This is a genomic window from Nocardiopsis gilva YIM 90087 (assembly GCF_002263495.1).
Taxonomy (GTDB): Bacteria; Actinomycetota; Actinomycetes; order Streptosporangiales; family Streptosporangiaceae; genus Nocardiopsis_C; species Nocardiopsis_C gilva.
In genome coordinates, this window is sequence record NZ_CP022753.1 from 331,201 (window position 1) to 446,543 (window position 115,343).

At 67.1% G+C, this 115,343-nt stretch carries 95 protein-coding genes, 2 tRNA genes and 6 pseudogenes (2 of these 103 only partly in view); 63 read left to right on the plus strand and 40 right to left on the minus strand.

From position 1 onward, the window contains the following. From CDO52_RS01795 to CDO52_RS01810, 4 genes are all read right to left on the minus strand, one after another. On the minus strand, positions 1-681 hold the start of the coding sequence (locus tag CDO52_RS01795; protein WP_017620543.1) for a hypothetical protein. 3,291 nt of this gene lie to the left of the window's left edge; 681 of the gene's 3,972 nt are visible here — the first part of the coding sequence; its start codon is at positions 679-681; its stop codon lies off the left edge, out of view. 135 nt (positions 682-816) lie between these two features. After that, entirely contained in the window at positions 817-4,551 is a 3,735-nt protein-coding gene (gene pglX, locus CDO52_RS01800; RefSeq protein WP_033301444.1) for a BREX-2 system adenine-specific DNA-methyltransferase PglX, read from the minus strand. 223 nt (positions 4,552-4,774) lie between these two features. Next, positions 4,775-4,975 carry a DUF397 domain-containing protein gene (locus CDO52_RS01805; RefSeq protein ID WP_017620546.1) on the minus strand — a complete coding sequence of 67 codons (201 nt, stop codon included), beginning with the start codon at positions 4,973-4,975 and terminating at the stop codon, positions 4,775-4,777. Between the two features lie 9 nt (positions 4,976-4,984). Next, positions 4,985-5,821, minus strand: coding sequence for a helix-turn-helix domain-containing protein (locus CDO52_RS01810; protein ID WP_017620547.1), 837 nt, complete (start codon positions 5,819-5,821; stop codon positions 4,985-4,987). 378 nt (positions 5,822-6,199) lie between these two features. Here CDO52_RS01810 and CDO52_RS01815 point away from each other — a divergent pair, with 378 nt between their 5' ends. From CDO52_RS01815 to CDO52_RS01835, 5 genes are all read left to right on the plus strand, one after another. Further along, entirely contained in the window at positions 6,200-6,496 is a 297-nt protein-coding gene (locus CDO52_RS01815) for a hypothetical protein (protein WP_017620548.1), read from the plus strand. Beyond that, positions 6,493-6,783: a hypothetical protein gene (locus CDO52_RS01820; RefSeq protein WP_017620549.1), complete on the plus strand. Its 291-nt coding sequence runs from the start codon at positions 6,493-6,495 to the stop codon at positions 6,781-6,783. The genes CDO52_RS01815 and CDO52_RS01820 overlap by 4 nt, the downstream gene beginning before the upstream one ends. Positions 6,784-7,071: 288 nt before the next feature. Further along, positions 7,072-8,544 (plus strand): AAA family ATPase, encoded by a 1,473-nt coding sequence (locus tag CDO52_RS01825; protein WP_017620550.1) that lies wholly within the window; start codon positions 7,072-7,074, stop codon positions 8,542-8,544. Positions 8,545-8,668: 124 nt separating this feature from the next. Next, positions 8,669-9,703, plus strand: coding sequence for a tetratricopeptide repeat protein (locus CDO52_RS01830; RefSeq protein WP_017620551.1), 1,035 nt, complete (start codon positions 8,669-8,671; stop codon positions 9,701-9,703). A 197-nt stretch (positions 9,704-9,900) separates the two neighbouring features. After that, positions 9,901-10,866 (plus strand): type IV toxin-antitoxin system AbiEi family antitoxin domain-containing protein, encoded by a 966-nt coding sequence (locus CDO52_RS01835; RefSeq protein WP_017620552.1) that lies wholly within the window; start codon positions 9,901-9,903, stop codon positions 10,864-10,866. Between the two features lie 12 nt (positions 10,867-10,878). Here the strand turns inward: CDO52_RS01835 and CDO52_RS27080 are convergent, their stop codons facing one another. The 4 genes from CDO52_RS27080 to pglW all read right to left on the minus strand — a co-directional run bounded on the left by CDO52_RS27080 (position 10,879) and on the right by pglW (position 18,940). Beyond that, positions 10,879-11,391 carry a hypothetical protein gene (locus CDO52_RS27080; protein WP_152471803.1) on the minus strand — a complete coding sequence of 171 codons (513 nt, stop codon included), beginning with the start codon at positions 11,389-11,391 and terminating at the stop codon, positions 10,879-10,881. Further along, positions 11,388-13,796 (minus strand): hypothetical protein, encoded by a 2,409-nt coding sequence (locus tag CDO52_RS27085; protein ID WP_152471804.1) that lies wholly within the window; start codon positions 13,794-13,796, stop codon positions 11,388-11,390. Before CDO52_RS27085 ends, CDO52_RS27080 begins: the two co-directional genes overlap by 4 nt. 88 nt (positions 13,797-13,884) lie before the next feature. Next, on the minus strand, positions 13,885-14,226 hold the full coding sequence (locus tag CDO52_RS01850; RefSeq protein WP_017620555.1) for a DUF6507 family protein: 342 nt from the start codon (positions 14,224-14,226) through the stop codon (positions 13,885-13,887). Positions 14,227-14,506: 280 nt separating this feature from the next. Next, positions 14,507-18,940, minus strand: a complete 4,434-nt coding sequence (pglW, locus tag CDO52_RS01855; protein WP_094932175.1) for a BREX system serine/threonine kinase PglW — start codon at positions 18,938-18,940, stop codon at positions 14,507-14,509. 157 nt (positions 18,941-19,097) lie between these two features. Between pglW and CDO52_RS01860 the strand changes: the two genes are divergently transcribed. Continuing rightward, positions 19,098-19,862 (plus strand): hypothetical protein, encoded by a 765-nt coding sequence (locus tag CDO52_RS01860; protein ID WP_017620557.1) that lies wholly within the window; start codon positions 19,098-19,100, stop codon positions 19,860-19,862. 236 nt (positions 19,863-20,098) lie between these two features. Here the strand turns inward: CDO52_RS01860 and CDO52_RS01865 are convergent, their stop codons facing one another. The 7 genes from CDO52_RS01865 to CDO52_RS01900 form a co-directional block, all read right to left on the minus strand. After that, a complete protein-coding gene (locus tag CDO52_RS01865; protein ID WP_017620558.1) occupies positions 20,099-20,902 on the minus strand; it encodes a hypothetical protein in 804 nt (267 codons plus the stop codon). 463 nt (positions 20,903-21,365) lie between these two features. Beyond that, positions 21,366-22,169 (minus strand): hypothetical protein, encoded by an 804-nt coding sequence (locus tag CDO52_RS01875; protein WP_017620559.1) that lies wholly within the window; start codon positions 22,167-22,169, stop codon positions 21,366-21,368. A gap of 378 nt (positions 22,170-22,547) precedes the next feature. Further along, on the minus strand, positions 22,548-23,339 hold the full coding sequence (locus CDO52_RS01880; RefSeq protein ID WP_017620560.1) for a DUF3558 domain-containing protein: 792 nt from the start codon (positions 23,337-23,339) through the stop codon (positions 22,548-22,550). A 506-nt stretch (positions 23,340-23,845) separates the two neighbouring features. Continuing rightward, positions 23,846-23,930 (minus strand) — tRNA-Ser (locus tag CDO52_RS01885). Positions 23,931-23,940: 10 nt separating this feature from the next. Continuing rightward, a complete protein-coding gene (locus CDO52_RS01890) occupies positions 23,941-24,441 on the minus strand; it encodes a nucleoside deaminase (RefSeq protein WP_017620561.1) in 501 nt (166 codons plus the stop codon). Continuing rightward, on the minus strand, positions 24,438-24,935 hold the full coding sequence (locus tag CDO52_RS01895) for a tRNA adenosine deaminase-associated protein (protein WP_094932176.1): 498 nt from the start codon (positions 24,933-24,935) through the stop codon (positions 24,438-24,440). The genes CDO52_RS01890 and CDO52_RS01895 overlap by 4 nt, the downstream gene beginning before the upstream one ends. A 41-nt stretch (positions 24,936-24,976) precedes the next feature. Next, positions 24,977-25,483, minus strand: a complete 507-nt coding sequence (locus CDO52_RS01900; protein ID WP_026126142.1) for a tRNA adenosine deaminase-associated protein — start codon at positions 25,481-25,483, stop codon at positions 24,977-24,979. Between the two features lie 287 nt (positions 25,484-25,770). Here CDO52_RS01900 and upp point away from each other — a divergent pair, with 287 nt between their 5' ends. The 5 genes and pseudogenes from upp to CDO52_RS01920 all read left to right on the plus strand — a co-directional run bounded on the left by upp (position 25,771) and on the right by CDO52_RS01920 (position 28,512). Next, the gene (gene upp / locus CDO52_RS01905; protein WP_017620564.1) at positions 25,771-26,424 is read left to right on the plus strand and encodes a uracil phosphoribosyltransferase; all 654 of its coding nucleotides are present in this window, start codon (positions 25,771-25,773) and stop codon (positions 26,422-26,424) included. A gap of 520 nt (positions 26,425-26,944) precedes the next feature. After that, a pseudogene (locus CDO52_RS01910) lies at positions 26,945-27,139 on the plus strand (hypothetical protein); the annotation flags it as partial. Between the two features lie 142 nt (positions 27,140-27,281). Further along, entirely contained in the window at positions 27,282-27,446 is a 165-nt protein-coding gene (locus CDO52_RS27975) for a hypothetical protein (RefSeq protein ID WP_017620566.1), read from the plus strand. A gap of 16 nt (positions 27,447-27,462) precedes the next feature. Further along, the gene (locus tag CDO52_RS01915; RefSeq protein WP_017620567.1) at positions 27,463-27,978 is read left to right on the plus strand and encodes a PH domain-containing protein; all 516 of its coding nucleotides are present in this window, start codon (positions 27,463-27,465) and stop codon (positions 27,976-27,978) included. 300 nt (positions 27,979-28,278) lie between these two features. Further along, positions 28,279-28,512, plus strand: coding sequence for a hypothetical protein (locus CDO52_RS01920; RefSeq protein ID WP_026126143.1), 234 nt, complete (start codon positions 28,279-28,281; stop codon positions 28,510-28,512). Here the strand turns inward: CDO52_RS01920 and CDO52_RS29355 are convergent. Next, complete coding sequence (locus CDO52_RS29355) at positions 28,509-28,724, minus strand: DUF2000 family protein (protein WP_017620569.1); 216 nt, start codon at positions 28,722-28,724, stop codon at positions 28,509-28,511. The two genes, CDO52_RS01920 and CDO52_RS29355, sit on opposite strands and share 4 nt — an antisense overlap. A 109-nt stretch (positions 28,725-28,833) precedes the next feature. Here CDO52_RS29355 and CDO52_RS01930 point away from each other — a divergent pair, with 109 nt between their 5' ends. Then, positions 28,834-29,301, plus strand: coding sequence for an Lrp/AsnC family transcriptional regulator (locus CDO52_RS01930; RefSeq protein WP_033301466.1), 468 nt, complete (start codon positions 28,834-28,836; stop codon positions 29,299-29,301). Positions 29,302-29,347: 46 nt separating this feature from the next. Here CDO52_RS01930 and dnaB read toward each other — a convergent pair whose 3' ends face one another. After that, positions 29,348-31,957 (minus strand): replicative DNA helicase, encoded by a 2,610-nt coding sequence (gene dnaB / locus CDO52_RS01935; protein ID WP_017620571.1) that lies wholly within the window; start codon positions 31,955-31,957, stop codon positions 29,348-29,350. A 332-nt stretch (positions 31,958-32,289) separates the two neighbouring features. On the opposite strand from dnaB, the gene CDO52_RS01940 reads away from it, so the two are divergent. Then, positions 32,290-33,642: an MATE family efflux transporter gene (locus tag CDO52_RS01940; RefSeq protein ID WP_026126144.1), complete on the plus strand. Its 1,353-nt coding sequence runs from the start codon at positions 32,290-32,292 to the stop codon at positions 33,640-33,642. 25 nt (positions 33,643-33,667) lie between these two features. Here the strand turns inward: CDO52_RS01940 and CDO52_RS01945 are convergent, their stop codons facing one another. From CDO52_RS01945 to CDO52_RS01985, 9 genes are all read right to left on the minus strand, one after another. Further along, a complete protein-coding gene (locus CDO52_RS01945) occupies positions 33,668-34,540 on the minus strand; it encodes a peptidoglycan recognition protein family protein (protein ID WP_017620573.1) in 873 nt (290 codons plus the stop codon). Positions 34,541-34,726: 186 nt separating this feature from the next. Beyond that, positions 34,727-35,173 (minus strand): 50S ribosomal protein L9, encoded by a 447-nt coding sequence (rplI, locus tag CDO52_RS01950; protein ID WP_017620574.1) that lies wholly within the window; start codon positions 35,171-35,173, stop codon positions 34,727-34,729. A gap of 28 nt (positions 35,174-35,201) precedes the next feature. Next, a complete protein-coding gene (rpsR, locus tag CDO52_RS01955) occupies positions 35,202-35,438 on the minus strand; it encodes a 30S ribosomal protein S18 (RefSeq protein ID WP_017620575.1) in 237 nt (78 codons plus the stop codon). A 76-nt stretch (positions 35,439-35,514) separates the two neighbouring features. Continuing rightward, positions 35,515-36,078, minus strand: coding sequence for a single-stranded DNA-binding protein (locus tag CDO52_RS01960; protein WP_094932177.1), 564 nt, complete (start codon positions 36,076-36,078; stop codon positions 35,515-35,517). Positions 36,079-36,142: 64 nt separating this feature from the next. Next, entirely contained in the window at positions 36,143-36,433 is a 291-nt protein-coding gene (rpsF, locus tag CDO52_RS01965; RefSeq protein WP_026126145.1) for a 30S ribosomal protein S6, read from the minus strand. A 91-nt stretch (positions 36,434-36,524) separates the two neighbouring features. Further along, positions 36,525-37,964 (minus strand): glycosyltransferase family 87 protein, encoded by a 1,440-nt coding sequence (locus CDO52_RS01970; RefSeq protein ID WP_017620577.1) that lies wholly within the window; start codon positions 37,962-37,964, stop codon positions 36,525-36,527. Positions 37,965-37,993: 29 nt separating this feature from the next. Beyond that, positions 37,994-40,636 (minus strand): transglycosylase domain-containing protein, encoded by a 2,643-nt coding sequence (locus CDO52_RS01975; RefSeq protein ID WP_094932178.1) that lies wholly within the window; start codon positions 40,634-40,636, stop codon positions 37,994-37,996. 855 nt (positions 40,637-41,491) lie between these two features. Further along, positions 41,492-42,337, minus strand: coding sequence for a MerR family DNA-binding transcriptional regulator (locus CDO52_RS01980; protein ID WP_017620579.1), 846 nt, complete (start codon positions 42,335-42,337; stop codon positions 41,492-41,494). 63 nt (positions 42,338-42,400) lie between these two features. Next, positions 42,401-44,737, minus strand: coding sequence for a transglycosylase domain-containing protein (locus tag CDO52_RS01985; RefSeq protein ID WP_232524364.1), 2,337 nt, complete (start codon positions 44,735-44,737; stop codon positions 42,401-42,403). Between the two features lie 586 nt (positions 44,738-45,323). On the opposite strand from CDO52_RS01985, the gene CDO52_RS01990 reads away from it, so the two are divergent. The 3 genes from CDO52_RS01990 (at position 45,324) to CDO52_RS02000 (ending at position 48,812) form a co-directional block, all read left to right on the plus strand. Next, positions 45,324-46,070, plus strand: a complete 747-nt coding sequence (locus CDO52_RS01990; protein WP_033301451.1) for a PadR family transcriptional regulator — start codon at positions 45,324-45,326, stop codon at positions 46,068-46,070. A 149-nt stretch (positions 46,071-46,219) separates the two neighbouring features. After that, positions 46,220-47,299: an inositol-3-phosphate synthase gene (locus CDO52_RS01995; protein ID WP_017620581.1), complete on the plus strand. Its 1,080-nt coding sequence runs from the start codon at positions 46,220-46,222 to the stop codon at positions 47,297-47,299. Between the two features lie 217 nt (positions 47,300-47,516). Next, entirely contained in the window at positions 47,517-48,812 is a 1,296-nt protein-coding gene (locus CDO52_RS02000) for an MFS transporter (protein WP_017620582.1), read from the plus strand. A 199-nt stretch (positions 48,813-49,011) separates the two neighbouring features. On the opposite strand, the gene CDO52_RS02005 is transcribed toward CDO52_RS02000, so the two are convergent. Both CDO52_RS02005 and CDO52_RS02010 read right to left on the minus strand, forming a co-directional pair. Next, positions 49,012-49,776 (minus strand): MerR family transcriptional regulator, encoded by a 765-nt coding sequence (locus CDO52_RS02005; protein WP_017620583.1) that lies wholly within the window; start codon positions 49,774-49,776, stop codon positions 49,012-49,014. Positions 49,777-50,053: 277 nt separating this feature from the next. Further along, on the minus strand, positions 50,054-51,574 hold the full coding sequence (locus CDO52_RS02010; protein ID WP_017620584.1) for a CCA tRNA nucleotidyltransferase: 1,521 nt from the start codon (positions 51,572-51,574) through the stop codon (positions 50,054-50,056). A gap of 255 nt (positions 51,575-51,829) precedes the next feature. On the opposite strand from CDO52_RS02010, the gene CDO52_RS02015 reads away from it, so the two are divergent. The 8 genes from CDO52_RS02015 to trxA all read left to right on the plus strand — a co-directional run bounded on the left by CDO52_RS02015 (position 51,830) and on the right by trxA (position 62,852). After that, the gene (locus CDO52_RS02015) at positions 51,830-54,271 is read left to right on the plus strand and encodes a DUF6049 family protein (RefSeq protein ID WP_017620585.1); all 2,442 of its coding nucleotides are present in this window, start codon (positions 51,830-51,832) and stop codon (positions 54,269-54,271) included. A gap of 122 nt (positions 54,272-54,393) precedes the next feature. Next, positions 54,394-56,079, plus strand: coding sequence for a murein biosynthesis integral membrane protein MurJ (gene murJ / locus CDO52_RS02020; protein ID WP_017620586.1), 1,686 nt, complete (start codon positions 54,394-54,396; stop codon positions 56,077-56,079). A 77-nt stretch (positions 56,080-56,156) separates the two neighbouring features. After that, positions 56,157-58,004: a murein biosynthesis integral membrane protein MurJ gene (murJ, locus tag CDO52_RS02025; protein WP_051060874.1), complete on the plus strand. Its 1,848-nt coding sequence runs from the start codon at positions 56,157-56,159 to the stop codon at positions 58,002-58,004. A gap of 270 nt (positions 58,005-58,274) precedes the next feature. Beyond that, positions 58,275-59,810: a protein kinase family protein gene (locus CDO52_RS02030; protein WP_232524365.1), complete on the plus strand. Its 1,536-nt coding sequence runs from the start codon at positions 58,275-58,277 to the stop codon at positions 59,808-59,810. 8 nt (positions 59,811-59,818) lie between these two features. Then, positions 59,819-60,439, plus strand: coding sequence for an RNA polymerase sigma factor SigM (sigM, locus tag CDO52_RS02035; RefSeq protein ID WP_017620590.1), 621 nt, complete (start codon positions 59,819-59,821; stop codon positions 60,437-60,439). Then, positions 60,436-61,314 carry an anti-sigma factor gene (locus tag CDO52_RS02040; protein ID WP_152471807.1) on the plus strand — a complete coding sequence of 293 codons (879 nt, stop codon included), beginning with the start codon at positions 60,436-60,438 and terminating at the stop codon, positions 61,312-61,314. Before sigM ends, CDO52_RS02040 begins: the two co-directional genes overlap by 4 nt. Positions 61,315-61,491: 177 nt before the next feature. Further along, on the plus strand, positions 61,492-62,427 hold the full coding sequence (trxB, locus tag CDO52_RS02045; RefSeq protein WP_017620592.1) for a thioredoxin-disulfide reductase: 936 nt from the start codon (positions 61,492-61,494) through the stop codon (positions 62,425-62,427). Between the two features lie 101 nt (positions 62,428-62,528). Further along, on the plus strand, positions 62,529-62,852 hold the full coding sequence (gene trxA, locus CDO52_RS02050; protein ID WP_017620593.1) for a thioredoxin: 324 nt from the start codon (positions 62,529-62,531) through the stop codon (positions 62,850-62,852). Positions 62,853-62,982: 130 nt separating this feature from the next. Here trxA and CDO52_RS02055 read toward each other — a convergent pair whose 3' ends face one another. The 8 genes from CDO52_RS02055 to rpmH form a co-directional block, all read right to left on the minus strand. Beyond that, the gene (locus CDO52_RS02055; protein WP_017620594.1) at positions 62,983-63,909 is read right to left on the minus strand and encodes a ParB/RepB/Spo0J family partition protein; all 927 of its coding nucleotides are present in this window, start codon (positions 63,907-63,909) and stop codon (positions 62,983-62,985) included. 25 nt (positions 63,910-63,934) lie between these two features. Further along, positions 63,935-64,939 (minus strand): ParA family protein, encoded by a 1,005-nt coding sequence (locus tag CDO52_RS02060; protein ID WP_026126149.1) that lies wholly within the window; start codon positions 64,937-64,939, stop codon positions 63,935-63,937. A gap of 8 nt (positions 64,940-64,947) precedes the next feature. Beyond that, entirely contained in the window at positions 64,948-65,658 is a 711-nt protein-coding gene (gene rsmG / locus CDO52_RS02065; RefSeq protein WP_026126150.1) for a 16S rRNA (guanine(527)-N(7))-methyltransferase RsmG, read from the minus strand. Between the two features lie 177 nt (positions 65,659-65,835). Then, positions 65,836-66,351: a Jag family protein gene (locus CDO52_RS02070; RefSeq protein WP_094932787.1), complete on the minus strand. Its 516-nt coding sequence runs from the start codon at positions 66,349-66,351 to the stop codon at positions 65,836-65,838. A 146-nt stretch (positions 66,352-66,497) separates the two neighbouring features. After that, positions 66,498-67,433 carry a membrane protein insertase YidC gene (gene yidC / locus CDO52_RS02075; RefSeq protein WP_017620597.1) on the minus strand — a complete coding sequence of 312 codons (936 nt, stop codon included), beginning with the start codon at positions 67,431-67,433 and terminating at the stop codon, positions 66,498-66,500. A gap of 26 nt (positions 67,434-67,459) precedes the next feature. Next, on the minus strand, positions 67,460-67,783 hold the full coding sequence (gene yidD / locus CDO52_RS02080) for a membrane protein insertion efficiency factor YidD (RefSeq protein ID WP_017620598.1): 324 nt from the start codon (positions 67,781-67,783) through the stop codon (positions 67,460-67,462). Further along, positions 67,770-68,150, minus strand: coding sequence for a ribonuclease P protein component (gene rnpA / locus CDO52_RS02085; RefSeq protein WP_051060876.1), 381 nt, complete (start codon positions 68,148-68,150; stop codon positions 67,770-67,772). Before rnpA ends, yidD begins: the two co-directional genes overlap by 14 nt. 83 nt (positions 68,151-68,233) lie before the next feature. Continuing rightward, complete coding sequence (gene rpmH, locus CDO52_RS02090) at positions 68,234-68,377, minus strand: 50S ribosomal protein L34 (protein ID WP_017620600.1); 144 nt, start codon at positions 68,375-68,377, stop codon at positions 68,234-68,236. A gap of 850 nt (positions 68,378-69,227) precedes the next feature. Between rpmH and dnaA the strand changes: the two genes are divergently transcribed. From dnaA to CDO52_RS02135, 9 genes are all read left to right on the plus strand, one after another. Then, entirely contained in the window at positions 69,228-70,925 is a 1,698-nt protein-coding gene (gene dnaA / locus CDO52_RS02095) for a chromosomal replication initiator protein DnaA (RefSeq protein ID WP_094932180.1), read from the plus strand. A gap of 577 nt (positions 70,926-71,502) precedes the next feature. Continuing rightward, positions 71,503-72,642, plus strand: coding sequence for a DNA polymerase III subunit beta (gene dnaN, locus CDO52_RS02100; protein WP_017620602.1), 1,140 nt, complete (start codon positions 71,503-71,505; stop codon positions 72,640-72,642). A 60-nt stretch (positions 72,643-72,702) separates the two neighbouring features. After that, positions 72,703-73,608: a phosphogluconate dehydrogenase (NAD(+)-dependent, decarboxylating) gene (gene gnd, locus CDO52_RS02105; protein ID WP_017620603.1), complete on the plus strand. Its 906-nt coding sequence runs from the start codon at positions 72,703-72,705 to the stop codon at positions 73,606-73,608. 159 nt (positions 73,609-73,767) lie between these two features. After that, the gene (gene recF / locus CDO52_RS02110; RefSeq protein WP_017620604.1) at positions 73,768-74,901 is read left to right on the plus strand and encodes a DNA replication/repair protein RecF; all 1,134 of its coding nucleotides are present in this window, start codon (positions 73,768-73,770) and stop codon (positions 74,899-74,901) included. Between the two features lie 34 nt (positions 74,902-74,935). Continuing rightward, positions 74,936-75,394, plus strand: coding sequence for a DUF721 domain-containing protein (locus CDO52_RS02115; protein ID WP_017620605.1), 459 nt, complete (start codon positions 74,936-74,938; stop codon positions 75,392-75,394). Between the two features lie 322 nt (positions 75,395-75,716). After that, the gene (gyrB, locus tag CDO52_RS02120) at positions 75,717-77,633 is read left to right on the plus strand and encodes a DNA topoisomerase (ATP-hydrolyzing) subunit B (RefSeq protein ID WP_232524460.1); all 1,917 of its coding nucleotides are present in this window, start codon (positions 75,717-75,719) and stop codon (positions 77,631-77,633) included. Between the two features lie 59 nt (positions 77,634-77,692). Next, complete coding sequence (gyrA, locus tag CDO52_RS02125) at positions 77,693-80,260, plus strand: DNA gyrase subunit A (protein WP_017620607.1); 2,568 nt, start codon at positions 77,693-77,695, stop codon at positions 80,258-80,260. Positions 80,261-80,416: 156 nt separating this feature from the next. Continuing rightward, on the plus strand, positions 80,417-81,361 hold the full coding sequence (locus tag CDO52_RS28510; RefSeq protein ID WP_394340774.1) for a DUF3566 domain-containing protein: 945 nt from the start codon (positions 80,417-80,419) through the stop codon (positions 81,359-81,361). 156 nt (positions 81,362-81,517) lie between these two features. Then, a tRNA-Ile gene (locus tag CDO52_RS02135) sits at positions 81,518-81,591 on the plus strand. A gap of 284 nt (positions 81,592-81,875) precedes the next feature. On the opposite strand, the gene CDO52_RS27980 is transcribed toward CDO52_RS02135, so the two are convergent. Then, complete coding sequence (locus tag CDO52_RS27980) at positions 81,876-82,439, minus strand: IS1096 element passenger TnpR family protein (protein ID WP_198345817.1); 564 nt, start codon at positions 82,437-82,439, stop codon at positions 81,876-81,878. Position 82,440: 1 nt separating this feature from the next. On the opposite strand from CDO52_RS27980, the gene CDO52_RS27985 reads away from it, so the two are divergent. Further along, positions 82,441-82,620: a tyrosine-type recombinase/integrase gene (locus CDO52_RS27985; RefSeq protein WP_017620610.1), complete on the plus strand. Its 180-nt coding sequence runs from the start codon at positions 82,441-82,443 to the stop codon at positions 82,618-82,620. A gap of 472 nt (positions 82,621-83,092) precedes the next feature. On the opposite strand, the gene idi is transcribed toward CDO52_RS27985, so the two are convergent. Continuing rightward, positions 83,093-83,665: an isopentenyl-diphosphate Delta-isomerase gene (gene idi / locus CDO52_RS02150; protein ID WP_017620611.1), complete on the minus strand. Its 573-nt coding sequence runs from the start codon at positions 83,663-83,665 to the stop codon at positions 83,093-83,095. A 203-nt stretch (positions 83,666-83,868) separates the two neighbouring features. Here idi and CDO52_RS02155 point away from each other — a divergent pair, with 203 nt between their 5' ends. The 28 genes and pseudogenes from CDO52_RS02155 to CDO52_RS02275 all read left to right on the plus strand — a co-directional run bounded on the left by CDO52_RS02155 (position 83,869) and on the right by CDO52_RS02275 (position 112,418). Next, on the plus strand, positions 83,869-84,516 hold the full coding sequence (locus CDO52_RS02155; RefSeq protein ID WP_198345818.1) for a tyrosine-type recombinase/integrase: 648 nt from the start codon (positions 83,869-83,871) through the stop codon (positions 84,514-84,516). Then, a pseudogene (locus tag CDO52_RS02160) lies at positions 84,501-85,396 on the plus strand (IS5 family transposase). Before CDO52_RS02155 ends, CDO52_RS02160 begins: the two are co-directional and overlap by 16 nt. Positions 85,397-85,448: 52 nt before the next feature. Beyond that, on the plus strand, positions 85,449-85,688 hold the full coding sequence (locus CDO52_RS02165; protein WP_394340775.1) for a helix-turn-helix domain-containing protein: 240 nt from the start codon (positions 85,449-85,451) through the stop codon (positions 85,686-85,688). Then, positions 85,685-86,047, plus strand: a complete 363-nt coding sequence (locus CDO52_RS27095) for a hypothetical protein (RefSeq protein ID WP_152471881.1) — start codon at positions 85,685-85,687, stop codon at positions 86,045-86,047. Before CDO52_RS02165 ends, CDO52_RS27095 begins: the two co-directional genes overlap by 4 nt. Before the next feature lie 524 nt (positions 86,048-86,571). Further along, positions 86,572-87,222: pseudogene (locus CDO52_RS27100) on the plus strand (LmbU family transcriptional regulator); the annotation flags it as partial. Positions 87,223-87,595: 373 nt separating this feature from the next. Further along, complete coding sequence (locus tag CDO52_RS02175) at positions 87,596-88,555, plus strand: ParB/RepB/Spo0J family partition protein (protein WP_033302286.1); 960 nt, start codon at positions 87,596-87,598, stop codon at positions 88,553-88,555. Between the two features lie 311 nt (positions 88,556-88,866). Beyond that, the gene (locus CDO52_RS02180) at positions 88,867-89,082 is read left to right on the plus strand and encodes an MbtH family protein (RefSeq protein ID WP_026126394.1); all 216 of its coding nucleotides are present in this window, start codon (positions 88,867-88,869) and stop codon (positions 89,080-89,082) included. Positions 89,083-89,246: 164 nt separating this feature from the next. Beyond that, positions 89,247-91,049, plus strand: coding sequence for an amino acid adenylation domain-containing protein (locus CDO52_RS02185; protein WP_198345819.1), 1,803 nt, complete (start codon positions 89,247-89,249; stop codon positions 91,047-91,049). A 3-nt stretch (positions 91,050-91,052) separates the two neighbouring features. Next, the gene (locus CDO52_RS02190) at positions 91,053-92,282 is read left to right on the plus strand and encodes a cytochrome P450 (RefSeq protein ID WP_017621674.1); all 1,230 of its coding nucleotides are present in this window, start codon (positions 91,053-91,055) and stop codon (positions 92,280-92,282) included. Positions 92,283-92,295: 13 nt separating this feature from the next. Then, positions 92,296-93,084: a 3-oxoacyl-ACP reductase FabG gene (fabG, locus tag CDO52_RS02195; RefSeq protein ID WP_017621675.1), complete on the plus strand. Its 789-nt coding sequence runs from the start codon at positions 92,296-92,298 to the stop codon at positions 93,082-93,084. Continuing rightward, positions 93,081-93,821, plus strand: a complete 741-nt coding sequence (locus tag CDO52_RS02200; RefSeq protein ID WP_083920132.1) for an SDR family NAD(P)-dependent oxidoreductase — start codon at positions 93,081-93,083, stop codon at positions 93,819-93,821. The genes fabG and CDO52_RS02200 overlap by 4 nt, the downstream gene beginning before the upstream one ends. Before the next feature lie 6 nt (positions 93,822-93,827). Then, on the plus strand, positions 93,828-95,411 hold the full coding sequence (locus CDO52_RS02205) for a class I adenylate-forming enzyme family protein (RefSeq protein ID WP_017621677.1): 1,584 nt from the start codon (positions 93,828-93,830) through the stop codon (positions 95,409-95,411). 13 nt (positions 95,412-95,424) lie between these two features. Continuing rightward, a complete protein-coding gene (locus tag CDO52_RS02210) occupies positions 95,425-96,648 on the plus strand; it encodes a nucleotide disphospho-sugar-binding domain-containing protein (RefSeq protein WP_083920133.1) in 1,224 nt (407 codons plus the stop codon). A gap of 273 nt (positions 96,649-96,921) precedes the next feature. Further along, positions 96,922-98,961, plus strand: coding sequence for a carbamoyltransferase family protein (locus CDO52_RS02215; protein ID WP_033302298.1), 2,040 nt, complete (start codon positions 96,922-96,924; stop codon positions 98,959-98,961). Between the two features lie 40 nt (positions 98,962-99,001). Further along, the gene (locus CDO52_RS27105) at positions 99,002-99,211 is read left to right on the plus strand and encodes a hypothetical protein (protein ID WP_157745376.1); all 210 of its coding nucleotides are present in this window, start codon (positions 99,002-99,004) and stop codon (positions 99,209-99,211) included. 31 nt (positions 99,212-99,242) lie between these two features. Beyond that, positions 99,243-99,431, plus strand: a complete 189-nt coding sequence (locus tag CDO52_RS27110; RefSeq protein WP_152471882.1) for a hypothetical protein — start codon at positions 99,243-99,245, stop codon at positions 99,429-99,431. Continuing rightward, positions 99,421-100,113 carry a class I SAM-dependent methyltransferase gene (locus CDO52_RS02220; RefSeq protein WP_017621680.1) on the plus strand — a complete coding sequence of 231 codons (693 nt, stop codon included), beginning with the start codon at positions 99,421-99,423 and terminating at the stop codon, positions 100,111-100,113. The genes CDO52_RS27110 and CDO52_RS02220 overlap by 11 nt, the downstream gene beginning before the upstream one ends. A gap of 98 nt (positions 100,114-100,211) precedes the next feature. Continuing rightward, positions 100,212-100,610, plus strand: a complete 399-nt coding sequence (locus CDO52_RS02225) for a helix-turn-helix domain-containing protein (protein WP_017621681.1) — start codon at positions 100,212-100,214, stop codon at positions 100,608-100,610. 274 nt (positions 100,611-100,884) lie between these two features. Further along, on the plus strand, positions 100,885-101,691 hold the full coding sequence (novP, locus tag CDO52_RS02230) for a demethyldecarbamoylnovobiocin O-methyltransferase (RefSeq protein WP_033302288.1): 807 nt from the start codon (positions 100,885-100,887) through the stop codon (positions 101,689-101,691). A 544-nt stretch (positions 101,692-102,235) separates the two neighbouring features. Further along, positions 102,236-103,210, plus strand: a complete 975-nt coding sequence (locus CDO52_RS02235; RefSeq protein WP_017621683.1) for an aromatic prenyltransferase — start codon at positions 102,236-102,238, stop codon at positions 103,208-103,210. Further along, the gene (gene cloR / locus CDO52_RS02240) at positions 103,207-104,040 is read left to right on the plus strand and encodes a bifunctional 4-hydroxy-3-prenylphenylpyruvate oxygenase/4-hydroxy-3-prenylbenzoate synthase (protein WP_083920136.1); all 834 of its coding nucleotides are present in this window, start codon (positions 103,207-103,209) and stop codon (positions 104,038-104,040) included. Before CDO52_RS02235 ends, cloR begins: the two co-directional genes overlap by 4 nt. Positions 104,041-104,288: 248 nt before the next feature. Further along, entirely contained in the window at positions 104,289-105,149 is an 861-nt protein-coding gene (gene rfbD / locus CDO52_RS02245; protein WP_026126397.1) for a dTDP-4-dehydrorhamnose reductase, read from the plus strand. Between the two features lie 39 nt (positions 105,150-105,188). Beyond that, positions 105,189-106,199 (plus strand): dTDP-glucose 4,6-dehydratase, encoded by a 1,011-nt coding sequence (gene rfbB / locus CDO52_RS02250; RefSeq protein WP_026126398.1) that lies wholly within the window; start codon positions 105,189-105,191, stop codon positions 106,197-106,199. Between the two features lie 249 nt (positions 106,200-106,448). Continuing rightward, positions 106,449-107,711 carry a class I SAM-dependent methyltransferase gene (locus CDO52_RS02255; protein WP_017621687.1) on the plus strand — a complete coding sequence of 421 codons (1,263 nt, stop codon included), beginning with the start codon at positions 106,449-106,451 and terminating at the stop codon, positions 107,709-107,711. A gap of 58 nt (positions 107,712-107,769) precedes the next feature. Next, positions 107,770-108,651 (plus strand): glucose-1-phosphate thymidylyltransferase RfbA, encoded by an 882-nt coding sequence (gene rfbA, locus CDO52_RS02260; protein WP_017621688.1) that lies wholly within the window; start codon positions 107,770-107,772, stop codon positions 108,649-108,651. Continuing rightward, entirely contained in the window at positions 108,648-109,244 is a 597-nt protein-coding gene (locus CDO52_RS02265) for a dTDP-4-dehydrorhamnose 3,5-epimerase family protein (protein WP_026126399.1), read from the plus strand. The genes rfbA and CDO52_RS02265 overlap by 4 nt, the downstream gene beginning before the upstream one ends. A gap of 856 nt (positions 109,245-110,100) precedes the next feature. Continuing rightward, positions 110,101-110,289, plus strand: a pseudogene (locus tag CDO52_RS27115) (DNA gyrase subunit B); the annotation flags it as partial. Positions 110,290-110,441: 152 nt separating this feature from the next. After that, positions 110,442-112,418, plus strand: a pseudogene (locus tag CDO52_RS02275) (DNA gyrase/topoisomerase IV subunit B). Between the two features lie 36 nt (positions 112,419-112,454). On the opposite strand, the pseudogene CDO52_RS29360 reads toward CDO52_RS02275, so the two are convergent. Further along, positions 112,455-112,870, minus strand: a pseudogene (locus CDO52_RS29360) (transposase). A gap of 123 nt (positions 112,871-112,993) precedes the next feature. Further along, positions 112,994-113,794 (minus strand): helix-turn-helix transcriptional regulator, encoded by an 801-nt coding sequence (locus CDO52_RS02285; RefSeq protein ID WP_017621695.1) that lies wholly within the window; start codon positions 113,792-113,794, stop codon positions 112,994-112,996. Positions 113,795-114,147: 353 nt separating this feature from the next. Between CDO52_RS02285 and CDO52_RS02290 the strand changes: the two genes are divergently transcribed. After that, positions 114,148-115,343: the 5' portion of an MFS transporter gene (locus CDO52_RS02290; RefSeq protein ID WP_017621696.1), read on the plus strand. Its footprint extends 271 nt past the window's final position; only the first 1,196 of its 1,467 coding nucleotides appear in the window; its start codon is at positions 114,148-114,150; its stop codon lies beyond the right edge, outside the window.

Genomic DNA, 115,343 nt, shown 5'->3' on the forward strand with positions numbered 1-115,343 from the left:
CGCACGGTCCAGTAGCTCGGGAGTCCAGGGGCGGTCGTCGATCGGCGGGAGGTTATCGGGGGCCGACTCGCCGGACGCAGGGACGGGGCCGCTGCCCTGGGCGAGCTTGCGAATGAACAGCTCGTCGCCCTCGATCCTGCGGTTCTCCCGGGCATCATCGAGCAGTGCCACCGAGCGGTAGACGGCAGGGGTAGGCGCGTCGGGGTGCTGGCGCCGCACGGCGTTCACGTAGCCGCCCAGCAGGGCGGAGTCCAGGTCCGAGGAGCCGACCAAGTGGTAAGGCACCATCAGGAACCGGCGACCCCGCAGCCAGTCGTCGTGCTCAGCGATGAGCTCACGCAGCCTCGGCTTATTCAGCGCTACCGTGTCCTGATGAAGGATGGCGTGCAACACCGTCATGAAGTGGCTCTTACCCGAACCGAACGAGCCGTGCAGGTAGGCAGCCTCTGACTTGTTCCCGCGGACAGCCGCACCGACGAGGTTGAGTGCCTCGCGGAACGCAGCCTGAAGCTGCTCGGTGACGACGTACTCGTCGACGCGGGCTGCAGCTTCACCGAAACCAGAGGACAGCTCGACCTTGAAATCTCCGGCGAGGATGTCCTTCGACTCGGGGATATCGAGGACATCGCGCAGGTAGACGCTGGACGTGGGGGATTGGGGCGACGAAGACGACAGGGGCATTGCGCGTCGCGATTCCCTTCATGGCGCGGCCCGGGTGTTGCGGCCCCGGGCAGTGGGGTGCCGGTCGACCTGTCGGGGGAGCGGGCGGGACAGGCTGTCTACCGATGCTAAGCGTGTTCACACGTGTTAGGCAGTTCAGGCGGAGGATGCCTTGCGGCCGCGACGAGCAGGCGCGGGCCTCCAGGAACGTAGATCGCCATCGGTGACCTGGAACCGATCGCGCTGATCAGCCAGCCACTGCTCGACCTGCTCGGCTGGAGTGCCCTCCCAGACCTCGTCGTAGTCCGAGTGCCACTGCTTGATCCAGGGCAGTAGTTCGAGCAATCCAGCGAGGAGCGGCGTGACCTGTTCGGTCGACCAGTCGTCCTGCTCGACCCGATCTTCGACGAGGTGCATCAGCGCCTCGGCCTGCTCCTTGTGGTCCCAGCCCGCCCAGCCAAGGACGAGCGTGGGGTCGGAGGCGGGTCCAGCGTCGGGGTAGGAGACGAAGCGCTCCTTGGAAACGTCGAGCTTGCCCCGGTTGGACCAGTAGGACTGCTTCCGGAAGTCGGCCGAGGTGTACTTGGGCGGAACGGGGATGTCCAGGCGTTGGCCGGTCTTGTCCTCTTCCCGCTGCTTCTCCCAGGTGTCCTCCCACTGCTCCCGTTTGCGCAGGCCGGAGTCCTTGTAACGCAGGCCGGACAGGTAGGGAACGTGCTGGTCGGCGACGATCTCACGAAGCACGTCGACGAGGCGGACGTCCGGCCTTTCGCGGTGGTCGGCAGCGTAAAGCTCGGCGACGGACATGACGTCGGGACCGTTTGGGCTAGAGGCGATGGCGTCGGCCAGGTCCGCGACGGTCATGGGGCGGGGCACCCCTTCGAGGCCCTGACGTTCGTGGAACCAGAGGTCGCGATCCTCGCACCGATCCAATAGCCAAGAGCGGAGTGCTTCCCGCTCCTTCTTTTTCCAAGATTCCGAAGACCATCGCCGCTTGCACTCGGGACGCTCGATGAGCTCGATGTCGCGGCGGGACTCGATCACATCGATGCGCCGCTGCACGATGTCGCGGTACCAGTCGGGCCAGTGGGAGGGGATCTCGGTGATGGGGGTGGAGCCGTGGCGGTCGAACCACTCCCTGCCGTCCCCACCGGCGGCCACCCTTCGGGCCAAGACAATCTCAAACGCCCGCTCGCCAAGCTCGACTTCGGGGACTTCATCAATGTCAGCTGCAGAAACATCAATGGATTCGGAATCGGAAAGAAATCCATAAAGGCGATAAACCCGCCAGTCAGACTCCTCTTGCAGCGCAATCATCCGACGCCGTATTTTCCGATGGGAACGACGAGCAACATCCAGACTTTCCCGACTAGGACAGCATTTTGCAACTATGGCACTTGGATCAGTCGACGCAAGTTCTCCTGCAAGCGAGTCCAGCACGCCACCGAGTTCCAGCGGGAGCTCAGCTGGAAGGGGAAAGTCTTGAAGTTTAGTTCCAGTGAATTCGTAGTACTCCTCCCATTCCCAACGCCCCGTGGAGCGCTCTCCACCCCTGTTCCCCTTCCCCTGACACACTTGCTTAAGCCAGAAGCACGCAGTGGAGGAGTTCAAAATGCCCAGCAACCGAATATAGTCTTCTTCCGTGGCATCTCCCGACAGCTTAACCACCGGTGCAGTGCGAATACAGATCGACTGTTCGCGCACCAGCGAAAAGTGATTGTGAGTCGCCACGAAAGGGTAAACAAGATAGCGATCTGAATAAAATCGGCGAGGATACAATTCGCGAACATCTGTCCACAGCATCCCACTTATATCAGCGACAGGAATACCGAACCTCTTACGCTGCAGCAGGTTCTCCCGATACGGCCAGAAGTGGCGATACATCCTGCTCCGGGGATGAGGTGAACCGATCAGGGGTCCAGGAGCATGCGACCAAATGGCATCCAGTTCATGGGATACGGAATAGTCGCGAACATTTTCCCCCTGCACCAGCGGACGCGAATCCAATTTTTGCAATCGATTCACATAATCGCCTGGAACTAGAAATACCTCATCTTCCCCTGTAATCGCAACAAAACCCAGGTCCACCCCCAAAGAATTTAGCCGCTGCGAGGACGCTCTTTCGATTACTTCTAGTACGCTATTTGCTCCACCACCACTCAAAGACCATGGGTGCTTAGCAAAACGACTGCGGCCTACATCCTCAACGGTGACCCATGCTGATCCACCCCCCGGACTATCCACCTGTTCGATAATGGCGCGCCATACAAGACCCTTGCTCGGATCCTCTGGCTGCTCCGGTTCACCTTGAACTCCCAGAACTGCGCGCACCGCTTCGCGTTGAGAAGCCACCCTATTCCGCCCAGCAATAATGACCGTCGGCGTTCCGTGGCCAGGTATATAAGCCCCCGAGGTGTCGATGACATGCGTCAAGTCAACACCAGTAAAGTCTCGCCTTCTATTGGTGACAGGATGCTTATATGGGCCCCCATGAAAATAGGACTCAATCAGAACTTTACCAAATTCGCGCTTCATGAAGGAATTTGCTGTGATTTGGCCAGTAAACCCCGCACGCCGCTCCGTCCCAGCAACCCGAACAGCCAGACCAAATATTCGCTGAGCAAATGGAACCGACAAAGAATAACCACCCGAGCAAGCAAAGTATGCCCGTCGATAATTCTGGTTCTCCTTCTTATCCTTGACCGTAATGTACGGTGGGTTTGCCACCACTACGTGATAGCTACCCGCCCCGAGCAGGTCAATGCGCTTGGAGTAGTCCCACACGTCCTCGGTCTCAAAAGCGAACATCCCTATTTTCTCAGAAGAGAAGAGATCGCTCGTCACCGACTCCTGGCCTCGCCCATGCAGCAATGAGTCGCCGACGGCAACATTGATAGGAAATACACGCGCCCGATCCATCCTTCGGATTCCAGACTCCTTCAGCACTTCCACCAGAATCCGGAAACGGGCGATACTCACAGCGAAGGGGTTCTTGTCACATCCGTGTACAGAGTCCAGAGCCTTACGGATGAGTTTCCAGTCGTCCACTCCTGGCCCCGCCTCACCTCGGTGTTTATTTAGCAGCCGCTTGAACAAGCCGAGCAGGAAGTGGCCGCTTCCGCAGGCTGGATCGATGGTGCGAAGGCCGACGTGGTGCCACTCCACGTTGCCGGACCCATCCTTGATCTCCAGCTCAGGTTCGATCCCGAATTCTTCGATCGCTGGGTCAAGAGTGAGGTCGAGAATGAACTCCTCTACGAACTCCGGAGTCTGCAGGAGCGCGTACGTCTTCCGAGCATGCTCGCTCAGGTCCTGGTAGAGGTCACCCAGGAACCTGGTGTCGAGGTCATCGTCGGTGAAGTCGTGGACGATTTCACCATCCGGACCGATGCGACGCCAGAACTTCAGCAGCTCACTGGCAGCCTCGTAGCTCGGGGTGACCTGCCAGAGAGGGTTGTGACTGCGGTCGAAGAGCCCCGCAGCGGTCGGGTGGCACTCAGACAGGTGCCCAAAGGCTGCGATTAGCCAGTCGCGGTCGTTGAGATCCGGCCTCTCCTGGAAGAACGCGGAGTGCCGGGCTTCGGCAAGCTCCAGCCGGTCCCCTGGACCCGCGATCCACGGATGCTCGATCAGTCCATTGTCTTCGCAGAAGCGGACGAAGAGCGTGCCCAGAACCCATGCAGCTGCCACCTGGGTAATCCGCTCGTCGCGCCACACACCATAGGTGACGGCGATGCGGCCCGCCTCGCGAGCCTTCGAGTACTCGTCTTCAAGAGCTGACTTGAACTCGGCGACGTCTTCGCTCTGAGGGCGCAGGTCGTCCTCAAGTCGCTTGACCTGCGTACGCAGGTCCTTCAGGAGTCCGCCCTGTTCAGCACCCCGGCTCGCCACCGCGTTCCTCCCTCTTCCCGATTGCTCTCTACGAAATCACGCGGTTTCATCCTGCCAGGAGCGGTGGGCTTGCTAGTACGGATTGGGCGGCAACCAGCAGTCATCGCCTGGCCGGATGTGGCGCTTCGCTGGCCGTGGTCCCTCCGGATAACATGCGGATGGGAATAGGTTATGAAGGCCCGGCTGCTGGCGCAGCCGGGCCTTCGTCCTTGGGATGGTGGGGCTACAAGGTGTCCCGCTTGGTGCTGGTGATGAAGGCGACCACCTCGTGTGAGGGGAACGCTAGGTAGCCGGACTCGGGCTGCTGTGAGTCGCGGACAGCAGCACCGTTGGCGAGATCAGCTACCTCGACGCAGTTGTTGCGATCGCTGTAGCTCGACTTCCGGAACTTGAGGTCCGGTTGGTGTGGGAACACGTTAGCCATCTCGGTTTCCTAGAGCAGATCCTTCAGCATCTGAAGGGATGCGTCAGGGTAACGCGCTTGCGTTCTTACATGGTCGAACAGACGGCGGTAGCGGTCTACCTCCTTGGAGTCCTCCAGATAGAGGCCGTCAGTGTCAGTCTCCAGGTAGACCACCGGATCGACGCCCTCCACGAAGTCGAGGATCACAAAGGGGCCGTTGAGTCCAGCATGCATGCCGGAGGCAAACGGCAGGACCTGAATCGTCACGCTGTTGTCGGCTTCGGCCACGTCGATCAGGTGCTGAACCTGCTCCTGGAAGGCGTCGTGGGCCGTCTGGAACCGCAGGAGCGCGGCCTCGTCGATGACGGCCCACAGTTCTGGGCCGTCAGGGCGCTGGAGGATTTTCTGGCGCTGGCGGCGCGTCTCGATCGTGCGGTCGATGTCCTGTGGACTGCGGTACAGGCTGGCGCGCGTCAGGAGCTCGACGTACTTGGGGGTTTGCAGTAGCCCCGGCACTCGGGCGAGTTCGTACGTGTGGATGCTGCTCGCCTCGGCCTCGAATGCGGGGAAGTCGTCGGTGAAGACGTCTGTGTACTTCGACCACCATCCGCGCTCACGAGCTTGGCGGGTCAGTTCGAGGATGAAGTCCCGGCGGTGCTGGTCAGTGATCTTGTAGACGTCGAGCAGGCCCTTGATCTCCATGACCGTAGGGCGGAGACGTACGCCGGTCTCGATGTTGCTGATCTTGCCCATCGACCATTCGGTGGCGTTCGCGACGTCCTCAACAGTCATCCCCGCTTCTTGACGAGCCTTCTTCAGCTCTGCGGACAGGCGTCGGCGGCGGATGGACTGCCGCAGTTCGGCCATGGTCTCTCCTGCGTCGTGGGCTGCTTCTCGGATGCTACGGCCAGGGCTTGAACTTCGCGAACCACTCATGTGTGAATCTTCCAGTCATGAAGTCCTTGAACTTGATGTTATATCTTGTGAAGCACTTCACCATGAAGCTTGAAAATCTGAAGCTTCAGGTTCAACATGGAACTGCAACCTATTCCCTCGCCGGACCTCCCATCCGGCACTCACCCGAGGAGTTCGCTCATGCGACTCATCCGGACGTTCGTCTTCGTGGTCCTCGAACCCCCCGAGCCCCCAGCAGCGCCGCCACCTCGGGCCACCCGCGGCCAAGCGGCGCGGATCCGCCCCTATGCCCCTCTTGCCCACCCGTGCATGGCGGGGGCGGTGGTTTGAATGCTCGACCTCACTCCCGAGGAGGTCCGCCGCCTGCGGGAACTAGCCGACCAGATCGCCATGGGCACCCAGGGCCGCCCCTGCTGGCTGACCGGAGCCCGCGTCACCTCCATTGGCATCCTGGCCCGGGTCTCCGACTGGCTCGGCGACGCCTGCGGCCACCTCGACACCAGTCCCGACCGGCCAGGCCCAGCCCTGCTCAACCCGCCTTGCGTCCGCCCGGCCGACCACACCGGACCCCACCTGGACGCCGACGGCCACAGCTGGGACAACCAGGATCGGGAGACGTCCCAATGACCCCCGGCCCCGACGTCACAGCCACAGCCGCGCGGCTGCGCGCCCGCTACACCGGAACACTGGCGTGGTACGGCACCCACACCCGCCGCTGGTGGGCGATGATCCCCGGCCACCCCCGCCTCCTGGAGGCACCCACCCCCGAGGCGCTGGAACTCCTCCTCGCCTCCCGGCTGTGGACCCACCAGGAACACCGGGTAGCCAGAGCAGCCCGCTCCGCCCGCCTGTCGCGGGCCCTTCCCCCACGGCCCAGACCCCGCGCCTGTCCGCGCCAGCCGGTCACGGCCTAAGAAAGCCGCCGTGTCCCGGCGCGCGAGGGGTGCACTGGGACACGGCCTCCCAAGGGGGTGCCCGGAGTAGGGGGCCGGGCACCCCACCCTCGCACTGTCCCCGCACTGCGCCCAGCCTCCGACCTCAGTGACTCCCTATGATCAGCGAGGCCGGCTTCCGCCTGGCTGTCGCCGCGTCCCCTCAGTGTTCGACAGGAAGCGACCGCACGGGATGGCATCTGCGATTTATAGGGGTACGTTTTATAGAACTGTGGTTCTATATCCACGTGACGTGGGGGAGGAACAGCCATGGACAAGCCCGCTGAGATGTTCGATCGCGACTACGAGTGGTCGGCGCTGACCCGGTTCATCGCCGATGAGCAGCCCGGCGCGGCTCTCGGGGTGGTGTCGGGGAGACGGCGTCAGGGCAAGACTTTCCTCCTCGATGCCGCCTGTCGCGCGGCCGGAGGCTTCTACTTCGGTGCGACGGAGGCCACCGACGTCGAGTCTCTGCGCCGGATCAGCGCCATGTTGACCGCGCACCTGCAACCTGCGAGCCCCTACCACTTCGCCGATTGGTCGGAAGCCGTTGACGCACTCCTCGCTCTTGGCGCCGAACGGCCGGTTCCCGTGGTGATCGACGAGTTCCCCTACCTCGCCAAGGCCAACCCGGAACTGCCCTCCGTCATCCAGGAGGCGTTCCGGCCGCTGCGTGATCAGCGAACATCGTCACGTACCCGGCTCCTACTGTGCGGCTCGGCGCTGTCGTTCATGGGAAAACTCTTGTCCGGCAACGCCCCGCTGCGTGGGCGGGCCGGTCTGGAACTGGTCGTCCGTACCCTCGACCACCGGCTCGCCGCTGAGTTCTGGGACATCACCGATCCCCGCCTGGCCCTACAGGTCAACGCGATCGTCGGAGGGACACCCGCCTACCGGCGCGAGTTCACACGGGGCGACACCCCTGACGGCCCGGACGACTTCGACGACTGGGTGGTGCGCACCGTCCTGAACCCAGAGACCCCGCTCTTCCGTGAGGCCCGCTACCTGCTCGCCGAGGAGCCCGACCTGCGTGACACGGCCCTGTACCTGTCCGTGCTGGCCGCTGTCGCCGATGGGAACACCACCCGTGGCGGCATGGCCGGGTATCTGGAGCGCAAGGCCACCGACATCGCCCACCCGATCAATGTCCTCGAAGACGCCGGGCTGCTTCGCAGGGACGCGGACATCTTCCGGGAGAACCGGTCCACCTACCGGATCGCCGAACCGCTCATCGGCTTCTACCACGCCATCATGCGTCCGGCCTGGGACCGACTCGAACGCCCCGGCAGCGCCGCGCGCGTCTGGCAGGCCAGCCGTCGCCGCTTCACCAGCAACGTCCTGGGCCCCCACTTCGAACAGGTCTGCCGCGACTGGGCCTTGCACTTCGCCGATCCTGACCTGCTCGGCGGCCTGCCTGCCCGCGTCGGGCATGGTGTCGTCCATGACCCCAAGGCCCGTACCGGCCACGAGGTAGACGTGGCCGCCGTCGGCATCGACGACGGTGCCAAACCGAAGCTGCTCGCCATCGGTGAGGCCAAGTGGAACGACACCATGGGTATCGCCCACTCCGATCGGCTTCGCCACATCCGCGATCTCATCACCCAGGCGGGGCGCTACGACACCTCCCAAACCCGGCTGCTCTGCTTTAGCGGCGCCGGTTTCAATGACAAGGCACGCAGCGCGGCCGATGCCTCCCGCGACGTCCATCTGGTGGACCTGTCTCTGCTGTACGGCCTGGCCTGAGCCGGAGCTGAACCAGGAGGCACGAACGCAGGAAATCCGATGTCGGCATCTCGTCGGGATCCGACGCTGGATAGGGGCAGCAAACCGACCCGACACAGGACACCCTCCCGCGAACGAGGCCAACATGACCGATGATGATCAGCGCGATGTCCCAGCGGATGAGCCTCACGAGCAGGACGTCCGGGAACTCCGGCTCCGCATGACTTGGTACCTGCACACCGCACGCAACGCTGTCCGAGCGGTGTTGCCCAACTTCCGGCCCGTCGACGTCCCTGGCGACGAGCCCCCGACTGAGCCTCTGATGTTCGAGTCCGCCCGATCCGCTCTCGCCTGGTTCGAACTCGAACGCGCCAACCTCATCGCCACCCTGCGAACCGCACTCGAAAAGCGCCTCTTCGGCCTCGCCTGGCGACTACCCGCAGCCATCTACGGCCTGTTCGAGCGGCACCGGCACTGGGAGGAATGGCGCCAGATCCACCTGTGGGGACTGGCTGCCGCCCGAGAACTCGGTGACCGCCATGGACAAGCACGAAACCTCCTCGGCCTCGGCGATGCCGAATGGCTGATCGGCAACACCGGCACGGCACTGGAGCACTACGCGGCGGCGATCGAGGCGAACCGTGAAGTCGGAGATGGCTGGATCGAGGGATTCGCGCTGAGGCAGACGGGCCTGATCCGCTGGGAGCGGGACCAAGCCGAGGAGGCGCCGGCACTCCTCCGGCAGGCCATCGACGTCTTCCGACGGGCCAATGAGCAGCGCGGCGAGGGCATGGCCCTGCTGAGCCTCGCAGAATGCGAGCGGTCCGCCGGGCGGTTCGATCAGGCACTGGAGCATTGCCGCACGGCGATAGCCATCTTCACCGAGATCGAGGACACCTGGACCATCGCCTGGGGGAGGTACTGGGCGGCCACCGTACTGCACTCAGCGGGCAAACATCCCCAGGCTGTGGACGAGTACCAAATGGCGGCCTCGGTATTCCGCGACTTGGAGGATCGCGACAGCGAATCCCTCGCACTCATTGGGATAGGCGAGGCCTACACCTCCCAGGGAGACCCCGACCGCGCCCGTACCCACCTCGGTGCCGCCCTCGACCTCCTCAGGTCACTTGACGACCCCAGAGCCGACGAGATCGAAGCCAAAATCGCCCGGCTAGAGTGACGCACCTTTCACCCTCCGGCCACACCAAACTCGGCCCACAGCTCCCGGGAGCTGAATCTCGATGATCACGGGAATCTATCCGACAAACCGGATACCACCAGATCAATTCCCATGATCATCAACGGGTGAGGAGGGGATATCCCCAGGCAGGCAGAGAAGCATGGTCGGGTAGCTGTGGACTCGCCACCGTGGAAGGCATGAGACCTATCGACGCAGCCCTCCAACTCGCGGCCCGGCAGCACGGGGCGATCCAGACCCGACAGGCGCGCGACCTGGGGGTGAGCTGCTCTGTGATCGACCGATTGGTCCGGCAGGGCCACTGGAGGCGCGTGCACGACGGCGTCAGCATCATCCACGCCTGCCTGCCCCGCGAGACCGAAGCCCGGGCAGTACGTCCATCACTGCTCCTGACCCGGCTCACCGCTGCCCTCCTCGCCGTGGGCCCCGATGCGTTCGTCGCCGGGGAGTCGGCGGCTCACCTGTGGAGACTGCAGGGTCTGCCCCGATGGCGGTGGGCGGACCCGGTCCACGTCATCATTCCCCCGCACGGCGCTTCCCGGACGACCCGCGGGGTCGTGCAGCACACATGGGAGATCACCAGGGAGGAGATGGTGGTCCACCAGGGGCTGCAGGTGACCGCTCCCGGCCGGACCCTGCGCGACACGGTCCTGCGGGTGGACCGCCAATGCGCGGTCTCGCTGATGGATTCCGCTCTCAACAGGAGCCTCGTCAGAGTCGGCGAGCTGGAGGGGCTGGAAGCCGCGAACCGCAACCGCAGGGGGAGCCGTCGGACACGCTCGTGGTGGGGCCAGGCCGATCCCCGCGCCGAGAGCACATTCGAGACGCGTGTGCGGCTGATCTGCACTGATGGCGGGCTTCCGCCGGACGAGCTGCAGCACCCGTTCTTCACTCCGAGCGGAGCATTCGCGGGACGGGTGGACATGTACTGGCGCTCACGTCGCCTCGCCATCGAGTGCGACGGAAGGGAACCCCACAGACGCCCCGAGGTCCTGGCCAACGACCGCAGGCGGCAGAACGCTTTAGCGCTGGTCCAGCCGCGCATTCACCTGGTCCGGCTCACGTGGGAAGACCTGCGTCTACCTGAGTACATCCTCGATTGCGTTCGCCTTACCCCAACTCTCGACGCAGATCAGGGAGACTAGCCCGAGTATCAGTCATTGGGCATCCAATGTATCGAGTTCTTCAGGGTTCAGGGATGCAAGCGGTTCGGCTGACAGAAACTTTTGCATGCCGCGCCTCGGCAGGGCAACCATATCTACCTCGATGCTTCCAGTTCCATCTATCCCAAATCCCCCACCACGTTCGTACATTAGAATCAGTGGTTCATACAGGTCTGGAAGGGCTGGGAGTGGAACCGCTGCGGAGCGAAGAGCTGCGAAATGCAGAGACCAGATGCAGGTGTCGGTCACCACAGGAAGCTGAGACTGTCCTTCAATGTGATCTTTTACGCGTTCAACGATTTCTTCGTCTGCACGCACTTCAGGATCGATGATGATTGCCACATCAAAGAAAGGCCATCTGCCACTGGAGTCCAGATGATGCGCCCACAATGCCGATCGGCGAAGGTACTCGCGCATCAACGCGACTCGCGACTTCGTCTTCTCGAAGTCGCTTTGCCAGTTTACCGAGAGGATTCGTTCTGCAAGCTGCAGTGGGTCGCTCTTCACTCTTTCCACACCTTCAAGATATGTTCGGCGTACGCGTCGATGTTTGACAGGTCATCAGCAAGGTCGAATGAGGGGCGTCCATAGCCATATTTATCCCACAACACGAATGGGTTATTATGGTTATGTTCAAGCGGTGAGATGTCGTGGGCTCCGTGGCGCTCCTTGCTGGGCCAATATGTTCCGTCGTCCCAAGCATCCGGATCCCTGTGCCTGTACGGCATCCCCCTTTCCATGAGCCTACTTTCCACAGCTTCATGCATAACCAAGTGTCGGAATCTAGTGGCATCGCTGTCGCTTAGCGTACCCTTTTCAGCCTTGAGCCAAAGGTCAGCCACATGCTCCATAGGGGAGAATCTTCCATCGCGCAATTGCCCATCGGGCGGACAGGCTACTTCGCTATGCTCTCTCAGGAAAAGGTGATTCTTCATTCTATCTAGAACATTTTGATCTATTTGCGTATTCTGGGAGATTGAATGAGCATCACCACTATTTCCACGAATTTCCTCATAGGCCTTGGCGGTCCACTCGTTTTCCGGAATAGAAACAAACTTGTTCCCACTCTCGTCGTAGTAGTTTCCCGCGTCATCTCTGTGGCCCTTGTCTACGAAGTTGCCTTCTTGGTCAAAGAAGCCACGTCCAGGACCTTCGTTCAAGCGTTCTACGTCGAGAATATCCCCTGTACCGTCGCTTCCCCCCGGCCGCGATCGAGGTCTGTGATTACCATCATCGCTTCCTGCGCCATCGTCACCATTGGCGTGGTTGCCGTGGCCCTTTGTGCTATGCGGGCCTTCGGAACCTTGAGTTGAGCTCTGTTCACCGCCGCTTGCTGAATTATCCGAGGTGTCGGTTTCGCCGCGATGGCTGCTATCCAGGCTCGCATTGGTACCTAGGGGTGTGCGGCCATGGTCAGTGGGGCCAGCACCAGAGCCCGTCTCAGATCGGCCTACGGACGGGAGTTCGTTACTGCGATCATGACTATTTCCTCCCTTAGGAGCCGAGTCAGATGCATCAGAAGAGAGATGAGAGCCACTGTTACGGCCCGCCGGAGCATTGTCTGTTGGAATATGCCGTCCGCCGTGGTTCCCTGGCAAGGCGGTTGGTGAGTTGTGGCCGCCGCGTGCGTCGGCGCCGACTGGTTCCAGGTCGGGGGTTTTGGACTTCTGCCACTCGGCGAACGCTTTGTCGTAGTCCCCGAGCTTCTCGGAGAGATGGTGGAATTTCTCCACGTCCTGTTGGAGCTGACGGGCCGTGGGACCCAGGTGCTCCTGGGGCCCCTTGCCCAGCCCTGCCGGGGTGCGGGGACCATTCGGCTTGTTGGCGTGCGGAGCCGCCTCCGGGCCATCAGGACCGCGGTGGCCATGGTGGCCGCGGAGTCCCTTGGCCATCTTGGATCCGGCTGAGGCCGCACCCCGCACAGCCCCGCCCCCGCCCGCCAGCAACGACAACACATTCCCGGCCGTGGTGTAGATGGTGTAGGCGGGCCGCTCGCCGAACTCCTTCCAGGCGGTGAACCCGTTGGCGACCTCGCCCCACGCCGACCCAAACGTGTCCAGGCCCCAGGACGGCGTGCCGTCCTTGTCGAAAGAGACGCCGATCAGTGCGGCGCTGCCCTTCAGACTCTCGATCCGGTGGTCGATGGCGTTGTCGACTATCTCGCCCGGCGAGGTGGTCCACCCGTCATCGCCGTAGATCCCCACCGACCGCACAGCGTTCTCACTCAACGCCTGCAGAGGTTTGAGCGCCATGTCCGCCTGGGCATTGGCCGCGTCGTACCACCAGCCCAAGTCCAACCCGCGCCCGGTGCCCCACACGTCCAGTGCACCCACACGCGTGTCCGGGGCATCCTTGGCCATCCCGTAGGCCAACTGGCCGTCCTTGACCGTCCCGCCATCGTCGGGAACGAAGGTGGGGCCGTCGAACAGGCGGGTGATCTTGTTGGCGCACTCCCGCTCTGCCTCCTGGAAGGCGGCCACAGCCTTGTTCACCGCGGCCTTCAACGCCAGGTTCCCCGCTACTTTCACCGGATCGAACTGCCAGTGCTCACCGGCATCGTCGACGAGCGCCTCCGCATCGGCCTTGAGATGCTTGAGCCACTTCTCGATCCGCTCGGCGTCATCAGCGAAATCCGACAGCGCGCCAGCCACCGTGCCCAGGTCATCGCTGATCTCCTCACCACCATCGGCCACCGGGTCGGCCGCGATCAGCAGCTGGCCGGATTCCGGCGCGCGGTAGAAGCCCTGGAGCAGCTGCCAGGTGCGGCGGATGGCCTGCCCGATGTCCGCGGTGTCCTGCCCGTCGTCCTTCAGGCTCTTGGCGGTGGACCGCAGCTCCTCAGCGGCCACACCGGGCATCGGGATCGCAGCGGGCACGATCAGCTCTTCGCCCTCCAGGCCGATGCTGGCCATGGCCGGTGCGGAAGGGGCGGGGTCGGGGATCACCGGGGGTGGCCCTCGCTTTCCAGGGGTGCGGGTGACGGGTCGCGGGGTGAAGGGTTCAGAGGTTGAGGTCGCCCACGTGGCTCGCGCTGGACTGGGCCTCAGCCGCCATCTCCAGATCGCCGTCGATATAGGCGGTGGTCGCCTCCCCGCACCCCACGACCGCGCTCACGCTCTTGGCGGTCATCGCCCGAGCCTTGGCACCGTAGGCCTCAAGGAAGCCCTGCAGGGCGTAGCTGATCGGGCTGCTGTTGGCACAGCTGGATGCATACGTCAGGCCCTCGCCGACACTGGCCGTCGTGGCCACCAGGCCGCCCCCGCCGTCCTCGCCGCCGATCATCCCTCCCACGCTCTGCAGGACCGAGCCGACCCCGTCGGGATCGATATCCCACCCGCTCATTCGTTCCTGTCCTCCCTCGCGGCGATCTGAAAGCCGAAACAGCTATTACTGATTGCCCGAATACGACTACACAACGGTAGTGACATCCGCGAGCCCCAAGCACACCCGGGGGTGACCGACTCCGGCCAGGTGTGGGGCGTCAGTACAAAACCCACCCGGGCCGACCCTCACCCGCGCAGTACGCCGACCATGCGGTTGTTGGGGCCACGCCGCCGTACTGGGTCCACCCGTGCCCGATCCCGCCCGATAGTCGCACGGGCGGCAACCCGCCGTCGGGGCCTCAGGCGGTCGCTGCCCCTGCCTCCGCCAGGCGGTCCAGGAGCGGGGAACGCAGGGCGGCGCGTTCGTGGTCGCCCAGCACCTCGACGATGCGGCCGTCCAGCTGGGGTGCCGACTGGGAGGAATCGCCGGGGCACAGCAGCCACAGGCCGTGCGGCAGGTCTCCCGACCGCCGCGCCGCGTTCTGCAGGCTGGTGATCAGCTCGAACCCTCCGACGTCGTGATAGCGCGCCGCCAGACCGGCGTCATGCAGGAGTACGACCGTCCGGGGACCGGCGTCGGCGATCTGCTCGTGGAGCCGTTCTCCGGTTCGCTGCCAGGCTTTCCGGACGTACGTGCGCAGGCCCTGGGTCATGCATCCGTCGGCCGCGAAGCGGGCATCGTGGGTCAGTACGGCGTCCCAGCTGGCTCCCTGTTGTGTGGTCAGCTCACGGAATTCGGCCAGGAACCGCGCTCCCAGGGCAATCGGGAACAGACCGTAAGCGGACGTCAGAGCGTCGGCCGTACCGGGCAGGCGCTTGCCGCGCAGGGTGAGCGCGAGGAAGCCGCCCTTGCGGATGGACTCCTCCAGCTGACCTGCCAGCATCTCCCACGGATCGCGTCCGGCGGCGGCCGACGCGACCGCGACTCGTGCCGCGCCGCCTCCCGCGTAGAGCCCGGTGGACGAGGCGGTGGTCCCGCTCTCGACCGCTGAGGGCGCGGGCGGGCGGAACCGGTTGTCCGCGGAGTCGTACTCCAGCTGGAATCCGGCCTCGCGCAGCGCGTTCTCCACCTGTGGGCGGGTGGGGCAGTCCAGCTCCAAGCCGGGGAACCGGGACTGCACCCGACGCAGCAGCTGGTCGACGGTGATGCCGACGTCACGCTGTACCCCGGCCGCCGCCTGCGAGATGCGCAGCGCACGGGCCAGGTCAAGGTCACGCGGGTACAGCTCCAAACGAGGCGAGTAGAGCGCGCCACCGGAGGCAGCCGACGCGAGAGCCACCATCCGGGTGTCGGCCAGGGGCGCCATCCCCTCCGGGGGCGACACCGCACGAAGGTCGCGAAGGACCGCCGACCTCCCCGGCAACGGGTCCGCGCCGGCCAAGCGATCGGCGGCCTCGCCCAGCGCCTTGGCGTAGTCGGCGAGGGCGGCGGGGGCCGCGTTCTCCGTGCCGGTCTGCGGCTCGGCGGCGACCAGCACACGGGCTCCCCGCCGGGCGACGGCCAGTCGCGGGTCGCTGTCCTCCGCGTTGCCGTCCCACGTCTCCGCCTCCACCGCGGCCCGGATCACGGCCAGCGCCAGCGCCTCGGTACAGCGCGCGTCCCGCTCCTCCTCCAGCGAACCGCGGCGCACACGCAGTTCGGCGGCCAGCTCCTCGGACGTGACGACGCCACCGACGGCGCGAACATGGTCGACCAGCTCGTCGCGCAGCTCGGTCAGTTCGGGCGTTGCCGCCCACTTCGCGATCGCCGATCGATGATGCCGCGAAACCGTGGGCTGCTTGATGTCGAGGTGCGCGGCCACCTCGCTCTGCGTGCACCATGGGGGCAGAGGCGAGGGCACCCCGTCCGCACCGGGCAGGCCGAGCAGCAGCCGCAGCACGTCCGATCGGGCACCCCTGCCACCCGGCTCCGGAGTGGCCAGCGCCGCGAGCTCTTCCACGCCCATCTTCGACGGCAGGACCGACTCGGTCGTCGCGTCCTTCCCACTCGCGGAGGCGGGGACGGAACCCGCAGCGGCCTGCTGACCGAGTCGGTTCCGCCACTGGCGGTGCCGCAGGTTCAGCTCCTTGCGGGACCGCCGTCCCGTCCCACGCGCCTTCGAGATCTTGTACGGCTGGATCTCCAGCAGTTCACCCACCGTTGTGGCGCCGAGGGCGTTCGCCGCCGACTCGGCCGCGGGCGACAGCCCGGCCGCCCCCAGCGGGGTGTCGAGCTCGGCGGTCTCAGCAGCCAGCTCGCGCGCCTCCTGGACGGAGGCGTCACCGCCGGACGCCGCCTCGATCGTCGCCGGGGTGCTCACCGGTCCGGTCGCTTCGGCCGTGGTGAACATGGCCCGCCAGGCGTCGCGCATCTGCTGCAACGTTTCGAAGCGGTGGTCGACGTCGCGATGCAGCGCCCGCTCGAAGAACTCGGTGAGTCCTTGGCGCAATGCCGACTCGAACAGCTCGGTGGCGAGGCGAGGAATCTCGTCCTCGAGCATCGCTGCGCTGGACATCCCGTCGCCCCACCGGGGGCGTTCACCCGAGGCCATCTCGTGCAGGGTGACCGCCGCCGCGTACAGCTCGGCGGCGTCGTCGTAGCGTTCGCGGCGCGGGTGCGAACCGAGGAAAGGGTCGAGGTAACCGCGGGTGCCGGCGGTGATGTCGGTGTCCGACGCCTTGGCCAGCGAGAAGTCGAACAGCTTGAGCTGCCAGGTCCGGTCGGCGCGCTGGAACAGGCCGAGATTGTCGGGTTTGATGTCACGGTGCCGGACACCGTGGCCGGCGAGCTGGTCAAGGGCGGCGAACAGGTCGTCGCCGAACCGGGACAGCTGGTGGTACGTGAGTGGGCCATCCGAGCGCAGGCGCGCGTCGAGTGACTGCTCGCCCGCCGACTCCAACAGCAGGGCCGTGTGCCCGTGCAGGTGCAGTGGGCCCTCGTACAGCCGCACGACCGCGCCGCCACCGACGACCTTCAGCGCTTCCGCCTCGTCACGGAGCCGGGCCGCCCGCTCCTCGTCCAAGGCGACCTTGAGGACACGCGTCTCGGTGTGCGCCTGCCCCTCAGCGTCCACGGTGTCCACGCGCACGAGGAGCGCACGCGACGTGGCGCCCGTTCCCAGGACCCGTTCCACGGTCCACCCGCGTGCGACGTGCTGGCCGGGTAGAGCCGTCAGCGGATCGGTGCCCACCTCGGCGTCGTCGTCCGCAGCAGCCTGGTTCTCCTCGAACGCGTCGAGCCCTTGGATGAACCACTCCACTGATTCACTGCGCTCGCCCGCCATGGAACGCGTGACCGAGTACACAAGCTCGTCGAGTTCTTCGGGTACCTCGTCGGAGACCGCTCGCGGGCGGAGCCCTCCGTCCACGCGGAGGCGCTGTTTCAGGTCGGGCGCGTCGACCGCCGGGGGGCGACCGGTGAGGATGAGGTAGGTGGCGGCGCCGAGTCCGAACAGGTCGAGGTCCACCGGGTCGGCGTAGGGCTCGTTGAACTCGGGGGCGAGGTAGACCTGGGCCGAGTCCGCAACGTGTTCGGCGTGGATGCTGGAGCCGCCGACGGAGTGTGGGTCCGTGGTGCCGAAGTCCCGAGCGGCCACCTGCCAGTCGATGATGCGCAGCACCGGAGACGAACCGTCACTCTTGCACGTCACGTAGACCGACCGCGCGGCCAACGCCCGGTGGTAGAGCGAACGGCTGTGGGCGTAGCGCAGCGCGTCAGCGAGCTGCCGCACCAGGTCGAGGCGGGACTCCAAGGTCAGCTCTCTGCCGTACCTGGCCAGGTAGGTGTCCAACCGCAGATCGGCAGCGCCATGCCGGAAGAGGATGGCGGGGCCGCCCATGTGGTCGCGGAACTGGAGCGCCTGGGCGATGCCCCGGTGGTTGATGCCTTGCAGTACCTGGTACTCGCGCTCCGCGGCGCGCCAGACCTCGCGGGTGAACTTCTCCTCCGCCTGCTCACCCACCAGGTAGACCCGCAGCCGCCCCTCCTCACGGATCGGGTGATTGCGGGTGGCGAGGCGGTCTTCCCAGGTCTGGCCGCCGTCGACGGGACGCCTCGACAGCTCCCAGTCATCACCGAACCGGAGGTGGGCTGTGGAGGCGCGCACCCCGATCTTCTTCATCAGATCCGGCAGGTTCCGCGCCAACTCGAAACGAGCCCGACGCTGCTGCTCGGTTTCATTGCCAGGCGGAAGCCCCAGGAAGTCGTCCCAGATCTTCGGCAGGCCGGTGACACGATCGTTCCGGCCGAACACGCTGATCCGCTGCTGCTCGTCCAGCTCGGACTGGAGTCCCCGATCAGATAGGAACACCGCCGCTTCGACCCGAGGGATGGCGAGCTTACGCTGTAGCTTGTTCGCGGCCCAATGGAGCCGGTTCTTGAGCTCCTTCGCTTTGAGGTTGGTCAGGTGAAGCGGATTGCGGAGGGGACGGGTCGGGGAACTGCTGCTGTGGAAGATCCAGTGCTCGCCGTCGTTCACCACCCGGCCGGGGTTCCCCTTCAGCTCGACCAGGAAGAGCCCGCGGGGTACCAGGATGAGCAGGTCGCACTCGTTGACCCGGCCTGAGGCCGCGGTGAACTCGAAGGTGGCCCACGCCCGGTACGGCTCCGCCTTGGGGATGAGACTCCGAACGTGGTCGAGTGCCTCCTGTTCGTGCGAGTGGGGCGATGGCTTCTCCTGATACCAGCGCTTAACCCATGGAGGAGCCGGCTTGGGCACAGGCCGCTGTGCACCGTTGTCCTGATCCGCTGCCATCTCCCGCCCCTCCGTGCACACTCATCCACCGCTGATCGGCGTGGACGAGCTTACCGGCCGCCCGTGCCAGCCGATCAAATCATGATCACCCCGATTGGGCCGCATTACTCCCGAGAATCCACGATTCCGTGAATGCCGCAGATGGATAATTGCGCGCATGACACCAAACGCCTCGAATGACCTCTCCAAGATCCTTTTGGCCGGCCTCCCGGAGGTACAACTGCACCAGGAAGGTTTTGCCTCACTGGTCGGCGAGGACGTGACCGACTCAGGAACGATGGAGTGGCGGGCTTGGGCGACCCTGCACCTGGACACTGACGAGGATGAAGAGAATGGACTCGGCCAGTCGCATCTCAACGACGGCGTATCGCTCTCCGATATGAAGTCCCCTGGTGAGACGATCACTGTACTCAGGGCGGACGGGCTCGTCATCGATCTTTGGCGCGTCCGCAACATCTTCGACGCATTGGACGCACGCAGCCAGGACATGGCGAATTTCATCCCCATGTTTGACACGCGAACACGTCGACCCGCACAGCTCGCGCCGAAACTCGACGACATGATCGAGCCGTTGGGGAACAAAGTCCTGATCATCGATCGGGTCACCCTCGCACCCGCGTGGAGAGGGCTCGGCGGAGTCGGACGACTGCTCATCTCTCGACTTATCCCCTGGATTTGCGGCGACGCCCGGTTGGTGGCCGTCTGTCCCTACCCTGTGGAGTTGACCGAGGACGAGGAGAGCGATGACGCCGTGCTCGCTGCCGATCTCAAGCGCGTTCGCGGGATATGGCGTTCTCTGGGTTTCCGTCCCTACACGGAGGACATCTGGGTCATGGATCCCGCGATGAGTGACCACGGTCGAGCCGTAAAGAACATCGCTCGCAGGCTCGGGCTGGATCCTGACGCGGGATGGGACACCTGACCCTCACCCCCATGGCAGAGCCGTGATCAAGGTCGCTGCCCCACGATGAGGGGCAGCGACTGCAATTCCTTGATGCCACACTTCCGGAGTCAGATCGGAGGGGACGCCTGCCACCGGCGCGTGTCGATGGCAGGCGTCATCGTGGTTCGGTTTCGCTGTCGCTAGACCGGCCCGACCCGGCGCCGGATCGCCGACGCCGGACGGCGGGGTCATCCGGACGAGCATCCGGACACACGTCAGTCGACGTTGTTGAGCGCCTGGCGGGCGAGTTCCGGCATGAGGACCTTGACGTCCGCGTAGTCCAGCCCCGCGTCGCCGCTGTCGGTGCGGACGCCGCGGGCGATCTCGATGACGATGTTGTCCTTGCGGACGAGTGCGGTCGCCTCCATCTGGCCTTCCTCCAGGCTGCTGTCCGCGAGGACCACTTTGCTCTCGTCCCCGACGTCGAGCGAGTCCTCCTCCAACCGGGTACCGAGGGTGGCGATCCCGCCTTCCTTGAACTCGTAGACGCGCTTGCCCTTGCTGGTCGACTCCTGGTCGCCCGGGGGCACCCAGTATTCGACCCGGAGCGTGTGCATGGTGCCGTCGGGGGCCATGTTCATCCAGCGGCAGGAGACGGAGTCGCCGATGTCCACATTGCTGCCGTCGCCCTCGATTCCCAGGCCGGCCAGGGTCTCATCGGTGAAGGCCGCGCAGGCGTTCTTGGGAACCCCGTAGGGCGCCGAGCCTATGTCGACCTTGGTGGGCTCGTCGGGTCCCCGGTAGGTGGAGAAGCCGTCCGCCCCGTCCGGCTGCGATCCGGCGTCCGGATCGGAGTCCTCCGGGTCCTCATCCTCCTTACCGTCGGCCTTGGGCTTGTCCTCGGAGTCGCGGTCCTTGGCCGCCACCGGCGCGTCACCCTGGTTCGAGCCGTCGTCGCCGGACATGCCCACGACGACGACACCGCCGACGATCAGCAGAACCAGGACGAGAGCACCGACACCGAGCCCGATCCACAGGCCGGTCCGCTTCTTGGGCGGAGGCGGGGACCCACCGGGCATCCCCGGCCCACCAGGACCTCCGGGCCCGTAAGGCCCACCCGGCCCGGGAGGCGCGCCATTGCCGCCGTGCACCGGCGGCGGCCCGCTCGGCGGAAACCCTTGCTGTGCAGGCCACCCCTGAGCGGGCGGATACCCCGGCCCACCAGGCGGAGCACCCGCGGGTCCACCAGGGAGCGGCGGGTATCCCGGGCCGCCCGGCGGGGGCGGCGGCTGGGACGGAGGCATCGGAGGCTGGGAGTGGTCGCTCATATCGTCCTTCGACTCGAAGGCTCCCTGCGGTCAGGGAGCGGGTTGACCGGAAAACCGCATGAAACCGGTCAACCGTCTCATTCGACGCCGATACTCGACACATCGGCTACGGACGGTCACCCCTGGCCGTTCAGCCGACGTTAGACCGGCCCGCCACAGGGCGCCGGTGATCCGGCGCCGAGTGGCGGGGTTCCCGGAAGGGCGCGGGTCGACGTCAGCCGAGGTGGTTGACCGCTTGGCGTGCCAGTTCCGGCATGATCTTCTGAACGTCGTCCCACTCCAGGGCCGACGCGTCGGCCGGGGCGTCGTCGGACAGTCCGATGCCGCGTTCGATCTCCACGATCATGTTCTCGGCCCGGACGATCACTGTCGCTTGCCTGTCGACGGCACCGCTCGGCATGTCGGTGAGAACGACCAGGCTCTCGTCGCCGACATCGGTCTTCTTCTCCTTGACCCGCTCACCGATGATGCCGATGCCACGCTCCGCCTGGAACTTGTAAATGTTCTTGGCCTGGGGGACCGACGCGTTGTTGTCCGGCGGCACCGAGTACTGGACCGACAGGGTGTGGAAGCTCCTGTCATCGGCGAGTCGGCTCCAGTGGCAGCTTGTGATGCTCTCGTTCTCGTTAAAGCTGCCCTCCTCCTCGATACCGAGTCCGTCCAGCGTCTCGTCGGTGAAGACGGAGCACACGTCCTTCGAGTTCGGGCGCTTGTAAGGCCCGGCGCCGATGTCGACCTTGGTCGGAGTGGAAGGGCCGGTGTAGCGCGCGAAGTCGTCACCGTCCCGGCCGTCCTTGGTGGGCTCGCTGTCCTCGGTCGCCGCGCCGTCGGTGGGCTCGTCCCTCCCGGCGGGCCCGTCCGCGGCCTGGGGATCGCGTCGGGCGGCGGGTTCATCGGACCCGCTGAGCGCCACCAGCGCGATGCCGCCGACGATCACCAGGACCAGGGCGACCGCGCCGACACCGAGCGCGATCCACAGACCGGTCCGCTTCTTGGGCGGCGGGGGTCCAGGCGGCATGCCCGGGCCTCCGGGCCCGTACGGCCCACCCGGCCCGCCGGGCGGCCCATGACCGCCCTGCACCGGCGGCCCGCCCTGCGGAAACCCCTGGTGCGCGGGCCACCCCTGAGCGGGCGGATACCCCGGCCCGCCAGGCGGAGCACCCGCGGGTCCGCCCGGGTACGGCGGGTTGTTCGGCGGGTATCCCGGGCCACCGGCCGGAGGCCGGGGCGGTTGGGACGGGGGCATCGGGGATTGGGGACCTTCGCTCATATCTTCCTTCGACTGGGGACTCCCTGTGGATGGGGAGCTGTTGATCGGGAAACACCAAAAACAGTGCGACCCTCTCATCCGATGTATCTGACAGCGCATCGGACCCGGCCGGTCGATCCTGGCCGGTCAACCCACGTTGTTGAGCGCCTGGCGGCCCAGCTCGGGCATCAGCTTCTGGACGTCGGCCCAGCGCATGGTCGGCTCGCCGGAGGTGTCCGACTTGTTGGGGCTGATTCCGCGGTCGACCTCGATCATCATGTTGTCCTTGCGGACCAGCGCCGTCGCTTCGTGGTGGCCCTCGTCGTCCATCTTGGTGAGCACGACGATGCTCTCGTCACCGACGTCGGACTTCTCGTCCTCGACACGGTCGCCGAGGATGCCCACGCCCTCTTCGGCGTAGAAGTTGTAGAGGTACTCCGCCTTGGAGACCGACGTGTTGTCGTCCGGCGGCAGCGTGTAGGTGATCCGGACGTTGTGGAAGGTGCCGTCATCGGCCAGGTGGTACCAGTTGCAGATCGAGAGGCTGTCCGCGGTTTCCGTGGCCTCGCCCTTCTCGCCGTCGATCCCCAGGCCGACCCGGGTCTCCTTCGAGAGGGCGGCGCAGGGGTCCTTGGGGAGCTTGTGGGGTGCGGAGCCGATCTCCACCTTCGTCGGCTCGTCCGGACCCGTGTAGCGGGACGGGTCGCTGCCGGGGTCCTGTGCGCCGTCGGCGTCCTCGGACGGATTGCCGCCATCGCTCTTCTCCGAGCGGGGCCGGTCCGCCTCGTGGGAGCCGGAGAGGCCGCTCACCGCAAGGGTGATGACCACACCGACGAGGGTGAGCACAAGCAGCACCGCGCCGACACCGAGCGCGATCCACAGGCCGGTCCGCTTCGGCGGGGGCGGGTAGTCCCCGCCCATCCCCGGGCCGCCGGGCATGGGCGGCCAGTCGTAGCCGCCAGGACCACCCGGTCCACCTGGTCCGCCGTAGCCGCTCGGGCCGCCCGGGGCCGAGGGGCCGTACCAGCCCGGAGGGGCCGGTGGTCCAGGAGGGCCGGAGGGCGCACCAGGACCACCCGCAGCCCCCGCACCGCCGGGATCCGACGGTCCTCCCTCTTCGCCCTGCCCGCCGGGACCGCCCGGACCCGCCGGAAGCGGCGGCTGCATCTGCGGACGTCCCTGGCTAGGCCCCTCGGGCGTCTGCGGATCCTGCGGCGGTTCCTGCGATCCGTACGGAGGCCGGGGCGGTTCGGGTGACGGTGACCCTTCGCTCATGCGTTTCCCTCCGGTATCTACCTACCCGCAGACGGGGGACGACGCGTCGGCCCTGACGGGGCCGAGACACGCGGCGGCGCGGATCGCGGACCGGGGGGCGGGAGCCGGATCCGGCACGGCCCTGGCGATCAAATGAAATGGCCGCCCTGGAGTACCAGGGCGGCCACACGCGGTGGATGAGGGATTCGAACCCTCGAAGGGTTGCCCCTTACCCGCTTTCGAGGCGGGCGCCATCGGCCACTAGGCGAATCCACCGCGGGCGAGTCTACCTGAAACGACGGCGTGAGAAGAACTCGGTCAGCACTCCGCCGCATCGTTCCGCGATGTCGCTGCTCACAAGGTCGGGCGGGATGACCTCCGGGCGGTGGTTGAGCCGCCGGTCGCGGACCACGTCCCACAGCGAGCCGACCGCGCCGGCCTTGGCATCCCGCGCACCGTAGACGAGGCGCGCGACGCGCGCCTGCACGATGCCGCCCGCGCACATCGTGCACGGCTCCAGGGTGACGGCCAGCGTGCAGCCGGTCAGACGCCATTCGCCCAGATGCCGGGCGGCGGCACGGATCGCGATGAGTTCGGCGTGCGCGGTGGGGTCGCCGACGGCCTCACGCTCGTTGTGCCCCGAGCCGATGAGGACGCCCTCGGGGTCGAGCACCACGGCACCCACCGGCACGTCCTCGCTGCCGGAGGTGAGCTCGCTTTCGGCCAGCGCGAGGCGCAGCGCCGCGTCGATCTCGGCGCGCCCCATGGCCCGTTCCGTCGCGTTCATACGCGCAACGTATCCAGCACGTCGCCGAACCCGGCCCGCGCGGCGAGATCGGCCAGCACGTCACTCGGCAGTCGGCCCTCGCCGACCGCCAGCGACAGCAGGGACGTGCCCGACGTGCCCAGGTCGGCCAGCAGATCCTCGTCACCGCCGGGGTCGGGGTAGGGGCGCTGGCCGGTGCCCTCCGGCACCTCCGGGGCGTGGACGTTCCCGCTGTTCAGCAGGAGGGTCGCGACCGGGTACTCGCCGATCACGCGGACGTCGGACAGGAACACGCGCGGATCGGCATGGTTATCGACGCGGATGACGCCGAACCACTCGTCGTCCGCCTCCATCAGCAGGACCATGGTCCCCTCGACCGCCTCGGCGTCGTGGGCGGCGGCGACATCGCGCATGAGATCGGCGATGTCGTCGATGCTCTCCGCCTCCGCCAGGTCCACCTCTTCTCCCCTCCACACGCCGGCCGCGCGGAAGAAGAGAACCGAGAAGATCGGCACCGTCCGCTCCCGTCCTCTCCCGGGTCCAGCCGCAGGAATCCCTACCCCATCCCGTCCAGCGCACGCTGGAACGCCTGCTGGAATCCCAGCCGCTCCGAGATGCTCGCCAAGACCTCGTCGGGGTACAGGTCGAGGTCACCGGCCAGCGCCCCGAGTTCCATCTCGTCCATACCGAGGTCGGCCAGGATCGACAGGTCGCCCGCGGGCAACACCTGGTCCAGGTCCTCGTCGTCCGGGACATTGATCTCCAGATAGTCCAAGACCTCCCGGGCCACCTGCCAGTCGATGGACGCGGTCACGTCGGAGAGGAAGACACTGACATCGTCTCGGCCGTAGACGCGGATGATGAGGAAGAAGTCGTCGCCCACCGAGACGAGGCCGATGGCACCGCTGATACTCGGCTGTTGCCGCAGTGCGTGCAACAGACCGGGGAAGTCCTGGGACAGCGCTTCGGGAAGACAGTAGACGTCCCAGAGTTCCTCTTCCCGGTAGGCCACGGCTGCGAAGTCGCCGGATTCGTCATCATCGCTCGGTTCGAGATCCGTCATCGTCACCCCACCAGGCAGGCCATTGTTCGGCCAGGATCGCAGATCGGCCGGTGCGGCGTCATGGTGGTCTCCGTTCTCGTCCACGACACGCTCCGCCCCGGATGGCCTGTCACCGTGATAAAAGTCCGCGCTCACACGTCCTATTAGAACGGACATCCCGCCCTCGGCAGAACGGGACCTAGGAACTCAAACCCGAATCGTCACTCACGGATCCGTCGCCCCCGCGCACACCATTAGACTCGGACGCCGACTCCCCGCCCGTTTGCCCAGCTCATCCGGAGTGTTCAATGGAAACCCTGGTCGTCGACCATCCGCTCGTCGCGCACAAGCTCACGACCCTGCGCAACGTGCACACCGACTCGCCGACGTTCCGCCGACTCACCGACGAGTTGGTCACGCTGCTCGCCTACGAGGCGACCCGGGACGTGCGCGTCGCCGACGTTACCGTGGACACTCCGCTGACGCCGATGACCGGCGTCCAGCTGACCCGGCCCACCCCGCTGGTGGTGCCGATCCTGCGCGCCGGGCTCGGCATGCTCGACGGGATGACCCGGCTGCTCCCGACCGCCGAGATCGGGTTCCTGGGGATGGCGCGCGACGAGCGCACGCTGCAGCCCGCCACCTACGCCGACCGGCTCCCGCAGGACCTGTCCGGGCGGCAGTGCTACGTGCTCGACCCGATGCTGGCGACCGGAGGGACGTTGGCCGCCGCGCTGAAGCTCCTGGTGGACCGCGGCGCCGATCACATCACCGCGATCTGCCTGCTGGCGGCGCCTGAGGGCCTGAGCGCGGTGGAAAAGAAGCTGACCGAAACCCTGCAGGCAGACCACGGAGCGACCCTGCGCGTGGTCACGGCCGCCGTCGACGAGCGGCTGGACGACAACGGATTCATCGTCCCCGGCCTCGGGGATGCGGGGGATCGTCTCTACGGCTGCTCCTGACCGCCGAATTCCCACGTCCGACCCGCCCAGGCTCCGCGCTCAGTCACTGCGTTGGACCCCGCGCGCGACGCGCCCGACCGCTACGGCCGGGCGCTTTTTTGTATCTTTCCGGATCTCCATGAATGAACGTCCGAAAACAGGGAAGCACACGGGACACCCCGACATCTGAGCAAGTGAAAGCCCGGATCCAGATCGGCGCGACACGACGATCTGGCTTAGCCGAATTCATTCTGAGACGGAGACGTGACACATTAGAGTGATCATGGCGGGTACAGCGTCCGTACTCCTACCCAGGACGTCCGGGACACTGTCCACCCGAGCAGCACCCCAGGCCCCCTCGGCCCACATCATCGGCACCGTCCTCCCCTGACGGACCTCCACTGACCATCGCGAGCCGCCGTTCGAACCCCCACACGCTCACCGACCGCAGTCCGGTGGGTACGGAACGACAACGATCACCCTTCCCCTCAAGGAGTGAGATGCCCGAGAAGACCGAAACCGCGACAGCCGCAGTGCCACGCGATTTCACCCCGTCGTCGACCGTCTGGCGGCCGAGTTCGCCGGTGTCCACCAGCAGGCGACCGTGACCAGATGCGTCGACGCCGCCCGGCACGGGGCGTGGGAGGTCACCGGGAAGGCCACTCCTGACCTGGTGGAGCGCATCGCGCGCCAGCACCTCCAGGTGCTCGCCCTCGCCTTCGCCGAGCGCCGCTGACCGCGGGCACACCGTGATCAAGACCACACGCGTGTCCGGGGAACGCCACGCCGATGCCGGGCATCTGGCTTTACGGCGCTGATTGTCGGTGTAACAATCAGCTTGGGTCAGTGGGTCGGATGCATTCTTGGGGAGTTCGCTCATGGCGAAGTTGAAAAAATGGCTGGGGTACGCCCTCATCGCGTTCGTTGCGTTTTATCTGCTCACCCAGCCTGAAAGTGCGGCAGGGGTCATCGAGACCGGCCTGGGCGGGCTCATGTCCGCAGCCGAATCCCTGTCCCGCTTCGTCAACGCCTTGAGCGCGTAAAGAAGGTCGATCGGCCATGAAGCTCGTAGCTCCGACCAACCGTGCCCCCGCATCGGTCAACCGCTACCTGCTACCGCACGAACAGGATGTCGTCACCATCCGGCGGCATCCGGCCGTGCTGATGACACCCGTGGCCACGGTCCTCGGCGCACTGATCTTCGCGGGCATCGTGAGCAACACCGCCATCGCCTCCAGCTCAGCGGCTCTGGCGGTCATCTGGTGGCTGTGGCTGCTCGTGCTCGTCTGGTTCGTGTGGCGCGTGGCGGAGTGGTCGGTCGACTACTTCGTCATCACCTCGGCGCGCCTGCTGCTGACCACGGGGCTGATCACCCGGCAGGTGAACATGATGCCGCTGGGCAAGGTCACCGACATGCGCTTCGAGCGCTCGATCATCGGCCGGTTCCTCGGGTACGGCACCTTCGTCATGGAGTCGGCCGGTCAGGACCAGGCGCTGAGCCGGATCAACTTCGTTCCCTACCCGGAACAGCTCTACCTCGAGGTCGTGGGCCTGATCTTCCCCGACAAGGGCTGACGCCCGCCGCAACCACGCTCTGACGCGCCCGCCCCCGGTGGGCGCTTCTTTGTGCGCGCCTTCGGCTGCCCGCGACCCGGATGTTCACCTTCCGGGTGTTCACCTCCTGGGCACCCCGCCCAGCGCGTGATCCTCACCACCGATCTCACACCCCTGTCAGAGGCGTTTCCCCCTAACCGCAGGGCTTTCAGAGCATCGCACCGCATCATTCGGGACACACGGCGGCGAATCGGGATTGACTTCAAGGTGAACAGACGGTTAACTGATGTCCTCTGATAGACGAACGAGGGGGGTGTCGCCATGACTCGCAGGGTCAGCCGAGCGCCGCAGACCAGCCGCCCCGCCCCGGCACGCCGCCGGGTCCGTCCCTCCGCGCCCCGCACGGCCGTCAGCCGTGCCCGTGGCCAGCAGAGCGTCGCAATGCCCGAACCGCGTGAGACGACGGAGACCATCGCTTCCGGCTCGCCGAAGCTGAGCTGGGTCCTGGTCACCGACAAGAACGGACGTACCCGTCCCGAGGCCCGCTGGGCCTAGGACCCCGAGACGCCCGACGAGGGGGCCGACCACCTACGGGTGGTCGGCCCCCTCGTGTTTCCGTCCCCGCCGCTACTTCTCCTGCCGTCCGCCGCGACCGCCCCGGGCAGCCGCCCGCCCATGCTGAGACCGGTCACTACGGCCGCGTTCGTCGCCTGAGCCCGGTCCAGACGCTCATCGACAACAAGGACGAGCTTGGTCCGCAGCGACATTTCGCTTCACCTCATTCGATCGAAAGACTCGCCAAGACGCTACTCAGTCGATCGATGAATTCGGGATATTAATGAACAAATGGCCGAAATCAATGCGAGAATCCCGACCATGGACGAACTTGATTCGGAGATCATCCGACTCCTCCAATCGGATGCACGGCTCTCGAACCGCGAGCTCGCCCGCAGACTCGGCGTCGCACCGTCCACCTGCCTGGAGCGGGTGCGCACACTGACACGCCGCGGCGTGATCCGCGGCTACCACGCCGAGGTCGACATGAACGCACTCAATCGGGGAGTCCAGGCCCTCGTCTCGGTCCAGGTCCGGCCGTTGAACCGATCCGTCATCGTGGAGTTCAAGAACAGCGTCGCCCGCCTGCCCGAAGTGCTTTCCGTGTTCGTGCTGGCCGGAGGGGACGACTTCGTGCTGCACGTGGCCGTACAGAACCTCGACCTACTGCACTCGTTCCTGCTCGACCGGCTCAGCAAGCGCAAGGAGATCGCGGGATTCCGCACCTCGGTGATCTTCGAAAGCACCCACAACAACGTGCTCGGCTGTCTGCCCGACCCCGAGAAGTGAAGCCACCGGCCAGGCCCTGGCCGAGCCGGTGCCTACGGTCGACTGATCACCCGGGCGCCATGTCGACAAATCGGCTGTAGTGGCCCTGGAATGCCACGGTCACCGTCGCGGTGGGACCGTTACGGTGCTTGGCCACGATCAGGTCTGCCTCGCCCGCCCGAGGGGACTCCTTGTCGTGGACATCCTCGCGGTAGAGCAGGATGACCATGTCCGCATCCTGCTCAATGCTCCCGCTTTCGCGTAGATCGCTAACTTGGGGCTTTTTGTCCGTTCTCTGCTCCGGACCACGGTTCAGCTGGGACAACGCGATGACCGGTACCTCGAGCTCCTTGGCCAGCAGCTTCAGCGACCGGGACATCTCCGAGACCTCCTGCTGGCGGCTCTCCACCCGGCCGGAGGCACTCATCAGCTGCAGGTAGTCGACGATGATGAGCTTGAGGTCGTGCTGTTGCTTGAGGCGGCGGCACTTGGCCCGGATCTCCATCATCGACATGTTCGGCGAATCGTCGATGAACAGGGGTGCGCTCGCGACCTCGCCCATCCGGCGGGCCAGCCGCGCCCAGTCGTCGTCGGTCATCAGCCCCGAGCGCATGGTGTGCAGCGGCACCCGCGCCTCGGCCGAGAGCAACCGCATGACGATCTCGTTGCGGCCCATCTCCAGGCTGAAGAAGACCGAGGTCAACTGGTTCTTGATGGACGCCGCCCGGGCGAAGTCCAAGGCCAGGGTCGAGTTGTGGGTCGGGATCATCGACCGGGTGGCGAGGTACAGGTGGCTCGGATGGTCGATCTGAACGCAGCGGACGGGCACGCTGTCCACCGCACGGACGCTGGTGATGAAACGGGAACCGATCCTGCAGTAGTTCCGGCCTTCGCTCCGCTCGTGATGGGCCTTCGCCTTGCGGCTGATCCCGAAGACGTTCTCATGCGAGCCGAAGGTGATCGTGTAGCAGGTCGAGGAATCCGCAGTACGACCCTTGACCTGCTTCGTTGACATCCCCGACCGGTAGCCCAGGCTGTGGGCCAGTTCCCGAACGTCGTAGGCCAGACGCCTATTCGTGACGGCGAACTGAATGGATCCGTTCGCGTTGACCGTTCCGTCCGTGTCGAGGAGTCCGGCCAGAAGCGCCTTGCGCTGCTGGACCGATGCTCGCAGATAGTCGGCGGGAATGTGCTTGTTGTCCAAGACCCCGATCTTGTGGAGCAGCGCCTGCAGGCTCCCGTGATCATCGATGCAGTCACGGCACCGGGACTGCGCGAAGCACGGACGTCCGCAATCGGTGCAGGACGCCTGTGGGACGGGATCCGAGACGAATCGGGCCTCGCCGCCGCAGGACTGGCCACAGCTCCGCACGTGCGGAAGCTTCGGCGTGAAGGGCGTGCCGCAGACCACGCAGCTCCGCTGGACTGACGGACTGTCCTCTTGGGGGAGGAAGACTCCGAAGGAGTGCTTTGTCGCCCCCACGGGCTTGGTGATCAGGCCCTCGTCCTCGATGTTCCGGAGGATTTCCGGGTCCACGGTGGTGATGCGAGACGTTGAGGAAGCCCCGTCGCCGAGCCACGCGCCAAGGAAGTAGGGCGGGACAAGGAGCTCCCGCTTGGGGAGGTCCATGGCTTCGGCGTTGACCACGGAGTGGTTCAGCCGACCGTCGGCGGTTTCGCACCGCAGAGTCCGTGCGATCTCCTCGGTCGTCCGGACCTCGGGGAAGGTGCGCTGGTTGCGATACCGGTTGTATCCGGTCGCGGCGCAATGCGCGGATCTACGAGACGCACGAGTGTCAGTCAGCCACTGATGCTCGGCATCGGCGACGGCCACGGTTCCGTCGTCGAAGGTGATCTCGTAGCACGGACGGCCCTTCATCACCTCGGTGGCGGCGACCACGCGCGTCGGTGAGCCGTCGGTCGCGATCAACTCGCTCCCAACCTCGACCTCCCCCATCGTCGTCCACCCGTCGGGCGTGGGGAGCGGCGTGTCCAGAGCCAGGGCCTTACCAACGGCCGGACGTGCCGCGATGATGACCATTTGCCCCGCGTGGAGACCGTTGGTCAATTGGTCGAAGTCGGTGAAGCCGGTGGGGACACCGGTCATCGAGCCGTCGTGGGCGGAGATGGCCTCGATCTCGTCGAGGGCGCCCGGCATGATGTCGCTGAGGGGCAGGTAGTCGTCGCCCGTGCGCTTCTCGGCGACCTTGTAGATCTCGGCCTGGGCGTGGTCGACCAGGTCGTCGACCTCGCCGTCGCCCACATAGCCGATCTGGGCGATGCGGGTGCCCACCTCGACCAGGCGGCGCAGGATCGCGCGGTCGGAGACGATGTTGGCGTAGTAGCCGGCGTTGGCCGCGGTGGGGATGGACTCGGTCAGAGTGTGCAGGTACACGGCGCCGCCGACGCGGGCCGCCTCGCCGCGCTTGGTGAGTTCGGCGTTGACGGTGATGGCGTCGACCGGCTCGCCGCGGGCGAAGAGGTCGACGATGGAGTCGAAGATGGTCTGGTGGGCCGGGCGGTAGAAGTCGTGCGAGCGGACGATCTCCACGACCTGGGTGATGGCTTCCTTGGAGAGCATCATGCCGCCGAGCACGCTCTGCTCCGCCTTGATGTCATGCGGAGGGGTGCGGTCGAAACCGCTGCCGTCCTCCGGCGTATGATCAGCGACGCTCACGTACTCTCCCCCTGGGACCCGACCGACACGACGCCCATGCCGGGACTTGGATTGTCGCGACTGGGGACAGCTGATGCAAAGCAGCCTGTGGATACAGCTGGGGAGATCCTGTGGACGAACCGCGTGTTTCTGCGGATAGCTTGTGCACAACGGTTGTGGATAACTTCCCCGACACCGGCACACATGCTATGTGACCTGCGGAAACGCTATGCACGGGGTGTGCATGAAAGAAAGTTCACACCCCCCTGTCCACAAGTTATCCACAAGCAGCACCCCGCACTGTGGATCTCGTCGCACCCCCTCGAACGCCTGTCCGCTACCGTGGCATGGCCATGCCCAAGCTGCTCTCCGCGCCACCGTTCCGGCACGTCCACGACCGGGAGATCTTCCATCTCGCTGTCCCGACGTTCTTCGCGCTCGTCTCCGAACCGCTCTTCCTGCTGACCGACTCCGCCGTCGTCGGCACCCTCGGCACACAGGCACTGGGTGGCCTGGGGGTCGCGAGTCAGGTCCTGATGACCCTCGCCAACCTGTGCATCTTCCTCGCCTACGGCACCACCGCGGCGGTGGCCCGCAAGTTCGGCGCCGGGGATATGCCCGGCGGGATCCGCAACGGGATCGATGGGCTGTGGTTGGCGCTGATCATCGGCATCGCCGTGGTGGTCGTCGGGCAGGTGTCGGCACCATGGCTGGTGCAGGTCCTCGGCGCCTCTCCGGACGTCGCTCCCTACGCGCTCACGTACCTGCGGATCAGTCTCCTGAGCACGCCGGCGCTCCTCATCATTATGGCGGGAACCGGGGTCCTGCGGGGCCTACATAACGCGAAAACGCCACTAGTCGTCTCGGTCGCGTCCAATCTGGCCAATATCGCGCTCGCCGTCACGTTCGTGCTCGGGCTGGGATGGGGCATCGCCGGTTCGGCCTGGGCGACGGTCATCGCCCAGACGGCGGGCGCGGTGGTCTACGTCGCCGTGGTCGTCCGGGCGGCGCAACGCCACGGCGTCGCGCTGGCCCCCGACCTCGACGGGGTGAAGGCCTCGGCCGCAGCGGGCGTCGCGCTGTTCACCCGCACCCTGTCGCTACGTGTGGTGCTCGTGGTCACGACGGCGGTCGCGGCCCGGCTCGGCGACCACGAGATCGCCGCCCACCAGGTGGCGTTCCAGATCTGGTCGTTGCTCGTGTTCGCGATGGACGCCATCGCGATCGCCGGGCAGGCCATCATCGGCCGCTACCTCGGGGCGGGCGACCGCACCGGAACCAGGGCCGCCACACGGCGCATGGTGGAGTGGGGCGTGCTCATCGGCCTGCTGTTCGGCGCGCTGGTGCTGCTGATCCGCCCGTGGGCGCCGCTACCGTTCACCACCGACCCGCAGGTACACGCGCTCATCCTGAGCACGCTCCTCCTGGTCGCCGTCCTGCAGCCGGTCAGCGGCGTGGTGATGGTGCTCGACGGGATCCTCATGGGTGCCGGGGACCAGCGCTATCTCGCCTGGGCGAGTCTCTGGACGATGCTCGTCTTCCTGCCGCTGGCCGCCCTGGTGCTGTGGACGACCCCCGAAGGCGCCGACACCGGACTGTTCCGGCTGTGGGTGGCCTTCGGCGTGTGGATCTGCGCGCGCGGCCTGACCCTCGGGCTGCGGGCTCGTGGCAGCGCGTGGCTCGTCACCGGGGCCACACGCCCCTGACCGCCGCCCGGCTCACCGTGTCGGCTCAGCCCAGCCGCACGTTCGGGCTCACCGCCCAGCGCTCGGCCTCCCGCTTGCTGAGGGCGGGACCGTGGTAGAACTCGGCGACCCGATCGCCGCTCACGCCGCTCGGCACCTCCAGGGACGCGGGTAGGAGGTTCAGCGGCAGCTGCAGGTCGTCCACACGCACCTGCAGGGGCAGCAGGGTGCTCATCCGCTGGGCGACGCTCTTGCGCAGTTCCGGAAGCATCGAGTACAGCTTGTCGCCCGGGCAGGTGGTGGAGTTGTAGTCGCGGTGCCCGACGATGGCCCGGTAGGGGTTGAGCCGGTAGTGCGAGCACAGCCACGCGCAGGTGTCGGTGAGGGCATCCATCAGGGCACGCGGCGGCGTGGCCGAGTTATAAGTGCCTTCATTTTCGATGCCGATAGTGTGAGCGTTGTGATTGGCGGTGTGTGCGCCGACCACGTGGTCGCGCCCCTGGAGCGCCGAGAGCACCCGGTTTCGGCCCTCCATGACGTAGCCGCCCCGGCTGATCGTGAGCTGCTGACCGATGTCGTCCCACCCGTTGGTGTCCATGTGGTGGCGCTGAATGGCGCGGGACAGCGCCGCCGCGTGGCTCTTGCTGTAGTTGGACGAGTTGGACGAGGCGGTGTGGTGCACCACGATCCGGTCCGGTCCCCTGCTCAACACCTTGGCCGATCGGCGTGCCGAGCGGGCGCGCCACTGGCTGCGGGTGTAGATGTAGGGTCGTGCCGCAGCCACGGCGTCCTCGGGGTCCCCCAGGACGGCCGCGCCCCCCAGCAGTGCTCCACCGGCCGCGAGGGCCGCCGTGTGCAGAGCACCTCTACGTGAGACGCCCCGGCCCTGGTCATCATCGTTCCACGGTCGGTCTGACATACCAGCCCTCATCCTTCCTGTGCGGAAGTAGCTCCTCCTTGAACGATAGGTCGCAAATGGTGATCAAGCGATCACCTTCTGCTTTTCGGTGTGTCCTGAACTGGTGAAACACAAAAGAGTCCCGCCCCCGGGAGGGGACGGGACTCTGAAGCGCTCGAAAGCGGCGTGCTCGAAGGCAGATCGGCGTCAGGCGCCGACGACCTCCAGCGCGATCGTCGCGGTGACCTCAGGGTGGAGGCGGACCTCCACCTTGTGGTCGCCGACGGACTTGATCGGGTTGCGGATCTCGATCCGGCGCTTGTCGACGGCCGGGCCACCGGAAGCCTTGACGGCGTCGGCGACATCGGCCGCGGTCACGGAGCCGAACAGGCGGCCGCCCTGGCCGGCGCGCTGCGTCAGCTTGACGTCCATCGCGCCCAGCTGGCCGGCGATCTCCTTGGCCTCGTCCAGGTTGCGGATGTCGCGGGCGGAACGGGCGCGGCGGATCGAGTCGATCTGCTTCTGCCCACCGCGCGTCCACCGGATGGCGAACCCGCGGGGCAGCAGGTAGTTGCGACCGTAGCCGTCCTTCACCTCAACGACGTCGCCCGGGGCACCGAGACCATTGACCTCGTGGGTCAGAATCAGCTTCACGACTAATACCTCCCTCGGAATTCCCCGGTTAGCGAGCGGTGCTGGTGTAGGGCAGCAGCGCCATCTCGCGGGCGTTCTTGATCGCCGTCGCGACATCGCGCTGGTGCTGGGTGCAGTTGCCGGTCACCCGACGCGCACGGATCTTGCCGCGGTCGGAGATGAACTTGCGCAGCAGAGTCGTGTCCTTGTAGTCGATGTAGGACAGCTTCTCCTGACAGAACAGGCAAACCTTCTTCTTGGGCTTGCGCACTGCCGGCTTCGCCATCGTGGTGCTCCTTGTTCAAGAGCCCCGGATACCTCCGGGGATGGTCAATCGGACAGAAATACCGCTGGAAACGGTGTTAGAACGGCGGCTCGTCGGAGAATCCTCCGCCGCCGAAGCCACCGCCGCCGCCGTTGGTCGCCCACGGGTCGTCGGCGGGAGGACCGGACCGGCCACCCTGCGGGCCGCCGAAGCCGCCCCCCTGGTTGCCGTAGCCTCCGCCGCCCTGCTGGGGACCGCCGCCGTATCCGCCGCCGCCACCGAAACCGCCACCCTGGCGCTGCGTCTTCGTCACCTTGGCGGTGGCGCTACGCAGAGCGGGGCCGACCTCTTCGACGTCGATCTCGAAGACGGTGCGCTTCTCGCCTTCCTTGGTCTCGTACGACCGCTGCTTGAGGCGACCTTGCACGATGACGCGCATGCCTCGCTGCAGGCTCTCGGCGACGTTCTCCGCGTACTGCCGCCAGACGGAGCAGGTGAGGAACATGGACTCGCCATCTCGCCACTCACCGCTCTGCTTGTCGAACATACGCGGGGTCGAGGCGACGCGGAAGTTCGCGACCGCCGCCCCGCTGGGAGTGAAGCGCAGTTCAGGGTCGTCGACAAGGTTGCCGACGAGCGTGATCTGGGTTTCGCCTGCCATGGGTTGGCTCCGGTTGGAAGTAGTCGGGTCAGGCGTACGGACGGACGCGGTGACGCGGACCGCGCTAGTGCACCTCGGGGCGGAGCACCTTGGTGCGCAGAATGGCCTCGGTGAGGTTGAGCTGACGGTCCAGCTCCTTGACGGTGGCGGGCTCGGCCGTGAGGTCGATCACCGCGTAGATGCCGTCGGAGTTCTTGGCGATGTCGTAGGAAAGGCGGCGCTTCCCCCAGACGTCAACCTTCTCGACCGAACCGCCGTCGTTGCGGACGACGCCCAGGAACTGCTCCAGCGACGGGGAGACCGTACGCTCGTCGAGGTTGGGGTCGAGGATGACCATGACTTCGTAACGACGCATAGGCGTTCGTAACCTCCTCTGGACTATCGCGGCCATGGTCTCTCCATGGCAGGAGGGCTTTTAGCCAGACGAAAGCCAAGGCTACCAGTTGTCAAGAGGCGGAATCGCCCTTTCTCTGACAGTCCGCCACCACCAGCGCACACACGATGCCCAGGGTCGTCAGGCGCCCCAGGGACACCACGGCGTATCCGGTGAAGTCGAGCCCGGCGGCGGCTGTGGCTCCCTCTGCCTGCGTCGTCACGTAGAGCAGGTGCTGCCAGATCCCGAAGATGTAGCCGACCTCCGCGACCTGCCACAGCCCGAAGACGGCGATCGCGGGCCATGGCCGGATGGTGCGCGGCCAGGCGAGGACCGCGAGGGGGATCAGCCAGAGGACGAACTGCGGCGACCACACCTTGTTCGTCATCAGGAACGCCGCCACCGTGAGGAAGAGCAGCTGCTCCAGGCGGGGCGGTCGGCGCGCGAGGAGGCCCAGCAGCGCGATCCCGGCACATGCGGCGGCGAACAACAGGGTGCCGGTGACGTTGACGAGGTCACCGTCCCCGCTGTTGAACAGCCCGAACCCGCCCAGGACGTAGTAGACGGACCCCCAGTCGGTCCCACGCTCGCTGCTGAACTTGAAGAACGTCGCCCAGCCGGTCGGTGCCGCGAGGAGGACGGGGACGTTGACGGCAGCCCAGGCGATCAGCGCACCGCCAAGTGTGCGCAGGAAGTCTGCCGGTGAGACCGCGCCGCGAGTGGTGCCGTGTCCCGCAGCCGCAGGGTCCTCGTCGCTGTAGGGATCGCTGTTCCTCCGCCTCCACAGGTCGCGCAGCATGAGCACGAACAGCGGACCGAAGAACAGGAAGGGGTAGAACTTCGCGGCGACGGCGAGCCCGACGAGCGCACCGGCGCGCCACCGCCATCCGCGCGCGTAGGCGACGAGCCCGCCGGTCAGGAGCGCCGCGGCGAAAAGGTCCCAGTTGATGTAGGCGGCCAGGAACGCCGCCGGGACCAGGGCGACGAAGCCGCCCGCGAGAAGCGCCGCGCGCCGGTCGAAGGAGCGATCGTCGAGGCGGTCTACGGCCCTGACGCCGCCGCGACCGACCAGGTAGCCCGTTCCCAGCACCACGGCCACCAGGCAGGCGCCCATGACGAGGGCCGTCAGATCGAAGTAGGAGAACGCACGCGCCGTGGTGTCGGGCAGCCAGGAGACGGCTCGGCCGATGACGTGCATCAGCCCACCGATGAGCACCGGGTACTCGACCGGCTGATCGAGGTAGGGGACGGTGCCGGTGTCCAGGCCGTCCCGGTAGTAGAGCGGGAAGATGTCGCTGTAGCAGCCATAGGCGTACTGGCCGCCGTACAGCCAGGCGCCGCCGAACCGGCACGGGATCTTGACGAGGTAGCCGAGAAGCGCGCCCGCCACCCCGATCGCGACGAGTGCCGCCCAGGGCATCGTCGCCTGCTCCGTGATACGCCGCGTGCCGGCGACGATCAGGTGATCGTCGCCGGCACGCGGCTGTCCGGCGCTACCGGACGTGGAGGTCACTGCTCTCCCTTACTCACGACGTACGTGTCTCACTCCCTGGTGTTGAAGAGCGAGCCGCCGCCATCGCCGTCGTCTTGTCCTCCGTCACCAGTGTTCCCGTTGCCGTTCCCGTTGTTCCCGTCGTTGCCGCTTCCGCCGCCGTCGCTGCCATCGCCGGTCCCGTCACCGCGATCATTGCCGTCGCCGCCTCCGGGCTCCGACGGCTCACAGTTGGTGTCGAGCGGGTGGCAGGGGTCGGGCGACTGCGTGGCGCCGGGGTCGGGGGACGCCGACGCGGTGGGTTCGGGCGACTGCGAGGCCGTGGGTTCAGGGGACTGCGAAGTCTCCGGCTCGGGCGACTCCGAAGCCCCAGGCTCGGGCTCCGGACCGAAGTTCTGCTCGTCGCCCACCCAGGCGGGCGGCGGGAACTCCTTCTGATCGACACCCTTCATAGCCTCGATCATGAAGGCCCGCCACACCTTGGCCGAGGTGGTGCCACCGTAGATGCCCTGGCCGCTGTTCTCGACGTCGGGGAGCTTGAGCTTACCGTCGTCGGTGCGGCTCAGGCCCACCGCGACGGAGAGCTGCGGGGTAAACCCGACGAACCACGCCGACTTGGCGCTGTTCGAGGTACCGGTCTTACCGGCCACCGGACGGCCGTCCGGCAGGGCGGCGCTCTTGCCACCGCCATCCTCGACGACCTGCGTCATCGCGTAGGTGGCGTCAGCGGCGACGTCCTCGGAGAACGCGCGCTTGGGGCCCTCGGAGACCTTGTCGGTGTCGACAGGGTGGTGCTCCTTGCCATCGCGCTTGGTGACCTTGGTGATCATGTGCCGCTCGATGTACTTGCCCTCGTTGGCGAACACGCCGAACCCGGACGCCTGGTCGAGCGCGGACACCCGGTAGGTACCCAGCGCGATGTTGGGGCCAAGCGCGGCGGTCTTGAACCGCTCCTTGCGGATACCCGCCGCCTTGGCGGTTTCGACCACGTCAGACGGCCCCGCCTCGATGGCGAGCTGCACGTAGGCGGTGTTAATCGAGTCCGCAGTGGACTTGACCAGGTTGACCGGCCCGTACGACTTGTTGCTGTCGTTCTGCACCGGCTCGCCGAGGCCCGGGAACTCCTTCGGGGAGTCGCCGTCGAACACGCTCTTCAGCCCGATGTCTTTGGAGAGTCCGGTGGCGAGCACGTAGGGCTTGAACGACGAACCCGCCTGAGCAGTACGGATCAGCGAGTTGTCGGTCTCCTTGGTGAAGTCGTCGCCGCCGTGGAACGCCTTGATCTCCCCGGTCTCGGGGTCGACAGCGGCCAAGCCCTCGACGGTCTCCTCAGGGTTGTTCGGCAGCACCTGCTCGAAGGCCTTGCCTGCCGCCTCCATCAGATCCTTGTCGAGGGAGGTCTTCACCGTGTACCCGCCGGTGGCGATGTCCTGCTCATTGAGGCCGTAGCGGCGTTCGAGCTCGTTGGCGACGGCGGTCTTGATGTAGCCCTTGTACCCCTCGTACTGATCCCCGGTGTCCCATTCGATGATCTCGGGGAACTTGAGCTGGTCAGCCTTCTCCTTGGAAAGCCCCAGTTTGGGGTCGTTCTCGTGCATCTCCACGAGACCGTCGACGGAGTACTGCCACCGGCCCCGGAGGATCTTCTCCATCTTCTCGTCGGAGTTGACGTTCTCGAAGTTGCCCGGCTGCTGGATGATGGCGCCCAGCAACGCGCCTTCGGCGTAGTCGAGGTCCTTGACCTCCTTACCGAAGTAGGCCTGGGAGGCCGCCTGGATCCCATAGGCGCCCCGACCGAAGTAGATGGTGTTGAGGTACTGCTGCAGGATCTTTTCGGGAGCCATGTTCTGCCCCGCCTTGATCGCGATCAGGATCTCCTTGAGCTTGCGCGTGTAGGAGCGGTCCTGGGAGAGGCCTTGGTAGTAGTTACGGGCCATCTGCTGGGTGATGGTGGAACCGCCGCCCTTGGTGCCGCCCGTGAGGATGGCGCGCGCCGTACCCGTGATGGAGATGCCTGGCTCTTCGTAGAAGTTGCGCTGCTCGGAGGCGAGCACGCCGTCCTTCACGCTGGGCGGGACCTCGTTGATTTTCACCGGCTGCCGGTTGATGTCACCGCTGGTAACCGCCTCTGAGCCGTCGGCGAATTCGACCGTCGTCGCGGCCATGTGGGCCTCAAGTTTGGCCGGCATACCCTCCGGGTCGGGGGTCCGCACGTACATCACGCCGAGCACAGCCACACCGGCGATGAAGAGCAGCGCGCAGGTGACCAGCGCCGGCTTCCACACCTTGGCGAAGAAGCGGCGGACCGGGCCGCGCTCGTCGTACTCGTCGTAATCATCCCGGTTCGGCGGGCGGCGTCGGCCGCCACCGCCGGACGCGGCAGCGCGGCGTCCACCCTCCGACCGTGCTCCGTGGGATGCGGCGCGTCGGCCACCCCGCTCCGATTCGCCGCGACGACGGGCGCCCTCGCGTGGGCCGCCACCGGACCGCGCCTCGGCCGGTCGGCGGCGCGGCGGGCGCTCGTCGTCCCAGAAACCACCGCTATCGTCTCCACGTGCCCTGCGGCTCCCGGCGGCGCGTTCGTCCCCGGCCGGACCGGGGGTCCGGCGCCTACCGCCGTTGCCGCGCGGGGCGTCGCCCGAGCCATCTGCCCGGCGGCGCCCGCCGGCGCTCCGTCGTCTTTCGGTACTCACGCGTCCTCGATTGCTTCTGATCGGCCGATGGCCTATCGACTCGGGGGTAGATGAGAGGAATGAGGTGTCCGCTGCCCCTTCTTCAGGGGTGCGGATCCGCCCCGATGGGGCGGGCTCAGGGGTTCTGCTCAGATTCGTCCGCTGCGCCCGTTGGACGCCTCACGGGGGTGTGAGGTTTTCCGCCCATGGACTCCGGATGTCGTCCTCTGCTTTCCTCCTGTCGATGACCTGTCGGGATGTGAATCGGAGCCCGACACCCCGGGCACGGGGTGACCGTCGGGTCCCCTTTGCTCAGCCGCTCCTGCTTCCGAGGGGCGGCCCGAGCAGACCAGGCGGACCGGCACCTTACGCCGCCCCGGGTCCGACCCCGGTCGTGGGTCCGCCGCAGGGGACGATCACACGTAAAGCACCCGTCACGTTAAGGCGATGGCGCCATATAGCACAACCCCGGCGTGAGCGTACACGCCTGTGCGACGGCGTCGGTCGCCCTCCGCTACGGCCAGCGCGTGGCAGACAGGGTACGGCTTCCTCCCCCGCGACGGGGAGCGCACTCACCAGAAGTTCCGTCCAATACGGGTTTGCGCAGGTTAACCGGGTAAATAGAAAGTAATGGCGAAGCAAGGACGAGATTATCCGTGAATGTTGCCCATGCCACACGGTCATTGCTCACGCTGAACAGCCAGTGACCCGGTCCCGCCACGTGCGGTCGACAGCAACCGATCCGAACTCCCGTGGCATCTCTGCTTCGAGACGACAAGGCGGGGGTCGACAACATTGATGTTGTCGACCCCGCCTATACATCGCGGTGTGGCATGCGCGCCGGAGCGGTCACAGATGCCGCACGGCTGCCGTGCCTCACAGCGTTGGGATCGCGACCTCGACGCCGACCGCCTCGCCGTCTTCCATCAGACCAATCTGCCGCAGGCGAGAGAAGTCAAGATCGTCGCCACGCCGCTCGGCTTCCAGGATCAGGGAAATCACGGCCGGATGCGCGGCTCCCTCCACCTCGGGAGCCGCATCGTCGTGCCGCCAGCGCACGACGAGTTCCGTCCGCGGCGGAAGCTCACCCGTCTCAAGGGTCCAGCCCGGCATCGACCAGCCTTCGGGGAGCGGACCGGCCAGGGGCCAGCAGCACAGCAGTTCGAGCCGATCCGACCCGTCGATTTCGCGGAACGACGACCAGAAGGGATCGCTGGTCGCGATGCCTCCGTCGGACAGCGCCGCCCCTAGCGCGGCGAACGCCTCGTTGTACCGCTTGATGTCGTCTTCCTCGGACTGCTGGTCCCCGCCACGCTCGTCGTCGTGGAGCTCCAACACGATCCCGGCCCACGGCTGCGTCGGTTCGCGCCGCTCCTCGACGCGCCACGAAGGACGACCGCCTGGATTGACGGCGATCTCCTCCAGAGCGGCCAGAGCGGCGTCCGTGCGTGCCCGCTCGGCGGCAAGCGCGGCGCGGTGGGCGGCGAGTGCCTCGCGTGACGTATCGGCATCGGCGAGGAAGAGGCCCGCCTCGGCCAGCGGTATCCCGGCGTTGCGGAGCGCCCTCAGCCGCATGGCGGTGGGCAACTGGCCCGCCGCGTAGCGGCGATATCCCGAGCAGGCGTCGACGGACGCGGGGCACAGCAGCCCTCGCTCGTCGTACAGGCGCAGTGCCTTGGCGCTGAGGCCGGTCAGCCGAGCGAACTCTCCGATGTTCATCATGATGATGACTCTGGGCTCTTCCCCTGGGACAGAGTCAATTCGGCCGGTGTGGACGGCTGCGGCCTAGTTCCCCTTGCGTAGCGACAGCCCGTCGAGGATGCCGCCACCGCCACCGGTTCCACCGCCGCCAGCGGAGGTGTCGCCATCGTTGCCGTCTCCACCGCCCGGGATGCCGCCGTCGCCGTCCCCGGGTCTGCCCGGACCGCCGTGGCCGTCGTGGCCCCCGCCGCCCGAACCACCGCCGATAAAGCAGAGCGGGTCCGTCGGGGGGCAGTCCTGGTCCGGGTCCGGACTCGGCAACGGGTCCGGGCTGGGGTCCGGCTCGGTGGACGGCGTCGGGGTCGGGTCCGGTCGGGTGCTCGGTGTGGGACTCGGCTCCGGCGTAGGCGTGGCCGTGGGCTGGTTGTGCTGCGTGGTCCCGGTCCAGGCGGGCGCCGGGAAGTTCTTGACCGGCTCGCCCTCCATCGCCTTCGCCATGAACGCGCGCCAGATCCGGGCCGACGTCGTACCGCCGTAGACGTCCGAGACGCTGGGGATCACCAGCTGCTGGCCGTCGGTGCGGCTCAGCCCGACCGAGACGGCCAGCTGCGGGGTGTAGCCGACGAACCACGCCGACTTCGCGTCGTTGGAGGTACCGGTCTTGCCCGCCACCGGGCGGCCGTCGGGCAGCGCGGCCTTGCTGCCGCCGCCGTTCTCCACCACCTGCCGCATCGCGTAGGTCGCGTCCGCGGCGACGTCGGCGGAGAAGGCGCGCTTGCCGCTGTCCAGCTCGCTCTGGTCGTTGGGTTCGAGCTTCTCGCCCGATGCGGGGTCGGTCACCTCGGTGACCATGTGCTGCGGGACGTGCACGCCGCCGTTGGCGAAGGTCGCGTACCCGGCGGCCTGGTCCAGGGCCGTCACCTGGTAGGTGCCCAGAGCGATGTTCGGGCCCAGTTCGGCGGTGTCGAACTGGTCCTTGGCAATGCCGGCCGCCTTGGCGGTCTCGACCACCGACTGCGGTGTGGTGTCGATGGCGAGCTGCACGTAGGCGGTGTTGACCGACTTGGCCGTGGCCTTGACCAGGTCGACGGTGCCCCAGGAGCGGTTGCTGTCGTTGCGGACGGGCGCGGAGAGGCCGGGGAAGTCCTTCGGCGAGTTGCCGTCGAACGTGCTCTTCAGGCCGATCCCCTGCTCCAGTGCGGTGGCCAGGACGTAGGGCTTGAACGCCGAGCCGGCCTGGGCGCGCTGGTAGAGGGAGTTGTCGGGGTCGTTGACCGGGTCGTCGCCGCCGTGGAAAGCCTTGATCTCGCCGGTCTTCGGCTCGACGGCGGCCAGGCCCAGGTTGGTCCTGTCGGGGATGTTGGGCAGGGTCTCCTTGAACGCCGAGCCGGCGGCGTCAATGAGGTCCTTGTCCAGCGACGTCGTGACCTTGTAGCCCTTGGTGGCGATCTGCTGGTCGGTCAGGCCGTAGCGGTCCTTCAGCTCGTCGACGACCGCCCTGCGAATGTAGCCCCGGGTGGGGTCGGCGGTCGCGGCCTGCCCGTCCTCGTCCCACGGGATGGTCTTCGGGAACTTCAGGGCGTCGGCTTCGGACTGCGACAGGCCGCGCGACGGGTTGTCGTCGTGCATGTCGACCTCGCCGTTGACGGCGTACTGCCAGCGGCTCTGGAGGACCTTCTCCATCTTGGACCCGGCGGGCGGGTTGGAGAAGTTGCCCGGCTGCTGGATGAGGGCGCCGATGAACGCGCCTTCTGCGGCGTCGAGGTCTTCGACGTCCTTACCGAAGTACGCCTGGGCGGCGGCCTGCACGCCGTAGGCGTTGCGGCCGAAGTAGATGGTGTTGAGGTACTGGGTGAGGATGTCGTCGGGCGACATCTGCCGACTCACCTTCAGCGAGATCAGGATCTCCTTGACCTTGCGGATATAGGAGCGCTCCTGCGAGAGGCCGTCGTAGTAGTTGCGGGCCATCTGCTGGGTGATGCCGGATCCGCCGCCCGCCTGGCCGCCCGACAGGACCGCGCGCAGGGTGCCGTTGATGGAGATGCCGGGCTGCTCGTAGAAGTCGCGCTGCTCGGCGCCGAGCACGCCGTTGACCACGGTGTCCGGGATCTTGTCGCGGCTCACCTTGATGCGGTTGATCTTGCCGGTCGTGGCGGCTTCCGACCCGTCGGCGTAGGTGATGCTGGTCGCGGAGAACGCCGCTTCGCCCTGCGGGTCGAGGTCGTCGAGGTCCGGCGTGAGTGTGTAGGCGATCGCGAGTGCGGCGACCCCGGCCACGAAGCACAGGGCACCGGCGACCAGGAGCGACTTCCAGGCCTTGGACAGGAAACGCTTGAAGCCGCCGCGGCGGTTGCGGCCGTCGTTGCCGGTCCGACTCGCCGGGCGGCGCCCGTTGGCATTCCGTCGTCTATCCGTACTCACGCGTCCTCGCTTGCGGCTGTTTGGGGCCGGTCGGCCTGTGCAGGTTGTGCAGGTGGACCGGGAGAGGGGGGCGTGGGTCTCCCGCGGGCATGCGTCCCCCCTTTGGCAGGGGGATGCGGGGGATGGATATGAGGATGGGATGGGGACGGGCACTCCGGCATCGGGCCGGAGCACGCGTCGTGCGGCTCCGGGGCGGCGGCGCTCTGCCGTCTACCGCGCCCTGCGGCCGGGGATCGCCCGTGGGACCGCTTCACCGATCACGTTCGAATATCGCTCGCGTCGCAGTCAGGGTATGGCCTCTGTCCCGTGTCCGGCCATCGGAACGCGGTTCGTTTCTCGAATCGTGGACGCGACGCACCCGCGATGAGCGCGTCACTGCAGGCAAACCACCTTTTTGGGTAGTTGACCAGGTGTTAGATACGTAACACCCTGATGCTATATATCGCAGCGATATAGTCATAAGGGAACAAAGCGGCTGTATCGCCATCTTCTGCTCAAGGAACCTCTCCCCGGGAACAGATTCGGGGGTCAGGCGGCTGTGGCAATAGGAGCGGTCGACGAAGCGAGAGAGAAGAGGGGTGAGTCCGTGAGCGCGTGTAGGGCACGAGTGCTCGAACTCGCCGTACTCGGCCACCTCGCTGAGGCCCCCATGCACGGGTACGAGCTGCGCAAGCGGCTCAACTGCGAGCTCGGGGCGTTCCGCGCGTTCTCCTACGGGTCCCTCTACCCCTGCCTGAAGGAGATGCAACGGTCCGGCTTGGTGACGTCCGCGACAGACGCCACCGCGCCCGCCCGGGGCCGCCGGTCGCGCATCGTCTACCGGCTGACCCCGAGCGGACGCGACCACCTGGTCCAGCTCCTCTCCGAGTGCCAACCGGCGACGGACGACGACGAGTGCTTCGGTGTGCACTTCACCCTGTTCGCGCGAACCCGGGCCGAAGTGCGGCTGCGCATCCTCGCCGGGCGGCGGAACCGACTGCTGGAGCGGTTGGACTGCCTGCGGGAACGGATGGAGCAGACCGCCAGGGACGCCGACCCGTACGTCTTCGAGCTGAACCGGTACCGGGCCGAGGCCCTAGAGCGGGAGGTCGGCTGGCTCGACGACCTCGTCCGGCAGGAGCGGCACCGCCTCGAATCCCGGCACGACGGGCAGAGCGGGGAAGCCGGTCAGGCCGGGCAGGTCAGCGTCACCGACCAGCGCAGCGAGGTTCCGGACACTACGGGCGCGAGACTCAGCCACGGCACCCAGGACACCCGGGGCACCAGCGAAACGGTCCTGCCCCGCCCGGGCGCCCCTCCTCCCCCGACACCCCCCATCGACCTCGAGCAGTGAACCGGTGGTGGTGCTCGACACAGAACGAGACACGGAAGCGCGCGACGGCGCGCTCCGGTGTCGGCGCCACCGCCACAGCCATCCGCACGGCGATGACCAGTCACCGGCGGTGCAGTCCACATTCAGCGGATTAGAAGGAGCTAGGACCAATGGGTTCGGTACGTGTAGCCATCGTGGGCGTCGGCAACTGTGCGGCGTCGCTCGTCCAGGGTGTCGAGTACTACAAGGACGCCGACCCCGACTCCCGGGTCCCCGGCCTCATGCACGTCCAGTTCGGCGACTACCACGTGCGCGACATCGAGTTCGTGGCCGCGTTCGACGTCGACGCCAAGAAGGTCGGTCACGACCTGGCCGACGCGATCACCGCCAGCGAGAACAACACCATCAAGATCTGCGACGTGCCGCCGACCGGGGTGATGGTGCAGCGCGGCCCGACCTACGACGGCCTCGGCGAGTACTACCGGGACACCATCGAGGAGTCCAGCGCGGACGCGGTCGACGTGGTGGCGGCGCTCAAGGCCGCCAAGGCGGATGTGCTGGTGTCCTACCTGCCGGTGGGCTCGGAGGAGGCCGACAAGTTCTATGCCCAGTGCGCCATCGACGCGGGCGTGGCCTTCGTCAACGCCCTGCCGGTCTTCGTCGCCTCCGACCCGGAGTGGGCCGAGAAGTTCAGCAAGGCGGGGGTCCCGATCGTCGGGGACGACATCAAGTCCCAGGTGGGCGCCACCATCACCCACCGGGTGATGTCCAAGCTGTTCGAGGACCGCGGCGTGATCGTGGACCGCACGTACCAGCTGAACTTCGGCGGGAACATGGACTTCCTGAACATGCTGGAGCGCAAGCGGCTCACCTCGAAGAAGATCTCCAAGACGCAGTCGGTGACCTCGCAGATCCCGCACGAGCTCAACGCGGGCGCGGTGCACATCGGCCCGTCGGACCACGTGCCGTGGCTGGACGACCGCAAGATGGCCTACGTGCGCCTGGAGGGCCGGGCGTTCGGCGACGTGCCGCTGAACCTGGAGTACAAGCTGGAGGTGTGGGACTCCCCGAACTCCGCGGGCGTGATCATCGACGCCGTGCGAGCCGCCAAGATCGCCAAGGACCGCGGCATCGGCGGCCCGGTCCTGTCGGCGTCCTCCTACTTCATGAAGTCCCCGCCGGAGCAGTACAGCGACAGCGAGGCCCACGACCGCGTCGAGAAGTTCATCGCGGGCGAGGCTGAGCGCTGATCGGCATCCGTCGCCAGTGGCGATGTGCCGTCATGGCGGCAAGCCGATCCATCGCCATGACGATGTCGCGGCATAGCGCCGAATCGACATGACGACGTATGGGGCGGCCATTCGGCCGCCCCATTGCGTTGTGTGCACGGGTGGAGCACGCGTGGCGGATCGAACGCACGCGTCGGCCGCGTCAAGCTCCGAATCATGCGCACCGTAGGCTTCATCGGTGTCCTTCTTCGGTGATCTGCGCGTCGTGGTCCGAGGGCCGCGTTTTCGGAGGCTCTTCGCCACTCGGCTGATCTCGCAGTTCGCCGACGGCGTCTACCAGGCCGGGCTGGCCGGGTACGTCTTCTTCAACCCCGAGCAGCACACAACGGCCAGCGAAGTAGCGGTGGCATTCGCCGTGCTGCTCCTCCCCTTCTCCATCGTCGGACCGTTCGCGGGTGTCTTTATCGACAGGTGGTCACGTCGACAGGTGCTGCTGCTCTCGTCCCTGGTCAAGGCGGTGCTGGCCGCGCTCACGGCCTTCCTCGTGAGCATCGGGTCGGACGGCGCGCTGTTCTTCGCGGCGGCGCTGGTCCTGCTCAGCATCAACCGGTTCTTCCTCTCCGGCCTGTCGGCGGGCCTGCCCTACGTCATCCCGCGCGACCAGCTGATGATGGCCAACGCCGTAACCCCGACCTGCGGAACGTTCGCCGCCTTCGTCGGAGCGGGCGCTGGAGCCGGGCTGCGGCTGCTCGGCGGCGAGGGTCTGGCGGGCACGGCGGTCATCCTGCTCGGCGCGGGCATCGCGTTCGCGCTGGCCGGACTCACGTCCCTCGCCCTCGGACGCCAGGAACTCGGCCCCGATCTCAACGCCGAGCCTCCGGAGGTGCGCGATGCCCTGCGCAACGTGGTCGTCGGCCTGGCCGACGGCGCACGGCACATCTGGGTTCGCGAGCCCGCCCGCTACGCCCTGCTGACAATCGGGGGCCACCGGTTCCTGTTCGGCATCGCCTCACTCATGACGCTGCTGCTGTACAACAACACCTTCACCGATGGCGGGGGTGACAGACTCGCCGGATTCTCCGTCGCCCTGGCAGTGTCGGGTATCGGCTTCTTCCTCGGGGCGATCATCACGCCCTGGGCCACCGCGCGTATGACGATCGACGCCTGGATCGCGCTCCTCCTCGCCTCCGCCTGCGCTGCGCTGCTGCTTTTCGCGCTCCCCTTCTCCGCCGTCCTGTTTCCGGCGGCCGGATTCTTCCTCGGCGTGGTGTCCCAAGGGGTAAAGGTCTCTGTCGACACATTGGTGCAGCGACATGTCGACGACGCCTACCGGGGGCGCGTCTTCTCCGTCTACGACATGCTCTTCAACGCCACGTTCGCGGTGGCGGCGGGCGTCGCTGCCTTCACGGTTCCGCCCTCGGGGGTCAGTCGGGCGGTCGTACTCGCGATGGTGCTGGCCTTCGCGGCAATGGCCACGGGATGGACGGTCCGCGCCCGAACCCGGGCGCCCCGGGAACCGGCGGTCCATGTCTGAATCCGCTCCTGGGCAGGCAAAGGCCTGTCCGACCCCGCGGGTCGATATGTCGACAAATCGACAAACCGTTCCGGCCCCGTTCAAAACGGGGCCGGAACACCACAGAAAGTAATCTACCGCACACCCCCATACGGGTACAGGGACTCTGCGCTTCTCTTAGCGGCTGGTCGGTGATGCGGATGGGCCTGATCGACGTCCGTCAGTGGCTGTGGCGTCGGGCGTTGGCCTCGGCCGCGTCGCGGATGTAGACGGCAAGGCCCTCGGCCATGGCGTCGTAGTACGCGGAGAAGCGAGGGTCCTCCGGGTAGATGCCCGTGAGCTTCAGGTGCATCTCGTGCGGACACTCGTAGAACCACCGCTCGACCTGCTTGCGGTGCTCCTCGACGGCGTCCATGGCCTGCTCCGAGTCGGGAGTCGCACCCGAGGTGAACGCGTCGACCAGGCGCTGCTCCACCTCCGCGCCCTCCCCCTTGATGCGGATCCAGTCGTCCTTGGTGTAGTCGGCGGTGCGCCGCTGGGACTCCGCCCACTGATCGGTGTCGCCCCACCGTTTCCGGGCCTCCTCCGCGTATCCCTCGGTGTCGAAGGAGTCGCCGAAGAGTTCCAGTCGTTCCTCCGGGGTGAGTGAGATCCCCATGTCGTAGGCCTCCATCTCCTTGTCGAGCGCGGCGATCATCCCGTTGAGCCGCTGCGCCCTGTCCTCCAGCAGCCGCCGCTGACGGCGCAGGTGGTCGTAGGTGTCGGTGCCGGGCTCGTCGAGCAGGGCCGCGATGTCCTCAAGGGGGAACCCCAGTTCCCGGTAGCCGAGGATGCGGTGCAGCCGGTCGAGGTCGGCGTCGTCGTAGCGGCGGTATCCCGTGGCGGAACGCTCGCCGGGCGACAGCAGCCCGATCTCGTCGTAGTGGTGCAGGGTCCGCACGGTCACCTTCGCGATCCGTGCGACCTCGCCTACCGGGTAGCTCATGGTTCCTCCCTCCTGTGATTTCGAAGCTAGAGCCTCACGTAGCGTGAGGGTCAAACCTCTTTTCGGGAGTTGGAGAGCGGTCGACACGTCATCCCGTCGACACGTCGACATGGTGACGAGGCCATTCGAGAGTCACAAGTGCAGCCCGAACGAACGTGGGCGCGTGAGTGGCACGGAGTCGACGAGTTGACGAATCCGCACAGCTATGCGTCGATCAACGGACCTGTTGACGTGGCGATGTGCCGACGCATACAGGGTCGGCACTCCTGGCAATCCGCTACAGCTCGCCCTGCTCCTCGGCCCACTTGCGGAGTTCGGCGATCGCGTCCGCCTTGTCCATGGGGCCGTGTTCCAGGCGCAGTTCCAGCATGTAGCGGTACGCCTTGCCGATCATCGGGCCCGGCTTGATGCCCAGGATCTCCTGGATCTCGTTACCGTCGAGGTCGGGGCGGATCTTGTTGAGTTCCTCTTCCTCCGCCAGTCGCTCGATGCGGTGCTCGATGTCGTCGTAGGCGCGCGAGAGGGCCGCGGCCTTGCGGCGGTTGCGGGTCGTGCAGTCGGCGCGGGTAAGGACGTGGAGGCGCTCCAGGAGGTGCCCCGCGTCGCGGGCGTAGCGGCGGACGGCCGAGTCGGTCCATTCACCCTTGCCGTAGCCGTGGAAGCGCAGGTGCAGGGCCACCAGCCTGCTGACGTCGGCGACGACGTCCTTGGAGAAGCGCAGCGCGCTCAGGCGGCTCTTGGTCATGGACGCGCCCACCACCTCGTGGTGGTGGAAGGTGACGCGACCGCCCGACTCGAAGGCGCGGGTCTTGGGCTTGCCCACGTCGTGGAGCAGCGCGGCGAGGCGCAGCACCAGGTCGGGTTTCATGTCCCGCTGCTTCTCCAGGTCGATCGCCTGGTCCAGGACGGTCAGCGAGTGCTCGTAGACGTCCTTGTGCCGGTGGTGCTCGTCGATCTCCAGGCGCAGCTTGGGGATCTCGGGCAGCACGCAGGAGGCGATCCCCAGGTCCACCATGTGCTCGATGCCCACACGCGGGTCGGGGCTCACCATCAGCTTGGTGAGCTCGTCGCGGATGCGCTCCGCCGAGACGATCCTCAGGCGGTCGGCCATGTCCGCGGCCGCGGCCTTGACCTCCGGCGCGAGCGTGAAGCCGAGCTGGGCGGCGAACCGGATGGCGCGCATGATGCGCAGCGGGTCGTCGCTGAAGGAGTCCTCCGGGCGGCCCGGCGTGCGCAGGCGGCGCTCGCGGAGGTCGCTGAGGCCGCCGAACGGGTCGATGAACTCGCGCCCCGGCAGGTGGACCGCCATCGCGTTGACCGTGAAGTCCCGCCGCACCAGGTCCTCGTACAGCGAGCTCCCGTAGTCCACCTCGGGCTTGCGGGACTTGGGCTGGTAGGACTCGCTCCGGTAGGTGGTGATCTCCAGCTGGTAGCCGCCCTTGCGCAGCCCCACCGTGCCGAAGTCGATCCCGACCGTCCACACCGCGTCGGCCCAGCCGTCGATCAGCTTGAGGATGGTCTGCGGCACCGCGTCGGTGGTCAGGTCCAGGTCGTGCACCTCGCGCCCGAGCAGGGCGTCGCGCACCGGACCGCCCACCAGGGCCAGTTCGTGGCCGGCGGCGGCGAAGAGGTCGCCGAGCTCCGTGGCGATGGTGTCGATCGAGCCGAACAGCCCGGTGATCGCGGCCTTCTGTGCGTCCGTCAGCTCCGCGGGAGCGGTCGACGGGGACGAAGAGGACGCCGTCCCGTCGAGGGGGTCGGGACGCGGGGTTTCACCTGGAAGCGCAGTGTTCGGCACACCACCAGAGGGTAGGCGCCCTTTTCCCCTCGTGCGAATCGGCGGCGTGAATGCTGCGGTGGTATCCGCACGAGAAGGTATCGTCTGATTGATCCACCGTGCCCGTTGATCCACCGCGCTCGGAGTGTTCCCCCGCGGAGCCGTCGCGTGCTGAGGGGGTCACGGTGGCACCTGCGTCAGCGATCTCCCGCGGCCAACATCAAACCGACTCGGAAATCTTCTCGCGTGCGTCGACTTGCTCATTTCGGTGCGGTCGTGGCCACGACCGCCGTTCTGGTTCCGGCTCTGGCCGCGGTCGCTCCTGCTCAACCGGCCGCCGCCACACCAGCAACCGTCCCACGGGACGACTCCGCCAAGGGCGGCCAAGCGCTCACCGTCGAGGGCATCTCCCCCCAGACCGTCGGTAAGAAGAGCACCGTCAAGGTCACCGGCCGGGTCACCAACACCACCGACGACGAACTGGCCGACGTCACGGTCCGGCTCCGGTACTCCCGCTACCCGTTCAGCGACCGCTCCCAACTCAGCTCCTACGCTTCCGGCGACGGTGCGCAGCCGCAGGTCGGTGGCCCCAAGACCGAGCTCGACAAGCCGCTGAAGCCCGGAGAGTCCGCCACCTACTCGCTGAAGGTCAAGGCCGAGGACATGCGCCTGCGCGACTTCGGCGTCTACCCCCTGGCCGTCGACATGACGGACGGGTCCGGCCACGCGGAGGACACCCGCTACACCTATCTCCCCTACGAGGGCGAGTCCTCGCCCGACCCGGTCGACATCGCCTGGGTCTGGCCGCTGATGGACGACCCGCAGCGCGCCGACGACGACACCTTCCTCAGCGACGGCCTGTCCACGAGCCTGGGGCCCAACGGGCGGCTCGGGCGGCTCCTGGTCGCCGGGGCGCAGGACGACGACATCACCCTGGAGCCGACGACCGACGCGTCGGCCCCGCCGGCCGACACCCCCGGCGCGACTCCGGACGCCGAGGCAACGGCCACGGACACGACCGAGGAGAAGGCCGAAGACGGCGACGGCGGTGAGAAGGGCGACCAGGGAGACAAGGACGCCGACCGGGTCCCGGTCACCTGGTCCGTCGACCCCGCACTGCTGGACGACATCGCGCGCCTGGGCAACGGCACCTACCAGGTGTTGCAGCAGACCGGGAAGCCGACGGCCACCACGGGGGACGCCGCCCCCACCACTCTCTCCCGGGACCCCAGCCCCACCGCCCAGCAGTGGCTGCGCCAAGCGCGGACGGGGCTCGACGGCGCTCCCATCATCACCACTCCCTATGCCAACGCCGACATCGCCGCGCTCCTCCGCCAGGACCTGCGCGCCGACGCGGAGGCGGCGGTCTCGCTCGGCGGGGAGACCGTCGAGAATGTTCTCGGCACCGAAGCCGACACCTCCGTGGCGTGGCCCGCCGGCGGGCTCATGAACTCCGAGACCCGCGACTTCCTCAGTGAGCGCGGCGCCACGACCTTCCTCCTGAGCGACACCGCCCTGCCCGCCCGCTCCTCCCACGGCGGGACCCCGCCCGCCCAGGCCACGCTTGCGGCCGGGGACTCCGGGGCCGACGCCACCGCCCTCGTCGTCGACAGCGGGCTGCGCGACGCCCTCGCCCAGCCCAGCCGCGGCGCCGGGGACGCCGCTCTGGCGTCGCAGCGGTTCGCCGCCGAGACCGCGATGATCGCCGCCGAAGGCGGGGACGACCGCACGGTCGTGGCCGCCCCGCCGCGCGACTGGAACCCCGGAGCGGACTTCGCCGCGAACGTGCTGCGGGCCAGCGAGAAGCTGCCGTGGCTCGACCCGGTCGCGCTCGGCGACATCGAGGTCAACGCCAAGGACGAGGCGCAGCGCGGCCGGCTCACCTACCCCGAAAAGGGCGCCCAGTCCGAGCTCACCGGCACCTACCTCGAAGAGGTCGACGAGGTCCGCAAGGACATCCGGCTGTTCAACACCATCCTGACCGACGACACGGATCCGTTCCGCCCGGCGATCCTGCGCCTGGAGTCCGCGTCCTGGCGCGACGACAAGACCACGGCCGCCCAGGCCCGCGCGCTGGTGGCGCGGGCGGTCACGCTCAGCCGGGAGGACGTGCACATCATTCCCGGCGAGACGGTGACCCTGGCCAGCAAGACCGGCAAGATCGGGGTCCTGGTCGCCAACGACCTGGAGAAGGAGACGGTCACCGTCAACCTCTCCATCTACTCGGAGAACAACGAGCGGCTGAGCGTCGGCAAGTACAAGAAGGAGATGACGCTCCGCCCCGGCCGCAAGACCACGGTCTACGTGCCGCTGTCCGCCCGGATCAACGGCCGCACCGTGCTCAATCTGAGCCTGCAGAACGCCGACGGCGAGCCGATCTCCGAGGAGGTGCCGCTGCCGGTCAACGCCACGGGTCTGGGCACCCAGGCGCTCCTCATCAGCGCGATCGGCGCGCTCATCCTGGTGATCGCGCTCGCTCCGCGGGCGCTGCGCAAGTGGGCGCGCAAGCGCGCGGAGCGTGTCGGCGGTTCTGAGAGCGCCGAGAGCGCGGGCGCCGCTGGTGACGGAACCGGCGGCGGGCCCGGGGGTGACGGTGACAACGCACCGGGCGCCATGCAGCACAATGGCAGGGGCTCGTCCACGGAGGGCGAGCGCCCCGACGGGAGCGCGGGATCCGGCACCGCGACGACCGGTGACCCGGCGAGCGACACGTCCTGACGCGCGGGCACCGCCGGCTCTTCCCCGAACGACGATCGCGCCCGCGCCCCGCAACCATCCCCCACCACCCGAACCGGACACGCCGCGCGCGGCAGTCCACCTCGCGAAAGGAGCCGAGGCCGGTGGCAACCGACACCGCGAACGGCAGTGACGAGACCTCCTCCGCCACCAGCGGAGGGTCCGGGTCATCCGGAGGCGCAATGCGTTCCAGCATGGTCATGGCCATCGGCACGATGGTGTCGCGGGTGACGGGATTCCTGCGCACGATCGTGCTCGCCGCCGCCCTCGGCACCAAGCTCCTGGCGGACGCCTACAACACCGCCAACACCATCCCGTTCATCATCAACGACCTGCTCATCGGCGGTCTGATGGCGAGCGTGATCATCCCGTTCCTGGTCAAGCGGCGCAAGCGCGACGACGACGGCGGGGCGAAGACCGAGAACCGGCTGTTCACCGCCACGGTGCTGGTGCTGCTGGTCATCACCGCCATCGCGATCATCGCCGCCGAGCTGCTGATCCGCCTCTACGCGAGCAAGTTCACCCCGGACCAGACCGAGGTCTCGGTCTACCTGGCGCGCTTCCTGCTCGCCCAGATCTTCTTCGTCGGCCTCAGCGGCCTGATCAGCGCCATGCTCAACACCCGCGACAAGTTCGGCGCGCCGGTGTGGGCCCCGGTCCTGAACAACCTGGTCATCATCACGGTCGGCGCCACCTTCCTCGTCGTCGCCGGTCCGGGCCGCACGCCCGAAACCGTCACCGAGGGGCAGCTCACGCTCCTCGGCGCGGGCACCGCCATGGGCATGACGCTGCAGGCCGTCGTGCTGATGCTGTCCGTGTGGCGCGCGGGCTTCCGCTGGCGCCCCCGCCTCGACCTGCGCGGCTCCGGCCTGGGCGAGGCGCTGGGTACCGCGGGGTGGATGCTCATCTACACCTTCATGTTGCAGATGGGCTTCGTCATCACCGCCAACATCGCCAACGCCGCGAACGTCGCCAACCAGGCGGCGGGGCACGCCGCGGGTGCCGGGCTCACCGCCTACAACTACGCCTACCAGCTGTTCCAGCTGCCCTACGCGATCATCGCGGTCTCCCTCATCACCGTGCTGCTGCCGAAGATGAGCGCGCACGCCGACGACGAGCGCTGGGACGAGGTGCGCGCCGGCTTCTCCCGCACGCTGCGCGTCTCGGCGATGGTCCTGGTCCCGCTCGCGCTCGCGATGGCCCTGTACGCGGTGCAGCTGTCGGTGCTCGTGTTCTCGCGCGGCAGCACGTCGGTGGCCGACGCGCAGAACATCGGTCTGGTGCTCGCGGTGATGTCGCTCGGCCTGGTGCCGTTCACCATCTTCCAGCTGATGCTGCGGGTCTTCTACGCCATGGGCGACACCCGCACCCCCGCCCTGATCAGCATCGCCAACGTCTCCGTGCACGCCGCAGTGGGCTGGACCTCCTACTTCCTGCTGCCGCCGCACCAGGTCATCATGGGCGTCGCCGCCGGGTTCATGCTGTCGTTCGTATCCGGCCTGCTCATCGCGGGTACGATCCTCAGCCGCCGGCTGGGCGGGCTTGACGGGCGGCGCATCTTTGGCACATTGTTGCGGCTGCACCTGGCAGCGGTGCCGAGCGTCGCCGCCGGTCTGGGCATCCTCTGGTTCTTCACCGAGCGGTTCGGCCTGAGCCTGGCCACCAACCTCGGTGCTCCCGTCGCCGGATGCGCGGTGGGCGTCGTGCTGTTCGCGCTCTGCGCCCGGCTGCTGCGGATCCAGGAGCTGAAGGCGGCCACGGACCTGGTCCGCGCACGCCTGGGCCGCTGACGCCCACGCCTCGATTCGCCGCCATCTCCCCCTGACCCCTGGGGACCCGGCACCCGCCCCTCACCCCCCGAACCAGAATGTCGAGAACGGTGTCGAACCCTCACCACCAGCCGCCGGAACGCCCGTACGGCCGTCTCCTGACGCCGGAGGAGGTTCTCGAGGAGGTCGAGCGGGCCGAACCGGACACCGGTCCGGAGACCGGCCTGGCCACCAGCCACGACCCCCGCGACTTCGGCGACGCGGGCACCGCCGACCGCCCGGGTGAGGACGGCGACGAGATCGGCGGTGCCGCGCACGCCGCGCCGCCGAACCTGATGCGGTCCAGCGCCATCATGGCGCTGGGCACCGTGGTCTCCCGGGCCACCGGCTTCATCCGGACGATCGTGCTCGCGGCGGCGTTGGGCACCCAGCTGCTCGGCGACGCCTACCAGACCGCGAACATGGTGCCGTTCGCCGTCTACGACCTCCTCATCGGCGGCCTGCTGGCCAGCGTCTTCGTCCCGTTTCTCGTGAAACATAAGAAGCTGGACTCCGACGGCGGGCAGGCGACCGAGCAGCGGCTGCTGACCGTGGTGCTCGCGGTGCTGGCCGTGCTCACGGTGGTGGCGCTCATCGCCGCGGAGTGGCTCATCCGGCTGTACGCCGGAGAGTTCACCACCGCGCAGCACGAGGTCGCCGTCCAGCTCGCGCGCTTCCTGCTCGCCCAGATCTTCTTCATCGGCGCGAGCGGGATCGTCAGCGCCATGCTCAACAGCCGCAACCACTTCGGGGCGCCGATGTGGGCGCCGGTGCTGAACAACCTGGTGATCATCGCCGTCGGGGTGCTTTTCCTGGCGATCGCCGGGCCGGGCAGCACACCGGAGACCATCACCTCGGGCCAGCTGGCCCTGCTGGGCCTGGGCACCACGGGCGGCCAGGTGCTGCAGGGCCTCGTCCTGGTGGCGGCGCTGTGGCGCGCGGGCTTCCGCTGGCGTCCCCGTCTCGACCTGCGCGGCTCCGGACTGGGCGAGGCCGTACGCACGGCCTCGTGGATGATGCTCTACATCGCCGTCGCGCAGTTCGGGTTGCTGGTGACGACCAACGTCGCCACCCGCGCCGGGGTGCGGGCGGCGGAGGTCGGCGGGTCGGCGGCCGGTGCCGGCATCACCGCCTACAAGTTCGCGTTCATGCTCTTCCAGATGCCCTACGCGGTCATCGCGGTCTCGGTGATCACGGCGCTGCTGCCGCGGATGAGCGAACACGTCGCCGAGGGCCGCAAGGACCGGGTGCGCGCGGACTTCTCCCGGGGCTTCCGGCTCTCCTCGGTGCTGATCGTGCCGATCTCGGTGGCCATGATCGTGTTCGCCATCCCCTTCTGCGTGCTCATCTACGCGCGCGGCAGCACATCGGTGGCCGACGCGCAGAGCATCGGCGTGATCCTGATGGTGTTCTCCGCGATGCTCATCCCGTTCACGCTGTTCCAGCTGCTGCAGCGGGTGTTCTACGCGCTGGGCGACACCCGCACGCCCTCCCTCATCGCGATCCCCGCCGAGATCGTGCACGCCGCGGTCGCGATCGCGCTGCTCGTCCTGGCGCCGCCGCGCACCATCGTGGTGCTGCTGCCGGTGGCGTACGGGCTCTACTACATCGTGGGCTCGGCGCTGGCGTGGTGGCGGCTGCGCGAGCGGATGAACGGGCTCGACGGTCGACGGACCCTGCGCACCCTGGTACTGCTACATGTGGCCGCCATCCCCAGCGCGGTCATCGGGGTGGTGCTGGTCGTCCTCACCGGCGGGCTGCCGGGGACCGCGCTCCCGGCGATCACGGCCGTGGCCACGGGAGGGCTGGTCGGAGGGGTTGTCTACGTCCTGGTGGCCCGTCGGCTTGGGGTGACGGAAGTCACCACATTCTTGGACATGGTGCGGAGCCGCCTACTGCGTCGCTGATCACCCGCAATCGATAACGATGCGTAATAACCTGAAGGGCCTTTATGCGTCTCACGTCCGGTGTACTTGTCCTCCGGGAACGCCATTCGCGCGTCCTAGCATGGAGCAGCGGTTCTCTGCCGCCACACCCGTCTTTCTCCGAGCTGCCCGAAGGGAGGCCTGGGACAGCCGACATGGCCGGATGCCTCCGCGAGAACCCGGGCACGGGGTCCCCCTCGTCCGCCGGACCGTCCAGCCATCGTGTCCGTCACTCCCGGCATGAGCACTTTCATGATTGAGCCAGGCGCGTGGCTCGCAGGCCGCTACCGACTCGACGAACTGGTCAGTGAGACCAGCGGCGCCTCATTCTGGAAGGCCACCGACGAGACGCTCGCCCGACCGGTCGCGGTCTGGACGTTCGCCGAAGGCTTCCCCCGTACCGGCGACGTGGTCCGCGCGGCCCGCGCCACCAGCCGCATCGCCGACTCCCGTGTCACCCAGGTGTTCGACGCCGACGACACCGCCGCCCTCCCCTACGTGGTCGAGGAGTGGGTGGTCGGCCAGTCCCTGGGCGACCTGCTGGCGCAGGGGCCCATGGCGCCCGACCGCGCCGCCGGCCTGGTCGCCGAGGCCGCCGAGACCCTGGCGACGGCCCACGCCACCGGGCTGTACCACCTCAACCTGACCCCCGGCAAGCTCATGTGGAGCGTCGGCGGCGCCGTCAAGGTCACCGGCATCGGTGTGGACGCCGCGCTGCGCGGCCTCGCCCCCGATAACCCCGGCCCCCTCGACGCCCAGGGCCTGGGGCGGCTCCTGTACGCCGCGCTCACCGCGCACTGGCCCGACGCGTCGTCGCAGCCCGGGCTGCGTCCAGCGCCCGTGATGAACGGCGCCCCCTGCCCGCCGTCCCAGGTCCGGCCCCAGATCCCCGAGCGCCTGAACGAGATCGTGTGCCGGGCGGCGTTCCAGGCCCCGATGCGCGGCGGTCCGCTGACGACCCCGCGCGAGGTCGCCGACGCCCTGGCCGACGTGCCGCGCATGGTGCCGCTGCCCGCCACGATGACCGGCGGTCCGGCCGCGCCGCCCACCGAGCGGGGCACGTCCCGGCACAGCGGCGAGTTCGAGACTGTGTCGGCAACGGCGTCCCCGCCGCCTCCGCCGCCGAGTCGGCGGCGGCCCGCCGCCGCGCAGCCGGACCCCGGCGGCCCCTCCGGCACGTCCTCGGTCACCAAGGTCGCGCTGGGCGTCGTCGCCCTGCTGGTGTTCGTTGCCGTGGTCGCGGGCGCGTGGACCATCGGCAGCAGCTTCGGCGGCTCCGGCGATCCCTCGGCCGACGGCACCTCGTCGGATGGCGAGGACGGCACGAAGAAGGACGAGGTTCAGCTGGCCGAGCTGGAACCGGAGAGCGCCAAGGGCTTCGACCCGCCGCCCGGCGACGGCGGCGAGCACGACGGCAACGCGAAGAACGCCATCGACGGCGACCCCTCCACCGAGTGGAAGACCGAGGGCTACACCAGCGCCGACTTCGGCAAGCTCAAGCCCGGTGTCGGTCTCCTGCTCGACATGGGCGACCCCGTGGAGCTGCACGAGGTCGAGCTCGTCCTGGGCACGGCGGGCCCCGCCAACCTGGAGATCCGGGTCGGCGACGACACCGACCTGTCCGCACTCGAATCCGCCGCCAGCGCGGATGGAGTCAGCGGCGAGGAAACCGTTAAGCTTGCCGAGCCGGCCAAGGGGCGCTACGTGGTCGTATGGTTCACTGAACTTCCCCAAGACGGCAAATACCGGGGGACAATCAACGAGGTCAAGCTGCTCGGGAATACGTGACAACGGTGATGAACGCGGTCCAGGAGCTCCCGGACAAGGAGTTGTTGTCCAGGCACGCCCAAGGGGACGACCGGGCCTTCGACGAACTCGTCCGGCGGCATCGGGAACGCATGTGGGCGGTCGCCATCCGTGTTCTCGGCGACCCCGAGGAGGCCTCGGACGCACTCCAGGACGCCTTCCTCTCCGCGTTCCGCGGCGCCCACCGCTTCCGCGGCGAGGCCCGGGTGAGCACCTGGCTGCACCGCATCGTCATCAACGCCTGCCACGACCGCATGCGGCGCAAGATGGTGCGCCCCGCCGTCCCCACCGACGACATCACCCTGGACGCACTCTCCAATGAGCGCACCAGGTCCACCGCCCCCGACCCCACGGGCCGCAGCGACTCCGCCATGGACGTCCACTCGGCGCTGGACCGGCTGCCCGCCGAGCAGCGGCTCGCCCTGGTCCTGGTCGACATGCTCGGCTACCGCGTCGACGAGGCCGCCGACATTCTGGAGGTGGCCGCGGGCACGGTGAAGAGCCGGTGCGCGCGGGGAAGAGCGCGACTTCTGCCATATCTCACGCATCTGAGGAACCCTCAGGCTTCCCAAGACGTCACATCTCCGAGAGGAGGTGACCGGAGATCGTGACGTCTCATGTGGACGCGGAGACCCTAGCCTTATCGGCGGAAGGACTCCTCGACGACGATGAGGAGCGCGCCGTCCGGGACCACGTCGCGGCCTGCCCGCGCTGCGCCGAGCAGCTGAGCGCGCTCGCCGACGTGCCGCAGATCCTGGCGGAGGTGCCGGCACCGCCTCTCCCAGAGGAGACGGCCGCGCGCCTCGACGCTGCGCTGCGCGCCGAGGTCGAGGAACGCCGGGAGAACGGTGCCGAGACGCCGTGCCCCGAGCCGCGGCCCGCCGCCGCGAACGTCGTGCCCCTGCGCCGCAGGTCCGGCCCGGCACGCTGGCTGCCCTACCTGGCCGGTGCCGCCGCCGCGGTCTTCGTGATCGGCGGAGGCGCCGCTGTCGTCCGCGGGATGATGACACCCGACCAGGCGAATCACGCCTTCGAGGGCGCGCCCGAAGCCCAGAGCGACGGAAAGAGCGACGAGAGCCGGCCCGAGGCGGCGCTGCCCTACCGCTACCAGCTCGTGGAGAGCGGCACCGAGTACACGGCGTCGGACCTCGCCACACAGGCCGAGCACGTCCTCACCGCACAGCACGGCGCTGAGAGCCTCTCAGACGCCCCGGAATCTGCACCGCCACCCCTGGAGTCCACCGACGCCTCCACGTGCCTCCAGAAGCTCAGCAGAGGCCAGGAGGGCCTGGCCATGGTCGACGTCGCCACCTTCCGGCCGGACGGCGGTGACGGATCGCCCGTCGACGTCTGGGTGATGTACTTCGACGCCCATCCGGACGGTTCGGACACCGACACCTACGACGTCGTGGTGGTTCCGTCCGACTGCGCGACGTCGTCGGCGAGCGGGGACTCCCTGGCCGAGACCAGCGTGACGGAGCGCTGAGCACGCGCCGCCCGAGGTTGTGTCGGCTTGTCGACAAACGGACGTCGGCACGTCGAGAAGTCGGCAAAGGTACAGCTCACAGTGCCCATTGCCACCGATGGGAATTGGCCGCACCTACCATCTGTTGGTAGTGAACGACTTCCCCGACACCGAGCCGACACCGAAGGGCCCACGAGCGTGAGCGACGTCCGTAACGTAATCATCATCGGATCAGGTCCGGCGGGATACACCGCGGCCGTCTACGCGGCCCGAGCCGAACTGCGACCCCTCGTCTTCGAGGGCGCCATCACCGCCGGCGGCGCCCTGATGAACACCACCGATGTCGAGAACTACCCCGGGTTCCCCGACGGGATCATGGGGCCCGACATGATGGACAACTTCCGCAAGCAGGCGGAGCGCTTCGGCGCCGAACTGGTCACCGACGACGTCACCGAGGTCGACCTTGAGGCCACGCCGAAGGTCGTCAAGGTGGGCGAGGACGTCTACTACGCGCACACCGTGATCGTGGCCACCGGCTCCGGCTACCGGAAGCTCGGTGTCCCCGGCGAGGAGGAGTACTCCGGCCGCGGTGTCTCCTGGTGCGCCACCTGCGACGGCTTCTTCTTCCGCGACCAGGACATCGCGGTGGTCGGCGGCGGCGACACCGCCATGGAGGAGGCCACGTTCCTCACCCGCTTCGCCCGCTCGGTCACCGTCATCCACCGTCGCGACGAGCTGCGCGCCAGCAAGATCATGCAGGAGCGCGCGTTCAACAACGACAAGATCCGGTTCATCTGGAACAGCCAGGTCACCGAGGTCCTCGGCGAGGGCGGCAAGGCGACCGGCGTCCGGCTGAGCGACACCCAGACCGGTGAGGAGAGCACGCTCGACGTCACCGGCCTGTTCATCGCCATCGGCCACGACCCGCGGGTGGAGCTGTTCAAGGGCCAGCTCGACCTCGACTCCGAGGGCTACCTCCAGGTCGAGGCGCCCACCACCAAGACCAAGATCCCCGGCGTGTTCGCCGCGGGCGACGTCGTGGACCACACCTACCGCCAGGCCGTCACCGCCGCCGGCACCGGGTGTGCCGCGTCGCTGGACGCTGAGCGCTACCTGGCCGAGCTCGGCAACTGACGCGCGAGCGGACGGGCGAGCCTACGAGTTCGCCGGCTCGCGACCACGACACATCGACGACTTCCCCGTACCTGATTCCGAGCTGTTGAGGAGATTCCACCGTGGCCGAGCTCAAAGAGGTCACCGACGCCAGCTTCGAAGCCGACGTGCTGAAGAGCGACAAGCCGGTCCTCGTCGACTTCTGGGCCGAGTGGTGCGCGCCGTGCAAGCAGATCACCCCGATCCTGCAGGAGATCGCGGACGAGCACGGCGACAAGGTCACCATCGTCAAGCTCAACGTCGACCAGAACCCGAACGTGGCGCGCGACTACGGCATCATGCGCATCCCGACCATGAACGTCTTCCAGGGCGGCGAGGTCGTCAAGCAGATCATGGGCGCCAAGCCGAAGCGCAAGCTGGTCGAGGACCTGCAGGAGTTCATGTAACTCCACCGCCCCTGGGCGCCCGCCGCCCCGATGTTTCACGTGAAACGGCCCCCGATTCCTCGGGGGCCGTTGTCGTCTCCGGGACGTTGGGGAGACTTATGTCGACTTAGTGATCTGGCGAGATGCCGACTTAGTCCTCCCTCGCCTCCGGCGCCATGGCGCCGATGATGCGCTCCAGGTCCTCCATCGTCGCGAACTCCACGACGATCTTTCCCTTGTTGCGGCCCATGTTGACCTTCACCCGGGTGTCGAAGGCGTCGGACAGGCGGCGCGACCACTCCTCCATCTCCGGCTGCGGCTCCTTGCTGGCGGTGGACCGCTTCCGGGTCTGCGGCTCGTCATCCGTCTCGCCCAGGGTGATGAGCTCTTCCAGCGCGCGGACCGACAGCCCCTCCTCGACGATCCGTCGGGCCAGCCGGTCCTGCGTCTGCGACTCCTCCACCGAGAGCAGCGCCCGCGCGTGCCCGGCGCTGAGCACACCCGCGGCCACGCGGCGCTGGACCGAGGGGGACAGGTTGAGCAGGCGCAGCGTGTTGGTGATGTGCGGGCGGGACCGGCCGATGCGCTTGGCGAGTTCGTCGTGGGTGGCGCCGAAGTCGTCGAGGAGCTGCTGGTAGGCCGCGGCCTCCTCCAGCGGGTTCAGCTGCTGGCGGTGGAGGTTCTCCAGCAGCGCGTCGCGCAGCAGGTCGTCGTCGCCGGTCTCACGCACGATGGCGGGGATCCGGTTGAGCCCGGCCTCCTTGCTGGCCCGCCAGCGCCGCTCGCCCATGATGAGCTCGTAGCCGGCGCCCAGCTTGCGCACGACCACGGGCTGCAGCAGGCCGACCTCGGCGATGGACGCCCGCAGCTCCTCCAGGGCCTCCTCATCGAAGTGCTGCCGGGGCTGGCGCGGATTCGGCCGGATCGACGCGACGTCGATCTCCACCAGGTACGTCCCGCCGACCAGTTCCGGGGATCGCTCGGGCCCCTCACCATTGGGGCTGGGGGTGGAAACTGCGGGCCCCTGTGGGATCAGGGCACCCAGCCCCTTACCCAGACCGCGCCGCTGCTGGCTCACCGACGTCTCCCTTCACGTCCCATGGTCAGTTTCCGGCGCTTGCCCTCGCCTGGTAGGCGATCTCCTTGGCCGCCTCCATGTAGGCCACCGCGCCGGTGGAGCCCGGGTCGTAGGTCATCACGGACTGGCCGTAGCTCGGCGCTTCCGAGACCCGGACGCTCCGGGGCACCAACGTCTTGAGTACCAGATCTCCGAAGTGGCCGCGCACTTCATCCGCAACCTGTGACGCAAGGCGGGTCCGTCCGTCGTACATCGTGAGCACGAACGTGGAGATGTCCAGCCCCGGGTTGAGGTGGGACTTCACCAGTTCCACGTTGCGCAGCAGCTGGCCGAGCCCTTCGAGCGCGTAGTACTCGCACTGGATCGGGATCATCACCTCGTCGCAGGCCACCATCGCGTTGACGGTGAGCAGGCCGAGCGACGGCGGGCAGTCGATGAGGATGTAGTCGAGCTCGCCGGTGTCGTAGGCGGCGAACGCGCGCTTCAGCCGGGACTCTCGGGCCACCAGGGACACCAGCTCGATCTCCGCCCCGGCGAGATCGATCGTGGCCGGCACACACCAGAGGTTGTCGATGTTGGGAACCGGGCGGGCGAGGTTGCGCATCTCCTCGTCCTCCACCAGGCAGTGGTAGATGGAGCGGTCTTCCGCGCCTCTCTCCATCCCCAGGGCGGTGGACGCGTTCCCCTGCGGGTCAAGGTCGACAACGAGAACGCGATTCCCGTGCATCGCCAGCGAGGCGGCGATGTTGACGGTCGTCGTCGTCTTCCCGACGCCACCCTTCTGGTTGGCCACGCTCATGACGCGGCACCGCTCGGGGCGGGGCCACCCGTCGTCGCCGTGCCCGCGCACCGACATCGCGACGCGCGCCGCGCGCGCTATCGGCGTATCGAATTCCACCTCAACGGGCACCTGAGGCGCCATGAAGTCCACCTCGGTTTCACGTGAAACATCCACGGTCACGGATTGATGGTCAGCCCACTGCGGTGTTTCACGTGAAACATGGGGGCCGTCGGACTGGTTGTGGGGCACGAATGAGTTCACCTCTTCCGTCCGCGCTTTTTTCTGCCGCCCGGCGCACGGTGCTGCCTGGGCGGAGCGGTCTGGTCGCTCTTGGACGTGACAGTGACGCGAACGACCGTGGTAGCGGGATCGACTTTACCGCTCCCCACCCGAATCACATCGGCGACGCAGGGGCGTTGTTTCATCAAATCCGCGCGCGCCTCCTCCAGCTCGCTCGCGGCCTGCTCTCCCTTGAGCGCGAGGAGACTGCCTCCCTGTCGCAGCAGCGGCAGCGCCCACCCGCCCAGCCGCGTCAGAGGCGCCACCGCGCGGGCGGTGATGAAGTCGGCTTCCAGCTCTCCCTTGACATCTTCGGCCCGGCCGCGACGAACGGTGACGTTCTCCAGGCCCAACAGCTCCACACACTCGCGCAGGAACACCGTACGACGCAGGAGGGGTTCGAGCAGAACGATCCGCAGATCCGGGCGGAGGATCCCCAGTACGACGCCCGGCAGACCCGCACCGGAACCGATATCGATGACCTCCGCGTCCTGCGGAATCAGCTCCTCGACCACCGCGCAGTTCATCAAGTGCCGTTCCCAGAGCCGAGGCACCTCGCGCGGGCCGATCAGCCCGCGCTCCACCCCGGCGCTCGCGAGCAGTTCCGCGTAACGCGTGACCACAGGCAGGGCGCAACCGAACAGAGCACTCGCCTCCGCAGGCGGTGCAGTGTCAGCACCCGAGGTCATGAGTCACCACCTTGGTCTCTTCATCGATTGATCTCCAGGTCGAGATGTCGACCTGTCGCCGTGACGGCTGAATGCAGGGAATCGGGGGAGTGAGCAATGCAAAGCGCCCCCCACGATCCTACGCGTGAGGGGCGCTGAAGTTTCACGTGAAACCTCGGCATGGGACGCCGTCGGTGACTAATCCACGGGGTGGATGACGACGTACCGGTTGGGCTCCTCGCCCTCCGATTCGCTGTGCAGTCCCGCCGCCGCGACGGCGTCGTGCACCACCTTGCGCTCGAAGGGGCTCATCGGCGCCAGCGGCTTGATCTCACCGCTGCGCTTCACCTCGTCGACCGCCTCCTTGCCGATGCGGGTGAGCGCCTTGCGGCGGCCCTCGCGGTACCCGCCGATGTCCAGCATCAGCCGGCTGCGGTTGCCGGTGGTGCGGTGCACCGCCAGACGCGTCAGCTCCTGCATGGCCTCCAGGACCTCGCCCTTGTCGCCGATGAGTTCATCGAGCGTGGCTCCCACGACGGAGACCATCGCACGGTCGCCCTCGACGTCCATGTCGATGTCGCCATCGAAGTCGGCGATGTCGAGCAGGCCTTCGATGTAGTCCGCCGCGATATCACCTTCGCGCTCCAGCGCCTCGATATCGGTGGCGGGCTCCACCGTGTCGTCCCGGTCCTCCTGCTCAGGCGCGTCCGCCACCGCGACACTGCCGCGGGGCTCCTCCGCGTTGGCTGTGTTGCTATTGCTGTTGCTCACGAGCAAGCTGTCTCCTTCACATCCCGGTTGGCTGGGGACGCGCGTCGAGGGCCTGCTACGCCTGCGCGTCACCGATGCCGTCGATGACCCTATTTCCGCGGGTTCCCGCCACCGCGCTTCGCCCGCGACTTCTTCTTCGGCTGCTTACGCTCGATCTTAGGCTGTTCGACCGGCTGAGGCTCGGACTCAGTGCGCTTCCCGAACAGGCCTTTCGCGGAACTGTTCGCGCTGCCGTTGCTCGCGGCGGTCGCGGGCGCGCCGGCCGGGTGCTTCTTGTAGAGGAAGTGCTGCTGGCCCATGGTCCAGGAGTTCGACGTGACCCAGTAGATCAGGACACCGATCGGCATCGCGAGGCCGAAGAGGCCGAACGCCGGAGCCAGGTACATCATGATCTTCTGCGACTGCATCATCGGGTTGTCCGGCATCTGCGCCGTACTCCGCTTGATGCTCTGCCGCATGGTCAGGAAGGTCGTCGTCCCCATGACGACACAGGCGATCGCGATGACGACCTTCGCCATCACGGGGTTGACGGCGCCGTACTGGTTCAGCTCGGCGGTGGTGCTGGTGAACTGCGCGGCCAGCGGGGCGTGGAAGATCATCGCGCCCTGGGCGCTGTGCACGAGGTCCTCGGTGAACCCGTAGCGCGCGTTCCCCTCGGCGACGCTGCGCAACACGCTGAACAGGGAGAAGAAGACGGGCATCTGCAGCAGCAGCGGGAGGCAGCCCATGACGGGGTTGGTGCCGCTCTCCTGGTAGAGCTTCATCATCTCTTGCTGCTGGCGCTGCTTATCGTGCTTGTAGCGCTCCCGCACCTTCATCATCTGCGGCTGCATGTCCTGCATCTTCCGCTGCGTGTGCATCTGCTTCACGAACAGCGGAACCATGATCACGCGCATCAGGACGGTCAGCAGGACGATGGAGAGACCCCACGCCCAGCCGCTGTCCGGATTCAGCCCCACGAATGTCAGACCCGCGTGGATCTGGATCAGCACCCAGCCGACGATGTTGTAAAGCCAGTCCAGCACCGGCCAACTCCCTTTTCCTTCGGTTGCTACAGGCCCGTTGAGCCGGGTTCCACGTCACCGCCGGTCCCGCGGCCCGCGGCATCCTCGTTCACGTTCCGACCGCGCGCGCTCCGCCCCGGTGGAACGGGGTCGAGCCCGCCCGGGTGGAAGGGGTGGCAGCGGCCGATCCTCCGGACGGTCAGCCAGGTCCCACGCGCCGCTCCATGCTCTCGCAGCGCCTCCACCGCGTATGCGCTGCAGGACGGATAGAAACGGCAGGTCGGAGGGAACAACGGGCTGATGAACCGCTGATAGACCCGGATGGGCAGGATCAGCAGCCGCGCCGCGACATCTCCTCTACCGTCGGTCATGAACCCGCTTCTCCCGGGGACGCGTCACCGCGTTCAGTGCGCTGTCGAGCTGTGCGGCCAAGACGTCGTATCCAAGGGATGCGGCCATGGGTTTGGCCCGCACTACTAGCAGGCTACCCCCGGGCAGGTGACCGATCCGCTCCCGCATCAGGTGGCGCAGCCGCCGTTGTACGCGCTTGCGGACGACGGCTCCGCCGACCGCCTTGCTGACGACGAACCCGACCCTCGGCGGCTCCTCCCGGGCGGTGTCGTCGGGCGGTGGCGCGAGGTAGACGGCGCCGAGCGCCTGGCGCCCGGCCCGCCTGCCCTTGCGCATGACAAGACCGAACTCGGCGCTGTGCCGCATACGATTTCGGGGCGACAACATCGGTACGGTCCTTGAACACACGAAGAGGACCGGCTGCCGGACGGGCAGACCGGTCCTTTAAGGAGACGATCGACTCGTGGCGACTACTGGCTCACGGTCAGCCGGGCGCGCCCCTTGTTCCGGCGCGCAGCGATGATCGCGCGGCCGGCGCGAGTGCGCATGCGCAGGCGGAAACCATGGACCTTCGCGCGGCGCCGGTTGTTCGGCTGGAACGTACGCTTGCTCACTGCTGGACTCCAGGGGCGTCTTATGGAAGTACTACGGGCAGGCCCCACGCGAGCGGGACCCTGATGTCTGAGCTTGGTCGACGTCGCGGGGACGTTCGAGGCAGAGAACATCGCCCGCTCGCGCCGCCACGTCGCTGGATCCGAACGCTGCACCCGGGCAACGGCGGACCGCAGACGGATAGCGACTCAAGCATAAAGAAGATACGGGCTGTGCCCGCACCGGTCAAATCGACTCCTCGGGCGACCAGGGACGACGTGTCCCTCCCGTACCGGCTCCGACTCTACCCGCGGGCGTGGCCCCGGCCACCACTACGCAGCGCCACCAACGAGCACGGGAACCCAGTGCGCGCCGACTCTGTCCACAGAAATCCGGGTCTGTGGATAACGGGTTCTCCACAGACTGTGGGCTTCCCACATGCCACCCCGGTCTGTGGATAACGTGGGAGGCGGACAACCCGCCGTGCTCCATGCCCCGACCTGTGGATTCGCCCCCATTACCCCCAGCCCGACTCCGGGTTGAACTGCGGATTGTGGATAACTCACCCGCACCGTCGGACATCTGGGAGGCTGTGCATAACGGTGTGCACAACCTGTGGATCATCCGCTAAAGCTGTGGAACTCCCGCCGAGCAACCGAAAATCCTCGCCGCGAACGTGGCGTCGGCCGTACACAGCCAATCCACAGTTGGACCCCTGGTTACCCACAGGCCACCCTTGGTGACGGAGGATTCGCCCCCGTCCCGTGAGGGTCCGAGCAACGGGGACAATGGTGCGTCCGGGGCAGTCTCGCTCGGGTGTGTCAGGAGAAGTAGAAGACCAGGTGAAAAGGGGACGAACCATGGCAGGTCACCGTGTCTGAGGCACAGGTCAACCTCCCAATGGTGTGGTCGAGTGTGCTGGACAGCCTCGACAACAGCACGCTTCCCCCGCAGCAGCGGGCGTGGCTCCCGCAAACCCGGCCACTCGGGCTGATCGAGGACACCGCGCTGCTGGCCGCGCCGAACGAGTTCGCCAAGGAGGTCCTGGAGACCCGGCTGCGTCCGGCCATCAGCCAGGCCCTCTCCGCCGCGCTGGGGCGCGAGATCCGGGTGGCGGTCACCGTCGACCCGACCGCCGTGCAGCCCGCGCCGCCCACCACGCCGGCCGTCCCCCGGGACGTTCCGGCACCGCCCGCGACCCAGGAGCCGCTGCCCGGCGGTCCGTTCACCCGCCCGGCGGCACCGCAGCCCGCGCCCTTCAACGAGCCCGCGGCCCCCCAGTACGCGCCGCAGGCCGCGCAGGACCCCTCTGGTTATCCACAGCCCTATGGAGACCCCGGCGCCGCACCGTCCGACCAGGGCGAGGACCTGCTCGCGCCCAACCGCTGGGAGACCCCGGCCGCACCGCCCGCGCCCACCGACGTCCCGGCGGAGGACCAGCCGGCGGGAGGCGGCGGGATCGTCCCCACGGAGGCCCCCGGCGGCGCCGATGACACCGGCGGTACGGACGGGCAGGCGGCGTCGTCCGGGGAACCGGCGCGGCTCAACCCGAAGTACACGTTCGACACCTTCGTCATCGGTTCCAGCAACCGGTTCGCGCACGCGGCGGCGGTCGCCGTGGCCGAGGCCCCCGCCAAGGCCTACAACCCGCTGTTCATCTACGGCGGCTCGGGGCTGGGCAAGACCCACCTGCTGCACGCGATCGGCCACTACACCCAGCGCCTCTACGACGGGGCGCGGGTGCGCTACGTGAGCTCGGAGGAGTTCACCAACGAGTTCATCAACTCCATCCGCGACGGCAAGGCCGACGGCTTCCGCCGCCGCTACCGCGACATCGACGTCCTCCTGGTCGACGACATCCAGTTCCTGGAGAACAAGGAGCAGACCCAGGAGGAGTTCTTCCACACCTTCAACACCCTGCACAATTCCGACAAGCAGATCGTCATCTCCAGCGACCGGCCGCCCAAGCAGCTGGTCACACTGGAGGACCGGCTGCGCAACCGGTTCGAGTGGGGACTGATCACCGACGTCCAGCCGCCGGAGCTGGAGACGCGGATCGCCATCCTGCGCAAGAAGGCGGCCCAGGAGCGCCTGGCGGCGCCGCCGGAGGTGCTGGAGTTCATCGCCAGCAAGATCTCCACCAACATCCGCGAGCTGGAGGGCGCGCTCATCCGGGTGACCGCCTTCGCCAGCCTCAACCGGCAGTCGGTCGACCTGCACCTGACCGGCATCGTCCTCAAGGACCTCATCCCCAACGACGAGGGGCCGGAGATCACGGCCGCGGCCATCAAGGCCGAGATCGCCGACTACTTCGGCACCAGTGTCGACGACCTGTGCGGAACCTCGCGCTCCCGGGTGCTGGTCACCGCCCGGCAGATCGCGATGTACCTGTGCCGGGAGCTCACCGATCTGTCCCTGCCCAAGATCGGGCAGCAGTTCGGCGGCCGCGACCACACCACGGTCATGCACGCCGACCGCAAGATCCGGTCCCTTATGGCGGAACGCCGCTCGATCTACAACCAGGTCACGGAACTCACCAACCGGATCAAACAGCAGTCGCGGAATATCTGACCCCGAAATTCCCGGCGCTGCCGCCGAGTTATCCCCAGAGGATGGCCATTTTCTGTGGATAACCGGTGGATAACCCTGGGGACGAGAGCGCCGATCCTGTGGGCAAGCTGTGGGCGGCTTGTGGGCAACGTGACCGACCATGGGATGACCTATCCCCGGGCGTTGTGGGTAGCCGGTGGATAACCGGTGGATAAGCAGTGGACAACCCGTGGACAACGTGTGGAACACCGATCCCCGTCCACAGAGCGACGAGTTATCCCCAGCCGCCGTCCCCAAGCGCGGTGGATAAAAAATCGCCGTTCACCTGCGTCGACAGTGCTTATCCACAGTATCCACAGCCCCTATTACTACGACGCCTACCTATAGACCCCACGTGGCTTCTCAATCAGGTTTCCCCCAGATCTGTGGACAAGCTCCGGACGGCTCGATGGCCCCCGCCCGGCATCGAGGCGAGTCCGATCCGATGAGGTGTTGCGGGCACCGAGGACGGTCGAGTACGGGTACCGTGTGAAGCCGTCCCCTCTGGCGTGCTTCTCCACAGGGGGTCCCCTAGGTTTCGAGGAAAGCGAGTCGGATAGTGAAGTTCCGGGTCGAACGCGACGTACTGGCCGACGCAGTCGCCTGGACCGCCCGTAGCCTGCCGGTCCGGCCGTCGGTCCCCGTCCTGGCGGGGATGCTGCTGGACGCGAGCGAGGGCGAGCGCGGACAGCGGCTGAAGCTGTCCTCCTTCGACTACGAGGTCTCGGCCCAGGTCTCCGTGGAGATCGACATCGAGGAACCGGGGACCGTCCTGGTCTCCGGCCGCCTCCTCGCCGAGATCACCCGCAACCTTCCTCCACAGACGGTGGAGATCAGTACCGACGGCGCCAAGGTCGTCGTGGCCTGCGGCAGCGCCAAGTTCACCCTCCTCACCCTGCCGGTGGAGGACTACCCGACCCTGCCGGAGATGCCGGGGCTCACCGGCTCCATCGGCAGCGACGCGTTCGCCGCCGCGGTCAGCCAGGTGGCTGTCGCCGCGGGGCGCGACGACACCCTGCCGATGCTCACCGGCGTCCGGGTGGAGATCGAGGGCGATACCGTCACGCTGGCGTCCACCGACCGCTACCGCCTCGCCGTCCGCGAGCTCACCTGGAAGCCGGAGAACCCGGAGCTCTCCGCCGTCGCGCTCGTGCCCGCCAAGACCCTGCACGACACCGCCAAATCGCTGACGAGCGGCGCCGAGGTGTCCATCGCGCTGTCCGGCGCCGACAGCGGCGAGGGCATGATCGGTTTCGAGGGCGGCGGCCGCCGCACCACCACCCGGCTGCTCGACGGTGAGTTCCCCAAGTACCGCGCGCTCCTCCCGGACTCCTTCGACACCGTCGCCGAGGTGCAGAAGTCGGAGTTCCTGGAGGCCGTCAAGCGCGTTTCGCTGGTCGCCGAGCGCAACACCCCCCTGCGCCTCGACTTCAGCGAGGGCCGGCTGGTCCTGGAGGCCGGTACCGGCGACGAGGCCCAGGCCGTCGAGGCCCTCGACGCCGTTCTGGAGGGCGAGGACATCCAGATCGCGTTCAACTCGGCGTTCCTGATCGACGGCCTCAACGCCATCGACTCCGACGTCGCCCGGCTGCAGTTCACGACGTCGACCAAGCCCGCGATCATCACCGGCAAGCCGGCCGACGACGCGCCCGCCTCCGACTACCGGTACCTGATCATGCCGGTCCGTCTCTCCAGCTGACCTCCAGCTCAAGGCGTCGGCAGTAGCGACATATCCACAGGTGGTTCAGGGGGATCACGAATGCAACTTGGTATGGTCGGCCTCGGCAAGATGGGCGGCAACATGGCCGCCCGGCTCCGCGACAAGGGCCACGACGTCGTCGGCTTCGACTTCAACCCCGAGCTGCGCGACGCCGCCAGCCTGGAGGCGCTGGTCGAGCGCCTGGACGCGCCGCGCGTCATCTGGCTGATGGTGCCGGCGGGCGAGGCGACCGCCACCGCCATCGAGAAGCTCTCCGACCTGCTGGACGCCGGTGACCTCATCATCGAGGGCGGCAACTCCCACTATGTGGACGACCGCAAGCGCGCCGACATCCTGAAGCAGTCGGGCGTCTCCTACGTCGACGCCGGCGTGAGCGGCGGCGTGTGGGGCCGCGAGAACGGCTACGGCATCATGGTCGGCGGCGCCGCCGAGGACGTGGACCGCGCCCGGCCGATCTTCGACGCGCTCACCCCCGACGCCGGCGGCGGCTTCGTGCACGCGGGCGGTGTGGGCGCCGGGCACTTCGTCAAGATGGTGCACAATGGCATCGAGTACGGCATGATGCAGGCCTTCGCCGAGGGCTACGAGCTCATGGCCGCCTCCGATATCGTGGACGACGTCCCGGGCACCTTCGATAGCTGGCGCGAGGGCACCGTCGTCCGGTCCTGGCTGCTGGACCTGCTGGTCCGGGCGCTGGACGAGGACCCCGAGCTCGACGAACTGCGCGGCTACGCGCAGGACTCCGGCGAGGGCCGGTGGACCGTCCAGGCCGCCGTCGACCACGCCGTCCCGGCTCCCGTGATCAGCTCGGCGCTGTTCGCCCGGTTCGCCTCCCGTCAGGAGGACAGCCCGGCGATGAAGGTCATCGCGGCACTGCGCAACCAGTTCGGTGGCCACGCCGTGGCCAAGACCACCGACGACCCCGCACGGACCCCCCGCTCCTAGCCGACCGACGCCGACGACCCGGTCCTGGCTGCGCGCGGGTGCTTCCCGGGGCCGGTCGGCACCCCCGGCGGGCCGTGTTTCCCGCCGCGGTCGCCCTCATGTTTCACGTGAAACTCGAGGGTATGGGGCGATTGGAACGGACGAGGAGAAAGAGGCCAGATGTACGTTTCGCACCTGCAACTGGCCGACTACCGGTCCTACGAAACCGCGCACCTGGAGCTCGGCCCGGGCGTCACGACGTTCGTCGGCCCCAACGGCCAGGGCAAGACCAACCTCGTCGAGGCGATCGGCTACGTCGCCAGCCTCGGCAGCCACCGCGTAGCCACCGACGCCCCGCTGGTCCGGAAGGGCGCTGACCGCGCCATCGTGCGCGCGGCCGTGGTGAAGGACGACCGCCAGGCCGTCATCGAGCTGGAGATCAACCCCGGCAAGGCCAACCGCGCCCGGCTCAACCGCTCCCCCGCCACCCGGCCCCGCGACGTCCTCGGCGTGCTGCGCACCGTCCTGTTCGCCCCCGAGGACCTCGCCCTCGTCAAGGGCGACCCCGGCGAGCGCCGCCGCTACCTCGACGACCTCCTCGTCGCCCGCGCCCCCCGCCTGGCCGGGGTGCGGTCCGACTACGACCGCGTCCTCAAGCAGCGCAACGCCCTGCTCAAGTCGGCCTCGGCCCAGTTCTTCAAGCAGCGCTCCGAGCCGGACCTGTCCACCCTCGACGTGTGGAACGAGCACCTGGCCGAGGCCGGTGCCGAACTGCTCGCCGCCCGGCTGGCCCTGGTCGCTGAGCTCCAGCCGCTGGTCGCCAAGGCCTACAGCGAGCTCACCACGTCGGGCGGTCCGCCGGTGCTGCACTATCGGTGCTCCGCGGCGCCCGATGATCCGCACCCGCCCGCCGACCGCGACCGCCTGGCCGACCTGATGCGGTCGGCGCTGGCCGAGGCGCGGACCGCCGAGCTCCAGCGCGGCGTCAGCCTGGTCGGCCCGCACCGCGACGACCTGCTGCTCAACCTCGACGACCTGCCCGCCAAGGGGTACGCGAGCCAGGGGGAGGCGTGGTCGTACGCGCTCGCGCTGCGACTGTCGGCCTTCGAGCTGCTGCGCGCCGACGGCGACGACCCCGTGCTCATCCTCGACGACGTCTTCGCCGAGCTCGACACCGAGCGCCGGCGCCGGCTGGCCGAGCACGTCCGCCACGCCGAACAGGTCCTCGTCAGCGCGGCGGTTCCGGAGGACATCCCGGCCGAGCTCCAGGGCGCCCGATTCCGCGTCCGGGACGGGGCGGTGGAACGTGAGTGACGGTGTCGGCCGAGAGGATGTCCGTCCACAGTCTGTGGATGGGGATCCCGCGCCGAGCGGGGCCGACCTGGCCCGGCAGGCGCTCGCCCAGGCGAAGGCCGCGGCCAAGGAGCGGGGCGCCGCTCCCACCGGGCGCACCCGCCGGACGCGGCGCGGCCGGGTCCGTTCGCGCAACGAGCCGCAGCCCTTCGGCGAGGCCGTGCGCGCGTGGCTGGTCGAGCACGGCTGGCAGGAGCAGGTGGCGATCGGCGGGGTGTTCGGCCGCTGGACGGAGATCGTCGGCGAGTTCAACGCCCAGCACCTGCGCCCGGTGTCCTACGAGGACGGCGAGCTGGTGATCGCGGCGGACTCGCCGACGATGGCCGCGCACGCCCGCGCCATGGTCCGCGACCTCCTGCGCCGCCTGAACGAGGAGCTCGGCGACGGAACCGTGCACACCATCAAGGTGCAAGGACCCGGTCGAGGACGGGGTCGTTCCCGCAACGGGCACTGAACGCCTCGCGGAACTGATCACGAGGGCTCCCATGTGTGGGGACTCGGGTCCCTTCCCGTTCGTGCGTTCTGAGGCGGCACAGCGCCGCGGATGCCACTTTACGGTCGCACGCGAGGTATCATGGGGGGAGTTCTTCGGACGCTTCCGCCGGTAAAGCTCGCCCCAAGAGTGGGTGGCCGGAATTGGGGCTTGTGAGCGGTGTCCGGCGTGAGGTCCTGCCTGTCGGCGCGCCTCTCCCCGGGGTCACCGTGTCCTCGTCCCGACCGTCCTCATCGCGTCCCTAGCAGGAGGGTGTTTCCACTTGGCCTACGACGCTTCAGCGATCACAGTTCTTGAAGGGCTCGAGGCGGTACGTAAACGCCCCGGCATGTACATCGGTTCCACCGGTGAGCGGGGTCTGCACCACTTGGTCTACGAAGTGGTCGACAACTCTGTGGACGAGGCCCTCGCCGGCCACGCCAACGCGATCGAGGTCATACTCATGGCCGACGGCGGCGTGCGCGTCGCCGACAACGGCCGCGGCATCCCGGTGGGAATGCACGCGGTGGAGAAGCGGCCAGCCCTCGAGGTGGTGCTGACCGTGCTGCACGCGGGCGGGAAGTTCGGGGGCGGCGGGTACGCAGTCTCCGGCGGTCTGCACGGTGTGGGCCTGTCGGTTGTCAACGCCCTGTCGACCCGGCTGTCGGCGGAGATCTGGACCGAAGGTCACCGGTGGACGCAGGACTACAGGGACGGCGCTCCCACCGCCGACCTCTCCAAGGACGAGCCGACCGAGGAGACTGGGACCCAGATCACCTTCTGGGCCGACGGCTCGATCTTCGAGACGACCACCTACAACTTCGAGACGCTCGCGCGCCGGATGCAGGAGACGGCCTTCCTCAACAAAGGGCTGTCCATCACCATCCGCGACGAGCGCCCGGAGTTCACCGGCGACGCCCCGGTCGTCCACACGTATCACTACGAGAACGGCCTGGCCGACTTCGTGCGGCACATCAACGCCGCAAAGGACCCCGCGCACGCCTCGATCATCTCCTTCGAGGAGGAGGGCGACGGCATCTCGGTCGAGATCGCCATGCAGTGGAACCAGTCCTACACCTCCTCGGTGCACACCTTCGCCAACACCATCAACACGGCCGAGGGCGGCACCCATGAGGAGGGCTTCCGCACGGCGCTCACCTCGATCGTCAACCGCTACGCCCGCGACCAGCGGCTGGTGCGCGAGAAGGAGGACAACCTCACCGGCGACGACATCCGCGAGGGCCTCACGGCGATCATCTCGGTGAAGCTGGCCGACCCGCAGTTCGAGGGCCAGACCAAGACCAAGCTGGGCAACACCGAGGCCAAGTCGTTCGTCCAGCGCGTGACCAACGAGCACCTGCGCGACTGGTTCGAGCGCAACCCCGGCGAGGCCAAGGATGTCGTCACCAAGGCGACCCAGGCCGCGCGCGCCCGGGTCGCCGCCCGCCAGGCCCGCGACCTGACGCGGCGCAAGACGCTGCTGGAGTCGACCTCGCTGCCCGGCAAGCTGTCGGACTGCCAGTCCACCGAGCCAGAGAAGTCCGAGGTCTACATCGTCGAGGGCGACTCCGCCGGCGGCTCGGCCAAGGGTGGCCGTGACCCGCACTACCAGGCGATCCTGCCAATCCGCGGCAAGATCCTCAACGTCGAGAAGTCGCGCATCGACCGGATCCTGAAGAACAACGAGGTCCAGGCGATCATCACCGCCATGGGCACCGGGGTCCACGAGGAGTTCGACATCGAGAAGCTGCGGTACCACAAGATCATCCTGATGGCCGACGCCGACGTCGACGGCCAGCACATCCGTACCCTGCTGCTCACCCTCCTGTTCCGGTTCATGAAGCCGCTCATCGAGGCCGGCTACGTGTACCTGGCCCAGCCCCCGCTGTACAAGATCAAGTGGGACCAGCGCGGGTCCGACGCCGACTACGCCTACACCGACCGCGAGCGCGACGAGCTCATCGCCGCGGGGCTGGCGGCCGGGAAGCGGGACCCGCGCCCGCGCGACCTCGTGCAGCGTTTCAAGGGCCTGGGCGAGATGAACGCCAACGAGCTGTGGGACACCACCATGGACCCGGCAGGGCGCGTGCTGCTCCAGGTCACACTCGACGACGCGGCGCAGGCCGACGAGATGTTCAGCGTGCTCATGGGTGAGGACGTCGAGTCCCGGCGCTCCTTCATTCAGCGCAACGCCCGCGACGTCCGCTTCCTCGACATCTGACCGCGCGTTCGTTTTCTCTCGGTAGCGAACGACTCACCAGCAAAGGAACATTTGAGCCAGTGGCGGATGCGAACACTCCCGAAGCCCCGGAGGACGCCGGAGCGGTGGCCCACCGGGTAGAGCCCGTCGACATCCAGGTCGAGATGCAGCGGAGCTACCTCGACTACGCGATGTCGGTCATCGTCGGCCGTGCCCTGCCCGACGTGCGCGACGGCCTCAAGCCGGTGCACCAGCGCGTGCTCTACGCCATGTACGACGGCGGTTACCGGCCGGACCGCGGCTACTTCAAGTGCGCCCGCGTCGTCGGCGACGTGATGGGTAACTACCACCCGCACGGCGACAGCGCGATCTACGACACCCTGGTGCGGCTCGCCCAGCGGTGGTCCATGCGGATGCCGCTGGTCGACGGCAACGGCAACTTCGGCTCGCCGGGCAACGACCCCGCGGCGGCCATGCGGTACACCGAATGCAAGCTCGCGCCGCTGGCCATGGAGATGCTGCGGGATATCGACAAAGAGACCGTCGATTTCCGGCCCAACTACGACGGCCGCTCCAGCGAGCCGGTGGTGCTCCCGGCGCGCTTCCCCAACCTGCTGGTCAACGGCTCGGCGGGGATCGCGGTCGGCATGGCGACCAACATCCCGCCGCACAACCTGCGCGAGGTCGCCGACGGCGTCGACTGGTTCCTGCGGAACCCCGACGCCTCCGACGAGGAGCTGCTCGAAGCGCTGATCGAGCGCGTCAAGGGCCCCGACTTCCCCACAAGCGGGCTGATCGTGGGCCGCCGGGGCATCGAGGAGGCCTACCGCACCGGGCGCGGCTCCATCACGATGCGCGCCGTGGTCGAGGTCGAGGAGGACGCCCGCGGGCGCCAGACCCTCGTCGTCACCGAGCTGCCCTACCAGGTCAACCCGGACAACCTCGCGCTGAAGATCGCCGAGCTGGTCAAGGACGGCAAGGTCACCGGCATCGCCGACGTGAAGGACGAGAGCAGCGGGCGCACCGGCCAGCGGCTCGTCATCGTCCTCAAGCGCGACGCCGTCGCCAAGGTCGTGCTGAACAACCTGTACAAGCACACGCAGCTGCAGGAGACGTTCGGCGCCAACATGCTCGCCCTGGTCGACGGGGTGCCCCGGACACTCCGGCTCGACCAGCTCATCCGCCTGTGGGTCGAGCACCAGATCGAGGTCATCGTCCGGCGCACGCGCTACCTGCTGCGCAAGGCCGAGGAGCGGGCGCACATCCTGCGCGCGCTGCTCAAGGCCATCGAGCGCATCGACGAGGTCATCGCGCTGATCCGGGCCAGTGCCTCGGCCGACGAGGCCAAGGCCGGCCTCATCGAGCTGCTGGACATCGACGACGTCCAGGCGCGGGCGATCCTCGACATGCAGCTGCGCAAGCTCGCGGCCCTGGAGGCCCAGGCGCTCACCGACGAGTACAACGAGCTGATGGCGCAGATCGAGGACTACAACGACATCCTGCGGTCGCCGGAGCGGCAGCGGAGCATCGTCGGCGCCGAGCTGCGCGAGATCGTCGAGAAGTACGGCAACGAGCGCCGTACGCACATCATCCCGTTCGAGGGTGACATGCGTATGGAGGACTTCATCGCCGAAGAGGACGTCGTCGTCACCATCTCCCGCGGCGGCTACGCCAAGCGGACCCGGATGGACAACTACCGGGCGCAGAAGCGCGGCGGCAAGGGTATCCGCGGCGCCCAGCTCAAGCAGGACGACATCGTCCAGCACTTCTTCGTGACGACCACGCACAACTGGATCCTGTTCTTCACGAACAAGGGCCGGGTGTACCGGGCGAAGGCCTACGAGCTGCCGGAGGCGGCCCGCGACGCGCGCGGCCAGCACGTCGCCAACCTCATGGAGTTCCAGCCCGACGAGGAAATCGCGCAGGTCATGGCGCTGCGCGACTACGAGGCCGCGCCCTACCTGGTGCTGGCCACCCGCGAGGGACTGGTGAAGAAGTCCCGGCTCGGGGACTTCGACTCCTCGCGGTCGGCCGGCATCATCGCGATCAACCTGCGCGAGGGCGACGAGCTGATCGCCGCCCGGCTGGTCTTCCCGACCGACGACCTGCTGCTGATCAGCAGCGACGCCCAGGCCATCCGGTTCTCCGCCGCCGACGAGTCGCTGCGCCCGATGGGGCGTGCCACCAGCGGCGTCATCGGGATGCGCTTCCTGGAGGGCGACTACCTGCTGAGCATGGACGTCATCCGCGAGAGCGACGGCCCCGCCGACGTCCTTGTCGCCACGGAGGGCGGCTACGCCAAGCGGACGCCGTCCGACCAGTACCCGACCCAGAACCGCGGCGGCAAGGGCGTGCTGACGGCCAAGGTCGTCGAGGCGCGCGGCAAGCTCGTCGGTGCGCTGATGGTGTCGCCGGAGGAGGACGAGGTCTTCGCGATCACCTCCAACGGCGGTGTCATCCGCACCCGGAGCTCGGAGATCAAGCAGTCCGGCCGCGCCACCATGGGCGTCCGCCTGATGAACCTCGACAAGGGGAACCACATCGTGGCGCTCGCCCGCAACGCCGAGGCGGACGATGAGCCGGAGCCCGAGGCGGAAGCGGCCGAGACCGCGAGTGTCGAGGACGCCGCCGAGAACCCCGACGCCTAGCGTCGGCGATCAAGCATGATGAGATGGATGGTGCGGAGGGCACGGCCGGTGGTCGCCCTCCGCACCCCGTATGGGCTGGTCGCCGCCGAGTGCCGGCCCGGCCCGCTATCCCCTTGACCCGGTTTTCACCCGTCACATGGAAAGTCCAGCGGTAACGTGGCTAAGTCTGAGAATGCGCAACGGGAATCCGCTGCTCCGGAGCCGACCGATGTGAAGGTCGACGACGAGAGCACGGCACAATCGGCCGATGAGGCCACCGAACCGGCCGCGGACACGGGCACGGCTCCGGAACCGGCCACCGAAGCCGATGGGGACTCTGGAACTGATGACGCGTCCGACGCGAACGCGATCGCCGACACGGGGGCGGAGTCGCGTACCGACGCGGATGCGGATACAGCCGCCGACGCTGACGCTGCCGCGGCCGGACACGCGGCCACAGAGCCGGCCCCCGAGTCCGGTGCGACCGATGCGGCCACGGACACCGGTGCGTCCGACGACGAGCCGGCGGACGGCGACGCCACCGCCACTTCGACAACCTCGAACGACCCGACCACACCGGCCGAATCGACGACCTCGACCACCTCGGCCAGTGGCTCCGATGCCAACCCGGCGGACACCGAAACCAACCCGGTAGCCGAAACTCCGGTGGAGACCGATTCCCAGCAGGGGGGTGTGCCGATGTCGGCACTGCAGGAAGGACCGACCGCGGTCAAGGCGACCGCGTCCAGCCGCAAGGCTCACCTGGCCGTCAGCAGAATCGAACCCTGGTCGGTGATGAAGTTCAGCTTCGTCATCTCCCTCGTCTGCTTCATCATCCTCTTCGTCGCGGTCGCCGTGACCTACGCGATCCTGTCCACCCTCGGCGTCTTCGACGCCCTCACCACCCTGCTCTCCCAACTCGCCGACAGCGGCGAGGGCGAAGAACCCATGCTGAACCCCGCCAGCTGGTTCTCCCCCGCCCGCGTCCTCGGCTACACCGGCCTGATCGGCGCGCTGAACATCATCCTCATCACCGCCCTGTCCACGGTCGGCGCGATGCTCTACAACCTCTCGGCCGACCTCGTCGGCGGCATCGACATCACCCTCACCGAATCCGAATAACCCCACCGCTCGGGCCGCGCCCCGGCCCGAGCACCCGCCGCAACGCGGTAAACTAAGAACTGAAGAGGGACGCGGTCTCCCGCGCCCCTTCTTCCACTGCCCAGGTGATCTCGTTCGATCCGGGCCGCCGGATACGGTAGAGTTCTACCGGAGCGAGGGCGTATAGCTCAGTCGGTTAGAGCGCATCCCTGATAAGGATGAGGCCCCAGGTTCAAGTCCTGGTACGCCCACACGTTTTTGCAGGTCAGAGCCTGGTTCTCTGTGGTGAGGGCTGGGCTCAAGATCATTTGTCTGTCGTTTGTCCGTGAAGGACGCTGCGGCATGGCGCGGCAGACGGCGGTTTGGACCTGAGCGGCGACCAGGTCGTCCTGCACCCCCGACAGCACCTCGTGCGCCTCGGCGAGCGTCAGTCCGGCGCTGGCCATGGACATCTCCTCCCGCGCGAACGCGGCCACCTGCTGCGCCGTCGGCGCCGTGCCGTCCTGGGCATCGACGACGACCTGAACAGTGATCTTCACAGGGGCTCCTCCTCGGCGTGGGCTGGATCGAAGTCCAGGCCGTGCAGGCGTTCGTTGATCGCGGAGTGGTCGAACTCGTTCAGGCGGGCCAGCTCTAGCAGCGCGGCCATCTCCTCGCGATGCTCGGCGAGGTAGGTCCCGACTGGCTGGTCGTCGTCGGCGTCCAGGACGGGGGCCAAGATCTCGGCCATCCGGCTGCGACGATCACCAGCGGCCACCGCTGGCGCAGTTCCAGGAACTGCCGGACATCGCGGCAGCTCTCGGGCGGAGCCTGGCGGGCACCGCCGGTGCAGGCCGGGTACCGCAGGTCCGGCGAGCAGGCCAGGATGTTCTCCACCCCGCAGGTCCAGCCGGCGTCCGGCCAAGAAGTCGTACTCGTATGTGAAGCGTCCGCCCTCCCGCAGCCCGAACCGCGACAGCCGCACCCGGTGGGCGTCGGTGGAGAACCCCGGTGTCCCCCCTCTCCACAGCCCGTACTCCACGCCGTGGACGGTGAAGCGGTGCAGCGCCTCATCGCTCCAGGCGAACGCCGCCTGCAAGATCTCGTGCAGAACGGCCACCGTGGTCTCGGCGTCCACCACAAGCCGCCGCCACACTTACGGAACCCGCCTGCGCCAAGACGGCGCCGACATCGCCCAAGTCCAAGCCGCCCTCGGCCACGCCTCACTCGACACCTCAGCCCGCTACTTCCGAGCCGGAACCGCCGAAACCACCGCTGTCATCGAGCGCGTCTTCGATTAGCTGGCGTCCCACAGAAATCCCCGATCTCCGACGCGCTGCGGCTCACCGACTACGCCGCCGCCCTGGCCGACCGTCTCAAAGGCGGAACACTGGCCCGCCTGCTCCTCCGAGCCCGAACCCAACGCATTGATCCCACCTCAGGTGACAAAGCCGCAGGAGGTACCTGGTGGCACGACACCAGTCCCTCGCCCCTGTGATCCTGACGAGGACCTCAACCCCCGTGGGACAGCCGGTGAGGCTCATCGGGAACGCAGGCAAGCGCGCCTGCCCGAGCCGCCCTCCAGAACACCGACGACGCCCCGAGACGCAGACAGAGCGGCGGCGACGGCGGTACGGCGAACGGCGGTACCGGCGGTAGGGCTCACTCGGCGCGCGATCGACGAGGCGCTGGAGCGGCCCGAGTTGAGCCCCGCCGAGTTCCTGGCGGCCGAGAGGTGATGATTCGGCCGCTTTCCGGGCGGGACGGGCGGCGTTACCAGGACAAAGCGGGCGGCAGTGCGGCCGTTCCGGCGTCGGGCCAGTTCAGCGGGTCGCCGAGCGGCGCGAGCTGGGCCAGCTGCATCCGGTACCAGGGCGAGGACTCCGGCCGGGCGGCCAGGTCGAGACACTCCCGCCAGGTCCACCACCCCGCCTCCTCGACCTCGTCGCGGTTGAGGCGGGGCTCGCCGGAGCCGATCGCCCGGACGACGGGGCAGCGCTCGTACTCCACGAGCCCGTCGTCGGCGGTGGCGCGGTAGCGGAACCCCGGCAGCACCGGCGTGATCGCGTCGGCGGCGATGCCGAGCTCGTCGCGTAGCCGCCGCCGCACGGCGTCCCGCAGGCCCTCGCCGGGCCCGGGGTGCCCGCAGCAACTGCCCGTCCAGACGCCGGGGAAGGACGGCTTGTCCAGGGCACGCCGAGTGATCAGCACTCGACCCTGCGGATCGATCAGATAACAGGAGAACGCCAGATGGTACGGAGTCTCGCGGTGATGGCTGGCGGCCTTGGGGGCGGTTCCGACGGCTTCGTCGGCCTCGTTGAGCAGCACGATTTCCTCAGCACCCATCCGCGGATCTTATCTCACTTAAGCCACAGTCGATGGGTTCGTGAGTTCCTCGGGTTGCCCTTGTCGGTCGAGTATGGCCTGGGACCAGGGCCTGCGTTCGCTCTCAGTCCGTCTGCACGCATCTGAAGCGTCTTCAGCCTCAGTGAAACATCATCGTCTCTGCTGACGATCTGTTGTCGTGAGTGAAGTCGAGGAGGCGTGGGTTGGCTCTGGCGGCGGTGCGGGATCTTCGAGAACTGCGGGCCCCGGCGAGCGAGGAGGAGCTCGAGCGGTTGGTCGCCGGGTGGCGCCAGGACCTGGCCACCTGCCGCAAGTTCGCACCGACGGCACGCAATTACGCGGTCGCCCGGCTGGTGCCGCTGATCAACGCCGCCGACGTCAGTCTGCGCTGGTTCATCGAGGACGTGTGGGGCCACTTCGACACGGCCATCCGTCCCGGTGCCCCGCTGTTCCCTTCCGAACGCAAGAACGCCGACGGCTCAGCCGGGCGGGTGACCGCCGATGTGTTCCGCCGATCCCTGGCCGAAGCCGCCGAGAAACACCTGCCGACCTGGTCGGACAAGCTCACACCCCACGTACTCGGCCATTTCTGCGCCTCGCAGCTCTATCAGGCAGGGATGAGCCTGCTGGCCATCCAGGAGCTCCTCGGTCACGCCTGGACCGGGCACAACCGCCCGGTATATCCACGTTCACCAAACCCATGTCGAGGGCTCCTGGATGCGCGGCCAGCAGCAGGCGGCCGACTGATGGAAGGGACCGAGTTGATGAAGGGGAACCTTCGGCTCGCTGCGGCTAGGGCCTGTTTTTTGAATCGGCGGGTGGAGTGGGGCTCGCGCTGGCAATCTTGGTGAGCGTGTCCGGCCGTCATGAACTCACCGATGCCGAGTGGGCCCTGCTCGCCCCGCTCATGCCCGACAACCCGCCCAAAGGCGGCCAATGGGCCGACCACCGCCGCGTCATCAACGCCGTGCTGTTCCGAACCCGCACCGGGATCCCCTGGCGTGACCTGCCCGAACGCTACGGCCCCTGGGAGACCGCGGCCGGGCGCCACCGCCGCTGGTGCCTGGACGGCACCTGGCAAAGGATCGCCGACCGGCTGCGCATCGACGCCGCCACCGGAGAAGACCTGGTGGTCGGCATCGACTCCACCAGCGTGCGCGCCCACTCCCACGCCGCCGGAGCCGCGAAAAAGGGGAAGCGGTACGGGACGAAGCGGACGGCTCGGAAGCACTGGGACGTTCCCGGGGCGGGCTGACCACCAAGATCCACCTGATCGCCGACCAGCGCAGGCGGCCGCTGGTGACCGCGACCAGCCCCGGCCAGCGCGGTGACGCGCCCATGTTCGAGCCGCTGATGGTCGCCCTGCACCTGCCCCGCTCGGTCGGGCGCCCCCGGACCAGGCCCGACCGGCTGCTCGCGGACAAGGCCTACTCCTCAGCGGCGATCCGCTCCCACCTGAGCAGGCGCGGTATCAAGGCGACCATTGCCCAGCCCGCCGACCAGCGGGCCAATCGCAGGCGCAGGGGATCGGCGGGCGGTCGGCCCCCGGCTTTCGACCGGGGTGCCTACCGCGGCCGCAACACTGTAGAACGGGCGATCAACCTGCTCAAGCAGAACCGGGCCGTGGCCACCAGGTACGACAAGCGCGCCGCGATCTACGACGGGACCGTCCAGCTCGCCTCGATACGGATCTGGCTACGCGACCTCACCCGTTCGAAAAACACTGCCTAACCGCGGCATCTGGAAGACCAGCGAGCTGCAACGCCTGCACGCCGCCCGCGGCATGACCATCAGCGCCGGGAAGATGTCGGGTCTGTGGTCCGGGCAGCCCAACAGCGTCCGCCTCGACGAGCTGGACGTCATCTGCGCCGTGCTCGGCTGCGGTAGCGAAGAACCCCTGCAGCCCGAACCCGAGACGGTGGCCGAGCCCAAGCCCGACACCAAGCAGCAGACCGCCGCCGTTGGGGAAGCCCGCTCGGTCGCCCCGAGGCCGAAGTCCGGCCGCACGCTGCCGCCACGGTGACCTGCCTGCACTGCGGCGGCCCGATCCCGGCCGGGAGCCGCCGTCACAAGCAGTACTGCCGCCGCAAGTGCCGGGACGCAGCCCGCTTCGAACGGCAGCGGACCGGTACTGCACAGCCACCCCTCTGGCAGCACCCTGCCCTCACCTCCGACAACCCCGTGCTTCAAGCGGCAGCGGTCCGTGCCAAGGAACTCGGCGAGGACCACGGCTGGTCACCCTCCACGACCCGGTGCACGATCGACGGTCTGGCCGAGTTGCTGGACGGCTGTTCCCCCGGCCAACCCGTCCTTCTCGGCGAGATCCGCGCCCGGTCCTTCCGCCGCGCTTCCGCTCCCCCGGATGGCCGAAGTGCTCGCTGACCTTGACCTGTTCACCGATGACTCTGCCTCGTCCCCTGGAGCTGCTGCACGAGTACAAGGCGACCGGCGCCACCTACCAGCGCAACCGCCGGATGGAGTTCAAGGCCTCCTATTCCAGCCACTATCGGCGCGGGTAATTGTTACCTAGTGCGACCAAGAACACACTCACGGTCATGCGTTTCGGAGGCGTCGGAAACCTGCGTGAGAGGGGCGCGAGGAATGGACTCCACCGCTGACAAGAACGGACATGCGGGTACGACCCGATACTCTTCTTCACCTAGGAAGTTCCTCCGACGCTGGCGGGAACAAGGACCTCAGCAATCCTCATTCTCGCTGGTCAGAAGCACTTTCTGCTTTCCTGGTCACCAGCCGGACAGACGTTGCGTGAAAGCGCGAGGCTGCTGACAGCCCCTCATGAACTATCAAGGTTAGTAATCTGATTATCGGTCGGTCGAAGCGGCGTGTCTGAGATGGACCAAGGCTTCGCCGACCAGCTCGTCCTGACGACGGAAATGGGAGGCATCGTGGTCGTGTCTGGTCAGACAGCTTCGAAGACTGGTGGGAGCGGCGCCACTCCGGTGACACCGACTGCAGGGGACGCTACCCCCATTGACAGCAGGCAATCAAGCCACGCCTCGTATCTTGGCCCGGAGGTTTCGGCCGAGAGGACTAGGCTTCAGATCCCGCAAGATCTTTCCCTGGAGGCATGGTGCCGCCTCGGCGGAAGGATCCTCGCGGTGTGCGATTCGTCGGCCTGGTGGATCGGTGATTGGTTAGTGTTCGGGCAGAACCAGTATGGTGACCGATATCGCCAGGCGATGAAGGAGACCAAACTCGACTACCAAACGCTGCGAAATTATGCCTGGGTCGCGAGAAAATTCGAGCCGTCCCGCCGGCGAGACAGTCTCACGTTCCAACATCACATGGAAGTGGCAGCTCTCTCGGAAGCCGAACAGGACCACTGGCTCGACTTCGCAGTCCGACTGAACTGGTCGAGGAACGAGCTGCGCAAACAGATCCGGACCAGCATATCGGGCGAGGAAGATAATCTCCGGCGCCAGGTTCAGCTCAGTCTTCAATTGGACGAGCTACGTCTCGAACGGTGGAGGAAGGCGGCGCGGGTGAGCAACCTGAATCTGACGGACTGGATCCTATTCGTCGTCGACGAGGCCATTCGCATGCACGGCGCCGATGACCTCCAGGCCGCCGATGTCAGTGACTTAGAATCGACCGGGGACAGTCGGCGATGGGCTCACCGTCAACCACTCACAGGCCGCGCCGGGTAGAGCCGGCGATTCCGCACACCGTGCGAATGTGCCTACGTCAGGCATGGCCATGATCGATCTGGAAGTGGACCGAATTGAGTCATTCGGGTAGTCATTAGGTCGGGTAACCGCCGGTGCTTGCGCAGGCCCTGCGCCGCCCGGCGGCGAATGAGCGATGAAAGTGCGTTGATGCTGCTCAGCCTGGCCGATACCTGCCCTCTGGTCACTCATGTCGTACACGCGCTGATCTGGGCCAGATCATTATGTCCTATGGGGGGGTCATATGAGTAACAGCGGTGATGGGGAGATAACGTCGATTTCGCCTAAAACCATCGGAAAGAAGGAACGGGTCCCGACCGGTTCACTATTGCCGCCATCTGAACTACTGAGGTCCGGCGGAAGTACCGAACACATTCGTGCATTGGCCGAAACGGAGGATATCCTGCCGCCGATTGTCGTACACCGTGAGACACGGCGGGTCATCGACGGAATGCACAGACTGTGGGCGGCTCGTCTCCGTGGCGACGAATCGATCGAGGTCGTTTTCGTCGACGGTTCCCCAGCCGATGTGTTCGTCCTCGCGGTCGAGCTGAATCGTGCGCACGGCCTGCCGTTGACGATGGATGAGCGTAAATCCGCCGCCGCGCTGATCATGAATTCGCACCCGCACTGGTCCGACCGCAAGATCGCACGGATCACCGGATTGGCGGCCAGCACTGTCGCGTCTTTGAGGTCGTCATCCACCGCCAGCACGGTCGAGCGCAGAACTGGGCAGGATGGCCGAAGCCGACCCAACGACGGCACGGACGGACGCCAGCGCGCCGGCGACCTGCTGGCCCAGAATCCCAACGCGTCGATTCGCGAAGTAGCCAAAGCAGCGGGGATTTCGGTGGGCACCGCGAGTGATGTGCGCGCCAGACTGCGGCGAGGGGAGTCGGCGATAACTGCCCGGCAGCAGGCCGTTGTGAAACTGCGCCCGGCCGCCGCGACGCAGCGGACCAGCCCGGACTACAGCCGCGTACTGGAGAGGCTGCGCAAGGACCCATCGCTGCGGTTCACCGAGGTCGGCCGACGCTTGCTTCGCCTGCTCGACGGCTCCGCCCCAGGCAGCGTCGAGCAGATCGCCCAGATCGCGGACGGCGTGCCGGAACACTGTCGGATCGTGGTGGTCGACATGGCCCGCGAGTGCTCCGCCGCATGGCAGCATTTAGCCGACCAGCTCGCGGGCCGGGACACCGCCTGACGGAGGAAACGGTCCGATCCGGTGGCTGTGGAACGTTTCAACTGCTCGAACCATACGGTTGAACACCACCACATGGTCGAACGCCGACCGTGGGCATCGTGGTCACCTGGGCCGGGATCGGCATCGGCACCTTGAACCGCCCCAGTGCTATTCAGAGGATGGAGAGACGGCTCGGTCTTCGCGGCACCTGCAAGGTACGTGAGCGTGCTGTAGGGGTGGTGTTCAAGCGGGCGGATGAGTATTCTCCCCGAAACGCCGTTTGTTTGAGGTAGAAGCGACCACGTGAAGGAACTTCTGGGGAGGTGTTCATAATGGCTACGAACCCGTTCGAGAACGAGAACGGCGCCTATATCGTCCTGGCCAATGACGAGGGACAGCATTCTCTGTGGCCTGCGTTCGCTGATGTTCCCGATGGGTGGACTGTTATTCTCGACGAGGCGTCGCGGCAACAGTGCCTCGAGTACGTCAATGAGCAGTGGACGGACATGCGACCGTTGAGCCTGCAGCGGGCAATGGGCGACGAGTAGAATCTGCTCATTCACGAGACGATTCAGTAATACTGCCCAGCGCTCGGAGTGTCGTCGAGATAGATATCGGTGCAGGCTGTCTCGGAGGTCACCTGTTCGTGCAGCATTCCCCTTCGGTCATCCGGGGAGAATGTTTCGATGGCATGGAGACTTAAGGGGGAAGTTTGTTCAACAGGGGTCTGAACAAGGCTTCTAATCAGTCGGCGACAACACGGACGGCGTCGGCCACGCTGGCCGAACTGTGGGAGCGGACGGTACGCAGTCGGCCGAGCAGCCCGGCGATTGTCTCGAACGGCGAGATCCTGTCCTACGACGAGGTGAATGCCAGGGCGAATCGGCTGGCCCGACTGCTGCTCGACGAGGGGGTAGGCCCGGGCTGTCTGGTGGCACTGGCGCTGCCCCGATCCAGTCGAATGGTGATCAGCGTGCTTGCCGTGGCCAAGGCCGGGGCTGCGTTCCTGCCGGTGGACGTCAACCACCCGCGGGAGCGGATCTCGAACCTGCTCGCAGATGCCGGGCCCGCATTGCTGGGCACCATCCGGGGCGCTGTCCCGAAGCTGCCTGCTGACATCGGGGTGCCGCAGCTGGTGCTGGACTCGGCCAAGCGGACTGCCATGCTCAACGCATTGCCCGACACCGACATGACCGAGGACGAACGCGGTGGCCCGCTCGCCGCGACGAACCTGGCTTACGTGATCTACACCTCGGGCTCGACAGGTCGACCGAAAGACGTCGCGGTGACCAGTGCCGGGTTGCCCGCCTTGGCTGCGGCCAAGGTTGCCACGATGCGGGTCACCGAGGACAGCCGGGTGCTCCAGTTCGCGTCGCCTAGCTTTGACGCCTATATGACCGAGCTGCTGGCCGCTTTTACCGCCGGTGCCACTTTGGTGGTGCCGGGAACGGACGCACTGGCCGGTGACCCGCTGCAAAAGGCCCTACAGGATGGCCGGGTCAGCCACGCGGTGCTGCCGCCTGCTGCGGTCGCGACCATGTCCCCGGACGCGGTGCCCGACCTGCGCGTGCTGGTGGTGGCCGGCGAAGCGTGCCCGGCCGGTCTGGTGGAACAGTGGGCGCCAGGACGCCTTTTTATCAACGCCTACGGTCCGACCGAGTGCACCGTGTGCGCGACCATGACCAGCCCGCTGACCCCCACGGACGAGGTCACTATTGGTCGGCCGATTCCGGGCGTGTCTGTGCGCATCCTCGACGACGCACTACGACCGGTCGCGATCGGCGAGATCGGCGAGTTGTACCTCAGTGGCGCCGGATTGGCGCGTGGTTACCTCAACCGCCCTGATTTGACCGCGCAGTTGTTCGTGGCCAACCCGTTCGCCACCGACGGCGAACGGATGTACCGCACGGGCGACCTGGCCTCCATGCGGGCCGACGGCGACATCCTGTTCCACGGCCGGATCGACGACCAGGTCAAACTCCGCGGATTCCGCATCGAACTGGGCGAGGTGGAGTCCGTGCTCAGCCAACATTCGGACGTGGCGCAGGCGGTGGCCGTACTGCGGGACGGCGCGGCCGGCGGGCCGCAGCTGCTGGCCTACGTGGTGCCGACGCCCGGTGCCACCCCCGCGGCGGGCGAACTGCGTGAGCACGCGAGCCGCTTCCTGCCCGAGTACATGGTGCCGTCGACGTACGCAACCATCGACGCCCTTCCCCTGACTCTCAGCGGAAAGACGGACCGAACCGCGCTGCCGGATCCGGAGAGGACCGCCCGGCCCGCCGGTCAGGAACCGCGCACTCCGGCCGAGAAGATTCTGTGCGATATCTTCCGAGACCTTTTCGATCTTTCCGAGGTCTACGTGTGCAGCAACTTTTTCGAACTGGGCGGGAACAGCATCCTGGCTGTCGACTTGATTCAGCGAGCGCAGGAAGCCGGCTTGACGCTCACGCCGAGGACCGTGGTCGGCAACCCGACCATCGAGAAGCTGGCCGCGATAGCGACTCCCGGGGAGTGAGAGATGAGCACCCGTCCCACGGTTTCCCCCAACGAACTCGAGCAGATCGACCTAGCCTCGCCAATTCTCCACGCCGAGTACGAGCTCGATGAGGTCTTCCGCTACCTGCGGGCCAATCGGCCGATGTACTGGCAGGAGCCACGGGGTGAGCAGCCCGGCTTCTGGGTGATCAGCCGGTATGCCGATGTGAACGAGGTGTACAAGGACAAGGCGCATTTCACCACGGAGAACGGTAACGCGCTGGCCACCTTGCTGACCGGCGGTGACTCGGCCTCGGGCGCCATGCTCGCGGTCACCGACGGCGTGCGCCACCACCAGCTGCGCAACGTGTTGTCCAAGGGCTTCTCGCCGCGGATGCTCGACCTGATCACCAACTCGCTGCGGGCAACCGTCGACGAGCTGCTGCTGGCAGCGCTGGAGCGAGGCGAATGCGATGCCGCGCAGGACATCTCGGCGAACGTGCCGCTGGGAGCCATCTGCGACCTGCTGGAAATTCCCCAGAGCGACCGGAAATACCTGCTCGGCCTGACCGCGCACGCGTGGAGCACGGACCACGCGGACGAGCCTCCCGAGGAGGGCTGGGTCGCCAAGAACGAGATCCTTCTGTATTTCAGCAAGCTGCTCAAGGAGCGGCGTGCCGGTGACCGGGACGACATGGTCAGCCTGCTGGCGAATTGCCGGATCGACGGCGATCCGCTCAATCCGGCCGAGCAGATGGCCAACTGCTACGGGCTGATGATCGGCGGCGACGAGACCGGCAGGCACGCCATCACCGGCACGATCCTCGCGTTGATCGAGAATCCCGACCAGTGGCGCGCCCTGAAGAATGGCGATGTCGATCTGAAGACGGCGACCGAGGAGGCACTGCGCTGGACCGTGCCGTCGCTGCACGGCGGTCGGAAGGCGACCGGAGATGTCGTGATCAACGGCCAGCAGATCAAGGCCGGTGATGTGGTCAGCGTGTGGATCTCCTCGGCCAACCGGGATGAGACCGTCTTCGACGCACCAGACGAGTTCAGGCTCGCCCGTACCCCGAACAAGCACTTCACCTTCGCCTACGGTTCGCATTACTGCCTGGGCCACCACCTCGGCCGGATGGAGGTCTACGCCGTACTCGACGGGCTGCGCCGGCTGGTGGGCGACCTGGAGCAGATCGGCGAAGAGCGGTGGATCTACTCCAGCATCCTGCACGGGATGAGCTCACTGCCGATCAGGCTCAGGTCTGAAGGCTGAGGCGGACGCTCACATGACGAGCACTGCCGACACGGCCGCCGCATCCGCAGTGGCTCACCAGCCGGTCGCCATGGTCACGGGCGCCGGCCGGGGCATCGGCGCGGCCACGGCCGAGCGCCTTGCCTCGGAGGGCATGGCGGTGATCGTGGTGGACCGCGCCGAAGAGGACACCACCGCCACGGTCTCGGCCATCCGCGCGGCCGGCGGACGGGCCAGCGGGCGCGGCTGTGACGTCGCCGAAGCTCACGCGGTGACGGCCACGGTCGCCTCGGTCATCGAGGAGTTCGGCCACCTCGACGTACTGGTGAACAGCGCGGGGGTCAACGAGGACCGGCTGCTGCTCACCATGGGCGACCGGGAGTGGGACACGGTCCTGGACGTCAACCTCGGCGGCACCATGCGATGTTCGTTCGCGGTTGGCAGGCACATGCGCTGGCAGGGGCACGGCCGGATCATCAACTTCAGTTCCGTGGCCGCGCGCGGCAATGCTGGCCAGACCAACTACGCGACCGCGAAGGGCGCGATCGCCGGGTTCACCCGCACGCTCGCGGCCGAACTGGGTCCTCACGGCGTGACAGTCAACGCGATAGCACCGGGCTTCGTGGCCACGCCGATGGTGGACGAGCTGACCGAACGGCTCGGCGTGGACCGGGAAACGTTCCTGCAGGAGGCGGCGATGTCCTCGGCCGTGGGCCGGATCGGGACGCCCGAAGAAGTCGCCGCGACGGTGGCCTTTCTCACCCACCCGGAATCGGGCTACCTCACAGGGGAGACCATCCACGTCGAAGGCGGTCGGCGATGACAGGAGTCGCGGTCGTGGCCGGCGGCAGCGGGCGAACGGGCCTGGCGGTCGCGCTCAGGCTGGCGGCGGGCGGCCATGATGTCGCCCTGCTGGACACCGAGTTCAGGGCGGCCGACAAAACCGTCCGACGGATCGAGGAGACCGGTAGGCGGTGCCTCACGGTCCAGGCCGAGTTGGCCGACGCCGGGTCGGTCGACACCGCTTTCGGCCAGGTGCGTACCGCGCTGGGGGGCCCGGCCGTGCTGGTCACCTGCGTCGGACTGGGACCGCCGCTCCCGGACGGGCTGCCCGAGGACGAACTCGCGGACGAACAGCGCTATGCCGCGGTACGACGGGCGCTGCGCCGGGCGTTCGTATGTTGCCAGGCTGGCGCCGGTCAGCTGCTGCACCAGCGGTCGGGACGGGTCATCATCGTCACCGAGCCGGTCGAAGGCGGCGAGAACGCCTGGCTCACCCTCCAACCTGTGCTGGGCGGGCTGATCGGGTTCACCCGGTCCGCGGCGTTGGAGCTGGCCAGGTCCGGCATCACCGTGAACCTCATCGCGCCGACCGACTGCGCGGCCGACAGCCGGGCCCCGGCGCACCAACCGGCACCCAAGGACGGCGCGAGCTCCTACGCGGAGGGGGTCGCGCACGTGACGGAGTTCCTCGTCGACGATCAAGCTGTCGGAATCACCGGGCAGGAGATCTACGTCGCCGCTCCCGAAGCGGGAGTACCTCTACTCCACGAAAGGTAGTCACTGGTGGCGAACAAGGACCACGGATCGGAGCATTACGTCAGCCGCATCCTCGACGAGGCGACCCGGGACGGGGCGCGACCGGTCATCCGGTGGCGGGACACGGTGATCACCGGCACGGAGCTCCACCGATCGGTGCTGCGGGTCGCGACGGCACTGCGCGCGGCAGGTGTGGCACGCGACCACGCGGTGGCCATCCTGACCCAGGTGAACAGTCCGTGGATGCTGATGGTCCGCCATGCCGCCCACCTGCTGGGCGCATCGGTCGTGTACATCACCGGCGCCAACCACGGCACCATCACGCACGACCTGCCGGTGACCACCCGGGTCCGGATGCTGCGTGAAGCAGGCGCATCAGTGCTGGTGTTCGACGGGGTCCACGCCGAGCTCGCCGAGACCATCCAGGAAATGACGCCGGACAAGCTGGTGCTGTGCGGCCTCGGTCATCCGGCGTCCGGCACGGTGACCGTCGACGGCCGGCCGGTCGAGGACCTGTCGGTTGAGTTCGCGCCGCAGGCACCCGAGCTGGCAATGGTGCTCTACACCAGCGGTACCACCGGTCAGCCCAAGGGCGTTTGCAGAATGTTCGGGTCGTGGAACGCGTCGGTCCTCGGCGCGGCCATGCGTCCCCGGTCGCACTTCCTGGCCATGACTGCGGTGAGCCACACGGTCGCGATGATCGTCGACGCGGCGCTGGCCGCCGGCGGGAGCGTGCTGCTGTGTGAGAAGTTCGATCCCGCCGACTTCCTGCGAGATGTCGCGACGCACCGGATCACCGAGACGTTCATGGGCGTGGCGCAGCTCTACGCGATCCTCACCCACCCCGATGTCCGCACCGCGGATCTGTCCTCGTTGCGTCACCTGTTGTACCTGGGTTGCCCGGCGTCGCCGGAACGTCTTAAGGAGGCGGCGACGGTGTTGCCTGGGGTGCTGGCCCAGTCGTACGGCTCCTCCGAGGCCGGTCGGATCACCATGCTCCGCGCGGCCGACCACGACGATCCTGAACTGCTGGCCACCGTGGGCCAGGCGATGCCCGGGGTCACCCTCGCCATCCGCGACCCGGAAACAGGACGGGACCTGCCGGTCAACGAGATCGGTGAGGTGGTGGTGCGTAGCCCGGAGGCCATGGGCGGCTATGTCGCCGATCCTGAGCACACCGCGCGGGTGATCCGGGACGGCTGGCTGCACACCGGCGACCTCGGCTCCGTCGACGAACGCGGGTACGTGCGGCTGTTCGGCCGGATGCACGAGATGGTCAAAGTGCAGGACACGCGCGTCAGTCCGAGCGAGGTGGAGAAGGTGCTCGTCGGCCGCACCGGAGTGGTGGACGCGTGCGTGTACGGCCACCGTCGGCCGGACCTGATCGAGGAATTGCACGCCGCCGTCGTGCTCAGCGCCGACGGCGCCCCGAGCTTAGCCGCTCTGCGTGACCACGTCGCGCGGGCCATGACCCCGACGCACGCTCCGACCCGGTTCGTGCGCTGGCGGGAGTTCCCGATCAGCAGGACCGGGAAGGTGGATCGGCTGCGGATCCGTGAGGCCAGCGCCGAGGCCCACGACGAGAGCCCGGACGTGTTGGTGGACAGGTGAGGCGAGTCATCCGATGAGAGTGCTGTTCACGACCCTGCCCGGGGTCGGCCACCTGTATCCCATGGTGCCGCTCGCCTGGGCGCTGCAGGCGGCCGGGCACACCGTGCTGGTCGCCGCCGACCGCGAGTTCGTCCCGGTGGTGAACGGAGCCGGACTGCCAGCCGCGGCCGTGCTGGACCCGATCGACCCGGTCGAGGTGTTCAAACCGCCCAGCCCGTCTGCCCCCTCCGGCCCGTCCGGCGGCCCGGTGTCCGCGGCTGAGCACACCGGCCTTCGGTGCGGCGAGATCGGTGCCCGAGCACTGCCCGCCATCCGTGCACTGGTCGACGCGTGGCGCCCGGACCTGGTGGTCGCCGAACCCATGGAGCTGGCCGGGCCTACCGCGGCGACGATCGCCGACGTGCCCTGGGTGCGGCAGTCCTGGGGCCTGAGCCCGCCGGAACTCCTGCTGAGCGCCGCGACCTCGGTCCTGGACGCCGAGCTGGCAGTACTCGGGCTGCCTCCGCTGGGGAAACCGGACCGGACGATCGACGTATGTCCCGGCAGCCTCCAGCCTTCGCACACGGTGGCGACCACGCCGATGCGGTATGTGCCCTACAACGGCCCGGCCAACGTTCCCGACTGGCTACTGGCCGGGCCGTCGGCCCGGCCCCGGATATGCCTGACCTTGGGCACGTCCCTGCCCCGGCGCCATCAGCACGTCGCACCGCTGTGGCGGCTGCTGTTGGATGAACTGGTGGCCCTGGGCCAAGAGGTGGTCATCGCCATCGACGAGAGCCACCGGCCGCTGCTGGGTCACTTGCCCGACGGCGTGCGTGCCGCGCGGATCCCACTGTGCCACCTGCTGCCGACCTGCACCGCGATCGTGCACCACGGTGGTTCCGGGAGCACCATGGCGGCGGCGTCGTTCGGCGTGCCGCAACTGGTCGTCCCGCATTTCGCCGACCATTTCAGCAATGCGGAGCGGCTCACCGCCGTCGGCGCGGGCACGAGCCTGCCGCACGACACCGATGACCTGGCGCGGATCAAAGCGGCCTGCGTGCTGATCACCGGAGACGGCCCGCACCGCGCGATCTCACGCCGACTCGCCGACGAGAACGCGAGCCGACCGGACCCGACCGAGGTGGTCGAGGACCTGGCGGCACTGGTCCTCGAGCACGGGCAGGACAGCAGGCAGGATCTCCACTCGACCAACGATTTGGATTGTGCCGGCACGGACGGATATGCCGATAAATGATCATCGCGTGAAAACTCGTTCTTTGCCGGTTACATGCCATGGCAATTGTGCAATGCTGGCAAAGGGGTCTGGCAAAGGTCTTGAAACTATTTCCGCGGCACCACAATCGACTGGGGAACCACGCGAGATGGTCAGGGGGGACACACCGCACTCGAGCAGGCTGGCGGGTGCGGTGACGTCTGCCACCGCAACACTGGTGAGCCTCGGGTGGACTCGCTCACACTCGCGCTGCTGCTCGAAAAGGTGGGCGCCGTGCTCGCAGATTGGAACGACATGCTAATTCTTGGCCTGAACGGGAATGTGTCCGCAGCGGGCGCCGATGTGGTGCCGAACCTCAACGAGCTCTACATGCACGACGCTGCCGCCACACTGGTCCGCGACGGAGTTCTCGTTGCGGCGGTGGAGGAGGAGCGGCTCAACCGGATCAAGAAGACGACGAAGTTTCCCGGAAACGCGATTCGGGAATGCCTCACCATCGCGGGTGCGACTCCGGCGGATGTCGACGCGATTGGCTACTACTTCCCGGAGGACTTCTTCGACGACATATTCCAGCAGCTTTACACCGACCACCCGAGAGTGCCGACGCGGTATTCGCGCGAAATGATCGTGGAGCGTCTTCGCCTCGACCTCGGCTGGGAGGCTCCGTCGGAGATCCTCCACTACGTGCCGCACCACCTGGCGCACGCGATGTCGACGTACTACCGGTCGGGCATGAGCGAGGCACTGGTCGTCGTCATGGACGGGGCGGGTGAGCGGAGCTGCACCACGATCTACCGGTCGAACGGGGCCGAGCTGCTCGAGATCGCGTCGTACCCGGTGTCGAAGTCGCTCGGCATGTTCTACCTGTACGGGACCCGTCACCTCGGCTACGGCTTCGGCGACGAGTACAAGGTGATGGGCCTCGCCCCGTACGGCGACCCGTCCACCTATCGTGAGGTCTTCTCGAGGCTGTACTCGCTCGGTCCGAACGGTACCTACGAGCTGGTCCCGCGTGGGGGAGTGGTCTACAAGATGACCTCGATCCTCCGGGAGCACGGTCTCCAACCCCGTCGTCGCGGTGAACCGTTCACCCAGGAGCACATGGACTTCGCGGCGAGTGTGCAGGAAACCACCGAGAAAATCGCGATGCATGTGCTCAGTTACTGGGCACGCTGCACGGGCCTGCGGAACCTGGCGTTCGGTGGCGGTGTCGCCCACAACTCGACGCTCAACGGCCGCATCCTCTCCTCCGGTCTGTTCGACGAGGTGTTCATCCATCCGGCGTCGCATGACGCCGGATCCAGCGAGGGTGCCGCACTCGTTGTCGCGCGGGAACGCGGCGAACGCGCGTGGCCGCTGCCGCGGCTGACGAGCGCGAGCCTCGGCCCGGATCTGGGCGACCTCGACTCGCTCGAGCGGACGCTCAAGTCGTGGAGCCCGCTCGTCGACGTCGAGCGTCCCGACGACATCGTCGAGGCCACTGCGCACCTGCTCGCCGCCGGCGAGGCGATCGGCTGGGCACATGGCCGCTCGGAGTTCGGGCCGCGTGCGCTGGGCAACCGCAGCATCCTCGCCGACGCGCGCCCCAAGGAGAACCAGACGCGCATCAACCAGATGGTGAAGAAGCGCGAGAGCTTCCGCCCGTTCGCCCCGGTCGTGACCGCGGAGTCTGGCCCGGACTACTTCGATCTGCCGGAGACCGTGGGACACCACGACTTCATGTCGTTCGTCGTGCAGGTGCGAGCGGACCGCCGGGAGCTGCTCGGCGCGGTGACCCACGTCGACGGTAGTGCTCGCGTCCAGGTCGTCACCAAAGAGACGAACCCGCGGTTCCACCGGCTCGTCACGCGCTTCGGTGAGCTGACCGGCACCCCGGTGCTGCTCAACACGTCGTTCAACAACAACGCGGAGCCGATCGTGCAGTCCGTCGAGGACGTACTCGCGAGCTACCTCACGACGAGCCTCGACGTGCTCGTGATCGAGGACTTCGTGGTTCGCAGGCGGACCGAGCTGCCGCTGGCGCTGGAGGACTTCACCGTCGGTTTCCGCCCGGTGACGAAGCTCGTTCGTCGGCTCGCTCGCGTGTCGGCGAACGAGCCGGACGTTCCCGGGGTCTGGCACGAGATCTACCTCGACTACACCGCCGGTCCTCGTGCGACGATCTCGGCCGCGATGTACGACCTGCTGACGCATGCTGACGGTGTCACCCCGCTGGGCCGACTCGGCGTCGAGCTGACCGGAGAACTCCTGACCGAGCTTTATGGCCTGTGGCAGGAGCGCTTCGTCACCGTCAGTCCCGTGGAGGCGGAAAAGGAGAGCCCGTGGGGAGTATGAGGAGGTGAACAACGTCGAACTGCCCCGACTCGCCTAACGGATGACCGCCTTCGACACCCATGCCACGGAATCCGCGCCATCGACGCCATCCATCGCGCACTCATCGGTGACCCTGGCCGCCTACCGCTGTCACAACCTGACGCCACCATGCGAACTCATCCCTGAATGGCAGCTTGGCTGTGCGTATTTCCGTTACCCGGAGGTTCGCAAGTGGTCGAAGATCGTCGAAGTGGCGGGTAAGCTCATTTAAAGATTTATCGTCAGCGGTTGGAGGAAGTCGGGTGAGCTCATTGCTCGCCAACGGGGGCAAGAAAGTTCTTGTCCTCGAAGCTGCGAAGTGTCCACGCTACCGCATCGGCGAGAGTCGAATTTCAGCCACCGTTGATCTCAATTTCCGCAACGCGACCTACGCCGATCTTGCTGAGATCAGCTCACTGACGCAGCACGAGGGAGATCGAGATGAAGATTGAACCGATTACAGGATCCGAGGCCGAAGCCTTTCACCGGATGGGCTCCCAGGCGTTTCACAAGTACAACGAGTTCGTGGACCTGCTGGTCGGTGCCGGCATCGCCGATGGCCAGACCGTGGTCGACCTGTGTTGTGGCTCGGGGGAGCTGGAGATTATCCTCAGCTCCCGGTTCCCATCGCTGAAGCTGGTCGGTATCGACCTCTCGGAGGACATGGTCCGTATTGCCCGGGAGTATGCCGCCGAGCAGGGCAAGGCGCTCGAGTTCCGTCACGGGGATGCGCAGCTCCTGGACGGTATGGAGGATCTGCTCGAGAAAGCGGATCTGGTGGTCTCGCGGCATGCGTTCCACCGGCTCACCCAACTCTCGGCGGCGTTCGCCACCATGCTGCGCCTGGTCAAGCCAGGGGGGGCCATCCTCAACTGCTCCTTCTTGAATGTCGGCGACTTCGACGAGCCCGGGTTCCGGACGTGGGTCCAGTTTCTGAACCAGCGGCCTTGGGACTCGGAGATGCAGCTCGTCTGGGCGCTGGCTCACCATCACGCGCCCCGGCTCCAGGACTACCGCGAGGCCCTCGCCCAGGCGGCCAGTGAGACGCCGGTGTCCGAGCAGAGGATTTGGGTCGATGACCAGGGCTACGGCGTTCCCACGGTCAAGTGCTTTGCCCGTCGGGCCGCTGCCTGAATGGCGGGTCGGTCCTGCCGCTAAGCGCGTTTGCGGAAGTTTTGTCCGTAACTCGCCCGAGTTGATGTAGGTCCGTATAGGAGGACCTCGTCAGGGTTTTGATCGAGTTTCCACACAAGATCACCCCCGACGAGGTCCTCGCCGGTATGCGCCCCGCGCACGTGTACGCAAACCTGTCCGACCAGCAGCACCGCCACCTCGTTGATGCCTTGCACCGGCAGTGGCGGGTCGCTGCCCGCGCGGTGACGGTGCTGCTGTCCGCGAGCGCGATGCCCGCCACCCAGATCGCCGCTTTGCTGCATTACGACCCGCACACGGTACGACGGTGGATCGCCCGCCACGACGTCGAAGGCGTCACCGGGCTGCCGGATCGGCCCCGGCTGGGCAGTCCCCGCCTCGGCCAACGGATTCGTGCCCTGCTCGCCACGCCCAAGGCGTGGACCACCTGCTCGAGAAGATCGGCGTCCGGGAAGAACTCGAAGACGGCGGCTACCTGAAGAAATATGCTATCGAGTGGGTTAGGGAGAGTAGCGAGAGCTCTGGAAGGTGTATTTACAGGACGCTGTGAACACGTCTATGGCGCACGCGCGGGCCGCGAGATTATCGACATAATCACCGACCACGGACTCGGCAGTCAGGATCGCGCCCGAAGTGCTGTGCACGAAGTCATCAGCTACGGATTCGTCGAACTCAAGGCGTAAGCGCGGTAAGTGGAAACTTCTGAGCCGAGGCACCTAGACGCGGCTGGGGGAGGCACCTATCGTAGTTTGGGTGGCATACACACCATCCCCATCTCAGCCCGACGAAACCACGCAAGGCACGAGCAGCGACTCATCGCTGTATCTGGACCTCATGATCAAGGTGCTAACCGGGACGGTGTATGAAGATCCCGCGCACCGGGAAAACTTCTCCCATCGCGATTCAACGTACCGGGAAGAGGTTCGCAACGAGGGGCGCGACTGGCCGGCGAATGCGCACACGATGATCGGAATTAAACGCCTCGAAAACATTCGAGAATGTGTCCACGACGTTATTGGAAACAATGTACCCGGTGACCTCGTGGAAACTGGGGTGTGGCGTGGGGGAGCGTGCATCCTCATGCGAGGAATTCTGCGCGCCCACGACGTGCGTGACCGGACCGTGTGGGTCGCTGACTCCTTCCAGGGCATTCCCGATGTCGGTGAGGACGGCTATGCCGGCGACCGGAAGATGGCGCTGCATCGGCGAAATTCGGTGCTCGCGGTGTCCGAGGACGAGGTCCGGCGGAACTTCCGCAACTACGACCTGCTCGACGAGCAGGTCCGGTTCCTCCCCGGCTGGTTCAAGGACACCCTGCCCACCGCCCCGATCGACGCGCTCGCCGTACTGCGGATGGACGGGGACCTGTATGAATCCACCTGGGACACACTCACCAACCTCTACCCTAAGGTGTCCGTCGGTGGTTACGTCATCGTGGACGACTACATGATGTGCCCGCCGTGCAAAGACGCGGTGGACGAATACCGCACGAAGTTCGACATCACCGACGAACTGATCACGATCGACCGCGACGGTGTCTACTGGCAGCGCACCAAGTAGTCCGCAGCGGGTGGTCAACGTGGAATGCCGGTTTCGGTAACTCGGCGCGCACGGCGTCGCGCCGAGTACTGGAACGGTCGGGGAGGCGTATGAAGACGCCGCGATGGAATCGACGCTCGGCCTGCAGAAAACCGAGTCGGTCAAATCTCGGCGTCCCTGGAAGTCCCTCTCTCCGGCCGAGTCGGCCACCGCACAGTGGATTGCCTGGTAATAGCTGCCGAGGCCTCCACGCTGGATAGGCCACGTTCCGCCCGTCGAGAACGCGGCCAACCGCTGCATGGAATCCACGAAACCCCATGTTCAGCCTCGGCGGAACCGCCCCACCCAGGCCGTCGAACCACATAACAACTTACTCGCCCACCAACGCATCCGACAGGAGAGCCCCTTTTGTGCGGCTTGGTGATTTGATAGACGTAGAGACCAACAGTCTGTGGGCGCTCGCGTGAGAGCGCTACTCATGGCGCCTTGCGCCGTAAATCATGAAAGTCCTGGCCTGAGCGATTTACCGCCATCCCATAGGCGGTCAGGACTGACGGAGGAAGTCATGCCCGCTCTCCCGGTAGATCAAGAATTCGACGGCGAACGCTTTCGCGCCGATGTACGCGCCACCGCCGACGCGATCGGCGCGCCATTCTCTCCCCGTCTTACCGACACCGTCCTCGAGGCCTTCCGTGACAACTTCGCCCAGGGCGCAACCCTGTGGAAGACCACCAGTAAGCCCGGGGGTCAACTTTCGTACCGTTTCTTCTCCCGCCTCAAGATGGACACCGTCGGCCGGGCCATAGACGCGGGGCTGTTGGACGCCGCGCATCCGACCGTGCCTGTCGTGAACGCCTGGAGCAGCCTCTACGGCGGCGCGCCGGTACAGTCGGGCGACTTCGACGCTGGGCGCGGAATGGCCAAGACATGGCTGTACTTCGGCGGCCTGCGGCCAGCCGAGGACATTCTCACCGTTCCCGCTCTGCCGCAGCCGGTGCAGGACCGGTTGAAGGACTTCCTCGCACTGGGCCTGGCACACATCCGGTTCGCAGCGGTGGACTGGCGCCACCACAGTGCGAACGTCTACTTCCGCGGTCAAGGTCCTTTGGACACAGGTCAGTTCGCCCGCATCCACGCCCTGTCCGGCGGCACACCACCTGCCGCGGATGTCGTGGACGAGGTCCTGGCGTACGTGCCCGAGGACTACTGCGTCGCTATCACCCTCGACCTGCACAGTGGCGCGATCGAGCGGGTGTGCTTCTACGCCCTGAAAGTCCCCAAGGACGCGCTACCACGCATCCCCACTCACATCGCCAGGTTCCTTGAGGTGGCGCCCAGCCATGATCCAGATGAGTGCAATGTCATCGGCTGGTCGTTCGGTCGCAGTGGCGACTACGTCAAGGCCGAACGCAGCTACACCGGCAACATGGCCGAGATCCTGTCCGGCTGGAATTGCTTCTTCCACGGTGAGGAAGGCCGCGACCACGACCTGCGCGTACTTCACCAAGACACGGGATCGACCACGGGAGGTGCCCGATGAGCAAGGCTTTGGCGAACATGCCCGGAGACGACTATTTCCGTCACCCGCCGGTGTTCGACACATACGCTGAGCACCGCGCCTATCTCAAATTTCGGCACGCCGTCGCGCTGCGGCACTTCGCCCGCCTCGGTTTCGACCAGGACGGCCTCGCCGGCTTGATCACCGTCGCCGACCCGGAACACGCCAATACCTACTGGGCCAATCCGCTGGCCCACCCCTTCTCCACCATCACACCGGCGGACTTGATCCGGGTCGACGGCGACAGCGCCGAGACCGTCGACGGCCAACGCCGGGTGAACATCGCCGCCTTCAACATCCACGCCGAGATCCATCGGGCACGCCCCGACGTCCAGGCTGTCATCCACCTGCACACCGTCTACGGCCGTGCCTTCTCCGCCTTCGCCCGCAAGCTCCCCCCACTGACTCAGGACGCGTGCCCGTTCTTCGAGGACCACGAGGTGTTCGACGACTACACGGGTCTGGTGCTCGCCAAGGACGACGGGCGCAGGATCGCCAAACAGCTTCGCGGGCACAAGGCAATCCTGCTGAAGAACCACGGTCTGGTCACCGTCGGAGAGACACTCGATGCCGCCGCCTGGTGGTTCACGCTCCTGGACACCTGCTGCCATGTTCAGCTGCTGGCAGACGCGGCCGGGAACCCGGAACCGATCCCCGCGGAGGTGGCGCGCCTGACAGGTCAGCAGCTCGGCTCACACCTGCTGGGCTGGAACAGCTACCAGCCCCTGCACGAGGCCGCCTTGGCCCGTAACCCCGACCTCGCGACCATGGAGCCTGCACTCCCGCCCCAGACGCCGACCCTGACAAGCTAGGACAGCCGACGCCACGTCCCCCGGGCCCCGAACCACGCGGTCAGCCCGGGGAACCGCACCACAGGGGCGGAACGTGGCACGACGACAGGCGGCGTTGACGTTCACGCGCGAAGGCAACGGGCCGGTCCCCGGAAGCCTTCTGATCACGGATTGAAACCCGTCGACAGGAATCTCAGCCACAACTTGCTCAATAATCAGCCACTGCCTCATTAGCCTTGACAACTACCACGGCGGGGCTGGGAGCTCACATGGTGAATCGCTGGTTGGTTACTGGTGCGGCAGGAATGTTCGGGCGAGATCTGGTGGGGGTTTTGCAAGGGCTGAACGAACCGGTGGTTGCCGTCACTCGACAAGATCTCGACATCACCGACCGCCTTTCAGTCCGAGCCGTTGTCTCCAGGTATCAACCGACGACAATCGTCAATTGCGCAGCATGGACGCGATTCAATGAGGCGGAGACCAGTGAATCGGAGGCCCTTCTTATCAACGGAAAAGGGGTCAGAGAGCTGGCTTCGATATGCAGCGATCGATCGATACGGCTGGTCCACCTCTCCACTGATTACGTTTTCGACGGCACGAGTTGTCGGCCCTATGCCGAAAGTGCGGTCACCAGTCCGATCAACGCGTACGGCCGGACGAAGCAGGCCGGGGAGCAGGCTGTGCTCGAGTTGCTGCCGGACGACGGGACGATCGTACGAACCGGCTGGCTGTACGGGCGACATGGCACGAACTTCATTCGCAAGATGGTCCGGCTGGAGCAGATACGCAAGACGGTGGACGTGGTGGACGATCAGTGGGGCCAGCCAACGTGGACCGTGGATTTGGCACAACAGATCGTGGCACTCGTTCGGCACGGCGCATCCGGCGTGTTCCACGGAACGAGCTCAGGCGAGGCCACTTGGTACGACCTCGCCCGCATGACCTTCCGGCTGCTCGGTGCGGATCACCGACGAATTCGCCCGGTGCGCAGCGACCAGGTCGCCGGCGGCGACCTGCGACCCCGGTACACGGTGTTGGGGCATGATGCCTGGCGGGAGGTCGGGCTGACGCCGATTCGGCATTGGGCTACCGCTCTGACGCAGTCGTTTCCCCTTCTGAATTCCGATTAATCGTAATATTCCTCGAGTGAGAGAAAGGAGGGGCCGCGGATGCGACTTCTAGTGACGGGCGGTGCCGGCTTCATCGGCTCGGAGTTCGTCCGGGCTACCTTGCGTGGCGCTCTGCCGGGCTCATCGGGAACTCATGTCACCGTTCTGGACAAGTTGACGTATTCCGGAAATGAGCTCAACCTGGCGCCGATCGCGGACCTGCCGAATTACCGGTTCGTGCACGGCGACATCTGTGATCGGAACCTGGTGGACGATGTGGTGGCCGGACACGACGCGATCGTGCACTTCGCCGCCGAGACACATGTGGATCGCTCGATCGACAGTGCCGCTTCGTTTGTCCGGACGAACGCACTGGGCACGCAGGTGCTGCTGGAAGCGGCCTCCCGTCACCGACTGGGGCGGTTCGTTCACATCTCTACCGACGAGGTGTACGGATCGATTTCTGAGGGGGCCTGGACGGAGGTGTCCCCGGTGGCCCCGAACGCGCCATACGCGGCGGCCAAGGCGGCGGGGGACCTGCTGGCGCTGGCCTGGCACCGGACGCGGCAGCTCGACGTCCTGGTCACCAGATGCACCAACAACTACGGTCCGTACCAGCATCCGGAGAAGCTGATCCCGCTGTTCGCGACCAATCTCCTGGACGGGCAGCAGGTTCCGGTGTACGGCGATGGCCACAACCGCCGTCAGTGGCTACACGTGTCGGACCACTGTCGCGCCATCCAGTTGGTGCTCCTCGATGGTCGGCCCGGGGAGGTTTACCACATCGGCGGTGGCACCGAGTTGACCAACCTCGAACTGGCCAAACACATCCTCGAGGCCTGTGGTGTCGGCTGGGACATGGTGCGGCATGTTCCGGACAGGATGGGACATGATTTCCGCTATTCACTGGACACCGCCAAAATTCGTACGGAACTCGGTTTCTCGCCTCGTGTCGCGTTCGAGGACGGGCTGGCGGAGACAGTGGAGTGGTACCGCAGTAACCGAGGTTGGTGGGAACCGCTCAAGAGTCCCAACGAAGCGACGGGTTCACCCGGCGACGCCAGCAGGTGACGGCGCAACCGGTCGGAGGAACGCTTCGTGGATGTCGTCACGGATCTCCCGCCTGCCGGGGCCGCCGCCGGTGACCTCGGACTGGCGGAATGACCCGGATCAGGGGCGTGAGTTGGGTGATGTTGCGGCCGGTCAGCAACACCTGCTCTGTGGACAACCTGTTCCGAGAACCATCTTGTCAGCAGTTCTTGCAGGTGAGGAATCGACTGCCCTAGCCGGCGGTTTGCGTCCCGTGAGGGGGAGGAAGAGATGCAGGACATTGTGCGGCCCATCGACGAGTGCCGGGTGTGCAGACACAACGATTGGCTTGATGTTGTCTCGTTCGGGTCGACACCACTGGCCGGAAACCTGATCGGCGAGGAAGACGACGCAGGGGGCGAGACTCTGTTCCCGCTGGAGGTCGTAGTGTGCCGGCAATGCTGGCTGATGACACTGCGGCATGTCATCGAACCGGATGTCCTTTTCGGGCACTATCGTTACGTCGCCTCGGACGCAGGCTCGATCATCCAGCACATGCGGCAGCTCGTCGAACTGTGTATCGAGCGGATCGGCCTGACCGACGGAGACCTCGTCGTGGAGTTCGGCAGCAACACCGGCGCGCACCTGGAGCTGTTCCGGCAGGCTGGCATGCGGGTAGTCGGCGTTGATCCTGCGCGCAATCTCGCCGGCATCGCCAACGATCACGGCGTGGAAACGATTCCTGCTGGTTTCACTGGCGAAGTCGGCCAGGAGATCGCGACCGGACATGGTCTGGCGCGACTGGTGTACGGGCGCCAATGTTTCGCCCACATCCCAGACATTCACGAAGTCCTCAACGGAGTCTCCGCCGTGCTGGCTCCTGATGGCCTGTTCTTCGTGGAAGTTCCCTATCTGGCGGAACTGCTCGCAAACAATCAGTTCGATACCATCTTCCACGAACACCTTTCCTACTTTTCGCTCGGCTCGCTGTGCAGGCTGTTCGAGTCGCACGGCCTTCGCGTCGTGGACGTCCATACAGCCGATGTGCACGGCGGCTCGATCGTGGTCTTCGCTGCCCCGGCCACCGCCGACTACGAGGTGCGGCCCGCTGTCGCCGAGATGCTCGCGGCTGAACGAAGCCAGGGCATCGCGGAGGAGGGAACATACCGGGAGTTCGCCGAGCGTACGGAACGGGTGCGCGCACAGATCCGAGAACTGGTACGCAGCGTGGTGGCAGAGGGCAAGTCAGTGGCTGGATACGGCGCACCGACCAAAGGCAGTGCACTGCTGGCCGCATGCGGGCTGGGACATCAGGAGATCCGGTTCTGCAGCGACACAACAGCTCTGAAACAGGGAAAAATATTTCCAGGGTCCAGAATCCCGATCTGGTCGCCGGAACAGGCAGGCGCCCATGTACCGGACTACTACCTGCTGTTGGCCTGGAACTACGCGCCGGAGATCATCAGCAAGGAGAAGGAGTTCCTGGAGAACGGCGGCCGTTTTATTGTTCCCATACCCGAACCGCGTGTGATATCGGCGGAGTCGACGTTGTGACATCGAAGGCTGCACCAACGATGATCAGGCGTTGTCAGGCTGCTGATGGGGTGGCTGGTTGAGGGGTATCCTTCTTGCGGGCGGTACCGGCTCCAGGCTGTGGCCGGTCACCCGGGCTGTTTCCAAGCAGTTGATACCGGTCTTCGACAAGCCGATGATCTACTACCCACTGACCACGCTGATGATGGCTGGCATACGGGAGATACTGGTGATCACGCGCCCCGAGGACCAGCGCCAGTTCCGTCACCTCCTCGGCGACGGTTCCCAATTGGGCCTGCGTCTTGAGTACGCTGTCCAAGAGCAGCCCGGGGGTATCGCGCAGGCGTTTGTCTTAGGTGCCGAGTTCATCGGCGACCAGTCGGTGGCCTTGATCCTCGGGGACAACATCTTCCATGGCGGGGGCCTGGGAACTCGGCTGCGTCAGTACAGCGACCCCGCCGGGGGACGGATCTTCGCCTACGTCGTAGCCGACCCCACGGCCTACGCGGTAGTGGAGTTCGACGAGGCCGGTACGGCCGTCTCCATAGAGGAGAAGCCGGCCAATCCCAAGTCGCGGTACGCCGTGCCGGGGTTGTACTTCTACGACAACCGGGTGTTGGAGGTCGCTCGCGGCCTGGTGCCGAGTCAGCGTGGCGAACTGGAGATCACCGCCGTCAATGAAACGTATCTGAAGTGGGGCCAGTTGCGGGTTACCGTGCTCGACCGGGGTACCGCCTGGCTGGACACGGGAACGTTCACCTCCTTGGTCCAGGCATCGGAGTACGTGCGTGTGGTGGAAGAACGGCAGGGCCTCAAGATCGGCTGCGTGGAAGAGGTCGCCTGGCGCTGCGGCCTCATCGGGAACGACCAGTTGCGGGAACTCAGCCGCCCGCTGCTCAAGAGCGGCTACGGCCGGTATCTCCTCGACCTACTCGCCGATCAGGAGTTGAAGTCGTCGTGAAACTTCGCCCGCTCGGTATGGAGGGTGCCTGGGAGATCACCCCCAAGCAGCACGCCGATCCGCGCGGGGTCTTCCTGGATTGGTACCGCGTCGACCAGTTCGCCGCAGAAGTCGGCCGCCCACTGCGGCTGGCCCAGGCCAATCTGTCGGTATCCGTTCGCGGCGTGGTGCGCGGCATCCATTTCGCCGATGTGCCGCCGGGGCAGGCCAAGTACGTGACGTGTGTGCGCGGCGCGGTGTTCGATGTGGTGGTGGACCTGCGCGTCGGCTCGCCGACTTACGGGCGCTGGGAAGGCACCCGACTCGACGATGTCAGCCGTCGTGCCGTCTACCTCTCGGAAGGCATCGGGCACGGCTTCTGCGCGATCTCGAACGAGGCCACGCTGTGTTATCTGTCTTCGCAGACCTACAACCCGGCATCCGAGCATGGTGTGCACCCGCTCGATCCCGAATTGGCCATCAACTGGCCCGCCGGGACCCCGCTGCTCTCCGCCCGGGACCAGGAGGCGCTCCTGCTCCCCGAAGCCCGGGATTCGGGCCTGTTGCCCAGCTATGCGGCCTGTCAGGCGTTCACGGCGTTGACGAGTCAATGACGGTCCGCGGCGTGCCGACCCAAGGGCCGGCACGCCGCGGCAGCGGGTCATGGGGACGATGGTGTCCGACATGGGCCTCCAGAAGGCGGCACGCGTCCTCGGCAATCCCCGACGCACGGCCTGAGCGCCGAGACCCCGCCCCCCGACAACCGGGGATCGAACGCCCACTGCCTCGCGAGCCCGAGACCGAGCACCCATCAAGCCCCGCCTGACGGAGTACGCCGACCAGCTCGTCCGCACCATCGACCAGCGTGCCCCTACACGTCTGATGCCGCCTTCGGCAGCACCCTTCACCGGGACGGGAGGTCGGGGCCGGCGCCTGACGGAGCGCGACTGGCGACCGCGGAGAGTTACGCCGGAAATAGTGCCCGGGGCGCTACGCGACAAGGCACCAAGAAAAACCCTCAGTGGCCCTCTGTTGCATTTTCAGTGAGTCGATGGAGGGGGGATTGGCTTAGCTCGCGCGGGAGTCGCACAGCGGATTACAGCGGCTCTCATCCCGTCGCTAGGGGGCGGCGACTCCGGTACTCTCGCCAATGTCCCGGTGGCCGACGTCCCGAGGTCCGTGAGCCCTGGGGCCCTGTTCGGGCTGCTGTGCCGTGTCTCCCGCAGTTATCCGGCCGCTCCCGCACCGTGGTGCGGGAGCCGGGTCTGCTATGCCCGAAAGAGAGCATCTGTGACTACTTACGACACTCGCACCGCCACCGACACCCCCGGATTCCAGCGGCCCGGCCATGTGGGGACGACGTCGTATGACGCCAACGCGATCACTGTTCTGGACGGCCTGGACGCCGTACGCCAGGCCATCCAGGCCGCCACGGCCCGGGTCGCGGCCCGCAAGGCGCGCGACCTGATCCGCCGCAAGGGCCTGGGCGAGATGGACGCCGAGGAACTGCGCGTCACCACCATGGACCCCGACCACCGGGTCCTGAGCCAGGTCACCCTCGACGACGACCTCTTCTCCGTCCTGATGTGCGAGGACGTCGAAGCCCGCCGCCACTTCATCCAGCGCAACGCCAAGGACGTCCGCTTCCTCGACATCTGACCCTGGGCACTGCTCCAGCCACTCTCGGACGCGCGACCCGAAGCCCCACCACTATCCTCTGTTGCACAGGAGAGCACTGCGTGAGTACAATCCCCGCCCCGGCCGCCGACAGCCGGCCCCAGGACGGCTCCGACTACACCGCACAGCACCTGATGGTGCTCGAAGGGCTCGAAGCCGTACGCAAGCGCCCGGGCATGTACATCGGATCCAGCGACAGCCGCGGTCTGATGCACTGCCTATGGGAGATCATCGACAACTCCGTCGAAGTCACCGACAACGGCCGCGGCATCCCGGTGGACACCGAACCTCGCACCGGCCTGTCCGGAGTCGAGATCGCCTACACCAAACTCCACGCCGACGGAAAATTCGGCGGCGGCTCCTACGCCGCCTCCGGTGGCCTGCACGGCGTCGGCGCCGCCGTGGTCAACGCGCTGTCCGCCCGGCTGGACATCGAGGTCGACCGCCATGGCCGCACTCACGCTATCAGCTTCCGCCGCGGCACACCCGGCATCTACACCGGCCCCGGACCCGACGCCCCCTTCACCCCCGCCCAGGGACTGCACCGGACCACCAAGATCCCCAAGTCGCGGACCGGCGCGCGCGTGCGTTACTGGGCCGACCGCCAGATTTTCCTCAAAGACGCCAAGATCTCCCTGGAGGACCTGCACCAGCGTGCCCGCCAGACCGCGTTCCTGGTGCCCGGCCTGACCATCGTCGTCCGCGACGAGTACGGCCTCGGCGAGGGCGGCAGCAAGGGTGAGGAGTCCTTCCGCTTTGAGGGCGGCATCAGCGAGTTCTGCGAGTACCTGGCGGACGACAGGCCGGTCTGCGACATCCTCCGTTTCAGCGGACAGGGCACCATCAAGGAGACGGTCCCGGTCCTGGACGAGCACGGCCAAATGACGCCCACGGAGGTCACCCGCGAGCTCGGCGTGGACCTCGCGCTGCGCTGGGGCACCGGATACGACACCACGGTGCGGTCCTTCGTCAACATCATCGCCACCCCCAAGGGCGGCACCCACGTCGCCGGCTTCGAGCAGGCCGTCATCAAGACGTTCAACGAGGTCCTGCGCGCCAAGAAGCTGCTGCGCGTTGCCGAGAACGACATCGCCAAGGACGACGCCTTGGAGGGGCTCACGGCGGTCGTCACGGTCCGCCTCGCGGAACCGCAGTTCGAGGGCCAGACCAAGGAGGTCCTCGGCACCTCGGCGGCCCGCCGCATCGTGAACAACGTGGTCAGCAAGGAACTCAAGGCGTTCCTGACCTCCACCAAGCGCGACGTGGAGCAGGCCCGTGTCGTCATGGAGAAGGCCGTCGCCGCGGCCCGCACCCGCATCGCCGCCCGCCAGCACAAGGACGCGCAGCGCCGGAAGACGGCACTGGAGTCCTAGTCCCTGCCGGCGAAGCTCGCCGACTGCCGCAGTGACGACGTCGACCGCAGCGAGCTGTTCATCGTCGAGGGTGACTCCGCGCTCGGTACGGCCAAGCTGGCACGGAACTCCGAGTTCCAGGCGCTGCTGCCGATCCGCGGCAAGATCCTCAACGTGCAGCGGTCGTCCGTGACCGACACGCTGAAGAATGCCGAGTGCGGTGCGATCATCCAGGTCGTAGGAGCGGGTTCGGCGGGCCGCACCTTCGACATCGATCAGGCCCGGTACGGCAAGATCATCATGATGACTGACGCCGATGTGGACGGCTCCCACATCCGGTGCCTGCTGCTCACGCTGTTCCAGCGCTACATGCGGCCCATGGTCGAGGTCGGCCGGATCTTCGCCGCGGTGCCGCCGCTGCACCGCATCGAACTGGTCCAGCCGAAGAAGGGCCAGGAGAAGAACGTCTACACGTACTCCGACCGCGAGTTGCGCGACAAACTCATGGAGTTCCAGAGCAAGGGTATCCGGTACAAGGACTCGATCCAGCGCTACAAGGGTCTGGGTGAGATGGACGCCGACCAGCTGGCCGAGACCACGATGGACCCGCGCCACCGCACCCTGCGCCGCATCAACCTCTCCGGCCTGGAGGCCGCGGAAGGCGTGTTCGGCCTGCTGATGGGCAACGACGTGGCTCCCCGCAGGGAGTTCATCACCAGCTCCGCTGCCACGCTGTACCGGTCCAGGATCGACACCTGATCTTGACTCTGTCGGGGATCTTGAGAAGCTCGGGGTTCATCCGCCGACGAACCGCCAAGACCGCGGCCGGGGGGTGCCCTGCTGGTCCAGATACGTTTGGAACGCGGTCGGCGGTCGGGGAGGACATGGTGCTTCCGGTGGGAGCTGGTCGCAGAGTCGTTCGACGTTGACCGCGATGGCGGTGAGCACGTGCTGGACGTGGGTCTTTTCCAGGCCGCGGTAGCGGCATCGCCGCATCTCATGGCCGTGCGCGAACTCGTTGACGTGCTCTCGATGCCGGACCTGACCGCGTAGATCCGGCGGCGGGAGGGGTTGTCCTGCTCGGCGCGCTTGCACCTCTGCAGGTCGAGCAGGTCCTTGGGGAAACCCACGCTGCGGGACGCCGCGCGGGAGCTGGTGCATCGCGTGCGGGCGGGGCAAGGTCCGCACTGGCTCTTGGCGAACTTGACCACGATGAGCGGCGCCGCTTGGGGCGAGGACGTCGGATACGGGCCGAGGCCGAGAGCGCAGGACGGGCACCACGCTGGTGGCGTGGTGCCCGTCCTAGTGCGTTCACCGGGTGCGCGCCGCGGGGCTCAGCCGCCGTCCCCGGCGACGAGAGCGTTCACGCGTTCGCGGGTGCCCGTGCCCGGCTTCGGAAGCAGGACCACCACGCGCAGGTCGGGGTGGTCGGCGATCTGTACCGTCGTGCGCTGGAAGGCGAGCCGCCCGGCCGTCGGATGCTGGACGACCTTCTCGCCGATGGACGTTTCACTGACCTCCTGCCGCCCCCACAAGCGGGCGAACTCCTGGCTGCGTTCCGACAAGCGGCTGACGATCTCCTCGAACACCGGGTCGTTCGGGTAGCGTGCGGCGTCCGAGCGGAACTCCGCGACGAGGGAGGGGGCCATCTCCTCCCATTCGGGGAGCGACCTGTGCGGGCCGTACTCGTCGACGAAGCCGTCCATGCAGCTCTGGAGCCGCCCCACATTTCCGAAGATCGACTCGACCGTGGCGTTGCCGTAGAGGTAGCGCCAGTAGCGGTCCAGGACGTAGGCGGGACTCGGGGACCATTCCTCGACGAGCGAGACAACGTGGTCCGGGGCGCAGGACGCGGCGGGGGCCTCCGCCTGGATGGCGGGGGCCGCCGGAGTGTGTCCGGCCAGGCGGTAGAGGTGCGCTCGCTCGGCCTTGTCGAGGCGGAGGACGTCGCCGACCGCGTCGAGGATGCTCGTCGTGACGGAGATGTGGCGCCCCTGCTCCAGCCACGTGTACCAGGTGAGGCCGATGCCGGCGAGCGAGGCGACCTCCTCGCGCCTCAGGCCCGGCGTCCGTCGGCGCCTGGTGGCGGGCAGTCCGACATCCTGCGGCGACAGCCGGGCCCTGCGGCTTCTCAAGAAGTCCCGGAGAGCGTCCCGGCGGTGTCTTGTATTTGCTCTTGGCGTGGTGGTCACAGCAATAGCATAAATTCCGTCTTGGCCTGCGCAACTGGTGCCGGGAGAATTGCGAGGTGTCAGTCGGCCTGCCCGGGGAGATGAAGCGACTGCGGACAGCGGTGCGAACAATTACGACTCACGTTCTGGCGGCCGCGTCGTATTCCGGGATCGAGTCCGCAGGGCGGAGCGCATGCAGCACTCGGGATCCGTTCTCCTGCGGGGCGCCGTCTGAATTCCTCGCATCTTTCGATATGGACGACGCGCCGAGTCTGAAGGAAGAAAGGCGAAATCGTTTGTCCGGGAAAGGAAAAGCATTGGAGCGGAGTGTAGGGGAGGCTCAGAGTGAGAAGAGCGCTCCCGCGCCGCCGACCGCGACCGCCGCGCAGTGGGGCGCGGTCTGGATCCTGCTGCTCGGTGCCTTCATGGGGTTTCTGGACATCTTCATCGTCAATGTCGCCAACCCCTCGATCCAAGTGGAACTGAACGCCAACTTCGCCGATATCCAGATGGTGCCGGCTGGCTACACACTCGCCTACGGCGCGGGGCTGGTCACCGGCGGCAGGCTGGGTGACATCTTTGGCCGCCGCCGCGTCTTCCTCATCGGTATCGTGGCCTTCGCCGTGACCTCGGTGGCCTGTGCCGTGGCCGTGAGTCCCGGGTTCCTCATCGGGGCGCGGATTACGCAGGGGCTGGCGGCGGCGGTCGTGTTGCCACAGGTCCTCGCCCTCATCCAGGTCACCTTCCAGCGCGACGAGGAGCGCACCCGCGCCATCGGCCTGTACGGGGCCGTCATCGGTGTCGGCGTTGTCGCGGGCCAGATCGTCGGCGGGCTACTCATCGCCTGGGACGTCGCTGGGCTCGGCTGGCGGTCGATCTTCCTGGTCAACGTTCCGCTGTGCCTCGTCACGTTCGTCGGTGCGCTCGCCCTGGTGCGGGACGGCGGCGACCGCGAGCGGATGAAGCTGGACGTCCTGGGAGTCGTCCTGCTCGGCCTGGGGCTGCTGGGCTTGGTGCACGGGCTGGTCATCGGTGCCGAGCAGGGCTGGTCCACCCTTCTGGTCGGCGAGGTCGTCGGAGGGGCGGTCCTGCTGGTCCTCTTCGTACTGTGGGAGCGCCGCGTGGCCGCGACGGATGCGACGCCGCTGCTGCCGCCTCGCCTGTTCAAGCAGCGCGGTTTCTCGGTGGGGTTGCCCACGGCGCTGTTCTTCTACGGGACCAACGGCGCGTTCATCTTCCTGCTGGCCTTCTACCTGCAGCAGGCGAAGGGCCTGTCCCCCCTGGAATCCGCGTTGACGTTCACGCCCATGGCGATCCTGACGTCCGTCTTCTCGGTCCTGTGCGGGAATCTCGTGGCGCGCTACGGCCAGTGGGTCGTTCCTGGAGGCGCGGTGGTCATGGCGGTCGGTCTGCTTCTCGTGTGGGGCGGGGCGGTCATGTTCGACGACCTTTACCCCGCTGTGGCCCTGATGCCCGGCCTCGTGCTCTACGGCGCTGGCGGCGGAATCGTGGC

Excerpts from the sequence above, each read along its gene's own strand:
- CDO52_RS01805 (WP_017620546.1), bottom strand. The coding sequence starts at position 4,975 with ATGGCTAACGTGTTCCCACACCAACCGGACCTCAAGTTCCGGAAGTCG.
- CDO52_RS01810 (WP_017620547.1), bottom strand. The coding sequence starts at position 5,821 with ATGGCCGAACTGCGGCAGTCCATCCGCCGCCGACGCCTGTCCGCAGAG.
- CDO52_RS01815 (WP_017620548.1), top strand. The coding sequence starts at position 6,200 with ATGCTCGACCTCACTCCCGAGGAGGTCCGCCGCCTGCGGGAACTAGCC.
- CDO52_RS01820 (WP_017620549.1), top strand. The coding sequence starts at position 6,493 with ATGACCCCCGGCCCCGACGTCACAGCCACAGCCGCGCGGCTGCGCGCC.
- CDO52_RS01825 (WP_017620550.1), top strand. The coding sequence starts at position 7,072 with ATGGACAAGCCCGCTGAGATGTTCGATCGCGACTACGAGTGGTCGGCG.
- CDO52_RS01830 (WP_017620551.1), top strand. The coding sequence starts at position 8,669 with ATGACCGATGATGATCAGCGCGATGTCCCAGCGGATGAGCCTCACGAG.
- CDO52_RS01835 (WP_017620552.1), top strand. The coding sequence starts at position 9,901 with ATGAGACCTATCGACGCAGCCCTCCAACTCGCGGCCCGGCAGCACGGG.
- CDO52_RS27085 (WP_152471804.1), bottom strand. The coding sequence starts at position 13,796 with ATGGCCAGCATCGGCCTGGAGGGCGAAGAGCTGATCGTGCCCGCTGCG.
- CDO52_RS01850 (WP_017620555.1), bottom strand. The coding sequence starts at position 14,226 with ATGAGCGGGTGGGATATCGATCCCGACGGGGTCGGCTCGGTCCTGCAG.
- pglW (WP_094932175.1), bottom strand. The coding sequence starts at position 18,940 with ATGGCAGCGGATCAGGACAACGGTGCACAGCGGCCTGTGCCCAAGCCG.
- CDO52_RS01860 (WP_017620557.1), top strand. The coding sequence starts at position 19,098 with ATGACACCAAACGCCTCGAATGACCTCTCCAAGATCCTTTTGGCCGGC.
- CDO52_RS01865 (WP_017620558.1), bottom strand. The coding sequence starts at position 20,902 with ATGCCCGGTGGGTCCCCGCCTCCGCCCAAGAAGCGGACCGGCCTGTGG.
- CDO52_RS01875 (WP_017620559.1), bottom strand. The coding sequence starts at position 22,169 with ATGCCGCCTGGACCCCCGCCGCCCAAGAAGCGGACCGGTCTGTGGATC.
- CDO52_RS01880 (WP_017620560.1), bottom strand. The coding sequence starts at position 23,339 with ATGCCCGGCGGCCCGGGGATGGGCGGGGACTACCCGCCCCCGCCGAAG.
- CDO52_RS01890 (WP_017620561.1), bottom strand. The coding sequence starts at position 24,441 with ATGAACGCGACGGAACGGGCCATGGGGCGCGCCGAGATCGACGCGGCG.
- CDO52_RS01900 (WP_026126142.1), bottom strand. The coding sequence starts at position 25,483 with ATGACGGATCTCGAACCGAGCGATGATGACGAATCCGGCGACTTCGCA.
- upp (WP_017620564.1), top strand. The coding sequence starts at position 25,771 with ATGGAAACCCTGGTCGTCGACCATCCGCTCGTCGCGCACAAGCTCACG.
- CDO52_RS27975 (WP_017620566.1), top strand. The coding sequence starts at position 27,282 with ATGGCGAAGTTGAAAAAATGGCTGGGGTACGCCCTCATCGCGTTCGTT.
- CDO52_RS01915 (WP_017620567.1), top strand. The coding sequence starts at position 27,463 with ATGAAGCTCGTAGCTCCGACCAACCGTGCCCCCGCATCGGTCAACCGC.
- CDO52_RS01920 (WP_026126143.1), top strand. The coding sequence starts at position 28,279 with ATGACTCGCAGGGTCAGCCGAGCGCCGCAGACCAGCCGCCCCGCCCCG.
- CDO52_RS29355 (WP_017620569.1), bottom strand. The coding sequence starts at position 28,724 with ATGTCGCTGCGGACCAAGCTCGTCCTTGTTGTCGATGAGCGTCTGGAC.
- CDO52_RS01930 (WP_033301466.1), top strand. The coding sequence starts at position 28,834 with ATGGACGAACTTGATTCGGAGATCATCCGACTCCTCCAATCGGATGCA.
- CDO52_RS01940 (WP_026126144.1), top strand. The coding sequence starts at position 32,290 with ATGCCCAAGCTGCTCTCCGCGCCACCGTTCCGGCACGTCCACGACCGG.
- CDO52_RS01945 (WP_017620573.1), bottom strand. The coding sequence starts at position 34,540 with ATGTCAGACCGACCGTGGAACGATGATGACCAGGGCCGGGGCGTCTCA.
- rpsR (WP_017620575.1), bottom strand. The coding sequence starts at position 35,438 with ATGGCGAAGCCGGCAGTGCGCAAGCCCAAGAAGAAGGTTTGCCTGTTC.
- CDO52_RS01960 (WP_094932177.1), bottom strand. The coding sequence starts at position 36,078 with ATGGCAGGCGAAACCCAGATCACGCTCGTCGGCAACCTTGTCGACGAC.
- rpsF (WP_026126145.1), bottom strand. The coding sequence starts at position 36,433 with ATGCGTCGTTACGAAGTCATGGTCATCCTCGACCCCAACCTCGACGAG.
- CDO52_RS01980 (WP_017620579.1), bottom strand. The coding sequence starts at position 42,337 with ATGATGAACATCGGAGAGTTCGCTCGGCTGACCGGCCTCAGCGCCAAG.
- CDO52_RS01995 (WP_017620581.1), top strand. The coding sequence starts at position 46,220 with ATGGGTTCGGTACGTGTAGCCATCGTGGGCGTCGGCAACTGTGCGGCG.
- CDO52_RS02005 (WP_017620583.1), bottom strand. The coding sequence starts at position 49,776 with ATGAGCTACCCGGTAGGCGAGGTCGCACGGATCGCGAAGGTGACCGTG.
- murJ (WP_051060874.1), top strand. The coding sequence starts at position 56,157 with ATGTCGAGAACGGTGTCGAACCCTCACCACCAGCCGCCGGAACGCCCG.
- CDO52_RS02030 (WP_232524365.1), top strand. The coding sequence starts at position 58,275 with ATGATTGAGCCAGGCGCGTGGCTCGCAGGCCGCTACCGACTCGACGAA.
- sigM (WP_017620590.1), top strand. The coding sequence starts at position 59,819 with ATGAACGCGGTCCAGGAGCTCCCGGACAAGGAGTTGTTGTCCAGGCAC.
- rsmG (WP_026126150.1), bottom strand. The coding sequence starts at position 65,658 with ATGACCTCGGGTGCTGACACTGCACCGCCTGCGGAGGCGAGTGCTCTG.
- yidD (WP_017620598.1), bottom strand. The coding sequence starts at position 67,783 with ATGACCGACGGTAGAGGAGATGTCGCGGCGCGGCTGCTGATCCTGCCC.
- rnpA (WP_051060876.1), bottom strand. The coding sequence starts at position 68,150 with ATGTTGTCGCCCCGAAATCGTATGCGGCACAGCGCCGAGTTCGGTCTT.
- gnd (WP_017620603.1), top strand. The coding sequence starts at position 72,703 with ATGCAACTTGGTATGGTCGGCCTCGGCAAGATGGGCGGCAACATGGCC.
- recF (WP_017620604.1), top strand. The coding sequence starts at position 73,768 with ATGTACGTTTCGCACCTGCAACTGGCCGACTACCGGTCCTACGAAACC.
- idi (WP_017620611.1), bottom strand. The coding sequence starts at position 83,665 with ATGGGTGCTGAGGAAATCGTGCTGCTCAACGAGGCCGACGAAGCCGTC.
- CDO52_RS02165 (WP_394340775.1), top strand. The coding sequence starts at position 85,449 with ATGACCATCAGCGCCGGGAAGATGTCGGGTCTGTGGTCCGGGCAGCCC.
- CDO52_RS02175 (WP_033302286.1), top strand. The coding sequence starts at position 87,596 with ATGAGTAACAGCGGTGATGGGGAGATAACGTCGATTTCGCCTAAAACC.
- CDO52_RS02180 (WP_026126394.1), top strand. The coding sequence starts at position 88,867 with ATGGCTACGAACCCGTTCGAGAACGAGAACGGCGCCTATATCGTCCTG.
- CDO52_RS02190 (WP_017621674.1), top strand. The coding sequence starts at position 91,053 with ATGAGCACCCGTCCCACGGTTTCCCCCAACGAACTCGAGCAGATCGAC.
- fabG (WP_017621675.1), top strand. The coding sequence starts at position 92,296 with ATGACGAGCACTGCCGACACGGCCGCCGCATCCGCAGTGGCTCACCAG.
- CDO52_RS02200 (WP_083920132.1), top strand. The coding sequence starts at position 93,081 with ATGACAGGAGTCGCGGTCGTGGCCGGCGGCAGCGGGCGAACGGGCCTG.
- CDO52_RS02210 (WP_083920133.1), top strand. The coding sequence starts at position 95,425 with ATGAGAGTGCTGTTCACGACCCTGCCCGGGGTCGGCCACCTGTATCCC.
- CDO52_RS02215 (WP_033302298.1), top strand. The coding sequence starts at position 96,922 with ATGCTAATTCTTGGCCTGAACGGGAATGTGTCCGCAGCGGGCGCCGAT.
- CDO52_RS27105 (WP_157745376.1), top strand. The coding sequence starts at position 99,002 with ATGACCGCCTTCGACACCCATGCCACGGAATCCGCGCCATCGACGCCA.
- CDO52_RS02220 (WP_017621680.1), top strand. The coding sequence starts at position 99,421 with ATGAAGATTGAACCGATTACAGGATCCGAGGCCGAAGCCTTTCACCGG.
- CDO52_RS02235 (WP_017621683.1), top strand. The coding sequence starts at position 102,236 with ATGCCCGCTCTCCCGGTAGATCAAGAATTCGACGGCGAACGCTTTCGC.
- cloR (WP_083920136.1), top strand. The coding sequence starts at position 103,207 with ATGAGCAAGGCTTTGGCGAACATGCCCGGAGACGACTATTTCCGTCAC.
- rfbD (WP_026126397.1), top strand. The coding sequence starts at position 104,289 with ATGGTGAATCGCTGGTTGGTTACTGGTGCGGCAGGAATGTTCGGGCGA.
- rfbB (WP_026126398.1), top strand. The coding sequence starts at position 105,189 with ATGCGACTTCTAGTGACGGGCGGTGCCGGCTTCATCGGCTCGGAGTTC.
- CDO52_RS02255 (WP_017621687.1), top strand. The coding sequence starts at position 106,449 with ATGCAGGACATTGTGCGGCCCATCGACGAGTGCCGGGTGTGCAGACAC.